The following is a 111,435-nucleotide window of genomic DNA, read 5'->3' on the forward strand; positions in this document are numbered from 1 at the left end:
CCGGGTCCGGTTCGCGAAAGGCGGCGCGAGGCCGGCATCGAAAGTGGTGGGTTTTGTGCACAATCCCGGCACTGATCCGCAGGTGTTTTTTGACCTGACCGCGGGCTTGCTCAGGCACATCGGCGCGGCGGTCGATAAGCGCCCGCCCGAATCCTTCGACGGTGATCGCTGGCTGGTGATCGCCGATGAACAAGGTGGCGAGCGGATCGGGACGTATCGGCAGGTTTATTCGCAGCTCGGCGTTTCCACGGACTTCAACAAGATGCTCGTCGTGTTTGCCGACGGACAGGTCGAAACGCTGACCGCTTGAAGGCGAGGCGTTTGCGCCGACACCGCGACATATGCGTCGGGCTGTGACAACTGACGCGGTTCGCGCGCGCCGACCCGGCTAGGGTTCGACTCAGTCGTCGCGCCCGCATCGGGCGCCGTCGTCAAGGACGCAGGCATGTCCGCCACGGAATGGATCGGTAGGTTGTCCGGCTGCGATTCGCGTTCGCGCGATGCGGTTGTCGATGGCTGGCGTGACCGTGGCGCGATCGGCGATTGCCCGGACCATCTTGCCTCGGCGCGCCCGGCGCCCGCGGCGTTTTCCATTGCATTCGATCGCGCTCGCGCGCGAACACCTGCGCGCGCGCCGCAGGCGAGGCCGTTCGTATGAGTCCTCGCATTCGACGCTGGTCTGGCGAACCTGCATTGGCCGCGGAAGGAGCCGCGGCAACCCACGCGCGATGGCATTCGCCGTCGGCGTCCCGGGCGACGGGAGCAAGGACTGCCTCGGCCGCCTCGCCACGTTGGAGAGAACGATGATCAGGAAGTCTCGTGCCAAGTTGATGCTTGCGTGCTTCGCGTTCGGGCTGGGTCTGAGCTTCAGCCTCAGCGCGGTCGCGATTCCGTGCTGCAGCAGCTGCAATCCGGACGATCCGGATTCGCGCTGCTGGGCGATCTGTTCGGACAGTTGCTGATTCCGGCCGAGCGGGAGGGGCGGGCGACCGCCTCTTTCCGCGCTCGTGCCGGCCGATTGTCCGGCCGGTGTCGATCACGCTTGTCCGTATGAGCCCGCGTCTTCGACGTCAGCCGGCATCGCGAATCCGCATCGGCCGCGGAAGGAGCCGCGGCAACCCACGCGCGACGGCATTCGCCGTCGGCGTCCCGGGCGACGGGAGCAAGGACTGCCTCGGCCGCCTCGCCACGTTGGAGAGAACGATGATCAGGAAGTCTCGTGCCAAGTTGATGCTTGCGTGCTTCGCGTTCGGACTGGGCCTCAGCGTCAGCCTCAGCGCGGTCGCGCGTCCGTGCTGCAGCAGTTGCGATCCGGACGATCCGGATTCGCGTTGCTGGGCGATCTGTTCGCCCGGCTGCTGACCGCGGCAAAGCGGGAAGGGGCGGGCGACCGCCTCTTTCCGTGCCACGTCGTCCGATCGATGGGTCGGTATCGAGGCCCATACGCGATCCGGTGGCGACCTGATCGCGAGTTGGCCGCAAGCTGGCCGCGATGTGGCGACGCTCGTGGTCTTGCCGTCGCTCGCCGCCTGCGTCGGTGAGTGCGTGTTCGATGCAAAATCCGGCGCCGCGTGGCTGGCGGACCGTGCTTTCCACGCTACCGCGCGACGAACGCGCTAGCCCGGGCCGCGAAATGTGAGGCGCCAAGCCCCACCTCGGGCCCTCGGCCATTAGGACCGTTCTTGTCCGCAAGGCCGCGTAATCTGCGCTCGAACCGGCCGACGGCCGCGACCCCGCCGCGGCGTTCGACGCCGACCATCCCCCAATCGCGATCCGCATGTCGATTCGCGCCCGCCCGGTTCGTCGTTCCAGACAAGGGCGGCCGAATCCGTGTGCCGTGCGCGCGGGGCCTGCGCCGTCCGACTCGCCCAGGAGAACGCCAATGTCGAAAACTCTGCCGATCGCCGCCGCCCTGTTGGCCCTGCCGCACCTGCTGGCGGTCGCGGCGTCGCGCAACGACGCGGCGGTTCATGCCGACGGCGCCTGCTCGGCCCAAGCGCAGCGCAGCGTGGTTCCGTTCGAGCGCTGCCGGTGCGTCGATCCCGTCGGCCGCGACGGTGCGCGCGGCGCCGGTCTGGCGATGCGCTACTACTCGCAGCGTTGAGCGCCTGAGCCGCGCGGGCTCAGCCCGCGGGCCAGGCCCGCAGCGCGGTGCGCAGCACGTCCCTTAACTCGGCTGCGTTCGCGCCGTCGCGGGCCTGGATCGACAGGCCCTGGACCACGGTGGCCAGAAATTTGGCCAATCGCTCGGCGTCGCAATCGGCGGCCACGTCGCCTTCGCGCTGGCCGCGTTCGATGCGGGCGCGAAATCCGCTTTCGATCGACCGACGATGCGCGGCGATTTCCTCGCGCAAGGGCGCCGATGCGCCGACGCCGCCGATCTCGGCCGCGACCAGCATGCAGCCGCTGCGCTGTCCGCAGCCGGCGAAGCCGTCGCCAATGGCGTCGAACAAGCGTTCGAACGCCGCGCGCGCGCTCAGCCCGGGCGCCTGCAGGCTGGCGGCGTGGCGCGCGCGGAACTGCTGCAGGTAGCGTTGCAGCGCTTCGCGGAACAACTGCTCCTTGCTACCGAAGGCCGCGTACAGGCTGGGCGGGGCGATGCCCATGGCCGCGGTCAGATCGCTCAGCGAGGTCGCCTCGAAGCCCTGGCGCCAGAACAAGTGCATCGCGGTTTCCAGGGCCTGCTCGCGATCGAACCCGCGCGGCCGTCCGCGCGGCCGGCGCGGCGGCGTTTCGCTGGCCGCATCGCCCCCGCCGGCTGGTGCCGAATCTGCAACATCTATTTCCATAGCGATCGATACTAAATTCATTGACCGGCCTGGGACAAGCGCTCAGACTCGGCCGCGGCCATCGCCGCCGGCTGCGTTCGCCACGCCGCCGCGGCCCGCACGGCCCTCGCCATCGTCTGTTTCCCCGCCACGCAAACAGGACCTCCCCATGAGCTTCTCGCTCTACGACATCTCGGTGCCGGCCTTCAGCCGCGGCCTCGACACGCTGTCCCATCTGCTCGACAAGGGCGCCGCCTACGCCGACGAGCAGGGCATCGACCACGCGCAACTGATCGGCGGGCGTCTGGCGCCCGACATGTACAGCTTGATCGGCCAGGTGCAGTCGGCCAGCGACGCGGCCAAGTTCGGCGCCGCGCGCCTGGCCGGCATCGCGCCGCCGAGTTTTCCCGACGATGAAACCACCCTGGACGAGTTGCGCGCGCGCATCGCCAAGACCCAGGAGTTCCTGCGCAGCGTCACCCCCGAGAGCATGGACGGCCAGGAAGAACGCGAAATCGTGATCCGCCCGGGCGGCCGCGAACTCAAGTTCGTCGCCCGCGACTACATCCGCGGCTTCGTCCTGCCGAATTTCTATTTCCACCTGAGCACGGCCTACGGGATCCTGCGCCACCAGGGCGTGCCGCTGGGCAAGCTCGACTACCTGCGCGGCGCGGCGTCGCCGGCCTGAGTCGCGCCGATCGCGGTCGGCGACGGCCGCGATCGGTGCAGCCGCAGCGGCCGTCGCGGCCGCCAGTCGAGCGGAATGGCGACCCGGGTTCGGGTTCGCGGCGTCTTCTGATTTAGCATGTCGCCCTTGGCGCGCCGGAACGGGTCCGGCGCCGCCCGGGCGATCTGCACAGAGGACGTGACGTGAAAAGACTGCTGATGCTGGTGCCGCTTCTGCTGGCCGGTCTGGCGTTCTGGTACTTCGAACTGGCGCGCCGCATCGACGAAGCCGCCGTGCGTGACTATTACAACGAACAGATGCAGGCCTACTACCGCTTCGACGGCGACTGGTTCTGCAGCAGCATGACCGACGACTACGAAGTGGTCGAAATCACCTACACCGGCAAGCAGCGCAAGGACGAGCGCTTGAACAAGGCCGAGTCGTGCAAGCGCACGCGCGAGACGGTCGCCGAACTGGTCGAAATCCGCGACGCCAAGATCGGCCTGCCGCTGCCGTCGTGGACGATCGAGGTGAAGAACATCGAAGTGGCCGACGACCGCCACAGCGCGACCGTGCAGGCCGAAGGCCGGATGACGGTCGGCGCGCGCGATCTGGGGGTGACCAAGTGGACCGAGCGCCTGATCCGCCGCAACGGCCGGGTCTTCAGCGAGCGCTCCAACTCGACCGCCTGGGTCGAAGAATGAGCCAGGACGTCGTGAGCGAGCAGGCGTCGATCGACGAGCGCTGGATGCGTCACGCGCTGGCGCTGGCCGATCGCGCCGAGCGCGAGGACGATGAAATCCCGGTCGGCGCGGTGCTGATCGCGGCCGACGGCACGGTGCTCGGCGAAGGCTGGAATCGCAACATCCGCAGCCACGATCCCAGCGCGCACGCCGAGATCGTCGCCTTGCGCGAGGCCGGCAGCCGGATCGGCAATCACCGCCTGATCGGCACGACCTTGTACGTAACGCTGGAGCCATGCGCCATGTGCGCGATGGCGATGGTGCATGCGCGGGTCGCGCGGGTGGTCTTTGGTGCGAGCGACCCCAAGACCGGCGCGGCCGGCAGCGTATTCGATCTGCTGACCGATCCACGCCATAACCACCGCGTCGTGGTGCTCGGCGGAGTGCTGGGCGACGAGGCCGGCACGCGGCTGACTACGTATTTCCGGCGCAAGCGCGGCAAGCCGGTCTGAGCGGGGCGGATTGCGGCGATCGGCAAAGCGGTCCGTCGCAACCGCCCGCGTTCGCTATCGACCCGATCAGCGCATCGCGTCCAGCGCCTTGTGCGCCTCGTCGATGAATTGCCGCGACTCCTGCGGAGAGTTCAGGAACGTCGCCAGGTGCCCCACGACCTGCCGGGGATCGGAGCGGGTTTCGAACGCCTCCTCGCACAGCATCGCGGCGATCGGCCCCAGATAATTCAGCGCCACCTGTTCGATCGTCTGACGCACGCGCTTGTCGACCCGGCCGGGCGCGACGGCCGCGGCCGCCACCGCCGTCGGCGCGGGTTTGGCCGCGACCGGCGCGACGGTTTCGACCCGTCCCGCCAGTTCCTGTTCGAAGCCGCCGAGCAGCCAGTTCAGCGAGGTCGGGCTCAAGGGGATCTTGTTGCCGTACGACGGAATGTCGTTGGGCTGGAAGCGCAACTTCGCGGTCGCGACCATCGACAGGCCCTGCACGGCCTCGTCGTTGCGCAGCATGCGGAAGGTCACGTCCTTCACCTGTCCGCCGTGCAGGCGGATGATGCCCGAGTGCAGTTCCTCGGTGACGAGGAAAACGAAGCCGGTCGCCCCTTGCTGCACCAGCACGTTGAATTCGCGCAGCACTTCGATCAGCGGTCGGAACTCATGGTTCATGACGTCGTCTACCTGGCATCGTGCGGTTGATCCGGAATCGTCGGTCCAGCGCCGCCCGGCTCGGCGGCGCTGAACTCGGCTTCGTTCAATTCGGCCTCACTGAATCAACGTTGCTTGGCGAGCTTCTCCATCGCCACGCGAACGCTGTAGGACAGACGCGAGATCGCGCGCGCGAGCTTGCCGATCTCGTCCTTCAGGTCGGCCTCGGCGATGGTGTGGTTCCATTTGCCGATGCTGAGTTCTTCGGCCACCGCGGTCAGGCGCTGGATCGGACGCAACACGCGGTTCTGGATCAGGCTCCATTGCAGGCCCAGCAGCAATGCGCACACCAGCAGGCCGATGCCGCCGATCCACAGCGACTGCTTCAGGATCAACCGATCGACGTCGCTCTTGGGGTAGGCCGTCACCAGGGTGAAGCCCCAATCCGGGACCTCCTGCTTGGTCACCACCCAGTCCTGCGGCAGATCGGTGACGATGCTTTCGACCTGGCCCTGGCCGAGGGCGGCGCCGGTCTTGGACTTGAAGCGCAGCTTGCCCTTGCCGTCGAACACCGCGATGAACCCCGATTCCAGCACGTGGCTGTCCTCGATCACCGTGGTGAGCGCCTGCAGGTCGGTCTTGTAGCCGACGTACCAGATGCCGATCGCGCGGGTGGTGTCGGCGCCGGCGAAGATCGGGTCGTAGCCGGTGACGTAAGGGTTGCCCAGGATGTCGACCACGCCGTAGAAGCTCTGGCCCTTGCGGATCTGCGCGATCGCCTGGCCCTGCGGATCGAGCACGGTGCCGACCGCGCGATTGCCGTCGTCCTTCTTGACGTTGGTGGCGATGCGCACGAAATCCTCGCCGCTGCGCGAGAAGATCGTCGCGGTGCCCTGGGCGATCGAGGTGACGGTGTCGACCAGCGCGAAGTTGTTGGCCTGCGGCGTGCCGCCGAGCACCAGGCCGTTGACCACGCGGTTGTCGACCTGGACTTGCGGGCCGACGCTCGGGCTGCCGATGCGCGCGGCTTCGTGGCGCAACAGGCGCATCGAGGATTTCACTCGGTCGAGCATGACCGAATGGGTGACCGCGAACAGACTTTGCAGCGCGGCGGTCTGGTCGTCGATCGACTGACCGGCGTCGGCGCGGACCCGGTTGGCCTGGAGCATGGCCAGCGCGATGGTGAGCGCGGCCACCACGATGAGAACCAGGGCCAGGACCGGCAGCAGCAGGCGTACCCGCAACGAGTGACGAAGCATCGCATTCTCCCCGAACGCAATTGATGATGAAGTTGGCCGATGCGTTGCGCATCGACCTGTTTCATCGCGACGCGAGCGTTGCCGGGAATCCGAATCGTGCTCAAACGACTGCGATTTTCGGCCGTAAGATAGCCGATAGATTCGCGTTGTCACAGCTGACGAAACAGCAAAAATCGCTTGATTTTTCGGCGATAAACGACCGATGTGCATGGCGCGGCCATTGCGCCAGCATCCGTTGCGTAACGATGCTGTGCGATGCGTGCCAGATGGAGTGCGCCGGCGTTTTTTATCGTGCGCGTGACGTTGTTGGCGCCGCGGTGCGCGGCGATCTTCGAAGCGAGACGCCGCAGGCGTTGCGTCTAGGGACGGGGCGTAAATTCAGTGGCTTGTTGTCGCCATCGCGGCGAGAAGGCCGCGATCGATCGCGCGGCGATCGCGATACGGTCTCGCTTCCTCCCGCTGCGCGCTTTCCCGTCGCGCGGGCGTCGCGTCGAGGTCGGTCGTTACGCCGGACCCGAAGGTTTGTTCTTGCGCGGGTTGTCGCGGTCGAATTCGCGCTTCACTTCGGCGTCGAGCATGCTCACGCTCATGCGCGCCTCGCGGCCCAGGTTGATCGACGCCGCCAGCACCAGCAGCACGCCGCACATCGCAAGGGCGGTGGGCACGCCGGTGATCCGGTAGTCGGTGAACTGGTCGATGCCGATCGACAGGCTGGTGGCGACGAACGCGGTCATCGCGCCGTACAGCAACTGCAGGCAGGTGAGGATCAGCCGCACCCGGCGGCGGTGCAGGATGATCCGCGCTTCCAGGTAGTCGCGCGCACGTTCGTCGACCGTGTCCTCCAGCGTCGCCAGTTGCTGGCGCATGCGGTCGACCACGCGCGCGAGCCGGTTGTTGGACGAGACCAGCAGCGAGGCGGTCGCGGTCAGGAAGAAGGCCGGCGTGATCATCGCCGAGACCACGGTGTAGTGGGTGCTCAGTTGCAGGGGATCGGCCATGGCGGGGTCCATGTGGCAAACGTTCGGCGCGTTCGGATCGGCATGATGACGCAACTGCGCGGTGGGCGAACGCGGATGGCGAGGGCGATGAGCGAGGATCGCCGGATCAGGGCTGCGGCGGCCGCGCGGCCCAGCGCTTCATCGCGCTGGCGTGGCCGTGATCCATTTCCTCGTTGACCGCCTCGACCGCGAGCGAGGATTCGCGCGCGAGCAGCAGGCTGGCGGCGAACATCGACAGCACGCCGAACGCGGCGAGCACGGTGGGCACCACGCCGAGGCGATAGCCGAGCACCGCGTCGCCGGCGACGGTCAGGCTGGTGCCGACGAAGAAGCTGATCGCGGTGTACAGCAGCTGGCTGCCGCGCAGGATGATCCGGCTGCGCTTCTTCTGGCGCAGGATGTGGCGCTCGATCAGGTCGCGTTCCTCGGCGTCGTCGCTGTCGGCCAGTTCCTTGAGCAGCACCCGGGCGCGGTCGATCACTCGCGCCAGGCGGTTGTTGGCCGACAGCAGCAGCGAGGCGGTCGCGGTCAGGAAGAACGCGGGGGCCAGCATCGCGGTCAGGATCGCGTAGTGGGCGAGGGTGGCGTTCTGGCTCATCGCGGCGGGGTCGTCGGGCGGGGGCGTGGGCTATGATGCCGCGACCTGGGCACGACGGCGAGGCTATGACCGAGAAAAATGGACCCGAGCACCGGCTGATCTGGATCGATCTGGAGATGACCGGGCTGGACACCGACCGCGATTCCATCCTGGAAATCGCCACCGTGGTCACCGATGCGCAGCTCAATGTTCTGGCCCAGGGGCCGGAGCTGGCGATCGCCCATCCGCTCGAACGCCTGCAGGCGATGGACGAGTGGAACCGCAACCAGCACGGCAAGTCCGGCCTGTGGAAGCGGGTGCTCGAAGCCGGCGTGCCGATGCTCGAGGCCGAGACCCGGACCGTGGATTTCCTGGCCCAGTGGGTGTCGCCGAACACCTCGCCGATCTGCGGCAATTCGATCTGCCAGGACCGCCGTTTCCTGCATCGCTGCATGCCGCGACTGGAGCGCTACTTCCACTACCGCAATCTCGACGTCAGCACGATCAAGGAACTCGCGCGCCGCTGGGCGCCGGACGTGCTGGCCGGGCTGAGCAAGGACAGCAAGCACACCGCGCTGAGCGATGTGATGGATTCGATCGCCGAGCTCAGGCATTACCGCGCTGCGATGGGCAAGCTGGGCGGGTTGGGCTAGAGCAAACACGTGAAGACGCTTGAGTTCAAAAAAGGGAACTCTCGCGTCGTCATATTGATTGGACGCTACGCGGTCAAGTTGCCCCGGCGAAAGCCAACGGGAGATCTTTCTGTCCTGAATCAGATCCGTTTGGGACTGCGCTGCAACAAAGCCGAACGTAAAGCATGGAAGGAGCAAAAATTTCCGCAGCTGTGTCCCATTATTTGGTCGGACCCGTTCGGATGGGTCGTTGTCATGGAACGTGCGACGCCTATGTCAAACGCCGAGTTCGATGCTTGGTACGATTCTTCTGATTGGCTCCACGTCGCGTTTGCGGATAGTCCTTTTGAGACCACCGGAAAGGATGCAGGAACCCTTCGAGATGGCCGCAAAGTGATGATCGATTACGGGATGCTTGGTTATTAGACGTGAAGGTCTAGCAGGCCTTCAGGTTTTCGGCTTAGTGACAGGAGTTGGCACATCGCCATCGTCGGCGATCGACTTGGTCAGCAACTCCGCGATCGGCCTTCCATCCGCATCGTGGTGATACACGTGCAGATCGCGCTGCGGATACGGGATGTTGAGGCCCTTGCCGATCAGCTCGTTGCGGATGCCTTCGGTGAGGTCGCTCTTGGTCCGCATCAGGTTCGCGGTCTTGACCCAGGCGCGCAGCTCCAGGTTGACGCTGCTTTCGGCCAACGCGGTGACCAGCACTTCCGGCGCCGGGTCGGGCAGCACGTTCGCGTGCGCATTGGCCAGGGCCAGCAGGGTTTCCTTGGCGGTCTTGAGATCGTCGTCGTAGCCCACGCCGACGGTGAGGTCGATCCGGCGCTTCGGATTGGCGGTGAAATTGACGATGACCGCGGTGGTGATCAGGCTGTTGGGCAGCACGATCACCCGGTTGTCGATGGTGCGCAGGCGGGTCTGGAACACCCGGATCTGCTCGACCGTGCCTTCCACGCCCGCGGCCTGCACGTAGTCGCCGGCGCGGAACGGACGCAGCACGATCAGCATCACGCCCGAGGCGATGTTGGACAGCGAGTCCTTCAGCGCCAGGCCGATCGCCAGGCCCGCGGCGCCGAGCACCGCGAGCACCGAGGTCATCGGCACCCCGACCTGCTGCAGCGCGGCGACCGCGACGATCACCACCATCGCCGCATAGGCGATGTTGCGCAGGAAACCGCGCAGGGTGACTTCCATGTTGGCGCGGGTCATAACCCGCTCCAACGCGCGCGACAGCCACTTGGCCACCCACAGGCCGATCAGCAGGATCGCCAGCGCGCCGAGCAGGGTCAGGCCCTTGGTCTGCGCCCAGGCGGTCAGCTTGTCGATGTCGAAGCCGGCCTCAAGTCCCAGCAGGGACTTGGGCACGACGGCCTGCGCGATCTCCTGTTTTGCCGTGTCGCCCGCCATGCCGCGCTCAGGCCTGCTTGGCCTTGGCCTTGGCCTTCGCCAGGCGCAGCCAGGTGTCGACCACCGTGTCGGGATTCAGCGACACCGACTCGATGCCCTGATCCATCAGCCACTCGGCCAGATCGGGGTGATCGCTCGGGCCCTGGCCGCAGATGCCGACGTACTTGCCCTTGGCGCGCGCGGCCGAGATCGCCATCGCCAGCAGCTTCTTCACTGCTGGATCGCGTTCGTCGAACAGGTGGGCGACGATCGCCGAGTCGCGGTCCAGGCCCAGGCTGAGCTGGGTCAGGTCGTTGGAGCCGATCGAGAAGCCGTCGAAGATGTCGAGGAATTCGTCGGCCAGCAACGCGTTCGACGGCACTTCGCACATCATGATGATCTTCAGGCCGTTCTGGCCCTGCTTGAGGCCGTTCTTCTCCAGCACCTCGACCACGCGGCGGCCCTCGTCGAGGGTGCGCACGAACGGGATCATGACCCAGCAATTGGTCAGGCCCATCTGCTCGCGCACCTTCAGCACCGCCTGGCATTCCAGCGCGAACGCGTCGGTGAAGCTCGGATCGACGTAACGGCTGGCGCCGCGGAAGCCGATCATCGGGTTCTCTTCATGCGGCTCGTAGCGCGAGCCGCCGATCAGGTTGGCGTATTCGTTGGACTTGAAGTCCGACAGGCGCACGATCACCGGATGCGGCGCGAACGCGGCGGTGATGGTGGCGATGCCCTCGGCCAGGCGATCGACGTAGAACTGCACCGGATCGACGTCGTAACCGGCGATCTTCTCGTCGATCTTCTTCTTGGTCGCCGCGTCCTGCGAGGCGTATTCCAGCAACGCCTTGGGATGGATGCCGATGTGGCTGGCGATGATCATCTCCAGACGCGCCAGGCCCACGCCGGCGTGCGGCAGCATCGCGAAGTCGAACGCGCGCTCGGGGTTGGCGACGTTCATCATCACCTTGAGCGGCGCCGGCGGCATTTTTTCCAGGTCGGCGACGTGGCGCTCGAACGGCAGTTCGCCGTTGTAGATGAAACCGGTATCGCCTTCGGCGCAGCTGACGGTGATGACTTCGCCGTCCTTGATCGTGTCCAGCGCATTGCCGGTGCCGACGACCGCGGGCACGCCGAGTTCGCGCGCGATGATCGCCGCGTGGCAGGTGCGGCCGCCGCGGTTGGTGACGATCGCGGCCGAACGCTTCATCACCGGCTCCCAATCGGGATCGGTCATGTCGGCGACCAGCACGTCGCCGGGCTGGACCCGGCTCATGTCGTCGAGGCTGCGCACGATGCGCGCCACGCCCGAACCGATCCGCTGGCCGATCGCGCGGCCTTCGCAGATCACTTCGCCGCGCTTTTCCAGCTGATAACGCTCGATCTGGGTCGCCTTGCCGCGCGACTTCACCGTTTCCGGGCGCGCCTGCACGATGAACAGCTTGCCGCTGACGCCGTCCTTCGCCCACTCGATGTCCATCGGACGGCCGTAGTGCTTTTCGATCACCAAGGCCTGCTTCGCCAGCTCGTGGACGTCGGCGTCGTTGATCGAGAACTTGGAACGCAGCTCCGCCGGCGTGTCTTCGGTGCGCACGCGTTCGCCGGGCGTATCCGAATAGACCATGCGCAACTGCTTGGCGCCGACGCTGCGGCGCAGGATCGCCGGCTTGCCTTGCGCCAGGGTGGGCTTGTAGACGTAGAACTCGTCCGGGTTGACCGCGCCTTGCACGACCATTTCGCCCAGGCCGTAGCTGGAGGTGATGAACACCACGTCGCGGAAGCCCGATTCGGTGTCCAGGGTGAACAGCACGCCGGAGGAGCCGACGTTGGAGCGCACCATCAGCTGCACGCCGGCCGACAGGAACACGTCTTCGTGCTTGAAGCCGTGGTGGACGCGGTAGGCGATGGCGCGGTCGTTGTAGAGGCTGGCGAAGACTTCCTTGACCTTGCGCACCACGTCGTCTTCGCCGGTGACGTTCAGGAAGGTTTCCTGCTGGCCGGCGAACGACGCGTCGGGCAGGTCTTCGGCGGTGGCCGAGGAGCGCACCGCCACGGCCACGTCGCCGCCGCCGTTCTCGGTGCACAGCTGGCGATAGGCGGTGCGGATGTCCTGGTCCAGGTCGGGCTGCAGCGGGGCCTCGATCACCCAGCCGCGGATCTCGCCGCCGGCCTGGGTCAGCGCCGGGACGTCTTCCACGTCCAGCGTGGCCAGCTTGTCGAAGATGCGCTGGTGCAGGTTGTTATGGGCGATGAAGGCCTTGAACGCCTCGGACGTGGTGGCGTAGCCGCCCGGGACCGAGACGCCGAGGTTGGCGAGGTTGCCGATCATCTCGCCGAGCGAGGAGTTCTTGCCGCCTACGCGGGCCAGATCGTTGAGGCGCAGCGCGTGCAGCCAGAGGATGTTCTCGTTCAAGGCACACTATCTCCGAGGGGGGCGAGGACGCGTCCGGCGCGGCCAAGCGGATATGATCGCCCGGGTGTCGGGTGCATACAAGCTTGATCCGGCGAGGTTTTTCGTATTGGTGCAGCTTTCTGACGAGGTTATCGATGGCAGGGACCCGACCGGTTTTCTACGTTTCCGACGGCACCGGCATCACCGCCGAGACGATCGGCCACAGCTTGCTCACCCAGTTCACCGAAACCCGTTTCGTGACCGATCGCATATCGTTCGTCGACAGCGTCGAGCGGGCGCAGGAGGTCGCGGCCAAGATCCGCGAGGCCGCCGTGTCCTACGGTGTACGCCCGGTGGTGATCAATTCGTGCATGGACGGCGACGTCGGCGCGGCCCTGGCCGAGAGCGGGGCGCTGATGCTGGACGTATTCGCGCCGTTCATCGAGCCGCTGGAGCGCGAATTTCAGGAACTGCGCCAGCGCCGGATCGGCCAGGCCCACGGCATCGCCGATTTCGACACGTATCACCGCCGCATCAACGCGATGAACTTCGCCCTGACCCACGACGACGGTCAGAGCGTGGACTACAACGAGGCCGACCTGATCCTGGTCGCGGTGTCGCGCGCCGGCAAGACCCCGACCTGCGTCTACCTGGCCCTGCATTACGGGGTCCGCGCGGCCAACTACCCGCTGACCGAGGAAGACCTCGAGCACGACCGCCTGCCGCCGCGGCTGCGGCCGTACCGCAACAAGCTGTTCGGCCTGACCATCGACCCGGTCCGGCTGCAGCAGATCCGCCAGGAACGCCGCCCCAACTCGCGCTACGCCCAGTTCGACACCTGCAAGCGCGAGGTCGCCGCGGCCGAAATGATGTTCCGCGCCGAACGCATCTCGACCCTGAGCACCACCCACACCTCGATCGAGGAGATCGCCAGCAAGGTGCTGACTACGTTGGGGATTCATCGGGAGATGTTTTGATTTCGGGATTCGGGATTCGGGAATCGGGAATCGGGAATCGGGAATCGGGAAGGGCCGAGGCCGCAGTAACGAAAAACCCGCTTTTCAGCGGGTTTTTTCACGTTTGCGGCGTAGGCTGGCTTGCGACTGTAGGAGCGGCGCGAGCCGCGACCGCGAATCAACACACACCGCGCAAGCGTCGGCTCAGATCGGCACGTTCATCTAACGGTGGGGCGGGGCGCCGCGAATACTGAACGGCGGCTGGCGAAGCAGCGCCCGGAGCGGCTGCTCGGAACATCGCGAAAGAGCCTATAAATTAGGCCTTTTTCGTGATTTCGTCAATCCTGCCGCGATCCGCCGCAGGCGTGTAGGATCGCCTGCATGACTCATACCGCATCGCGTTTCGCACGTCTGCCCAAGCTCAGCCGTTTCGGCTGGCTGATGGGCTTGTACGCGGAGAATCACGGACGTTTTTCGCGCCTGTTCGCGCCGGCCCAACTCTCGCCCGGCACCTACCTGTCCGACATCGGCGACGGCCTGGACCTGCGCCTGGACGTGATCGAGCAACATCGCTACACCACCGAACTGCGCCTGACCTACGCCGTGCTCGATCCGCTCACCGGCGAGCCCGATCCTTCGGCGTACCTGCGCCTGTACCACGACACCGAGCAGGTCGAAGCCACCCATTGCTATGTCGGCCGCCGCTGGCAGGACGTGATCGGCCTGTACCCGCCGCCGGCCGAAGTGATCGGCCACCGCATGCGCATGAATACTTTTTTAGGAAAGTGGCTCGAGTATCTAGCCGAACGTGGTCATGGCATGGCAACATTGCGCCCGGTCGAACAAGGCCCCTCGCAACCGGACCCGGAAGGGTCGAATCCTTCGGGAAGCGGTGACGGGGGAGCGGGAAAAAATCTAGCGATGAATGCTTGACGACATCGCTGAACGCCCGCTAAGATGTTCGTCTTTCCAGCACGTGGGGCCATAGCTCAGCTGGGAGAGCGCTACAATGGCATTGTAGAGGTCGCCGGTTCGATCCCGGCTGGCTCCACCACTCTTCGGAATTGAAAGGGTTTTCGAAAGAGTTAGCTGCAAGAACAAATCGGTTTTGTCCCCATCGTCTAGAGGCCTAGGACATTACCCTTTCACGGTAGCGACCGGGGTTCGAATCCCCGTGGGGACGCCAAACAGAATCAGGGCTCGGGAAACCGGGCCCTGATTTTTTTGCGCTTCTGGTTTGTGCGTCGGCATTTGCGCGTCTGAAATCACTCCGCGCTTCACGAAACGGTTTGGATGCATATCGTTCGTCGGAACGCGATGCTTCATCGCTCATCGCTCGATAGCGATCCGATGCATCGGCTGCATCAGCGCAGCCACGACAAGAATCGAACCGATGCGAACTAATGCGATGCGTTCGCGACGGCGCGCGGTACAGCGCCAGATCCATTTCGCCCGATTCGGCAAACGCGCGTATTCGCCGCGTTGTCGCCTGCGATCGTTGCGACGCAGCGTGTCCGGATCGAACCCGCTTGCTAGCATCGTTTGCGCAGATACCACCACCGCGCGCGAGCAAGGATCGAAACACGATGAATTCAATCGAATGGATGTTTCGCGCCGCGTGCTTGATGGTGGCGATATGGCTCTGTGCAGGCACTGCGTACGCCGCCGAGCCCGAGCCGCACAAGCTCTACGAAACCTTCACCATCGAATCCAAGACGCTCGGCGAGACCCGCCGGATCAACGTCTATGCGCCGCCGGGCTTCGATGCCAAGGCCAAGCGCAAGTACGCGGTGCTGTACATGCTCGACGGTGGCGTGAAGGAGGATTTCCCGCACCTGAGCAACACGGTCGATGAGGCGATCGCCGCCGGACAGATCGAGCCGGTGTTCGTGGTCGGGATCGAGAACACCCGGCGCGGGCGCGACATGACCGGGCCGACGCAGGTCGCCCAGGATCGCAAGATCGTGCCGGAGGTGGGCGGGGCGGCGCAGTTCCGCGCGTTTATCCGCGACGAACTGATCCCGCAGTTCGAACGCAGGTTTCGCGTCAACGGCCGGCGCGGCGTGATCGCCGAATCGCTGGCGGGGTTGTTCGTGGTCGAGACTTTTCTGCTTGAGCCGGATCTGTTCGACACCTGGGTGGCGATCAGCCCCAGCCTGTGGTGGAACGATCGCGCGCTGCTGCATACGGCCGCGGCGCGGCTGGACGCGATGCCCAGCAAGCGCAAGTCGGCGCTGCTGCTGTATTCGGCCAACGAGGACAATATCGCGCCGGAAACCCAACAACTGGCGGATATGCTGAAGGCGCATGCGCCCAAGGGTTTGCGCTGGGATTACCGGCCCCGGCCGGACCTGCGCCACGGCACCATTTATCGCAGCGTCGAGGCCGAGGCGGTGCGTTGGGCGCTGCCGGTGCGCAAGTGAGCGGGCGCGCGGCGCCGCGCTGTCAGCGGTGAACAGCGGCCGAAACGATCGGTTCGATAAGGCGAGCCTTGGCCGCTCGCCCGCATGCGTGCAAGCGCGCCGGCCCACGGGCCGTGCGCGCCTGCGCGATCACTCGCCGGACTTCTGCGTCAGCATGCCGTTGTTGACCACGTCGATCACGCTGCTGAAGTTGCCGGTGAACCACGGCTTGCCCTTGCCTTCGCCGTAGAGGTCCATCGTGCCCTGCACGGTGCGGGTGCCGGCCGTGTCGAAGGAGTGCTGGAACTTGTCGAGCTGGGCGAGGAAGACCTCGGTGGTGAGCGAAGCCGGCGGGCCCTGGTCGGCCAGTAGCTCCTGCAATCCGACGCCGGGTGCGGGCACCACGCATTCGTAGCGGACTTCGGCGATGCGCTGGCCTTCGGCGACGTCGTTAGCGCGTTCGCTGCTCGACAGGCTGCGGCACTTGGCCGAGCCGGTGGCCTGGTTCTGGCGCTTCATCGCCGCGATCAGGCCGGCCTTGGCCTGCTTGGGATCGACCTTGGGCAGCGCCTGCATCAGGCCGGTGGCGATTTCCTCGAGTTGCTTGTCCAGGTTGGCCGGCGCATCGGTCACCGCCTGCACGTCGAGCGCGTCCTCGCCGTTGTAGGCGGGCTTGAGGTACTCGTTGAGGGTCTTGGTGGCGGCGACGTCCTGATTCAGCGCGACGCGGATGTACAGCTCGACCACCTGTTCGGGCGTCAGCGCGGTCGCGGCGGGGGCGGCGAAGGCGGGCGCGGCGCTCAGGCCGATCGCGGCCGAGCACAGCGCGGCCGCGAGGGCGGTGGGGCGGGTCCAGTGTCGAAGCATGGTGCGTTCCTTGGCAGAAGACAGAGTGGGTGGCGTAGGCGCGGCATGGGCCGCCGCCGTGGTCGGGTATTTCGCCCGGTCACCGTGGGCGATGGACGAGGGCAGGTGTTTCAATGCGCGCGAAATCCAATGACGACGCATGAGGCGATCCTTTGCAGAGCGTGGCTGTTGCGGGAAACCATTCGCGGTGCAGTCGATTAGTCCGAGGCGGCGGTTCACGCCGGGCCCACGGTGGCGATAGCACGCGTTCCGGGCATCGCGCCCGCTCCAAGCATCGCCGGAATCCGTTCGAGCACGCCGCCTGCGTAGTCGCGCTGGAACGGCAGATCGCTGCGATGCGCGTAGCCGATGTAACAGTCGCAGCGCGCGTTCGGACAGGCGCGCGCGCGCAGGTGCGCGGCGAAGCTGCCGTCGTAAAGATTGCCCAGCGGCGCGGCGACGAAATGGCAGCGGCGCACGTCGCCGTCGCCGTTGACCGAGATCACGCTCTCGCCGGTGAGGCAAGGCGCGCCGAGGCTCGGGGAGGGCTCGAGGTTGTAGCGGAAATGCGGGTCGATCGCCTGCAGCCGTTCGATCTGGGCGTCGTCGTAATAATCCGCCGGCCGTTGGTCGTAAGCGTTGAGCCACAGCGGCGTGGTGGCGGGCAGTTGCGCGCGCAGGGCCTCGATTTCGTCGAGGTGTTCGTGCATCGCGACCATGCCCACGCTGTGACGCACGCCGCGCCGGTCGAGTTCGCGGCAGCGCGCGACGAACGCGTCGCGGCTGACCTGGCTGGGGTGATAGGTGCACCACAGCGCGAGCTTGTCGCGATCGACCTCGTCGAGCCAGCGCATGCCCACGCACAGATTGGTCTGGATCGCGACCCGGCGCAGATGCGGCAGGTGGCTCAGGCGCGCGATCGCGTCGCGGTAGTGACGGCGCACTAGGCCTTCGCCCCAGGGCGTGAACAGGATCGACAGCGGCATGCTCTGCGCCGCGGTCCAATCGACGAAACGCGCCAGGTCGGCGGCGTCGCGGCGCAAGGCCGCGCGGCTGTCGTAGGTTTTCGCGAACGGGCAATAGCCGCAGTCGTAATTGCAACTGCTCAGCCGGCCGCGATAGAGCACGGACAGATGCATGCTCAGCCCAGCCGGTAGTCGCGCATGCGTTGCGCGATCGCGGCCGAGGTCAGCCACGGGCCGAGGGTGTCGGCGCGCGCGAGGCCTTCGTCGTTGAGCGCCAGCAGCGCGCCGTCGTCGTCGGCCAGGCCGAGTTCGATCAGGTCGCGCAGCTGCGGCAAGTCGTCGAGGCAGTCGGCGCCGAAGCGTTCGCGGTAGCCGGCGTGCTCCAGCCCGGGCCGGATCAGCAGCGACTGGATCACGTAGCGGCGGCGCTGTTCGTCGGCGTCGAGTTCGATGCCGTAATCGGCGCAGGCGAACGAGGCTTCGTCGCGGGCGAGATAGTGATCGAGGATCTCGGCGACGCTGCGCCGGGCCACGCCGTATTCGCTGGAGTAGTGCACCCGGCCGGTGTACGAGCGCGCGCCGCAGCCGATGCCGACCATGCCGTCGCTCTGGCAGCAGTACACCGGCGCGGCCAGGTCGGGCGCGTGCGGCGCGCGGAACATGCGCATCGACACCTGGGTGTAGCCGGCCTGCAGCAGGCGGTCGCGTCCGGCCTGGTACAACGCGAGGCGTTCGTCGAGCGGTTCGGGTTGCAGCACGAAGCCGGTTTTTCCACCGTTCTTGGCCTCGATCCGGCCCAGCCCGGTCAGCGGCCGCACGTACAGCGGATACAGGTACAACTCTTCGGGCGCATGGCTCAGCGCGCTGTCGATCGAAGCCAGGAAACTGGCGACGGTCTGCCCGGCGATGCCGTAGATCAGGTCGAGATTGAGCGTGGGGAAGCCGGCTTCGCGGATAGCGCCGATCGCGCTTTCGACCACCTCGCGTTGCTGCGGCCGCACCAGCGCGCGCACCTCGGCTTCGCTGAAACTCTGGATGCCCATGCTGACCCGGTCGATTCCGGCGTCGCGGCATACGCGCAGTTTTTCGGCATCGACGGTTTCCGGCGACACCTCGATCCCGGCCGGGGTGGCGCGCAGGTCGATGTTGGCGTGGCGTTCGACCATCGCGAACACTTGGCGCAGTTGCTCGGCGTCCAGATACGTCGGGGTGCCGCCGCCCAGGGCGAAGCGCACGAAGCGGTGTTCGCCCAATGCCGCGGCGGTCGCGCGCAATTGATGTTCCATCTGCTGCAGATAGCGTTCGACCTTGGCCGGGTCGGGTCGCGCCAGCGCGAACAGATTGCAGAAGCCGCAGCGGTACGAACAAAACGGCACGTGCAGGTACAGGAACAAGGCGTCGCGGCGTTCGCCGGCCCACAGCTGCGACAGCGGCCGCGGCGGTTCGATCGGCCGGTAGGCGGTCTTGTGCGGGTAGGAATACGAATACGCCTGATACGGCGGCAGGCGCAGCAGGTCGGCCAGTCGCGGCGTGGGATCGCTCGCGTGACTGGCTACGGCGCTCGCGGAGACAGCGGTGTTCATCGGGGCGGCGCTCACGGTGAAATCAGGAAGTGCGCGTACGGCACGGTCATCACGACATCATGCGCCAGGCGGTGGCCGTGGTAGCCGTCCTCGCCGTAGGCGGTGCCGTGGTCGGAGCAGACGATCGCGAAGGCGCGGCCGCGTCCGCGCAAGGCGGCGAACAGCGGCGCGAGCGCGGCGTCGACGTAACGCAATGCGGCGCAATGGCTGTCAAGGCTGTCGTGGTCGGCGCCGGCCAGGTAATGCCGATTGGGCTGGTGCAGGGCCGAGACGTTGATGAAAACGAAACTTCGCCGCTCGCGCAGTTCGGCGCTGCGCAGCCGTTCGCAGGCGAGCGCGACCTGGCGTTGGGTCGAGTCCGCCGCGGTGACGCCGAACTCCGGCTGCCAATGGCTTTCGTCGAACAGATTCGGGAATTGCGAACCCAGCGGGTTGCGCTTGTTGAAGAAGCCGACCCCGCCGATGCAGATGGTGTGATAACCCGCGTCGCGCAGGCCCGAGACGATGTCGGCGCGATCGCGGAACACATAGGTGCCCGGCGCGGTGGTTTCGCTGCCTTCGAAGTCGAGCGCGAACAACCGCGGATGCGGACCCGGTCGCGCCGGCGTGGGCAGGAAACCGGCGAAGAACGCGGCGTGCGCGGCATAGGTGAAGCTGCCCGGCGTATGCCGGCGTTCCCAGCCGCTGGCCGGAAGATACGCGCTCAGCACCGGCAACTCGCCGCGTTCGAAGCAACGCTGGGCGGCATCGAAACGCAGGGTGTCGAGGGTGATCAGCAACAGGTCGTGATCGCCGACGATGCCGCGCATGTCTGGATGATCGTGCTCAGACATGGGCGAACTCCAGCGCGGGTTGCGGACTGGGCCGCGTCTGCAACTGGGCTTGATCCTGGTAAGGCGTGCGGCCTTGCCAGTGCAGGTTGAGCAGCAGATCGCCGAAGGCGTTGGCTTCCAGCACCCAACTGCGGCCGTCGCGCACGATCAGGTCGAAGCCGATCATGCGGCTGCGCGCGAACGCCTGCGCGGCGTGTTCGGTCGCGGTTTCCAGGGTGTGCATGGCCTCGTGGTCGAGCCATTGCTCGGGCGCGAAGCGGCGGTTGCCCAGGTGCAGATTGGTCAAGGGGCTGCGGCTGGCGCGTGCGATGCGCTGGCGCGCTTGGCCGTCGAGCGCGATCACGCGCAGGTCGTAATGACCGCCGGCCGCGTCGGGTGCGCGCGGTTTGGCGATCCAGCGTTCGAGGTAGGCGCCTTGCGCGGCCACCGCGTCGATCAACGCGGCGATCTGCCTGCTGTCGTTGCAGCGGCGCGGACGCAGCGAATTGAATACGCGCAGGCGACCGGCCTGTTCGACCGGTTCGGCCGAGCCGTACAGCGCCTCGCGGCCTTGTCGATTGCGCCGGTAGGCCAGCACGCCCGCGCCCGAGGAGCCGTAACGCGCCTTGATGAAGACCTGGCTGCAGGCGTGTTCGCGCAGACGTTCGCGCAAGTCGTCGTAGCCGTCGATCGCGCCGAACAGCGGTGGGATCGCGACGGAATGAGCCTGAAAGCGCTGCTGGCAGGCGAGTTTGTCGCTCATGCCGGCGATGTCGTCGGGCGGATTGAGGTAGTGCGCATCGGCCGGCAGCCGTTGCAGCAGTTCGGAAAAACCGGCATACCAATAGTGCTGATGGGCCAGCTCGCCGTGTTCGAGTTCATGCGGCCTCGGCCCGGGTTCGCCGAGCCGACGCCAGCCGCGCTCGATCAGCGCGGCGTGCAGGGCCGGGGCTTCGCCCGGCGATTCGATCTTGACCAGCGCTTGCGGTGCGCGCGCGATCGCCTCGAGCGCGCGCGCCGGTTCGTCGAGCAAGCTCGCGTAGTCGACGACCTGCGCGTCGGCCAGGCCACGCGCGCGCAACGCCTGCTGCAGGCCGTCGATCCGGCGGCTGCCGCGCGGACCGATCAGCAGCCAGGGCGTGGCGGGCATGAACTACTCGGAAACCGCCACGTAGCGGTCGCCGTCGTCGTCGGGTTCTTCGGGGTCGTCGAGCACCACCGCGCAGGGCAGGGCCAGCAGCTGCTGCTGCCATGCCGGCGAGATGTAGTGATGGCTCAGATCGATGCGCTCGATCGTGCCCAGGTTCGGGCTTTCGGCCAGCGCCTGCGCGCCGATGTCGCCGATGGTGCCCAGCGACAGGTCGAGCGTGCGCAGGCTTCCCAGCCAGGGTTGTTGGGCCAGCCACACCGCCAGTTCGTCGCTGATTTCCGAGTCGCGCAGACCCAGGTAACGCAGGCGCTCGGGGCCGATCTGCGCGAGCAGACGCTGGTAGGTCTCAAGGCCGCCGTCGAAACCGTAGTTGTCGCTGCCCAGCCACAGTTCCAGATGATTCAGCGCCGGCAGGGTCGAGGCCGCGATGGCCTCGACGATCGTCTTGGGCAGGCCGCCGCATTCGATCGCCAATTCTTCCAGCGCGTCGTGCTGGAACGCCTGCAGCTCCAGGTCGCTCGAGCCGCGGATGCGCAGCGACTGCAGTTGCGGGAACGCGGCCAGCAGCGGGTTGTACGAGGTCTGGATGATCCAGGAGATCTCGCAGTCCTCATAGGTCATGTCGCCGACGAACAGCGCCTTGAGCGCGGGCAGTTTGTCGCGGTATTCGATCAGCGCGTCGAGATAGCCCTGCGGGCTTTGCTCCTGCGCTTCGCTCCACGCGCCGATGATCAGCGCTTCCAGGGTGGACGGATCGACCTGGGCCAGGAAACTGTCGAGCAAGTCGCGCTGGCTTTCGGCGCTGTCGTAATCCTGGGTGAGGCGATACACCACATCGCCGCCGGCGGGCTTGTCGCCCATGCTGAAGTTGACGACGCGTTTGCCGCGGAAGATCTGCGAGTATTCGCCGATGGTCACGTAGGGCTCCTTGCCTGAACTGCCGAAGAAGGCGCCAGCATAACCAAGGTCGGGTGTCGGGCGTAAGCGCGGGCCGATGCGGCCGCGGGATTTTTCTCCGGCAGGCGCAAAGCGCAAAGTTTTTCGTAGGTGGGGCTTGAGCCCCGACGCCGCTCTCTCAGATCGCCGCGGGCTAAGCAGCATCTGATTGAACAGCGTCGGGGCTCAAACCCCAACAGCACAAACCCGGACGGCTACGCGGCAGCCGGTCAGACCAACCCGGTCGCGTAGAACACGCCGATCACCACGAACACCGCCGCGGTCTTGATCAGGGTGATCGCGAACACGTCCTTGTAGGCCTGGCGATGGCTCAGCCCGGTCACCGCCAGCAAGGTGATCACCGCGCCGTTGTGCGGCAGGGTGTCCATGCCGCCCGACGCCATCGCGGCGACGCGGTGCAGCACTTCCATCGGGATGCCGGCGGCGTTGGCGTTGGCGATGAAGGTGTCGGCCATCGCCGCCAGGGCGATGCTCATGCCGCCGGAGGCCGAACCGGTGATGCCGGCCAGCGCGGTCACCGTGACCGCTTCGTTGACCAGCGGGTTGGGAATCGCGCCGAGCGCGTTGGCGACCACCAGGAACCCCGGCAGCGCCGCGATCACCGCGCCGAAACCGTACTCGCTGGCAGTGTTCATCGCCGCCAGCAGCGCGCCGCCGATCGCCGCCTTGCTGCCTTCGGCGAAGCGGGTCATGACCGGTTTCCAGGCGAACACGATCACCGCGGCGATACCGATCAGCAAGGCGCCCTCGACCGCCCAGATCGCGGCTATCTTGGACACGTCCTGCACCACCGGCGCGGCGTCGCCGATCACCGCCGGATCGAAGCTGTGCTGTTTGCCGTAGGCCTGCGGCAGCCACACGCTGAAGCATTTGTTGGCCACGCCGACCAGCACCAGCGGCAGGATCGCCAGCAAGGGATGGGCGAGCTTGCCGCCTTCGAACGGCGCCGGTTCGTTGAGCAGATTCTCGCCGTAGCCTTCGCCGGCCTTGAGCGCCGCGCGCCGCCGCCAGTTCAAGTACGACAGGCCGACGATCAGGATGAACACGCCGCCGATCACGCCCAGCCACGGCGCGGCCCAGGTGTCGGTGCCGAAGAACGAGGTCGGGATGATGTTCTGGATCTGCGGCGTGCCCGGCAGCGCGTCCATGGTGAAGGTGAATGCGCCCAGGGCGATGGTGCCGGGGATCAGGCGCTTGGGGATGTCGCTCTGGCGGAACAGCTCGGCGGCGAACGGATACACCGCGAACACCACCACGAACAGCGACACCCCGCCGTAGGTCAGCAGCGCGCAGACCGCGACGATCGACAGCATCGCGCGTTCGCGGCCGAGCAGGCGGATGGTCGCGGCCACGATCGACTTGGAGAAGCCGGACAGTTCGATCAGCTTGCCGAAGATCGCGCCGAGCAGGAACACCGGGAAATACAGCTTGAGGAAGCCGACCATCTTGTCCATGAACAGGCCGGTGAACATCGGCGCGACCAGGGTCGGGTCGGTCAGCAGCACCGCGCCGAGCGCGGCCACCGGGGCGAACAGGATCACGCTGTGGCCGCGGTAGGCGACGTACATCAGGAAGCACAGAGCGGCCAGCACGATCAAAAACGCCATCGATTCGATTCCCCAGCGGACAGCGCGGGCTGCGGTGCCCGACGCTGCGCGCAGTGTCGGCATGCGCGGCCGGGCGGGGCATTGTCCGAAGGTACAGCTGCCGGTGGCGGCGGCGGGCTCCTAGGCTTTGCCCGGTAACGGGGGAGCTCGCCTCCACCGACGTCGTTGCAGGACCGGCATGGACGCCGCGCACGGATGCGGGCCGCCGATCGCGTGTCAGGCGCGAACACCGCGGCTTGTATCGCAAGGCGATGCACGCGACAACGACGGCGGTGGCGGCGATGCAACCGCTCGCGCGCAGGCTTCAGGCCGCGCTTGGCGCCATTTGGGTTAGGGGAGAGGACATACGTGAGTACATGTAAGGTGAAAGCGCGCAAGCAGATCCAGCGTCAGGGCTTGTGCCTGGCCATCGCCGCGGCCTTGCTGGCGCCGGCCGCTTGGGCGCAGGACGCCGCGCCGGAGCCGGCGCAGGCCAAGACCCTCGGCGGGGTCACGGTGACCGCGCGCAAACGCGAGGAAACCCTGCAGGAAGTGCCGGTCGCGATCACCGCGTTCACGGCCGAGTCGCTGGACCGGATGAACATCGAGGACCTCAGCGATCTCGACGCGCAGGTGCCGAATCTGACGATCTACGCCGCGCGCGGATCGAGCAGCACCATCACCGCCTACATCCGCGGCGTCGGCCAGTCCGATCCGCTGTGGGGCGTGGACCCGGGCGTGGGCATCTACATGGACGATGTCTACATCGCCCGACCGCAGGGCGCATTGCTCGACGTGTTCGACGTGGAGCGCATCGAAGTGCTACGCGGCCCGCAGGGCACCTTGTACGGCAAGAACACCATCGGCGGCGCGATCAAGTACATCTCGCGCGGCCTGCCGACCTCGCTCGACGGCTTCGCCTCGGTCACGGTCGGCAACTACGGTCAGCTGGACGTCAAAGCCGCGGTCGCCGGCCCGATCGGCGGCAGCACCCAGGGCGGCGACGCCACCTTGCGCGGCCGCATCTCGGTCGCCAGCCTCAACCGCGACGGCTTCGGCGAGAACGTGGTCACCAAGCAGGAGGTCAGCGACAAGGAAGTGCTGGCGTTGCGCGGCAACCTCGGCGCCTACGTCAGCGACGCGCTCGACATTCAATTCGCGTTCGACTGGATGGACGACCAGTCCGGCGTGCGCGGCGCCAGGATGCTCGCGCCCAACCGCTTCGCCCCGGGCACCGCGCCGCTGGATTCGCGCTACGACATCCGCAGCGGCATGCCCAACATCAACGACACCACGATCAAGGGCGCCTCGGCGACGGTCAACTGGCGCGCCAGCGAGGACTGGAGCTTCAAGTACGTGCTGGCCAAGCGCGAGTCCGATACCGAGACCAACATCGACTTCGACACCCTGCAGAACAAGATCGCCGACGTGAAGGCGTTCTACAGCGATCAGCAGGTCAGCCACGAACTGCAGGCGAACTTTGATGGCGGCGGCCGCGCCCGCGGCGTGATGGGCATCTACGCCTTCGACGGCGAAGCCGGCGGGCAGGTGCTCAACAACTTCTTCAACCTCAGCTTCGGCGACACCCAGGGCACGGTCTATACCGAATCCATCGCCGCCTACGCCGACTGGACGTTCGATCTGACCGACAAGCTCAAGCTCGACGTCGGCGCGCGCTACACCGACGAGGACAAGCGCGCCAAGGTGCTCAACCGTGGTTATCGCGACGCCAGCTTCACCATTCCCAACGGCGCGGTCGCGGCCAACTTCGACCGCAAGATCAACTTCAAGAACACCTCGCCGAAGGTCTCGCTGGATTACCAGATCGCGCCCGACATCCTGCTGTACGGCCTGGCCACGCGCGGCTTCAAGTCCGGCGGTTACAACATCCGCGCCCAGGCCACGGCGGTGCCGCGTTCGGCCGAGCCGTTCGACGACGAGGTCGTCGACAGCTACGAAGTCGGCAGCAAGATGGCGTTCTTCGACCAGCGCCTGTTCCTGAACCTGTCGTACTTCCACAACAAGTACAAGGACATCCAGCTGTCGGTGTTCACCTCCTACGACAGCAACGGCGACGGCACCAACGACGCGTTCTTCGGCGATTTCACCAACGCCGGTTCCGGCACCGTGCAGGGCCTGGAAGTCGAGTACCAGTGGCTGCCGAACGAGCATTGGCTGATCTCGGGCAACCTCGCCTGGCTCGACGCCAAGTACGACGAGTTCCTGTACGCCGGCGTCAACATCGCCAACGAGCAGGAATTCACCAACGCGCCCGAGTTCTCCGGCGCCTTGAACGTGGAGTACCGCACCGATCTGTCCGACGGCAGCAACCTGTCGGCGCGGGTGGGCTACAGCTACCAGAGCGACGTGATCGCCACCACCGAGATCGTGCGCACCGGCGCCTTGCCGATCACTCAGGACGGTTACGGCCTGATCAATGCCGGCGTGACCTGGAAGAGCAAGGGGCCGTGGAGCCTGTCCTTGCAGGGCAGCAATCTGGCCGACAAGGAGTATCGGACCACGGGGTACAGCTTGAACTCGGCGCTGGGCGTTTACACCGGGTTCTATGGGGCGCCGCGGCAGTATTCCTTGTCCATGAAGTACGACTTCTGATCGGCTGAGGCGGCCGCGGTGTTCGCGGTCGTGGGGTGACGATCATCGGCTTGGGCGAACCTCCGCTTGGAAGAGCGGGGGTTTTGCTTTTTGGGTGGGGTGTTGGTTGCGGGGTGACAGCAAGAGCAAAAGCGACAGCAAAAGCGACAGCAAAAGCGACAGCAAAAGCGACAGCAAAAGCGAATCCCCCCTGGCCCCCCTTTTCCAAAGGGGGGAACCCGGTAGGTGGGTTCGGTGGGGCGTGGTGTTTCGTTGCGATGGCAACAGAAATAACGACAGCAATAACAACGGCAATAGAGATAGAAATAGCAACAGCAACAGCAACAACAGCAGCAACGGCAATAGCAGAAGCAATAGCAGCAGCAATAGCAGCAGCAATAGCGATGCAATAACAACGACAACGGCAACGGCAACGGCAACGGCAACGGCAAGGGCAAGGGCAACGGCAACGGCAACGGCAACGGCAAGGGCAAGGGCAAGGGCAACGACAACGACAACGACAACGACAAGGCCAGGGCAACGCCAACGGCGATTGCAATGCCTGGTGTCCTAGCTCAGCCCGTGCTTTCCCCCCCCTTTGGAAAAGGGGGGCAGGGGGGATTCGCTTTCCGCTCAAGCCACTACGTAATCTCCTCCCGCATCAGCACCCAAACCCAAACCCACAGCACCGACGCAGCACCCAAGGCCACTCCCCGCGCTATCCTCCGCCGATGCGCCTCCGCCCCCCGCCATGCTGAGCCTCACCACCGTCGCCCTGGCCAGCCTGGCCTGGCTGGCGCTGATGTTCGGCACGGCGTTGTTCGCCGAGCGCCGGCCGGCGGTGCTGGCCAAACACTGGCGGCATATCTACGCGCTGTCGCTCGCGGTGCATTGCACCTCGTGGACCTTCTACGGCACCGTCACCCAGGCCGCGCGCTACGGCTGGCCGCTGCCGCCGACCTTCCTCGGCTCGATCCTGTTCTACGCGCTCGCGCTGAGCTTCATGGTCAAGCTGGTCAAGCTGGCGCGCGAGACCAATGCGACCTCGCTCGCCGACCTGATCGCCACGCGCCTGGGCAAGGACGCGTGGCTGGCGGCGATCGTCACCCTGGTCGCCGCGCTCGGTCTGATTCCCTACATCGCGCTGCAATTGAAAGCGGTGGCGATGAGCTTCGCGATGCTCACCACCCAGGCCACCGACGGCGTCGCCTCGCCGGCGTGGCGCGACAGCGCGCTGTACGTGGCGCTGGCGATGGCCTTGTTCGCGATGCTGTTCGGCACCCGCCGGGCCAGCGCGGCCGAGCACAATCGCGGGCTGGTGCTGGCGATGGCGTTCGAGTCGGTGTTCAAGCTCGCCGCGATGCTCGCGCTCGGCGCGTTCGTCTGGTTCGGCCTCGACGATCTGCCCAAGGCCGCGATCCAGGCCGCGCCGACACCACCGGCCGGCGGGTTCGCGCCGCTGGTGCTGCTCGGCGGGCTGGCGATGTTCATCCTGCCGCATCAGTTCCATGTCGCCGTGGTCGAATGCCGCGACGAAGACGACGTGCGCACCGCGCGCTGGCAGTTCCCTCTGTATTTGTTGTTGATCGCTTTGCCGGTGCTGCCGTTGGCCAAGGTCGGCCAGTCGCTGCTCGGCGCGCAGGTGCCGTCGGATCTGTACGTGCTCGCATTGCCGCTGTCGCAAGGGCACGAGGGTCTGGCCTTGTTCGCGTTTCTCGGCGGCCTCAGCGCGGCCACCGGCATGGTCGTGGTCAGCACCCTGACCTTGAGCCTGATGATCGGTAACCACTGGTTCGCGCCGAATCTGCTGCGCGGTTCGTGGGCGCGCAATCGCGACCTGCGCGGACGGGTGCTGGCGCTGCGCCGCGGCGGCATCGTCGCGATCATGCTGCTCGCGTGGGGCTACAGCCGCCTGATCGCCGGCAGCGAAGCGCTGGCCGATGTCGGCGCGGTGTCGTTCTCGGCCTTGGCGACCTTGGCGCCGGCGCTGGCGTTCGCGGTGTGGCGGCCGCAGACGCCGCCGCGCGCGGCGATCGTCGGTATCGCCGCGGGCTTCGCCGCCTGGGCCTGGGTGTTGCTGCTGCCGATGTTGTACGAAGCGCGCGGCTTGTCGCCGGCCTGGTTGTTTGAGGGGCCGCTCGGGTGGTCGTGGCTCGCGCCGGAAAGCCTGTTCGGCCTGACCGGCTGGAGCCGGCTCGGCCGCGCGGTCGGCGCCAGCCTGTTTCTCGGCGCGTTGGCGACCGTGCTCGCGGCGATGTGGCGGCGCGAACTGCCGCGCAGCGCGCGGCGCGGGCTGGATGCGCAGACGCTGCGCGACGCCGGCCTGCGCTTTTTGCCGCGCGAACGCGTCGCCCAGTTGCTGCACGACGCGCCGGCCGGGCATCCGGTCGCCGCGGCGATCGAGGCCGAACTCGAACGCGAACTCGCCGCGGTGCTGGGCTCGTCCTCGGCGCGGGTACTGCTGGACGCGGCGCGTCGCGAGGCCGGGCGCGATCTGGACACGGTCGCGGCGATCGTCGGCGAAGCCTCGGCCGACCTGCGCTTCAACCAGCGCGTGCTGGAAGCGGCGTTGCAGAACATGAGCCAGGGCATCAGCGTGGTCGACGCGCAATTGCGCCTGGTCGCGTGGAATCGCCGCTACGCCGAACTGTTCGGCTATCCGCCCGAGTTGTTGCAGGTGGGCCGACCGATCGCCGATCTCGCGCGCTGGGCGATGCAGCGTCTGCCGCCGGTCGAGGATCTCGAACGCGCCTTGCAGCGGCGTCTGGCGTTCATGCGCGCCGGCACCCCGCATCTGTCCGAGCGCGTGTTCGCCGACGGCAGCATCATCGAAATCCGCGGCAACCCGATGCCCGGCGGCGGTTTCGTCGCGACCTTCACTGATGTCACCGCGTTCCGCCGCGCCGAGGCCGGGTTGATCCAGGCCAACGAAACCCTGGAGCAGCGCGTGGTCGAACGCACCGCCGATCTGCAGGTGGCCACGCGCGAGGCCGAGCGCGCCAACGAGGCCAAGAGCCGCTTTCTCGCCGCGGTCGGTCACGATCTGATGCAGCCGCTGCACGCCGCGCAATTGTTCACCGACGCGCTGGCGCAGCAACTCGATCAGCCGACTCAGCGCGAGACCGCGACCCAGATCGCCGGCGCGCTGGAATCCACCGGCGATCTGCTCAACGGCCTGCTGGACATGTCGCGCCTGCAGGCCGGCGGCCTGGTGCCGCAACCGCGCGAATTTCCGCTGGCCGAAGTGCTGGAACCGCTGGCCTCGGAATTCGGCGCGATCGCCGCCGCGCGCGGGCTGCGCTTTCGCTATGTCGCTTCGCGTGCGTGGACTTGCAGCGACCCGCAGTTGCTGCGCCGCGTATTGCAGAATTTCCTCGCCAACGCGGTGCGTTACACCGCCAGCGGCCGGGTGCTGCTCGGCGTGCGCCGGCGCGAGGGCGGCTTGTCGATCGAAGTGCACGACAGCGGCCCGGGCATCGAACCGGCGATGCAGCGGGTGATGTTCGAAGAGTTCCGCCGCGGCGAAAACGCGCCGGGGCAGGGCCTCGGGCTGGGGCTGTCGATCGCCGACCGCATCGCCGATCTGCTGCATGCGCCGCTGACCCTGCACAGCCGTCTCGGCCACGGCACCGCGTTCGCGGTGCGCTTGCCGCGCACGCCGACGCCGACGCCGATGCATGCGAGCTCGGCCGCGCATGGCGCCGCGCCGGGCGCGCTCGCGTTCGGCCTGCGCGGCATGCAGGTGCTCGCGGTCGATAACGATCCGCAGGCCTTGTCGGCCTTGTCGGAAGTGCTGCGGCGCTGGGGCTGCGAGGTGGTCACCGCGGCCGATGCCGAAGGCGCGCGCCGGGCGATGCGCGAACATGCCGCCGGCTTGTGGCTGTTCGATTTCCATCTCGATCACGACGACACCGGGCTGGCGTTGGCGCAGCGCCTGAGCGCGGAGTTCGGCGCGCGCCCGACCTTGCTGTTGAGCGCCGACGGCGGCGCCGGCGTGCGTCAGGCGGTGCATGCGGCGGGCTTGTCGTTGTTGACCAAGCCGGTCAAGCCGCTGGCGCTGAAGTCGGTGCTGGATCGGTTGCTGGCGGCCGGCGGGATGGAGCGCTGACGGCGACATCGCCCGCGTCGTCGGCGCGATGGATGCGGCCCGCGCCGGCGCGTGTGTCCGGTTCGGCCGCGAACCAGCGTTGATGCGCCCGGACCGGCGCCGGGGCGGCAGCGTCCGACCGTTCATCGTGTTGTGGAAGTCAGGCGATGGGCGTGGTCATTTTTTAGCCAACCCTCTTGCAATGCTTGTGCAGCAACGTATTCCGGGGCCGCACCGGGTTCTGTCCGCAGGTTTGTCCACAGGCTGTGTGGACAACCTCGGCCGGGATGGCCCCGTCGCGGTACTTGACGGATGGCGCGCTGATTGGCAGGCGAGGGCGCCGGCCGCGGTCAGTCCTCGATCCGCCGCGCCGGGTCCGACAGTTCCAGTTCGCGCAGCACCACTCCGGCCTGGGTGCGGTTGCGCACGCCGAGCCGGTCGAAGATCGCCGACAGATGCGCCTTGACCGTGCGTTCCTGGACGTCCAGGCGATCGGCGATCTGCTTGTTGAGCAGGCCTTGCGCGACCAGGCTCAGCACCCGGAACTGCTGCGGCGACAGGCTGGCCAGGCGTGAGGCCAGATCGGCGTCGCCGCGGTCGCTCTGGGTGCGCGCGACCGCCGCGCGCAACGCCGCCGGCAGCCATTGCTCGCAGGCCAGCACCGCGCGGATCGCGTCGCGCAGTTCGTCCAGGCCCGAGCTCTTGGGCAGATAACCGGCCGCGCCGTGATCGAGCGCGCGCCGCACCACCCGCGGATCGTCGTTGGCCGACACCACCGCGACCGCGGTGCCCGGGTACTGGGCGCGGATCGCGGCCAGCCCGGCCAGGCCGTGGTTGCCGGGCATGTGCAGATCCAGCAGGACCAGATCGATGCCGGGTTCGGCCTCCAGCGCGGCCAGCGCATCGTCGAGCGTGCCGGCCTCGCGCACCACGGTATCGGGCACCGCGTCGGCGGCGGCCTGGCGCAGCGCGGCGCGGAACAGCGGATGGTCGTCGGCGATCAGCAGGGTCGGCATCGCGGCTAGCCTAACAGGCGCTGTCGCGAATCCGCTGTCCGTTCGGCTGGGGCGGCATCGGCGCACGCGCTGTACCAAAGTACGATGAGGACGCCGCCGCGAGTTGCTAGGCTGCGCCGATGAGCGCCTCTATCCTACGTACCGCCGCGGCCAGCGCCGCCCTGATGCTGTTGGCTTGCGCGATCGCGCCGGTCGCGCCGGCGATGGCCGCGGGCAAATCGCGCGCGGCCGCTGCGAAAACCGCCAAGGACTCCGCCCCGATGTTCAGCAGTCAACGCCAGACCGAGCACCGCGGCGAACACGACGATCTGCTGACCGCCGGACTCGGCCTCGACGGCCTGCGCGCGATGGTGCCGCCGGCGTTCGCCGACGCGGCGCATCCCACCCCGGCCGAATTGCGTCGACGCGCGCTGTGGGCGAACTGGCGTGGCATCGCCGATCTCGCGCCGGGCGGCGGTTACGGCGAGTTGTACGGCAGCACCGCGCCGGTTCCCGGCCGCGAATTCAGCGCGTTCGCGACCGTGCCGGGCGCCAATCAGCCGCACCGCGTGCTGGTGCAAGTGCCCGATGGATTCGATACCAAGAAACGTTGCGTGGTGGTCAGCGCCTCCTCGGGATCGCGCGGCATCTACGGCTCGATCGCGGTCGCCGGCGCCTGGGGCCTGCCCAAGGGCTGCGCGGTGGCTTACACCGACAAGGGCGCGGGCACCGATTACTTCGATCTCGATGCCGGCCAGGGCGTGCGCGCCGACGGCACGGTCGGGCCGGCCTCGGAAGGCGGGCTCGCGTTTACGCCCAAGGCGAGCCAGCGCGAAGGCGGCAAGGGCATCGCGTTCAAGCACGCGCATTCGCAGGACAACCCCGAGGCCGACTGGGGCCGGCATGTACATCAGGCCGCGCAGTTCGCGTTGGCCTCGTTGAACCAGGCGTTTCCCGAGCAGGCGCCGTTCACCGACGCGAACACCCGGGTGATCGCGGTCGGCATCTCCAACGGCGGCGGCGCGGTATTGCGCGCGGCCGAATTGAACGACACGCCGTGGCTGGACGCGGTGGTCGCAGGCGAGCCGAACATCTACGTCGCCGGCGCGCGGCCGTTGTACGACTACACCACCGAAGCGGCCTTGCTGATGCCGTGCGCGCTGTTGCACAAGCCGCTCGCGGCCGCGCCGGTGACGCCGATCACCGGCGACAGCGCCGAATCGTTCTGCACCTACGTCGCAGGACTCGGCCTGCTCGGCGATGAAGCCAGGCAGGCGAGCACCGAAGTGCGCGCGCAAGCCGCCTACGAACGCATGCACGCCAGCGGCTGGAGCGACGATGCATTGCGCGCTGGCGCGCTGTCGGTGAATTTCGATCTGTGGCGCGCGGTCGCGGCGACTTACGCCTCCGCTTACGGTCGTTACGCGCCGGCCGGACAGGCGCGCACGAAGGATCCGGATCAGCCCTGGGTGCGTTATGCCTATGCCGCCGCGACCCCGGCCAGCGCCAGCGCGCCGGCCGCCGAACGCGCGGCCAGCGAGAGCGAACGCGCGGCGTGGTGGTCCGATGCCAGCGGCATTCCGCCGGGCGCGGGCGTGCAGTTGTTCGGTCCGAGCGGCGGCGAACGCCTTGCGCCGTTGGCGGCGCTGCGCGAGTTGTGGAGCGGCGAGATCCTCGGCGGCGAAGCGGCGTATCCCGAATACGGCGCCGCGCTCAAGCGCGCGCACGAACGCGTGCGCGCCGGCATCGAACAGACCCGCGCCTCCGCGCCGCGCAAGGACCTGCCGATCGTGGTCGTGCATGGGCTCGACGACGGTTTGATCCCGCCGGCGTTCAGCAGCGCGCCGTATGTCGCGATGGCGCGCAAGGCCGGCGCGCAGGTGCGCTATTGGCAAGTTCGCAACGTCCAGCATTTCGACGCCTTCCTTGGCTTGCCGGCGATGGGCGCGCGTTATCTGCCGCTACTGCCATATGTGTATGCCGCGCTCGATCGCGTCGAGGCGCATCTGGATCAGGGCACGCCGCTGCCTGCCGATGCGGTAGTGGCGAATTCGCCGCGCGCGGGCAAGGGCTTGACGGCCGAGAACCTGGCGGTGCCGAAGTAATCCGATCGGGTTGGGTTGGATAAAAGCTTCAATCGTCGCGTTCGAGTTCGCGGCGAAGACGATCAGGGCTGCAACTCGCTGAACTTGACGATCGCGCCGACGCTGGCGCGGTCAAACCCGTATTCCGACGACCGAGGTCTCGATCGCCGCCGCCGCGGCGCGTCGGGTAAATCGCCGAAAACCCCGGCGCAGCCTGGATTTGCCCGGCGCGCATCGCCTGAGTGCGACTTCGGCCTCTTGCGGCCTGCACACTGGCTTTGGCAGGCTGGGCGCACATCCTGAACGGCGAACGCGCCGTTCGCCCTGGAGCCAAGCCGCATGCCGCGCCATTTTTCGATGCTTCGCGAATTCCACCTCGCGGATTGGTTCACCCTCGCCAACGCCTTCTGCGGCACCGGCGCGATCTTCGCCGCGATGCGTTTCCTGCAGGAAGGCGGGGTGCGCGATCTGATGATCGGCATGGCGCTGATCCCGCTGGCTTTCATCTTCGATGCGCTCGACGGCCGGGTCGCGCGTTGGCGCAAGTCGTCCTCTACCCTGGGGCGCGAACTCGATTCGCTGGCCGACGTGATCTCCTTCGGCGTCGCGCCCGCCGCGCTGGCCTACGCCTGCGGCCTGCAGGGCGGCTGGGACTGGGTGATCCTGAGCTACTTCGTCGGCTGCGGCGTCAGCCGACTGGCGCGCTACAACGTCACCGCCGAGGCGATGTCGGGCGAGGAAGGCAAGGTCAAATATTTCGAAGGCACGCCGATTCCGACCAGCCTGCTGCTGGTGATCGTGCTCGCGGTCGCGGCCTGGCAGGGCGCGATCGGCGCGGACCTGTGGTTCGGTGGCTACCGGCTCGGCCCGTGGCTGTTCCATCCGCTGGTGCTGATGTTCGCGCTGTCGGGCTCGTTGATGATCAGCAAGACGCTGCATATTCCCAAGCCCTGAGCGTCGGCGGGTTTTCGTCGCGGCGTTCGCGCCTTGTTCGCGGCACGATCATCGCGCCGCCATGAACCGCCCCGAATGCGTTCCCCCCCCCTTATGTAGGGGGATTCGCTTTTTGACCCGAGCAAAGGCAAAAGCTCAAATCCCCCGCGTCTGCTGCGCAGACGCCGCCCCCTTTTCTAAAGTGGGCAAAAGCGGTTTGCGTCCTGATTTAAGTTTCATCCTTCGCATCGTGCTCAGCCGCCCCGAATGCGTTCCCCCCTTTGTAAAAGGGGGGCTAGGGGGGATTTGCTTTTAGTCCCGAGCAAAAGCAAAAGCTCAAATCCCCCGCGTCTGCTGCGCAGACGCCGCCCCCTTTTTCTAAAGTGGGCAAAAGCCGCGCTGCTTTTGATTTGAGGATTCGTCGCATCGTGATGGGCCGCGACGAATGCGTTCCCCTTTGCAAAGGGCCGAGTGGGATTTACCGTCGGCCTCAAGAGGCAAACGCCCCGCACAGCACACATTTTCCGCAAGCCCGCGGCCGCATTCACGAACCGCCCGTGTCCGTCCACGCGCGCGGCAACACGCCATTGCTATGATCGGCGCAAACCACGGAGGCGGTGATGGCGAATTTCGGTTTCGGTTCGAACAATCCCGGCGATTTCTTCGGCGCGGGCGCCGACATGAATCAGCCCGGTTTCGAAAAACTCGCGCGACAGTACTGGGGCGCATGGGGCGAGATGATGCGCGGCGCGGCGCCGCAATCGGCGCAGCAGCCGTCGATGCCGGGCTGGAACGAGGCGGTGAGCTGGTGGTCGCAGTTGGCCAAGGGCGGGCAACCGCAGGTCGACGACACCCTGGACCGTTTCAACAGTCAGGCGCGCGGCTGGTTCGGCGAAATCCAGAAACTGGCCTCGCAGTTCGCCGGCAGCGACGCCTCGGCCGGCGACATCGCCGGCGCCTGGAAGCAGGCGCTGGGCGGGCAGGGCGCCAATCCCTTCGCCGATGTGTTGAGCGCGATGCGCGGGCCGGGCCAGCAGGATTTCGGCCGCTGGGCCGAGCAGATGGGGCCGTTCCTGGAACGCCTGCAGAGTCAGGGCCAGTCCTTGCTGGGTCTGCCCGCGTTCGGTTTCTCGCGCGAGCATCAAGAGCGCGTGCAGCAGTTGCTGCAGGCGCAGTCCGATTACCAGAAGCAGAGCCAGGCCTATAACGCGCTGATGGCCGAAGCCGGCCAGGACGCGTTCTCGCGCTTCGAAGACAAACTGGCCGAGCGCAGCGAACCCGGCCGCCAGATCGGCAGCGCGCGCGCCTTGTTCGATCTGTGGATCGACGCGGCCGAAGAAGCCTATGCCGATATCGCGCTGTCGCCGCGGTTCCGCGACGCCTACGCCGCGCTGGTGAATTCGCAGATGCGTCTGCGCGCCGGCGTGCAGAAGGAGATCGAACAGGCCAGCGGCAGCTTCGGCATGCCGACCCGCACCGAGATCGACGCCGCGCATCGCAAGATCGTCCAGCTCGAACGCGAACTGCGCCGTCTGCGCGATGAAGTGCAGAACACGCGCGAGCCGGCGCCGGCGCCGCGCGAAGCGCGTCCGGTCGCGGCCAAGCCCGCGGCGACACGTTCGGCAAAGCCGGCGGCGCCACAGCCGGCGGCGAAGAAAGCCGCGGCCAAGTCCTCGCGACCGGCTGCGGCCGCGGCGGCCAAGCCGGCGCTGAAGCAGCCCAAGCCCGCGCCCGCCAAGGCGGCGAAGAAAACCGCGATCGCGCGTCCGCAGCCGCCGGCCACGCCGCGCGCCGCGAGCGCGGTGAAGCCGGCCAAGGCCGCGCAAACCGGCAAGGCCGCCAAGCAGGGAGCGCGCTGAGATGACCGCACCGATCAATTTCAGCGCCGAATCGCTGGCCAACGAGGCGATGGCCGCGCAGAACAAGCTGCGCGCGGGTCTGGACACCCTGCGCGAGGTGGGCGATATCCAATACGGCGCGACCCAGCGCGAGGAAGTGTGGCGCGACGGCAAGGTGGCGCTGTACCGCTTCCGCGGCGACAAGGCGCCGACCGCGAAAGTGCCGCTGCTGATCGCCTACGCGCTGGTCAATCGTCCGTACATGGTCGACCTGCAGGCGGATAAGTCGATCGTGCGCGGCCTGCTCGAACGCGGCGAGGACGTGTACATCCTCGACTGGGGCTATCCGGACCGTTCCGATCGTTATCTGGAACTGGAGGACTACATCCAGCGTTTTCTCGGCGGCGCGGTCGATCATCTGCGTCGCGAATACCGGCTGGACGCGATCAACCTGCTCGGCATCTGCCAGGGCGGCGCGTTCTCGCTGTGCTATTCGGCCCTGAATCCGGACAAGGTGCGCAACCTGATCACCATGGTCACGCCGGTGGATTTCCACACCGGCGACAACATGCTGTCGAACTGGACGCGCGGGCTCGACATCGATCAGTTCGTCGACACCTTGGGCAACGTCCCGGCCGACGTCATGAACTGGTGCTACCTGACCTTGAAGCCGTGGCGGCTGTTCGTGCAGAAGTACGTCGGTCTGATCGACATTCTCGACGACAAGCGCGCGCTGGAGGATTTCCTGCGCATGGAGAAGTGGATCTTCGATTCGCCGGATCAGGCGGGCGAGGCGTTCCGCCAGTTCATCAAGCAGTTCTATCAGGGCAACGGCTTCGTCAACGGCGGCATCGACATCGGCGGCCGCGCGGTCGATCTGGGCTATGTCGACATGCCGGTGCTGAACATCTACGCCGAGCAGGATCATCTGGTGCCGCCGGCAGCGTCGAAGGCGCTGGCCGATCTGGTCGGCACCGCCGATTACAGCGAGCTGTCGTTCAAGGGCGGCCACATCGGCATTTACGTGTCCGGTCGCGCCCAGCGCGAAGTGCCGAGCGCGATTCACGACTGGCTGGCGCAGCGGTCGCGTTGAGGTTTGCGTCTCGCGCAAGCGAAGATCTCAGCAGGTTCAACTCGTCGGCGTTTGGGCACTACCTTCTCCCGCTCGCGGGAGAAGGTGGTCCGAAGGACCGGATGAGGGCAGGGCGAGGCGGGACGTATTTGATCGGCGACGCAACAAGCCCTCACCCCAACCCCTCTCAGCTCTGCACTCCCTTCGGTCGCCGCGCGGGAGAGGGGCTTGCATTCACCGTCGCGGCGGTTGTTCGCGATGGCGGTTCGATCAATGTCGATCCATTTACATCGCCCGGGTTAGTCTTGACCCCGCCCGATACCGGAACACTCGCATGCATCGAATCCTGAGCTTATTGCTGATCGCCACGTTGACCGCATGCGCGGCCGCGCCGAATCGCCAGACCGCCGTCGCATCCACCGATTCCGCCACGACCACCCCGGCCGCAGCGGCACCCGAAGGCGCCGCGCCGCGCGATTCGCGCGAATGGGAACCGACCGTGCAGGCCTGGGAAGCCGAAGACGCGCGCGTGCGCCGCATGCCCGGCGCGGTGGTGTTCGTCGGCAGTTCCTCGATCCGCTACTGGACCACGCTGGCCGAGGATTTCCCTGGCGTGGTGTCGATCAACCGCGGCTACGGCAGTTCGCGCGCCTACGACTCGGTGTACTACGCCGATCGCATCGTCAACGCCTACCAGCCGCGCGCGGTGGTGTTCTATGCCGGCGAAAACGACCTCAACGAAGGCCGCAGCCCGCAGCAGGTGCGCGACGATTTCGCCGCGTTCGTGCAACGCGTGCAGGCCGGTACGCCGAAGGCGCGGATCGGTTTCGTGTCGATCAAGCCCAGTCCCTCGCGCAGGGCGATACTGCCGCAGGTCGTCCAGGCCAATGCGCTTATCCGCGACTACATCAAGACCGTGCAGGGCGTGGACTATCTCGACGTGTTCACGCCGATGCTCGACGCCAGCGGGGAGCCGCGCGAAGAATTGTTCCTGGCCGACCGCCTGCATATGAATCGCACCGGCTACGCGATCTGGATCAAGGTGGTCGGCCCCTGGCTGGCCAAGCCCTGACGCCGCGCGGCGCGCAGCGCGCTTCGACATCTCGCGGACATGGCCGCTGCCATGCTCCGCGCCACCGGTCCATCGAATCTTGACGTGCGCCCCATGACGCGGGGCGCATGCAACGCACCAGCGAGAACCGCTTCATGAACCACCGCGCCGCCGCTTTTCGCCCCCGCAGTCTCGCCGTGTTCGCCGCGGCCTTGCTCGGCGCCGCGTCCGTCGCCGTCCAGGCCGCGCCGTCGCCCCAGGCCGAGCGCGAAACCGAGCAACTCATCCAGGCGCTGGGCAGCTCAAGTTGCCAGTTCGAACGCAACGGCAGTTGGTACGACTCGGCCGAGGCGCAGGCGCATCTGCGCAAGAAACTGGCCTATCTGCGCAAGCGCGATATGGCCGATACCGCCGAGCTGTTCATCGAGCGCGCCGGCAGCGAAAGCAGCCTCAGCGGCAAGCCGTACCGGGTGCGCTGCGGCAACGCCGCGCCGGTCGCCTCGGCGGCCTGGCTGAAAGCCAAACTGGTTCAGCTGCGCGCCGCCAAGCCGGCGACGACGCCATCGCCCTGACGCGCTAGACTGGCCGCGAACCTGCAGTGAGCTTCGGAGACGGCGAGGAATGAACAGCGCCACGCCCCGGTTCTGCCGCTCCCGGCACGACCGCATGATCGCCGGCGTGGCTGGCGGCCTCGCCCTGCGCCTGCGCTGGAATCCGGTGATCGTGCGCGGCGCCTTCGTGGTGCTGGCCCTGGCCACCTTCGTGCTGCCGGTCGCCCTGCTGTATCTGATCCTGTGGCTGTTCATGCCCGAAGAGGGCTGCTGACTGGGCGCGTTGCTGCGAATCGCCGGGGCCGTGCTCGGCATGCTCTGGACCTCGCCGGTGACGGCGCTGGGCTTGATCGCCGGCGTGTTCGCCATCCCGTTTGGCGCGCGGCCGCATCTGCGTCGCGACGACCTGGCGCTGGTGTTCCAGCATTGGCCGTGGGGGCCGGGCGGCGCGATCACCCTGGGCAACGTCGTGCTGCACACCGGCGAGGATCTGGATTCGCCCTGTTACACCTACGCCCACGACGCCGGCCATCGCACCGAGCCGCCGATCAAGCTCGCCGATCACGAACGCGCCCACGTCTATCAGTACATGGTGCTGGGGCCGCTGTTCCTGCCGTTGTATCTGCTGTGCGGCGGAATCAGCGTGCGCAACCGCTTCGAGCGCGCCGCCGATCGCTATGCGCAGACCGGTCGCGGCTGGTGGCCGTGGTCGAAGTGAACCTGGTCGAGTGAACGTGCGCGCGGCGCGCGGATTCATCTTGGTCGACGGCAACTACACGAAATCTTGATCGGCCGCTAACGACGCCGGCGGTATCTTGCGCGCGTCGGAGAAAAACCAACGGACGCAAGTCCGATGCAATCGCTCCGACACGGAAGGCCCGGCCACCCGAGAAACATCTCGAGGACTGGGCCTTCTCATTTTCAGCGGGTTTGTAGCGGGCAATCGCGCCCGTCGTACGAGCGTGTGAATCGACCAGGCCATGCCGACTCGTTTGTTTAGCGGGTCTGCGCACCTGCTCGCGCAGGGTGCGCGCTTCGCTCATTGCAGTGCGTGTGACACGGCCCCGCATTGCACGAACTGATTGCCGACGTGCCGATACCCATCGGCGATCAGGCGTGCTTGCTGCTTTCCCGGCTTGTGTTCATCGCATCGCCACCGTGATCTGGGCGGCTTCGCTGCGTGCCGCCGAGACCGCGCCGGGAATGCGAGGGCGATCACAAATCGGTCGATCCACTCCATCGGCATGAGCCGATCCGCCGCGATACCGCGAGTCCTGGTACGGCGCTGGACGCGCGGTGCCGGTTCGTTAATCCCCGCCGGATCGGACATCGCGCGTCGCGCCGGTTGCGCCTCGGCGCTCGGGTCCGCTGGGTTCATCGCTTGCGCTCGCGCGTAACGCCGCGGCGAATCCGCACGGACCATCGATCGACGCGACCATGCGTCGATCGGTAGGTGCGGGAGTCGTGTGAGCGGGGTTCGCCCCGCGCCGGCCAGGCGCCCGCGGATCAGCCGATCTTCGGGCGCAGCGGCAAGGTCGCCGCGGTGTCCCCGGCCGGCACGCCGCCGGGCCCGTAACGGCGTTCGACGAACGCGATCTCGTTCTCGCCGATCAGCACGATGCTGCTACAGCGCGTACCGTAGCGCTCGCCGAGCACGAACGGCGGCGACAGCATGCGTTCGAGTTCCAGGCCCACGCCGGTATCGGGCAGCGCGTCGTCGGGCGCGACGGTGGTGTCGGCCATCGCCGCGAGCAGCATCGCCAAGCCCGCATCGTTGCTTCGCGGCGGCAAGGGCGCGCTGGCTTGCTGCGAGGCCGGCGATTCCAGCCAGGCCGACAAGGCGCGCGTGGCCAGCCCGCTCTTGGGCCAGGGCGCATCGAAATCGCCGTTGGACATGGCATGCACGCCTCGCGTCACCGCGTCCATGCGGAACCGCGGATGGTTGCTGCCGAACATCAGCGCATCGCCGTCCCACAGCAACAGATTGAAGCGGCCGAACTGCGGCGCGTCGGCGCTCAGGCCGTGTAGATAATCCGCGGCGCTCATCGTGCCGCGCACGAATTCGCGCACCAGCGCGCCGCGCGATCGCGGCGCGGTTTCGGGATTGAGGCCCGCGCGCACGTTGGTGACCGCGGCCAGACGGCCTTGGCTGGATACCTGCAGCCAACTGCCGCCTTGCAGCAGGTCGCGGCCGCCGAAGACATGCGGGTCGTCGGGATCGGCGCCGGCCGCGGCGGTGGGGCGCGAGTGGGCTTCGTCGCGATTGGCGATCAAGGCCAGGCGATAGCGCGGATGGTGTTGCCAGGCGAGGGCGATCAGGCACATGCCGGCATTCTAGTCGCGCGCGGTCGCGTCCATGTGCAGCCGGCACACGGTCCACAGCCGGCGCCCGCGCGCAACCGGCAGGCGTCGCACGGCCGCCACGACGAATGGCAGGTGCGGGGCTGGCGGGCTGGCCATAATCTGGCCACCGTCTCAACAGATGAGATCGCTCCACGTTCTGCTAGCCGGCGCAGACGGGGAGACGTGTTCGATGAATCGTGGTGCCAGGATGTTGCTGCAGTTGTTCGCGCCGGCCTTGATCGTGGCCGTGAGCGGTCCGATCGCCGGCACGGTGTTGTTGCAGATGGGCGATACGCCCGCCGCCGCCGGGTTCGCGCCGATCGCGCACGGGCTGCGGCTGGGCGGCGCGGGCGCCGGCCTGGCCATGGCGATGTATTCGCTATGGCGCCTGTGGCGCTGGGAACGCGGCTTGGAGCCGCAATGCCCTTGTGGCGGCCTGCTGTCGCGGCCGTCGACCGGCCGTCGTGGCCGCTCCGACCGGACCCGCCACTGCCTGGGGTGTCGGCGACCGCAACCGGATCGGCAACCGGACCACTGATACGGCTCCCTCACCAAGGACCCCGATCCCATGCTCGCCACCGCCGCCGCCATTCGCTGCATCGTCGCCGCTCCGCCGGCCGCGGCACGGGCCGCGCCGGCGCCGCGCGGCGCCTGGGAGGAGGCCGCGTCCGAGCGCGGCGAAGCGGGCTATCGGGCCGGCTCGCCCGCGGGCAGCGAGGCGGACGGGGCGGGCGAGCCGCATTGAAGTTCGCGGCATGCAGACTCCGGCCGTTTCGATAGGTATACTGCGCACCCGCTGCCGGAGTGGCGGAATCGGTAGACGCAGCGGACTCAAAATCCGCCGCCCTTAAAAGCGTGTGGGTTCGAGTCCCACCTCCGGCACCACGTAAATCCGAGAAGAACCCAACCGCCCGGCCAACGATCCAACGGCCGGCAGCTTCCCGGAACAGAAGAAAGGCTCAGTCTCGCGACTGGGCCTTTTTGTTTTCCCGTGTATGGTTCGGATGCCGCAGGTTCGCTCGGCGCATCCCCGACGCGCCTCAATCCAGTCGCGGCGAATACGCGAACCGCTTGCGCGGCCGCTCCCTGAGCCGACCGCGCAGCCGCTTGAAGGCGAACAACGCGACCTGCCGGTCGGCCGAGCCGCACAGTCGCGGCAGCGCGTCGAACGCCGCCGGGTCGCCGATATCCGCCAGCGCCCAGGTGCAGCGTCTGCGGATCGCGATGCCGCCGTCGTAGTGATACGGGTAATTCCGCAGCGACGCGCGATGGAGCGCATCGACCCGTTCCGGCGCGCGCAGCCATTGCAGGTGCTGGCCGAGTTCCTCATGGCTTTCGTGCCAGTCGGCATCGAGCAAGGCGATGCCGAGTTCCAGCACGCGAGGGTCGCTGCCGTGCTTGTCGAACAGGTGCAGCACGCAGGCGTCGTCGACGATGTCCGGCGCGCGACGCTTGAGCGCGTCGTTGGCGATCCACAACTGTGTATCGAGGTCGAGCATGCGGGTTTCGATCGCGAGGTCAGGGCGCGGCGGTATTCATGAAATCGCCGCGTCGACATGATCGCCAGGCGGATCGGACGCCAAGCGGCCTCGTCGTAAACCGGCGCGCGCTCAGCGTTGAAACCGCATCATCCGCCCGCTCAGCACCGGACGATCCTCGATGCTGAAACGCCGTTCGCTGGAAGTGAATCCATCGGCCCGCATCGCGGTGTTCATCGCGCCGCAGTTGCCGCGGCCCGGATCGGCGATCAGCACTTCGGCGTGCGCATGCGCGTACTGCTTGACGACGTTCGCAAGCAAGGCGATATGGTCGCGTTCGTACAACACGTCGCTGCCGATGATCAGGTCGAAACCGCCGAGCGAGCGGTCGCGCTGCGCATCCCATTCCAGATGTTTGTACGGCACGTCGCTCAAGCCGTTCAATGTGGAATTTTGCGAGAGGAAATCCTCGGCGAGCGGATGCCGATCGCTGGCGGTGATGTCGGCCTGGCGCTTGTGCGCGATCAGACTCGACAGCGCCAGTCCGCAGCCGATTTCGAGAATGCGCTTGCCGGCGATATCGCGCACGGCGATTTCGTTCGCGAGCTGCAGACCGGTCGGCCACAGTTGCCCGAACAGACTCCACATCGACGGGGAGATGCCCAGTTTTTCGGCGGCCTGGTCGGGATCGTGAAACTGCTGCAGATCCTTCAGCGCGCGAATGCGATACTCATGCTCACCGACCCGCAAGTCGATGACGCGGGTTTGATATCGCAAGAAACCTCTGGATGACGTGGAACGAACGTCGTTGAGGCAGGCGGCGCTTCAGCGCCTGTAAATCGCGAAATCGCCGGGATCGCTTCCCGACCATACGCCGATTATCTCGCAATAGCGAGGAAAATCGCTGATTTTCATTCTTCACCCCCGCGCCGGGAGGTGGGGCGCATACTCGCGGGTCTACGTGTCGGAGCAACGATGGACAATCATGTCGAGTGGTTCCAGTTCACCTTGTCCAATGGACAGACCATCGGGCCCGCTCCGTTGCGTTTGATCTGGATGGAGGCATCGGGCACCACCAATGTCACGGTATTGCGCAGTCAACGCCTGTTGCTGGGCAAGCGCACCGCCGTGTATTCGCTGCGCGCCTCGCCCAGGCTCGCCAATATCCGTGTGATCGAGGCGCGCTTGCGCAGCCTGTTGGAGAACGCGCGCCTGCACAGCGTTCTCACCGCGGTTTCCCATTGAGGCCCTTATGAATACGTTCGACATCGCGGTGGGCAAGTGCGAAGCGATCGACAAGAGCACGGTCACCATCCGGCTCGACAGCGCGATCGTCAGCCGTCTGGTTCCCGGCCATCCGTGGCGCACCTCGGGCACCAGCGTGCTGCGCCTGGACATCCGTCTGTGCAGCGAAAGCCGGCCGCCGGAAATCGGCCGCGAGTTGTTCCTGCAACGCGAAGCCTTGCTGCGCAATCCGCGCGCCAGCCTGGACCTGCTCGGCGACGGTCAGTTCGCGCCGATCCGTTTGCGCGCGATCGGAGACAACACCGATCCGGAAGTGATGCAGCCGGCGGCGAAAGCCGGCCGCGGCGATCGCTCGCGGGTGCGCTGGGGCAAGGAAGGCTGAAAGCCGTCGCGGTTTCGCTCGCATGTTCGCGTGCGAGTCGAGACGGCATGTGTCGTGACGTGTGTCGTTGCGAGTCGGAGTGAATGCGCCTGCGTGCGTGGCGCGATTCGACTATCGCGCCGACGGAATCCGCTTGTTCAAATCGGCTTGATCGAATGCGTCTGATCAAAACTGCCCGATCCCAATCGGCTTGATCACCGCCGACTGAATCGTAGTTTGCGTGATCAGACCTGGCTCGATCAAAACCCGCCGTACCGCGCCATCGCCGCGGCGCAGATCAGGATCACCGCGATCAGGATCAACTCGAAACGGATCAGTACGCGCACGATCCGCACCTGCGGCGCCGGCGGCAGGAACGCCGGGTCGTGCTTGAGCGCCTTGCGCCAGCGCAGGAAGCGCACGGTCGGCAGGATCGACAACAACGCGATCGCCACGAATGCGCCGAACTTGGCATGAAACCAGGGATTGTGCTGATAGAAGTCGAGGCCCTTGACGCCGTAGAACAGGCGCGCGATGCCGACCGCCAACAGCAGCATCGCGCTCATGCCGTAGCCGGCATCCAGTCCGGCCAGGCGCTTGAGCGCGGCGGCATCGATCGGCCCGCGCAACAGCACCGATTCGGCGACCAGCATCGAAATCATGGCGAACACCAGCAGATGGTGGAACGCGGCGAGCAGCAGGTCGGTCAGCATGGTCGGGACTCCGTGCGATGGCTGGGAGAGGTGGTCGCGCGTGGCGCGCGGCGCCGCGGCGCCTGGGCGACATGCAACGCCCAACCCATGGCGTTGCCGCCAGCGAAGATCGCGCCGGCGCGGGGCGTTTACCAGTGGCGTTTGTAATGTCCCGCGGCGGCGGCCGGGCCGGGTTGTGGACAGTCGGCCGCGCGCGCGGCACGGGCTTGGCGGCGAAGGCGGGTTACATCGTTTCGCGGTCGTAAGCTATGCGATCCGACTGTAGGAGCGGCGTGAGCCGCGAACGCGACATCGCGCTTACGACGCATGTATGCAGCGCGGTCGCGGCTCACGCCGCTCCTACAGGGGCGCGCATCGCATCTGGTTGGTCGTGGTGGACGGTGCAGGCGGATCGGGCCACGTTGCTGTCGTCATTCACGTGATCCGACTGTAGAGCGGCGCAAGCCGCGACCGCGACATCGCGCTTGCCGGCGCATCTGTGTGGCGCGGTCGCGGCTCACGCCGCTCCTACAGGGGGCGCGCATCGCATCTGGGGACGTGGTGGACGGTGCGCGCGGATCGGGCCACGTTGCCGTCGTCATTCACGCGATCCGAGTGTAGGAGCGGCGCAAGCCGCGACCGCGACATCGCGCTTGCGACGCATCTGTGTGGCGCGGTCGCGGCTTGCGCCGCTCCTACAGGGGGGCGCCGCGGCGACGCGGTGAAGGCTTCGCGGCGTTACGCCGATCAGGCGGCTTCGTCGGTCTTCAGGGTCTTGTCGACGCGCTGGAACCACTCGCCGTCGCGCGGCTCGAACATCGAGCAGCATTCCATCGGCGCCTTGTAGATGTGCAGCGACACCGCGACCGAGTCGTTGCTGGCGTTGCGGATGGTGTGGTACTCGTGCGGCGGAATCAGGCTGCCGGCGCTGCCGGGGCCGGCGTGCATGCCGCCGGCGGCGCGGAAGCGGAAGTTCTCGCCTTCGCGTTCGAGCAATTCGAACTGGGTGATCTCCAACTCGCCGTCCCAGACGCCTTCCACGCACCACAGGCCGCTGTGATCGTGCATCGGCGTGCCCTGGCCGGGGCCCCAGGTCATCGCGACCACGCTGTAGCCCAGTTCGGGGCTGCGGTAGAGCTCGCGGCGCGCGTAGTGGTCCTGGATCGGGTCGAACACGCAGTCGGGCAGGTTGACGTCGCGGTCGCGGATCATCTTGCACAAGGTGTTACGCAAGGCCGCGGTGACGGCGTGTTCGTCGCCGGCGTTGACCGCCGCGTCGATCGCGGCGACCAGCTTGTCGTGGCCGGGGAAGTCGAGGTCGGGCAGGGCGTCGGTGGCGTTCATGGCGTGGATTCTACGCCCCTGCCTGCGCCTTGGCAGCTTCGGACCGCTCGCGAGCGGTGCCGATTCAGCCAGTTCGCCCAGTCGGTTCGCTCAGCCGGTTCGCAGTTCGTCCAGGAACCCGGCCACCGCCGGGCCGAAGCGGGCGATGTCGACCAGGAACGCGTCGTGGCCCTGCGGCGACTCCAGCGGCACGAAGCGGGCGTCGGCGCCGCCGGCGCGCAGGCCGTCGGCGATTTCCTGCTGTTGCTGCAGCGGAAACAGGATGTCGGTGTGGACGCCGATGGCCAGCGCCTTTTCCACCCGGATCGCGGCCAGGCCGCGGCGGACCTGTTCCTCGTTGTCCAGGCCGTCGCCGCCGCCGCAGTAATCGCCCAGGTCGAACCAGTCCATCGAGCGGCTCAGGTACAGGTAGCAGTTCGGATCGAAGCGGCGCACGAACCGGCGGGCGTGGCCTTCCAGGTAGCTTTCGACCTCGAATTCCAGGCCGAACGGCTCCTCGTCGGCGCGGTCGGAGTCCAGCCGCACCCGGCCGAAGCGTCCGTCCCACTCCAGGGCCGAGCGATACGTGATCACGCCGAGCTTGCGCGCCATGCGCATGCCCGATTCGGGGTAGTGGGTTTCGTCGTAGCCGCCCTGGTTCCACTGCGGGTCCAGGCGGATCGCTTCGCGTTGCAGCGAGCGGATCGCGATCGAGAACGGCAGCGCGCGCGCCGCGCCGGAAATGTTGATGTGGTTGCGCGCCAGACCCGGATGACGGATCAGCAGCGCGAGCGCGGTCATGCCGCCCATCGAATTGCCGATCACGCAGGCCAGTCGCTCGATGCCGAGCGCATGCACGACGTGCGCGGCGGCGTCGGCGCCGTCTTCGATCGATAGTTCGGGAAATTCCAGCCGGTACAGCTTGCCGGTGTCGGCGTTGATCGAGGCCGGCCCGGTCGAACCCTTGCAACTGCCCAGCGAGTTCACGCAGATCACGAACCAGTGGTCGCTGTCGATCGGCTTGCCGGGGCCGAGCATGGCTTCCCACCAGCCCGGCTCGGGATTGCCGGCGTTGGCCGCGGCGTGCGCGTCGGGCGACAGGCCGGTGACGATCAGGATGGCGTTGTCGCGCTTGGCGTTGAGTTCGCCCCAGGTTTCATAGGCGATGCGCGCGCCGTGCAGGGCGCCGCCGCGTTTCATCGGGAACGGCGAGGGCAGGTCGATGTGGCGGGTGCCGGGCGGGATGAATTCGGTCATGCCTTGCTCGTGTGGCCGGTGCTTGCGGTGAAGAGATTCGGAGTCGACGCCCGCGCGAGAGCGGCGGTCGCGATGCAAAGCCTAAACCATCGCCCTGAGCGGCGGCCGCGACTGCAACTGCAATTGCGTTATCGGCACATGCCGGTAGCGGGCGATCGAGCGTGGGGCGATCGCCGGTTCAGTCGACCGCGCGATCGATGACGACGACCGTCGCCTCCTTGGCGTCCACGCGCACCGTCACCGGCTGCGAGGTCAGATCGCCGGATTGCGGGATGGCGTTGCCGGAGGCCGATACGCGGGCGAGCACCTGCACCTGTTCGAGCTGCGACAGCTTCATGGTCGGCATCGGGCTGTCGCCGTCGTCGAGGCTGACTTCGAGCGGGAATTTCGCGGCCGGGTGCTTTTCCACCGCGACCGGCATCGGCGGGCCGCCGACCTGGCGCGCGATCACGAACACGCTGGCGTTGGCGGGCAATTTCGCCGCCAATTGCGGCGACAGTTCGACCCGGATCTTGAGGCCGGGGCCGCTGGCCACGGCGTTGCCGGCGACGGCCGGCGCGGGCGCCTGCATCGCCGGCATGCCGGCTTCCTGGCGCGCGCCGTTGATCTGATCGAGCAGGCTCGCGGCGGTGGCCGGGTCGACCACGGTCAGCAGCGGTTCCCAGGTCTTGGCCGCTTCGGCCGGTTGTTCGGCCTGGCGCTGGGCGATGCCGAGGAACCAGCGCGCGCGCTGATGCATGGGCTGCTGTTCCAGCGCGTGCTTGAGCATCGCCACCGCTTCGTTGTCGAAGCGACGCTCGCGGGTGGCCAGGGCGCGCGCTTCGGCGGCTTCGGCGAGCAGGTCGGGGTTGTCCGGCGCCAGCGTGACCGCGCGCGCATACGCATCGCGCGCCTTCATGCCCAGGCCCTGCGCGGTGTAGGCGCTGGCGAGCAGGCGCCAGCCTTCGATCTGGTTCGGATCGCGCTCGAGTTCGGCTTCCAGCTGGGTCACCGCTTCGTCCAGCGATTGCGGCGCCTTGCGTTGCTCGGGTTGCAGCCCGGCCGGCGTGCCGATCGCGAAATACAGCGCGACGGTGGCCGCCGCGAGCGCCACGCCCAGGCCGGCGCCGAGCGCCGGTCGCGTCCGCCACAGCGGATGCAGCGCGTAGCCCAGTACGAACACGACCAGTGCCGCGCCGCATGCCACGAACACGCCCATCGGGGCCGATCCCATCGTCACCGCCATCACCACTCTTGTTCCTCGTCAATGCGGGTGTCGGCCGGTCGTGCCGTCGCCGAGCGCGCATGCACGATACGCGCGACCGCGAAACCTCCGGCCAACAGCAGCAGCGCCGGGCCGAACCACAGCAGCCAGGTCTTGGATTCGACCTGCGGCCGATACAGCACGAATTCGCCGTAGCGCGCGACCAGGAAATCCTTGATCTCGCCGTCGCTCTTGCCCTGGCGCATCAGCGCGAGCACTTCGCGGCGCAGGTCGTGGGCGATCTGGGCATTGGAATCGGCCAGCGACTGGTTCTGGCACATCACGCAGCGCAGTTCGGCGACCAGGGCGTGGAAGCGGCGTTCTTCGCCGCTGTCGGTGAAGCTCAGCGGGGCGGGGTCGTTGGCGGGTTGGGCTTGGGCGGGTGGGGCCAGGGTGAGGGCCAGCGACAGACTCAGCAAGGTGGCGGCGATGAAGGTGCGCAGGGGCTGGGAAGCAAAAGCAAATCCCCCCTGGCCCCCCTTTTTCAAAGGGGGGAACCCATCGGGTTGCAACGAAGCGATCCGTATTTGCGTAAATTCACTCGCTGCAACGCCAGTGCGGTTTTGCTTATCGAAACCCGTGCTGTTCCCCCCTTTGTAAAAGGGGGGGAGGGGGGATTCGCTTTTACCCGCCAGCCTCATCGCGCCTTCTCGATCTTGCTCAACTCAGGCAGCAACTCATTCGCGATCACCTTGTCGGTCAACGGCCCCACGAATTTCCAGCGCACGATCCCGCGACCATCGACCAGAAAGGTTTCCGGCGCGCCGTAGATGCCCCAGTCGATCGCCGATTTGCCGTCGTAGTCGGCGACCACCACCACATACGGATTGCCGTACTGCTCCAGCCAACGCAGCGCATCGGCGTGCTCGTCCTTCCAGTTGAAACCGATCACGCGCAGGCGCTTGGTTTCGGCGAAGCGGGTCAGCACCGGATGTTCGTCGCGGCAGGCCGGGCACCAGCTGCCCCAGACGTTGAGCAGGTACGGCGCGCCGCGCAGTTCCTGCGAGGTCAGCAGGCGGCCGGCTTCGTGCAGCACCGGCAGCGAGAACGCGGGCGCGGGCTTGCCGATCAGCGGCGACGGCAGTTTTTCGCGATCGGGATTGCGGCTGAGCCACACGCCGGCGGCGAGCAGCACCGCGAGCGCGGCAAACACAGCCAGCGGCAGCCAGCGACTCTTGTTCATGCGTCGTCTCCATCGGGTTTGCCGGCAAAGACGTCATCGTCGTTGCCGCGATACCGTTTTTCAGCGGCGAACGCTTCCGGCCCGTCGGCCAGCGCGAATTCGAGCGGGTCGGGCTCGGCGCGTTTGGGTTCGGGCGCGAGCTTCGGCCGGAAGCGTCGATCGGTCGCCGCCACCAGACCACCGAGCATCATCAGCAGCGCGCCCAGCCAGACCCAGCGCACGAACGGCTTGATGTGGACGCGCACCGCCCAGGCGCCGCCGCCGAGCGGTTCGCCGAGCGCGACGTACAGATCGCGGGTGAGGCCCGGGGCCAGCGCGGCTTCGGTCAGGACCTGGCCGCCGCTGGCGTAGGCGCGTTTTTCCGGATGCATCACGGTCAGCAGTTCGCCGCCGTCGAACACGGTCACGGTGCCGTAGTCGGCTTCGTAATTCGGTCCGACGCTGTGCTTGACGCTGTCGAAGCGGAACGAATAGCGGCCCAGGTCCAGGCTCTTGCCCGGCGCGAGCGCGACTTCGCGCTGCACGCTCAGGCCTTCGACCAGCAAGGCGCCGATCAGGAACACCGCCACGCCCAGATGGGCCAGGGTCATGCCGAGCATTTCCGCGGTGAAGGCATTGCCCTTGCCGCGCACGCGCGTCCACACGAAGCGCAGCGTGCCGGCCGCGACCCAGACCGCGCCGCCGACGCCCGCGGCGACCTTGAGCGGGCTCTGCGGCGCCAGGAAATACGCGGCGATGGCGGCGCCGAGCGCGAGCCCGGCCCACGGAATCAGCATCGCCAGCGGGCGCGAGGCCTGTTCGCGCTGCCAGCGGAACAGCGGGCCGAACGGCAGCAGCAACACCAGCGGCGTCATCAGCAGCACGAACATCAGCGCGAAGTAGGGCGGGCCGACCGAGATCTTGCCCAGGTCCAGCGCATCGGCGAGCAAGGGATACAAGGTGCCCAGCAGCACCATCGCGCACGCGGTCGCCAGCAACAGGTTGTTGCCGAGCAGCAAGGTCTCGCGCGACATCAGTTCGAACGGCTTGCCGGCGTTTTCCTCGCCCGACGGCGCGCGCAGCGCGTACAGCAGCAGCGAGCCGCCGATCACGATGCCGAGGAAGATCAGCACGAACAAGCCGCGCGAGGGATCGGCGGCGAAGGCATGCACGCTGGTCAACACGCCCGAACGGACCAGGAAGGTGCCCAGCAGCGACAGCGAGAACGCGGCGATCGCGAGCAACAAGGTCCAGCCGCGGAAGCTGCCGCGTTTTTCCGTGACCGCCTGCGAATGAATCAGCGCCGCGCCGGCCAGCCACGGCATGAAGCTGGCGTTCTCGACCGGGTCCCAGAACCACCAGCCGCCCCAGCCCAGTTCGTAATACGCCCACCACGAGCCCAGGGCGATGCCGAGGGTCAAGAACGCCCAGGCGACATTGGTCCACGGCCGGGTCCAGCGCAGCCAGCGCGCGTCGACCTTGCCGTCGAGCAGCGCGGCGATCGCGAACGCGAACGGCACGCTGAAACCGACGTAGCCGATGTAGAGCATCGGCGGATGGATGATCAGGCCCGGGTCCTGCAGCAGCGGATTGAGATCGCGGCCTTCGGCCACCGCCGGCAGCAGCCGCGCGAACGGGTTGCTGGTGAAGATCAGGAAGGCGAGGAAGCCGACGCTGATCACGCCCATCACCCCGAGCACGCGCGCGATCACCTGCGACGGCAGCGACTTGGAGAACCAGGCCACCGCGGCGGTCCACAGCGCGAGCACCAGCGCCCACATCAGCAGCGAACCTTCGTGCGCGCCCCACACCGCGGAATAGCGGTACAGCACCGGCAGCAGGGTGTTGCTGTTCTCGGCGACATAGCGCAGCGAGAAATCCTGATTGACGAAGGCGTGGGTCAGCAGCACGAACGCGAAGCCGACCAGCAGCAACTGCGAATACGCGGCCGGCCGCGCGATCGCCATCCACGGCTCGATGCCGCGGTGCGCGCCGAGCAGCGGCAGCGCGGTCTGCAGGACCGAGATCAGCAGGGCGAGGATCAGGGCGATCTGGCCGAGTTCAGGCAGCATGGGCGATCGCCTTGGGGTGGTTCATGGTGCGGGATGATTTATCCGCGGAGACAGCAACAGCAACAGCAACAGCAATAGCAATAGCAATAGCAATAGCAACAGCAATAGCAACAGCAACAGCAACAGCGAATCCCCCTCGGTCCCCCTTTTGCAAAGGAGGAAGACAAGCGGGCTTCGATGCAAAAAACTGCGATCGGATCGCTATGCGGTAGTCCGACTCAAGCGCGAAACCCACACCAACCCGTGCTGTTCCCCCCTTTGTAAAAGGGGGGCAGGGGGGATTCGCTTTTGCTCCACGCGCGAAATACCTCAACGCGCGGGCTCCACGCCACCCGGCGCCGCGACATCATGCTTCTTGTGCGCCTGCCCCATCTTGTCGGCGACTTCCTTGGGCATATAGGTTTCGTCGTGCTTGGCCAGGATTTCCTCGGCGACGAAGGTGCCGCCCTGCATGCGTCCGGTCGCGACCACCGCCTGCTTCTCCCGGAACAGATCGGGCAGGATGCCGGTGTAGACCACCGGCATCAGCGCATCGCCGTCGGTGACGCTGAAATGCGCGTCCATCGAACCCGATGCGCGCTTGAACGAACCCTCCGCGACCATCCCGCCGAGGCGGAAGCGCGCGCGCTCGCTGGCATCGCCGCGCAGGATCTCGCTGGGCGTGTACAGATACGCGACGTTGCGCTGCAACGCGGTTGCGACCAGGGCGGTGGCGACGCCGGCGGCGGCGACCAGGCCCAGCACCCACAACAGGCGACGGCGACGGGTGGGATTCATCGGCTCAACTCACTGGGGGTGCTGCGTGCCGCGTCGCGCGCCGCGCGCTTGCGCGCCTGGCGCAATTCGCGGCGGACCTGCCACTGGCCGGCGAAGAAATCCCAGCCCAGCACGATGAAGAACACTGCGTAGGCAGCGATGAGGTAATTGCGGTATTCCATCAGCGCCGCTCCCGCGGATTGACCACGCCGGCCAGTTGCGCGACCCAGGCCTTGCCCTGTTCGCGGCGCAGGTTGTCGGCGCGCGCGCGCACCAGCAGCGCGCCGACGAACCACAGCTTGGTGCCGACGATCATCCAGATCAGCGGCGCCATCATGCTCGGGTCCATGCTCGACTTGCCGAACAGGCTGATGGTCTGACCCTGGTGCAGCGAGTTCCACCACACCACCGAATAGCGGATCACCGGCAGCAGGGCGACGCCGACGATCGCCAGCAGGCCGGCCGCGCGCGCGGCGGCGCGGCGGTCGTCGATCGCCTGGTACAGGCCGATCACGCCCAGATAGAGGAACAGCAGAATCAATTCGGTGGTCAGGCGCGGGTCCCAGTCCCACCAAGTGCCCCACATCGGCTTGCCCCAGATCGAACCGGTCGCCAGGGTGATCACGGTGAAACCCGCGCCGATCGGCGCGCAGGCCATGGCCAGGATCTCGCACAGCTTGATCCGCCAGATCAGCGCGATCGCGGCGTACAACGCCATCAGCCCGAACACCGCCAGGCTCATCCAGGCGCTGGGCACATGGATGTACAGAATGCGGAAGCTGTCCTTCTGCTGGTAATCGGCCGGCACCTGGAACAGGGCGCCGTACAGGCCCCAGGCCATCACCAGCGCGCCCAGGCCATAGGCCCACGGCGCCCAACGCGCGGCGAAGCGGTCGAAGCTGGGCGGCGAACCGAGTTGGTGGAACCAGCGGACGAGTGGATTCATTCAGTGGTTCGAAGGTCTCGAGGTCTGGGTCGCGGAGCGGCCTGGACGGTTGAGCGCGGCAGCCGGGCTGTCGCGCGCGGGTTCGGTCTGCTACTGGGTCCTGCTTACGAGTCCTGCCTGGTGCGTGGCAATGCGAGCCGCCGGCGCCGTCAGTTCAGCGCGATGCGGATCGCGGCGGCGGCGGCCAGCGGCGCCAGCAGCAGCGCCACCACCAGTCCGGCGGCCAGCAACAGCAACGCGCCTACCGGGTCCAGTCCCTGGGCCGAGCGGGCCACGCTGCCCGCGCCGAAGACCAGCACCGGAACGTACAAGGGCAGTGCCAGCAAGGCCACAAGGATACCAGAGCGCCGCATCCCGACCGTCAGCGCGGCGACCACCGCACCGAGCAGACTCAGCAAAGGCGTGCCCAGCGCGAGCGAGGCCAGCAGCACCGGCAATTGCTCGCGCGGCAGGTACAGCAGTTCGGCCAGGAACGGGGTGGCGATCAGCAGCGGCAGGGAAGTGGTGGCCCAGTGGGTGAAGGTGCGCACAGCGACCAGCCAGCCCAGCGGCACCGGCGCCAGCATCCATTGCTCCAGCGAGCCGTCCTCGGCGTCGCCGCGGAACAAGGTGTCGAGCGCGAGCAGCCCGGCCAGCAGCGAGGCCAGCCACAGCACCGCGGCGGCGGCTTTCGACAGCGCCTGCTTTTCGCCGCCCAGGGCCAGCGCGAACAGCACCACCACCAGCAGGGCGAACAGCGCCGGTTGCAGCGCATCGCCGCGGCGCCGCCACAGCAGGCGCAGGTCGCGCGCGAGCAAGGCGCGCGCCGAACCGATCAGGCCGGGCGTCGCCGCGCCGGCGCCGGGATTGCGTTGCCGCACGCTCATGCGCTGGGCTCCATCGCGACCGCGCGTCGCAGCACCAGCATGCGCGTGCGCACCGGAGGCGCGGCGTAGGCGCCGTGGGTCGTCACCAGTGCGGCGCCGCCCTCGCGCAGATGCGCCTGGACCATGCGGTTGACCAGTTCGATCCCTTCCAGGTCGAGATTCGCGTACGGCTCGTCGAGCAGCCACAACGGCGCCGGCGACATCCACAGCCGCGCCAGCGACAGGCGCTTCTTCTGTCCGGCCGACAACTGCCGCGCCAGCGTGTCGTCGTAACCGGCCAGGCCGACGATGGCCAGGGCGTTCTCGGGCAGCTGGCTGCGCCGGCGCCCCTGCAGGCCGCACAGGAAATTCAGATTCTCCAGTGCGCTCAGGTCGGCCTTCAGGCCCGGCAGATGGCCGAGATAGGCGATCGCGCGCGCCCGGCGCGAGGCGTCCGAGGGTTGCCCGTCGATGTCGATCCGACCGTCGTCGGCGCGCAGCAGGCCGGCCAGCACGCGCAACAGCGTGGTCTTGCCGGCGCCGTTGTCGCCTTGCACGAGCAAGGCTTCGCCGGCATCGACGGCGAAGTCGAGCGGTCCGAACACGGGTTCGTCGTTGCGCGCGAAGCGCAGGCCGCGGGCTTCGAGCAGGGGCGGGGCGGTACGTTCGAGTGGAGTCATCGGTCGCAAGCGGGCGGCGGGTCGGGCCGCGAAGCGGGCAGTCTATGCGACTGCGCGGGTCGCTCCGCATTCTCGCCGCGTATTGCGTCCTCGCCGCCTGACTCGGTCAGGCGCCGATCCAGTCGGTGTGCGCGGCCGGTCCGGCATGGCGCGGACGAGCGATCAGCATGCGCAGCCTCACCGGTTCGCCGCGCCGCCAGGCCAGCACGCCGGCCTGGCCGAATTCGCGCGCGAGCGCGTTGGCCACGGCGTCGTCGAGATCGGCCAGCAACCAGCCCGGTTCGCGCCACTGTCCGGCGACGTCCTCGGCCCATGCGGCATGACGTTGCACGCCGATCGCGTCCAGCCGCGCGACCAGGCGTTCGTCGGCGGCATGGTTGGCGCTGTCGGAGTGCGGCTCGGACGCGGGGTTCCATGCGGTCATGAACAGGTAGCTCGCGGCGGGCCAGTACGCCTCCAGGTCGGCGGCCGGCCGGCCCACGCGCAAGGGCAGGGCGTCGCCGTCCAGCGCCACCGCGTAGTCGGCGGCGGCGTAGGCGATGGCCAGTTCGGCGGCGTCGAGCACCTGCAGTTCGCGCATGCGCGCAGTTTCGCGGGGCCGCGCGGGCAGCGCAAATCCGGCCGACGGGCGGGATGTCGTCGGTCGTGTGCGCTGTCTTGCCGTCGTCATATAGATATGTCGCCGCGTCATTGCCGCCGACCGTCACGGTCTAACGACCTGCAACACGGATTTCGTACACTCCCCGGTCCGATCGCGATCACGTACCCGGCCCCATGACCCTGACCACCAAGCTGCCGAAAGTCGGCACCACCATCTTCACCGTGATGTCGCAGCTCGCCGCCGAACACCAGGCGGTCAACCTCGGTCAGGGCTTTCCGGATTTCGACGTGCCCGCGCGTCTGGTCGATGCGCTCGGCCGCGCCATGCGCGAAGGCAAGAACCAATACGCGCCGATGACCGGCATCCCGGCGCTGCGTCAGGCCATCGCCGCCAAGACCGAGCGTTGCTACGGCTACCGGCCCGACGCCGATGCCGAGATCACCGTGGTCTCCGGCGCCAGCGAGGCGATCTTCGATGCGGTCCAGGCGGTGGTGCGTCCGGGCGAGGAAGTGATCGTGCTGGACCCGTGCTACGACAGCTACGAGCCGGCGATCGACCTGGCCGGCGGCCGCGCCGTGCATGTGCCGCTGGACCCGCGGACCTTCGCCGTCGACTGGGATCGGGTGCGCGCGGCGGTCACGCCGAACACCCGCCTGCTGATGATCAACTCGCCGCACAACCCGTCCGGCGCGATGTTCGATGCCGACGACATCGCCCGGCTGAGCGAGCTGCTCGCCGACACCGGCATCTGGCTGCTGTCGGACGAAGTCTACGAACACATCGTGTTCGACGGCCGCCGCCACGAGTCGGTGCTGCGCTATCCGCAGCTGCGCGAGCGTGCCTTCGTGGTGTCGAGCTTCGGCAAGACCTACCACTGCACCGGCTGGAAAATCGGGTACTGCATCGCACCGGCGGCCTTGTCGGCCGAGCTGCGCAAAGTCCATCAGTACAATAGCTTTTGCAGTTTCGCCCCGGCTCAATGGGCGTTCGCCGAGATGATCGAGGCCGAACCGGAGCATTACGAGGGGCTGGGGGCTTTCTACCAGGCCAAGCGCGATCGCTTCCGTGATCAATTATTGACCACCGCGCTCAAGCCGCTGCCGGTGCCGGGCGGCTATTTTCAGCTGGTCGATTACTCCGGCGTCAGCGATCTCGACGATGCCGCGTTCTGTCGCTGGCTCACCACCGACAAGGGCGTCGCCGCGATCCCGCTGTCGCCGTTCTACGAGTCGGCGCCGGCTGGGCAACGTCTGGCGCGCCTGTGTTTCGCCAAGAACGAAGCGACCTTGGACGCGGCGATCGAGCGTTTGTTACGGCTGTAACCCGCAACTCGATTTTGCACTTTTTTTGCACAACTACTTGCCGAATGCTTTGACTTCGGTCTAATCTTCGTCTACGAGTGTCGTCAGACGCTCGTTCAACGGTATAACCGTGGCTGTAGGGGGAGTTCATGGACAGAACGATCAGCGCGTGCCGCACTTCCGGCATGGCAAAAAAGTCGCGACCCGGCGCTAAAAGGGATGACGTGTTGCGCGTCTCTTTTGCAAAGGTGTCCGACGTCTCATTTCGACCGATGTCTGTCCGGTCACCTCAACTCCAACAATGACCGCGACGAGGTCCGTCGCAGCGTGCTGGCCGAGCCAGTCGCAGCCGACGACCGCTTCGGGTCCTATCGTGCGTCAGTACATTACTTAGCCGGGGAACGCGTGAGACAACTAACTGCAACCAGCCCTCGTTTGTGGATCGCGATCCTGCTGGCCGTTGCGCTGGCCGGGTGCGCCACAAGGCCCGCGCCGGATTTCGGCGGCCGCTGGAAGCCGGTCAACCGGTATTCCGAAGCGCCCAACGAAATTCCGCTTCATCAGTCCTACGTCTTCTATCCCTCGCCGATGGACGGCACCTTGAAGGCGATGCTGACGCGCTGGACCCAGGATTCGAACATGAAGCTGGATTACCAGCACTATTCGGATTTCACCCTGCATCAGGCGGTGTCGCAGATCCACACCACCAGCCTGCCGGACGCGATTTCGCAGCTCAATTCGGCCTATGCCGGACATGGCGTGGTGATCGCGCGCGAAGGCGAGCAGATCGTGGTGCGCTCGGCCGTGTCGGCGCCGCCGGCGGCCGGCAACGATACGCCCGCGGTCGACGCGGCATCCAAGTCCGCGCACGCGCCCAAGAGCGAGCCGTCGCAACCGCATTCGCCGTCCGCCAGCGCAGCCGATCCGGCCGCGCTGCCGTCCGCGACCCTGGCGCAAGCCTCCGGTCCGTCGCGTTGATCCTCGAACGGCGCAAGCCGGCCCGCACAGGCGACGAGTCCCGGCATGCGCAGGCATGCCGCGTCGCCGGCAACGATTCCATCGTCATGGATGCAGCATAGATGTTCGGAAAAAAGCCCGTAACTCCGGCGGTCGAGAACGCCGTCGCCAAGGCGGTGAACTACGAGGTCACCGTCGCCGACATGGCCAAGCGCAGCGAGAAGCGCGCGTGGCTCGTCGCACTCGGCTCGTTGATCATGTCGCTGATCCTGGCCGGCGGTTATTTCTACTTCCTGCCGCTCAAGGAGAAGGTGCCGTACCTGGTCATGGCCGACGCCTACACCGGTACCGCGACGGTCGCGCGCCTGCGCGACGACTTCGCCAACCCCAGCGTCTCCACCAGCGAAGCGCTCAACAAGAGCAACATCTCGCACTTCATCATGGCGCGTGAGTCCTACGACTACTCGCAGATCGGTGAGCGCGACTGGGCGACGGTGTTCGCGATGGGCAACGCCCAGGTCGCCACCGCTTACCAACAATTGTTCGGCTCGACCAACCCGGCCAATCCGATCACCACCTACGGCAAGACCAAGACCATCCGGGTCAAGCTGTTGAGCATCCAGCTCGCCGCCGATGCGATGAACACCGGCCCCGGTCCCAAGGTGGCGACGGTGCGCTTCCAGCGCAGCCTGTACAACAAGGAAAACGGCGACAACACGCCGCTGGACAGCAAGATCGCCACGATCGAGTTCACCTACAAGTCGAACCTGAAGATGGACGAGGTTAACCGCGTCCTCAATCCGCTGGGCTTCCAGGTCAGCGGCTATCGCGTCGACAACGACTACGCCGCCGCGCCGGCCCTGCCGCCCAACGCGACGCCCACGCAGACGCCCGCGCCGGCCGCGGCCTACCCGCAGCAGCCTGGCGCGGTCTCGCCCGATGCCGCCAATCCGGCCGCTTATCCGCCGGGTACCGCGCCGCCGCCGGCCGCGTACCCGCCCGGCACGGCGCCTCCGGCTGGCGCGCCGCCCGCGGCCTATCCGCCGGGCACCGCGCCGGCGCCGGGCGCGCCGCTTCCCACCAACCCCGCCCAGCAGCCGCAACAGCCGGCTGCGGCACCTGCACCGACTGGCAATGCGAATGGAGTCAGCAACCGATGAACTGCCTGCGTAAACATCGCCTGGCCGCCCTGTTGTTCCTGGCGGTTTCCGGCCTCGCACTACCTGCCTCGGCCCAGGTGATCCAAGAGTACGAATACGAAGCCAACCGCATCTATCCGGTGCGCACGGGCCTCGGCATCACCACTCAGATCGAATTGAGCCCGAGCGAGAACATCCTCGACTACAGCACCGGTTTCAGCTCCGGCTGGGACATGAGCCGTCGCGACAACGTCTTCTACATCAAGCCGAAGAACGTCGACGTCGACACCAACATGATGATCCGCACGAGCACCCACTCCTACATCCTGGAGTTGAAGGTCGTGGCGACCGACTGGCGCGTGCTCGAGCAGGCCAAGCAGGCCGGCGTGCAGTACAAGATCAAGTTCGTGTATCCCAACGGCACCGAATTCTCCGGCGCGAAGGAAACCAAGGCCGAACCGGTTCCCGAGTTGAACACCACCCTCGACAAGGGCCGCGTCTACAACTTCGATTACCAGTTTTCGAGCCGCAAGAAGCAGTCGTGGCTGGTGCCGACCAACGTCTACGACGACGGTCAGTTCACCTACATCAAGATCAACGGCGTGAAGGATCTGCCGACCGGCAACTTTCCGGCCGTGTTCGGCCGCGAACGTGAAGGCAGCGAAGACTTCGTGGTCAACACCACGGTGGAAGGCAACACGCTCGTGGTTCATGGCACCTATCCCTACTTGATCATCCGTCACGGCAACAACGTCGTCGGTCTGCGCAGGAAGAAGCAGAAATGAGCCAGAACCTACCTCCCAATCAGCCGGGTAACCCGGACGAGTCCGGCGGCACTGCGGAAAACAACAGCAGCTACGGCTACGCCGGCGCGAATCCTTATTACGGCCAGCAGGCCACCGGCCCGGCGCCGGACCTGGATGCCAACGCGCCCACGCTGAAGTCCTCCGACGTGCAACGCCTCAATCGCAAGGCGCTGCTGTTCCTCGGCGGCATCGTGCTGCTGCTGATCGTGGCCGCGCTGTGGATGTTCAACGCGGCGACGTCCGGCGAAGACAAGAAGCCGAAGGTCGAAGAGGAAGTGGTCAATATTCCCGACCTGCCCAAGACCGTGGCCGATCCGCCGCCGTTGCCGGTCGATCCGCTGGCCGGCATGCCGCCGTTGCCGGTGGTCGATCAGGCCCCGCCGCCGATGCCGATGCCGCCGCCGGAGCAGATGGAGCCGGTCAAGCGTGGTCCGAGCCTGCTCGAACGCCGCATCTCGGGCGAGGGCGGTGGTGGTGGCGAGGGCGGTGGCAGCGGTGGCGGCAGCTTGCCGCCCGGCGTGATGTCGCCCGAAGCCTACGCCCAAGCCATGATGGCCGCCAACGGCCAGGGCCCGGCGCGTCCGCAGCAGGAACAGGAAAAGGCCACCAGCGCGCAGCCGATCTACAACCCGGACACCTTGCTGGTGCGCGGAACGTACATCCGTTGCGTCATGGAAACCCGCATCGTCACCGACCTGCCGGGCTTCACCTCGTGCGTGGTCACCGAGCCGACCTATTCGATCAACGGCCGCCGTCTGCTGTTGCCGAAGGGTTCGAAGGTCTCCGGCCGCTACCAGAGCGACAACATCAACGGCCCGCGCGTGTCGGTGATCTGGGATCGCATCACCACCCCGAACGGTATCGACGTCAACATGGCCAGCCCGGGTATCGACAACCTCGGCGGCGCCGGTCATCCGGGCGACTACAACGCACACTGGGGCAGCCGCATCGCCTCGGCGCTGCTGATCAGCCTGATCAGCGACGCGTTCAAGTACGCCGCGGCCAAGAACGGTCCGGAGTCGAGCACGGTAACCAACAGCGGCAACGTGGTGCAGCAGCCTTACGAGAGCAACACCGCCGAGGCGATGGAGCGTCTGGCCAACCAGGCGTTGGACAAGAGCATCAACCGTCCGCCGACCGTGACCATCAACCAGGGCACCGTCGTGAACATCTATGTCGCCAAGGATGTCGACTTCTCGTCGGTCCTGAGGTGATGTCGATTGCAGCAGCGGTAGCTTGAGATGGACGCCGATAATTCACCGATCGCGCAAGTTTCCAACGCCTTCCTGGAGTACCAGTACCAGGTGTTGGGCATCCTGGAGTACATGAGCTCCCCGGATGTCACGGAAATCTGCATCAACCGGCCGGGCGAGCTCTATTTGGAGACTCGCTCCGGCTGGAACCGCCTGGAAGTGCCGAGCCTGACGTTCGAACGGGCACGGCAGTTCTGTACCGCGGTCGTCAACGAGAGCAACACCGGGCAGCGCATCACCGATGCCGACCCGGTGGTCTCCCTGACCTTTCCGACCGGACAGCGCGCGCAGTTCGTGATTCCGCCTGCCTGCGATCCGGGCAAGGTCTCGATCACGATCCGTCTGCCGTCCAAGCACAGCAAGACCCTGCAGCAATATCAGGAAGACGGGTTCTTCAACGAGATCCTGGAGCAGACCCACGTCCTGAGCGAGCACGACCGCGAGCTGCTGGAGCTGCGCGCGCAGCGCAATTACGCCGAATTCTTCAAGAAGGCGGTCCAGTACAAGAAGAACGTGGTCGTGTCCGGCGCCACCGGCAGCGGCAAGACCACCTTCATGAAGTCGCTGGTCAACCACATTCCGGAAGAAGAGCGGCTGGTGACGATCGAGGACGCGCGCGAGTTGTTCATCACGCAGCCCAATGTCGTGCACTTGCTCTATTCGAAAGGCGGACAAAGTACCAGCAACATCACGGCCAAGAGCTGCATGGAAGCCTGTCTTCGCATGAAGCCCGACCGGATCATCCTGGCCGAGTTGCGCGGCGACGAATCGTTCTACTTCATTCGTAACTGCGCCTCGGGCCATCCGGGATCGATCACCAGTTGCCACGCCGGCAGTACCGCGCAGACGTGGGATCAGCTGGCGTTGATGGTGAAGGCATCGAACGAGGGGTCGGGGCTGGAGTTCGGGGTCATCAAGCGCTTGTTGATGATGACCATCGATATCCTGGTGCACATCAAGGCGCATGCGGGCAGGCGCTACATCACCGGCATCGACTTCAATCCTGAGCGGTCACACAGTGAATGAGCTCAGGTGCCGGAAAACGCTACGAACTGTGACGTAAGTGTGCACAGCCATTGACATTGCTTGCTGCTAGATGAATCATTGCTGCGTCGATCCGACTGATTGCAACCCCTTCTTTCTGCGGATGTTCACAGGGGATCGGCGCAACGGTCGGCACGGGGGGATCACGGAATGTTGCCCGGAATAGAGTTGATGAACTGCCCGGGCTTGGCAGTTCCAAATGAAGTCATGCACCACGTCGTGCGCGTGGAGTCCTCGTTCAATCCGTTCGCGATTGGCGTCGTGGGCGGTCGCCTGGTGCGCCAGCCGCAGAATCTCGCCGAAGCCGTCTCCACCGTGCGCATGCTTGAGCGCCGCGGCTATAACTTTTCCCTCGGCGTCGCTCAGGTGAATCGTTACAACCTCGGCAAGTACGGCCTGGACACTTACGAAAAGGCATTCGAAGTCTGCCCAAATCTACAGGCGGGCTCAAAAATTCTGGCCGAATGTTATGGCCGCTCCAGCGGGGATTGGGGTAAATCCTTCAGCTGTTACTACTCTGGGAACTTCGTCACGGGTTTCCGGCATGGTTATGTGCAAAAGATTTATGCGTCGATCAACAGGGGAGCGACGCCATATTCCGATGCTCAGGCCATCGCGGTAATCGGCAAGTCATCTCGCAAGGATACAAAGGCGCCTTCGGCGCTGGCGTCGGTCAGCCCGGCCAATCCGGTCGGTCCGGCCACCTATGCGCCGGGCCGGCAGTCGGGCCCGCAGCGCCTGGCCTCGGTCAGCGCCTCCCAGCCGATGGCCGCGGCGATGCCTCAGATGACGTTACCCGCTACAACGATGCCCGCGGCCCAGCCGCTCGCGGCCGCGCCGATGATGCCCGGCCCGATGCCGGCAGGAATGGGTGCCCCGGGCGTGGCGTCTCAGGCTCAGAGCTCGCAGCCGGTTAGAGTCATGCCGATGAATGCGTCGGCGGCGCTCCCGCAGCAGCCCGCGCCCGTCGCTCCGGCGGCGGCCGTGGCGGCGCAGGGGCAGGGCGATCAGGCCTTCGTTTTCTGAGCGCCGGCCGGCCGATTCGTCTTGTTCGACCCGATTTTGTTCGAATTTGATCCGACCTTGATCCACCTGGTTTCGATTCGCCCAATTTGCTTCATGTGATTTTGCCGCACCGATTTGATCGACCTGATTCGCAACGATTCACTCGATCAGGCCGTTTTGATGAACCCGCTTTGATCCACCCGTTTTGATCCATCCGCTTTCGATCGACCAGTTTCCCCTCCACCGACGAACCATCCGAAACACACCGCTGCACCTCGACCATTTTGTCCACTAGCGAATAGAAGGGACCTCTTCAATGAACAACAATATCCAGATCAAGAACTTCCTCTCGGCCTTCGCGATGGCGGCTCTGTTCGTCGGCGCGCTGGCGGCGCCGGAACTGGCTTTCGCCCAGACCGCTGACGGCGCCAAGAACACCGTCAAGGGCTTCTTCGACAACCTCAACAGCCTGCTCAACATCGCCTCGATCGCGATCGTGACCATCGCGGTGATCTTCGCCGGCTACCAGATCGCGTTCGCGCACAAGCGCATCTCCGACGTGATGCCGGTCCTGCTCGGCGGCTTCCTGATCGGCGCGGCCGCTCAGCTGGCCAAGATGGTCATCCCGAACGACGTCGGCGCCGGCGGCGGCTCGGGCGGCATGGCGATCCTGGTGAGCACCTTCCAGAACCTGTATGCATAAGAACGCGATGTTCCGCGGCTGCACACGGCCTCCCATGTTCCTGGGAGTGCCGTACGTGCCCTTCACGTTCGCGGCCGGGGCATGTTTGCTTTCGACGTTCTACTTCAATATGTGGTTCATCCTGTCCCTGCCGGTAGTGATTTTCGTCATGCGGCAGATGACGCGGCGCGACGAGATGATCTTCCGCCTGCTGGGGCTGCGCATGCAGTTCCGCATGCGCATGAGGAACATCGTTCACCACGGCACCATGTGGGTGTTCTCGCCGAACCACTATCGCAATCCAGGCGACAAGAAAGCTCGATGATGTACGCAGGCGCCATCGCGGTGTACCGCATGGCGCCTGCGGTTCTTGGCCGTCCGCGGCGCCCCTGACCGGGGCTGCGTCGGATGCTTGATCGCGTCGCGGGCCCCAGGCCCGGCGACGCTCTTCCAAAACCACGGGATACGCAGTACCCATCATGCTCACACCCGATACTCCGATCAGCGAATTCATCCCGCTGTCCACGCATGTCTCCCCCACCGTGATCAAGACCACGGGCGGCGATTACATGATGGTCTGGCACCTGGGCGGCTTGCCCTTCGTCGGTCGCGAAGAGTGGGAATTGGAGCATCGCCACAACACCTTCAATCGGATGCTGCAGACCCTGCGCGCGCCCGATTTCACCAACGTCGCGTTCTGGGTCCACGACGTGCGCCGCCGGCGCCGGATCCGCACCGACAGCAAGTTCAACGAGCGATTCAACCAGGACCTGTCCGACGGCTATTTCGCCGCGCTGTCCTCGCAGAAGCTCATGCAGAACGAGCTGTATCTGACGATGATGTACCGCCCGATCGTGTCGGGTAAGCGTTTCTCCGAGAAGTCCACCGACATCGGCCGCCTGCAGGAAGAGCAGGACCAGTGCGTGGCCAAGATCCTCGAGCTGGCCGGCAACGTTGAAGCCGTGCTCAAGGACTACGCGCCGTACCGCCTGGGCATGTACGAAGCCAAGAACGGCATTGTTTTCTCCGAGGCGCTGGAATTCTTCGGCTATCTGCTCAATCGCATCGACGAGCCGGTGCCGGTGCTCAGCGCGCCGGTCTACAACTATCTGCCGGTCAGCCGGCTGATGTTCGCCGCCAAGAGCGGCGACTTCGTGGTCAACACGCCGACCAACGCCAATCATTTCGGCGCCATCCTCAATATCAAGGAATACCCGGATTCGACCTATCCGGGCATTCTCAACGGCCTGAAGTACCTCGACTTCGAATACGTGATCACGCATTCGTTCAGTCCGATCGGTCGCCAGGACGCGCTCAAGGTGCTTGACCGCACCAAGGGCATGATGATTTCCTCGGGCGACAAGGCGGTCAGCCAGATCTCCGAGCTCGACTACGCGATGGATCAGCTCGCCTCGGGCAACTTCGTGCTCGGCGAGTACCACTACACCTTCGCGATCTATGCCGACAGCCAGGAGAAGCTCGCCGCGCAGGTCGCGCAGGCGCGCGCCGAACTGTCCAACGCCGGTTTCGTTTCGGCCAAGGAAGACCTGGCCGTCACCGCGTCGTTCTATTCGCAGTTCCCGGGCAACTGGAAGTACCGCACCCGCCTGGCCAACGTCAGCTCGCTGAACTTCCTGGGCCTGTCGCCGCTGCACAACTTCGCGACCGGCAAGAAAGAAAACAACCCGTGGGGCGACTGCGTTACCACGCTGCAGACCACCAACGGCCAGCCGTACTACTTCAATTTCCACGCCACCCATCCGGCCGAGAACTCGCTCGGCGAGAAGGCGATCGCCAACACCATGGTGATCGGCAAGTCCGGTACCGGTAAGACCGCGCTGATCAACTTCCTGCTCAGCCAGGTGCAGAAGCTCAAGCCGACGCCGACGATCTTCTTCTTCGACAAGGACCGCGGCGCCGAGATCTTCGTGCGCGCCTGCGGCGGCAACTACCTCGCGCTCGACAACGGCCAGCCGACCGGCTTCAACCCGTTCCAGTGCGAGCGCAACGAAACCAACGTGCAGTTCCTGGCCGACCTGATCAAGGTCCTGGCCGCGAAGGGCACCTATTCGGCGCGCGAGGAGGAGGACATCTTCCGCGCGGTCGAGAACATGCTCGACACGCCGATGCACCTGCGCAGCATGACCAACCTGCAGAAGAGCCTGCCCAACATGGGCGACGACGGTCTGTATGCGCGCCTGCGCAAGTGGACCGCCGGCAATTCGCTGGGCTGGGTGTTCGACAATCCGGTCGACACGATCAAGCTCGACAAGGCCAACATCATCGGCTTCGACTACACCGATGTGATCGACAATCCCGAAGTGCGCGTGCCGGTGATCAACTACCTGCTGCACCGCCTGGAAGAATTGATCGACGGCCGCCCGCTGATCTACGTCATGGACGAATTCTGGAAGATCCTCGACGGCGGCGGCGCGCTCAAGGAGTTCGCCAAGAACAAGCAGAAGACCATCCGTAAGCAGAACGGCCTGGGCATCTTCGCCACCCAGAGCCCGGAGGACGCGCTGGCCAGCGATATTTCCGCCTCGCTGATCGAGCAGACCGCGACCCTGATCCTGCTGCCGAACCCGAATGCCAGCCGCGAGGACTACATCGAGGGCCTCAAGCTCACCGATGCCGAGTTCCAGGTGGTCAAGAGCCTGGACGAGCGTTCGCGCTGCTTCCTGGTCAAGCAGGGCCATGCGGCCACGGTGTGCCAGCTCAACCTGCGCGGCATGGACGACGCCCTGGCGGTGATTTCGGCCTCGACCGACAACATCGACATCATGCATCAGGTGGTCGAGAAGGCCTCCCACCGGACCGGGATCGCGGTGGACGAGCTGACCCCGGACGCCTGGCTGCAGGACTTCTACGACAACCGCAAGGGCTCGGGCAAGGGCAAGCAGGCCTCGTCCGACCCCCGCGAGCGCGCCCACGCATAACCTGGAATATGCCGCCCGTCGCCTGCCCACTGGCCTGGACGATCACATTCCTTGAGTATTTGTTCCACTGGAAAAGACTGTAATTGACGTCCTTTGCGAGAATGCCCGTTTTGGGCCTGGCAGGAACCGGCGGCCGACGGCCGTCCGGTACGGGATCTGGCCGGAGTAGCAACGGAAACACGCGTCGAATGCCTGAATAGGGTGGCTTTAGTCACACTTTCGGGTTTCAATGGAAAGTGAACGCATGACGTCCTGTGCCTGCCTGGGCTGCGGACGTATCAAGGAGAGGAAACGCCGATGAGCCTGACCAAGTTCGTTCGAATCAAGCCGATGTTCATGTCGATGGCCCTGGTGCTGGTCGGCTTCGGCAGCATGATGACGCCGCGCCCGGCGCAGGCGTTCGTGTGCTTCTGGTGCGCCACCGAAATCACCCAGTACCTGAATTTCGGCCAGTTGACCGGTCAGTACGCCAAGCAGCTCGAGCAGCTGCGCCAGCAGGTCCAGCAGTACGAGCAGCAGGTCCGGCAGTACCAGCAGATGGGACTGGGCAGCCTGAAGTTCCAGGGCAACAAGGGCTTCCGGGTCAATATCGCCCAGCAGTTCCCCGAGCGCGACATCAACGAGGGGCTGACCGAAGGCTGCGGCACCGGCGCCAAGAACAACCCGGTCGGCCAGCAGCAGTACAACTACTGCGTCGCCATCGTCCAGACCCAGAACCGTCGCTACAACGCGATGGTGAAGATGCTCAAGGACGTCGAGATGCGCGACAAGCAGCTCGAGCAGGCCTACACCGACCGCGGCACCCTGTCGGGCGACACCGACCAGGGCAAGCTGCAGACCAACACCAACTACATCGAACAGGTCCAGGCGCAGATGCAGAACGATCTGCAGAACGGCCAGTACACGATCGATGCGTATACCGCGCTGCTGACCTCGTTGAACGAGAACATGGTGCGCGCGGCCAATACCGCGCTGAAGAACAAGAACAAGCCCTCGATCATCGATACCGCGATCCAGGGCGCCGCGTTGAAGGTCGCGCTGCAGGGCGCGCGGATTCGCGAGCGGTAAGAAGGATCTCAATCGAATCGGCAGGCCGCGGATGACCGCGACCTGTCCGTTGGAACAATTGCCACGGATCGCCGCAAACACGATCCTTGGCCTGGTTCAGGAGCTGACCGCAATGAACGTCAATCATTCCTCCAAGATGCTGCCGGTGGTGCTGGCCGTTGTCGTCGCCGGCGTCGCCGCGCTGACGCCGCGTCCCGCGCAAGCGGTGTTCGCCTCCGAGTTCACCCAGATCGCCAACAACATCCAGCTCGGCCTGAAGTACGCCCAGCAGGTGAAGCAGTACGAAGAGCAGGTCAAGCAGTTGCAGGAACAGGTCAAGGCCTACGAGCAGATGGCGCTGGGCCAGCTCAAGTTCCAGGGCACGGCCGGTTACCGCGAGGACATCTCCAAGCAGTTCCCCGAGCGCGACATCAACGAAGGCGTCGACAAGGCTTGCGGCAAGGAGAAGAACAATCCGGTCGCGAAAGACCAGCACAAGTACTGCATCGCGATCGTGCAGACCGAGAACCGTCGCTACAATGCGATGGTGAAGATGCTCCAGGACGTCTCCAAGCGCGACAAGGAGCTTGAAGAGGCCTACAAGGACCGCGCCAAGCTGACGGCCGACAAGGACCAGGGCAAGCTGCAGACCAACACCAACTACATCGCGGCGTTGCAGACGCAGATGGCCAACGACGTGCAGAACGGCAAGTACATGCTCGACGCGTACACCGCCATGCTGCGCAGCTTGAACGAGAACATGGTTCGCAGCGCCAACATGGCGTTGAAGAACAAGAACAGCCCTTCGATCCTCGACACGGCCATCCAGGGCGGGGCCCTGAAGCTGGCGTTGCAGGGCGCGCGCTCGCGCGAACGGTAATGCGGTCGATGTAAGTCGTTCGCCCGACGGGATCGGGCGGACGATCGGGGGCGGGGATCGGAAATCGTGGGGCCGGCAATGCAAGACCGGCCCAAGCATACGGATGGCTTATGGATATCAGTGCACTGGGGACGGCGGGATCGTTGTTGGACTTGCTGCATTTCAAAGCAGCGGGCCTGCCGAACATGGTCTTCTTCTCGGAGATCAACGACTTCCTCGACGATGAAATCGCCGAGTTCGCGGGCAACCTGCTCAAGCGGGTGGCCTCGTTCATCGGTTTCATTTCAGCCACGGTGGTGACGCTGTGGATCATGTACCACGGCTTCCGGATCGTGACCGGGCAGTCGCGCGAGCCGATGATGGGCCTGGTGGTCAACTCGCTGCGCGCGGTGCTGATCGTGGGCATCGCGGCGGGCATGGCGGCCAGCGTGGGCTCCAGCTACCGCACCTTGACCGACGGCACCAATCGCGTCGTGCGCGAGTTGATGACCGGCAAGGACGATGAAGGCAGCTACGCCGATATCGACAAGGCGCTGGCGATCATGCAGGTGGCCGTGGAGGTGATCGACTCGGTCGACACCGGCGACGATCTGATCACCAACCAGGACAAGGAGCGCGCGCTGCAGTTCACCGGCGTGGGCCTGGGCCTGCCGGCGATCATGGCGGCCACCGCCTTGCTGATCAACAAGATCGCCATGGCCCTGATCCTGGGCCTGGGACCGTTCTTCATATTGTGTCTGCTGTTCGATCAGACCAAGCAGCTATTCACCAAATGGCTCTTCTATGGTCTGGCGACCATGGCCTCGATGGCGTTTTTGTCGGTCATGGTCACACTTGCGATGGACATGATCATCGCCGTTGGGCTGGCGTTCTGGACAGCCGGCTGGCTGACAGGCGGTAGTCAGGAAAGCCTCACTAGCATGGCCATGCAACAAGGTGGTCTGGGTCTGGTGTTGAGCGCACTGATCGTGACCGCGCCGCCGATGGCGGGCATGTTCTTCAACGGCATCATGGGTCAGTTCAGTCCGTTCAGTGCCTTCGGTAGTGGCGGTGGTCAAGCCGGCGCGCCTCCGACTCACGGTGGTGATGCGGTGAATCGTTGGATGGGTGGCGGTGACAACGCGAACCGCGCCGAGAGCGCGGGAAATCGTTCCAACGATTCACGGCCGGCCGACATGCAGATGAATCGCACGACGTCGGGTAGCTCAACCATGGCGCACTCGGATGTAACCAAGACTTCGAATCAAGTTCAGCATAATGCGGGTCAAGCGGTTGGCAACAATGTCAATGTAGCCAAGGCCGATCAAGTCAAGAATTCCGGTAAGAATCCACCGGGACCTCAATAAGATGTAGAAAAGGAGGGGTAAACCATGAAGTTCAGGTGCATAGCCGTAATAGCTCTGGTGTTCTCGGGAGCTGCCTACGCCGAACAAGGTTGCCCCGACGGTCTTTATCCAGGTGGTGCCGGTCCGGGGCAGTTGTGCGTGCCGATGCCCGGTTACGGAGTTTCCGGCGGCAGCTCGGGCAGTCAAGCGGCGCCAGAGCCCAACTGGGCCTCGCGCTGGGGCGCCATCGCCATCGACGATGGCAGCAACGGCGGCAGCAAGTTGGGAAGGGCGGAGTCGCTCAGCAGCAAGGGCAAGGCCGAAAAAGCGGCGCTTGCCGACTGCCGCTCCAGGGGTGGGCACAAATGTACCTTGGAGCGCTCGTATCGCGACCAGTGCGTCGCGGTAGTCTGGGGTGACACGTTAGTGTCATCCGCGAGCGCGGTGAACAGCGAAAGAGCTTCGCAACTTGCGATGGACAATTGCAGTTCGTCGACGACGAATTGCGGAGTTTATTACACCGGTTGCAGCTATCCCGAACTGGTTCAATAAGCGCAGTTGCGATGATTCAACTTGAGCCGCGGCCTGGTGCCGCGGCTTTTGTTTGGGCGTGACCAAGATAGCCGGACAGATGCGCAGCCTCGGAGATGTTGACGGTGCTGGAATCGCCACGGCGAGTGCCGAGGTGGTCAAGACTGCCAATCCGAATAAGATTGGGCCTCAATAACGATACAGGGCAGAAAAAGCCATGAAACTGAGGTATCTGTGTGTATTGGCTGTGCTTTTCTCTGGAGCCGTTCAGGCCGAGCAAGGCTGCCCGGATGGGCTTTATCCGGGCGGTGCCGGCCCTGGGCAAATCTGCATACCGATGCCGGGTTATGGCATCAGTGGATCGAGTGGCGGCACTCAAGCGGCCGAGCCGAAATGGGCGACACGCTGGGGCGCCATTGCCACCGACGACGGAAGCACCGGCGGCGGCATTCTGGGGCAGTCCGAATCGTTGAGCAGCAAACGCAAGGCCGAGAAGGCAGCGCTTTCGGATTGCCGGGCCAAAGGTGGCAATAACTGCGCACTGGTTCAGGCATACCACGATCAATGCATTGCAGTGGCTTGGGGACGTTCACGGCCGTATACCGTGAGCGCTGAGAACAGCAAGGCAGCCTCTGAGTTTGCTATTGCGAAGTGCGGTGAGTCGGACGCCAACTGCGGTATCTATTACACCGGTTGCAGCTATCCCGAACGCGTTCAGTAGTGTTCGGAACAAGTCCAAAACAAAGAGCCGTGGCCTTAGCAGCCACGGCTTTTTTATGGGCGGTTTCTAGCAGTTGGTTACTGAAACTAGATGCCATTCCTGCAGATAAAATATGAAGTTAATTTGTAAGCGATAGCAGGTCGAAGCCAGTGCGCTACTCGCCGCAATAGGGCGGGGTAAACTGATCCGAAATGAAGGATCTAAGAGATGGCCTTGAAACGCAGCTGCTTATTTCTATGTCTCCTGCTCCCTTAGGAGTCGCACAGGCCGAACAGGGCTGTACGGACGGTCTTTATCCAGGCGGTGCTGGTCCAGGACAGATCTGCATTCCAATGCTTGGCTACGGCGTTGGTGGGAACATTCCTGTCGCCGCTGCTTCAGAAGCTGCCTGGAAGCTGACCTAGGGTGCTGTCGCTTTATCGTCGACTGGCGAAATCGGCGCGATTACCGGGCAACCGTCGAAGAGCAAAGCCAAGCGCGAGGCGCTGGCTCGTTGCGCGGGTATGGCGGCAAGGATTGCAAGTTGAACCTTGCCTATAAGAACCAATGCGTGGTCGTTGTATGGCCGTCCGTGCCTGGGGCGTCTGCCTTCTCTCAGTCCGCGGCTTCGATTGAAGAGGCATCTGATATGGCATTGCCGGCTTGCGCCGCAGAGAGCGGTGCGCAGTGCAAGATCGCTTACTCTGCTTGTACGGAGCCCGTGCTTGTTGGTAATTGACACTTAAGGCCGATGGTCATGCTCATGAAATCAAGAAATATCTTCGCTTGCTTGCTCTTTTTCTCAACGACCGTGCAAGCCGAACAAGGCTGCCCGGATGGCTTGTATCCCGGAGGCGCGGCCCCCGCGCAGATATGTATCCCGATGCCTGGTTACGGTATCAACGGGAACAGCGGTAGTGCATCGCAAGCTGTTGAGGTTCGTTGGGCGACCCGCTGGGGAGCGCTCGCCTTGGATGCCACCAGTGCTGGCGGCAGTACGCTAGGCAGAGTAGAGGGCTTACACAGTAAACGAAAAGCCGAGACGGCTGCGATCGCCGACTGTCGAGCAAGGGGCGGGCAAAACTGTGTGGTCGCCCATGCCTACTATGACCAGTGCGTGGCGGTTGCGTGGGGAGATGCCAGGCCGGCGATCGTGAGTGCCGTGAACAGCGAGGTGGCGTCTCGGATGGCGTTGGAAAAATGCAATGGATCGGATGCGAATTGCGATATGTATTACACCGGTTGCAGCTATCCGGAGCGCGCTCAGTGATGCCTAGAATGATTTCGTTCCTCATCCTATTGGGATTAAGCCAGCTTGCTCACGCCGAACAAGGCTGTCCGGATGGACTCTATCCGGGTGGCGCTGCACCGGGGCAGATTTGTATCCCGATGCCAGGCTATGGGATCAACGCAAACGGTGGTGGTGAGGTACAAGCCGTCGAGCCACGCTGGGCAACCCGCTGGGGTGCCGTCGCCATTGGTGAAGACGAGGCAGCGGAATAATGGGGAAGGCGGAATCGTTTCCCAGCAAACGCAAGGCCGAAAAGGCCGCTCTGGCCGATTGCAACGCCAAAGATGGTCATGACTGTTCGATCACGCATGCTTATTACGACCAATGTGTCGCGGTGGCATGGGGCGACACGCTGGTGTCGACCGCGAGTGCGGAGAATTCTGAAAGGGCTTCTCAATTGGCCGTTGAGAAATGCGGCAACTCAAGTACGAATTGTGGAATTTATTACAGGGGTTGCAGCTACCCCGAGCGGGTTCGATAAGCCCCTCAATCGCTCGCGAGTAAAAGCCGCGGCCTCGTGCCATGGCTTTGCTTTGTGCGAGGAAGATGCATGAATCCGTAGCCGTTAGCGGCCCGAAGCGCTTTGATGCTTCAATGAAAATCCCGCGACTGCGTACTCAAACTGCCGAGCAGCGCGGTCAGGTCTTCCATGCGCGAGGCGATGATGTGCTGGACGCCGTCGACGCGTTCGAGGCGGCCGTCGATCGCCATCAGGCGCGATTCGACCAGGACACGGCGCTGGCGTTGGGCGAGGTCGCGCCAGACCACGGCGTTGACCATGCCGTCTTCGTCTTCCAGGCTCAGGAAGGTCACGCCGCTGGAGGTTTCGGGTTGCTGGCGCACGGTCACCAGGCCGGCGAAGCGCACCCGGCTGCCATGCGCGGTCTTGTGCAGTTGCGAGGAGCGCCGGCACTGCCGCGCATGCAGGGCGCTGCGCAACAGCGACAGTGGATGCCGGCCGAGGGTGGTGCCGAGCAGGGCGTAGTCGGCCTGCACGTCTTCGCCGGCGGTCGGTAGCGGCAGCGCCACCTTGGCTTCGTCGCGAGCGACGCCGGCGAACAGCGGCAACTGCGTGTCGACGCCGGCTACGGCCCAGCGCGCGCGATGGCGATGGCCGGCGAGCGCGCGCAGGGCGCCCGCGTCGGCGAGCAGGGCGCGCACGCGCGGGTCGAGCGCCGCGCGCAGGCACAGGTCCTCGACATCGCGCCAGGGCGCGCGCGCACGCGCGTCGCTGATGCGATCGGCCGAGGCTTCGTCGAAGCCGCCGATCAGGCGCAGGCCCATGCGGATCGCATGCGGCCGCTTGTTGCCGCTACCGCCCGGAATGCTTTCCAAGGTGCAGTCCCAGTCGCTGTAGCGCACGTCGACCGGCAGCACGGTGACGCCGTTGCGGCGCGCGTCCTGCAGGATCTGGCCGTGGGTGTAGAAACCCATCGGCATTGAGTTGATGATGCCGCAGGCGAAGGCGGCGGGATGGTAGTACTTGAGCCAGCAGCTGACGTAGGCGATCAGGGCGAAGCTGGCGGCGTGCGATTCGGGGAAGCCGTAGCTGCCGAAGCCCTTGATCTGTTCGAAGATGCGGTGGGCGAAGTCTTCGGTGTAGTTGTTTTTTATCATTCCCTTGAAGAGTTTTTCGCGATGCGGTTCCAAGCCGCCATGGCGCTTCCAGGCCGCCATGCAGCGACGCAACTGATCGGCTTCGCCGGGTGTGTAGTCGGCCGCGACGATGGCGATCTGCATGACCTGTTCCTGGAACAAAGGCACGCCGAACGTCCGCGACAGGACTTTTTCCAATTCCTTCGATGGATATTCGATCGGCTCCAATCCCTTGCGGCGACGCAGATACGGATTAACCATATCACCCTGGATCGGCCCAGGCCGCACGATCGCGATCTCGATCACCAGGTCGTAGAAATTCCGCGGCCTCAGGCGCGGCAGCATCGACATCTGCGCGCGCGATTCGATCTGGAACACGCCGACGGTGTCGGCCTTGCAGATCATGTCGTAGACCTTCTTATCGTCGTCGTGTTGCATGATCGTCGGCATGTCCAGGCCGCGAATGCCCTGGGTTTCCAGCGAGGCGAGAGTCTTGCGTACCGCCGTCAGCATGCCCAGGGCGAGGCAATCGACCTTGAGCAGCCCCATCGCGTCGAGATCGTCCTTGTCCCATTGCACGATAGTGCGATCGTCCATCGCCGCGTTCTCGACCGGCACCAGGGTGTGCAGCGGCCGCTCGGAGATCACGAAGCCGCCCGGATGCTGCGACAGATGCCGCGGAAAACCGTTTTCGACCAGGATCGCGGTCAGCCCCAGCACGTTGCGCAGCAACGGCGACTCCGGGTCGAGGCCGCGTTCGCGCAGTTGCTCGGGCAGCGGCACGCCTTCGCTCCAGCGGTCGAGCGTGCGCGCGAGTTCGCTGATCTGGTCCTGCGGCATCCCTAAGGCCGCGGCGACGTTGCGGATCGCGCTGCGGCCGCGGTAGCTGATCGCCACCGCGGTCAGCGCCGCGCGTTCGCGGCCGTAACGGGTGAAGACGTATTGCAGGACTTCTTCGCGCCGTTCGTGTTCGAAGTCCACGTCGATGTCGGGCGGCTCGTTGCGCTCGACCGACATGAAGCGTTCGAACAGCATGCCCATGCGGGTCGGGTCGATCTCGGTGATGCCCAGCGCATAGCACACGACCGAGTTCGCGGCCGAGCCGCGGCCCTGGCACAGGATCTTCTCGGATCGCGCGTACTCGACGATGTCGTAAACGGTCAGGAAGTACGACTCGTAGTTCAACTTTCCGATGATCCCCAACTCATGTTCGATCTGCTGGCTGGACTCGGCAGGAACGCCGGTGGGCCAGCGTCTGGCCGCGCCGATCGCGACCAGTTTGGGCAGCCAGCTTTTCGCGGTTTCGCCGGCCGGAACCAGTTCGTTCGGATAGCGGTAATCGATGCCGCGCTTGAGGTCGAAACCGATGCAGCGCTCGGCGATGCGCACGGTCTGCGCGAGCATCGCTGCGGGATAGATCGCCTTGAGCGCCTTGCGGATGCGCAGATGCCGCTCGCCGTTGGGAAACAGGCGTTCGCCGGCTTCGGCGACGGTGGTGTGATGGCGGATCGCGGTCAATACGTCCTGCAGCGGACGGCGCGCGCGTTCGTGCATATGCACGTCGCCGGTAGCGACCGTGGGCAGGTCGTGACGCGCGGCCAGTTGCGTCAGCGCGGCCAGGCGCGCGTCGTCGTCGTGGCCGCGATGCAACTCGACCGCGACCCAGGCGCGATCGGCGAAATGGGTTCGCAACCATCGCGCATGCCGGTCGTCGTCGCTGCCGCCGTCGGGCACCCACAGCGCCAGCAGGTTCGCGCTGTGCGCCTCGACGTCCTCGATCAGGCAGCGGTATTCGCCTTTTTTCGCGCGTCGGCGGGCGATGGTGATCAGGCGGCACAGGTCGGTGTAGGCGGGCGAGCCGGTGACTAGGAGCACCAGCTTCGGTCCGTTCTCGATGCGGAACTCGCTGCCGACGATCAATTTCAAGCCGGTGCGTTTCGACGCTTGCCAGGCGCGCACGATCCCGGCCAGCGTGCATTCGTCGGTGATCGCCAGCGAGTGATAGCCCAAGGCCTGGGCGCGATCGAACAGCTCGTCGGCGAGCGAGGCGCCGCGCTGGAAACTGAAGGCCGACAGGCAATGCAGTTCGGCGTAATCGGGCAAGGCGGATGAGGCCATCGGCCGCGCGGCGTTCATGCGAACCAGCCGTGCAAGGTCAGCGCGCCGTCGCCGCCGGCATCGCGATAGGCCCAGGCGCGTTGGCCTTTGGCGGTCTCGACCAGGTAGTAGTCGCGGCGCACATCGTCCTGATCCCACCAACCCGATTCGATCCGCTCGGGCCCGGCGAGAATGCGCGCGAGCGGTTCGCGCAGCGGCTCGGGTTCGATCAACAGCCAACCCGGGCGGGTCGTATTCGTCGGCGTCGAAACGGTTTTGTTCGAACGCGTCGGCGCATCGCCCGAGACGTTGCGCCAGGCGCGTTCGGGCCGGTGATCGGGATGCACGGCCAAGCCCTGCACGCCGTCGTCGCCGAGCCGCGCGCGCAGGCGCTCGCGCAATTGCGCCCAGGGCAGCGCCTGCTGCGGGCGCGGATCGAACAGGTCGCGGCTGGCCGGCACGAACGGCGGCAGTTGTTCGGCGAGCAGGCGCAGGCCGACCACAGGCGCTGGAATTCGCGCCTGTTGCAGACGCCCGCGCGCGAGTTCGAACAGCATCGCCGCGTCGCGTTCGGGCGCGAGCAGGCCGACCGCGACTTCGCTGTGCGGCAACTGCGGACGATGCGGATGGCGTTCGTGTTCGAGGATCAGGGTGAAGCGTTCGACACCGCCGTCGCGGCCGGACAGATAGGCTGCGAGATCGGCGGTAAGCCGGCGCAGCGGGAACAGCAGCGCCTGGCTGGATTCGACTTCATGGCCGAGTTCGATGCGTGCATCGAAAGCGTCGGGCGGTTGGAAATACGTCAGCAGCGGCGTCGCCGCGCCGTGCAGCGCATCCAGATGGGTCAGCACGTGTTGGCCGAAGCGCCGCGCCAGCGGCGCGCGCGGCAACGCCTGCACCGCGCCGAGTTTGCGCAAGCCCATGCGTTGCAGCGCCTGCACCGTGTCGGCATCGAAGCCGCAGCGTTCCAGCGGCATTTTCGCCAGCGCCGGGATCAGGTTGTCGTCGTCGAAGCACAGGCCGTCGCGGATATTGGTCAATGCGCGCGCGGCCTGCGGATTGGGCGCGGCGGCCATGCGATGGCGGAAGCCGAGTTCGCGCAGTTCCGCGGCCAGGCGCTGGCGCAATTCCGGCCAGGCGCCGAACAGGCTGCGACTGCGGCCGATCTCGAACACCAGCGCATGCGCGAACTGGGTGCTGACCTGTGAGCTGTAGCCGTAGGCCCAGGCGGCGAGCAGGCCGCGCGCGTGTTCGACCGCGGCGGGGTCGTGTTCGACGGTCTGGAAACCGTCGACGATCGCCTGCGCCGCGATCAGCGGCATGTTCGGCTTGAGCCCCAGCGCGCGCGCGGCTTCGTTGACCGCGTACAGGCGGCGGCGCGCATGCGGCCCGTCGACCAGCACCAAGGCGCGCTCGGGATGCGGGTGATTGCGAAGGACCACGTCCATCGCCAATTGCGGCAGCAGCAGGCAGGCCCAGCGCATGAGGTCGTGCTCAGCGCGGGTGCAGCAAGGTCAGCGCGGGCGCGGGACGCGCTGCCTGCGGCGGGTCGCGCGGCGCGAGCGGCGTTTGGTCGACGGGCTCTCGATCGGCTGCGTTGCGCTCGATCCGCAGCGTCGCGACCGGCGTGGCGGCGATGCGCTGGCGATCGTTGCGAAGCGGTGTGATCGCGGCGACGCCGCCGCGTTCGACCGGCGCGGCTTCGATGCGTATCGCTTCGCTTCGCAGCGGCGCGGCCTGCGCGTGGCTCGCATGCGCGAACGCGATCGGCTTGCTCGGCGCATTGCCGCCGCGGCACTTGAGCACGCGCAGTTGCCGCGGCGAGCTGTCGATCGCGATGCGCAACGCCGCCGGCGAGGGATTGCGCGCGGCGGCCATGTCGCGCAGGGCGAAGCCGAGGCATTGGCCGGTTTCGGCGGCGACCTGCAGACGGCGCAGCACGCGGTCGTCGGCGCGCTGCGGCCAGCACAGCACCGCGGCGCAGGCGCCCGAGCGCAGGCATTGTTCGGCCGCCCATAACGCATCGCGATGGCGCGCGCGGATGATCTGCAGTCGCGGCAGGGCCACGCCGGCGTCGCGCCACGCGGCCGGGTAGGGCAGGTACGGCGGATCGACCAGCACGATCATGCCGCCGTCTTGCGCCTGCGATAAACGCGCCAGGGTCGGCCACAGCAGTTCGAGTTCGCCGACCCCGGCGTTGGGCAGCAGCAGCTCGGTCAACGCGGCCTCGGGCCAGCCGCCGATCGGCAGCGCGGCATCGAGCGCGGCGTGTCCGGTGGGTTGCGCCGACGGCGCGAGGTTCGGCGATTGCCCGCGCCAGACCCGGCGCGAACTGATCAGGCTGTCGAGGGCGATGAGCTTGCCCATTCGATCAGCCCCGGCGCACCAGGCCGCAGTAGATGCCTTCGATCGCGAAGTCGGCGTCGGCCGAGATCAGGATCGGCGCGTAGTCGGGATTGCGCGGCAGCAGGGCGATGCCGTCGGCATCGATGCGCAGGCGCTTGATGGTGATTTCGTCGGCGATGCGCGCGACCACGGTCTGGCCGTTGCGCGCGTCGCGGGTGCGATGCACGGCGACCAGGTCGCCATCGAAGATACCGTCCTCGCGCATCGAGTCGCCCTTGACCCGCAGCAGGTAGTCCGGCCGCGGCGAGAACAGCAGGCGATCGATCAGCACATGGGTTTCGGCTTCAGCATCGGCGCCGATCGGCGGGCCGGCGGCGACCCGGCCGAGGATCGGCAGCTCAAGACGCGCGTCGTCGCGGGTGGCGGAGCGGGTTGGCTCGACGTCGATCAGGCGGATGCCGCGCGCGCGGCCCGGCAGCAGTTCGATCAGCCCCTGCGCCTGCAAGGCCTGCAGGTGGTAGCCGGCCGAGCGGTTCTGGCGGAAACCGAAGTGGGCCGCGATCTCCTGTTGCGACGGCGGCATGCCGTCGGCGGCGATGCGTTCGCGCAGGTAGGCGAGGAGGGCGCGGCGGAGGTCGGTCAGGCTCATGTACTAATATTAGTAATAAAAAGATGTGCCGGTAAGACTTGCCGGATGCAGCCGACGGATGGTGGGGCGAGGGGACGCGGTGGGGGTTCGGTGGAGATTGCGTGGCTGGGGTCTCGCGGGGTGAGATCGGTGCGGGCGTGGGAATAACCCTTATGGATCATGGGGATGAGTCTGATGCGCGCTGGGCGCCGGTGGGCGTGGTGGCGCGGTCGCGGCTTGCGCCGCTCCTACAGGGGGCGGCCGTGGAGACGTTTCCGACGAACGGGGCTGCGACGTATTGACTCGTTCCGGTTACTTCTTTAATTTCTGTCTAAACAGAAATAAGAGAAGTCCATGTCGCTCAGCCCGCTCCAAGAACGTTTCATCCTGCACTGGGGCGAGATGGGCAGCCGTTGGGGCGTCAACCGCACCGTGGCCCAGATCCATGCGCTGCTGTTCCTCAGCGAGCGGGCGATCACCGCCGACGAGATCTGCGAGACCCTCAACCTGGCCCGTTCCAACGTCAGCACCAGCCTCAAGGAGTTGCAGAGCTGGAACCTGGCCCGGGTCACCCACGTGCTCGGCGACCGCCGCGATCATTTCGAGACCTACAAGGACGTGTGGGACATCTTCCGCGCGGTGGTGCAGGAGCGTCGCCGTCGCGAGATCGAGCCGACCCTGAGCATGCTGCGCACCGCCGTGCTCGACGGCGCCAACGCCGAAGTCGCGCCCGACCAGAACGATCCGCGCGACCAGCGCACCCTGGTGCGCATGCGCGAGGTGCTGGAGTTCATGGAGACCGGCACCAGCTGGATCGACGAAATGAACCGGCTCGATCCCAAGACCCTGATCAAGCTGCTGAAGATGGGCGCGCGCATCCAGCAGTACGTGCGCGGCCCGGTCAAGCCGTTGCCGGCGCCGCAGGCCGCGGCGGGCCACGGCGTGCTGTTCGAGGACGAGCTCGAGCCCGACGCGCACGACGACACCCGGACCGATACGCCCGGCGATCGCCCGTCCTAGCGGCGCGCCGGCGTTTTTTTGCCTATCAATTTCTGTAATTACCGAAATAACAGTAGAGGCCGATCATGAAGAACAACCTGATCCCCGAACCGAGCATCGCCCCCGTCGTCGCCCTGTACGACCGCGCCTGCCCCTTGTGCCGCACCGAGATGCACCGGCTCAAGGCGCGCGACCGCCACGGCCGCCTGCAACTGGTCGACATCGCCGCGCCGGACTTCGATGCGGCGCAGTGGGGCTTCCCGCTGGAGGCGATGCGCAACGCCCTGCATGTGCGCACCGCCGAAGGCGAATGGCGCATCGGCGTGCCCGGCATCGCCGAGGCCTACCGCGCGGTCGGCCTGGGCTGGCTGACCTGGCCGCTGCGCGTGCCCGGCGCCGGACGCATGGCCGCGCGCGCCTATCGCTGGATCGCGCCGAACCGCCACCGCGTGTCGCGCTGGCTCGGTTTCCGCGAAGCCGGCCACGAGCCCGGCCCGCGCTGCGACGACGGCCACTGCCCGACCCACTATTGAGCGAGGCGCGTCATGGAACGCTTGTTCATCGCCTTATTGCTGTTGCAGATCGTGTTGGGCGCGATCGACACCATCGCCCATCACGAGTTGATGGAAAAACTCGCCAACCGCCGCAGCGCCGCGTTGGAGTTGAAACTGCATTCGGCGCGCGGCTTCGTCTACGGGTTCTTGTTCCTGGTGTTCGCCTGGGTGCAGCCGCAGGGACTGTGGCTGGCGGCGGTGTGGGCGCTGGTGCTGGTCGAGGTCGGCATTACCTTGTGGGACTTCGTGGTCGAAGACGCCACCCGCCTGCTGCCCAGCACCGAGCGCGTGCTGCACACCATCCTCGCGGTCAACGGCGGCGCGATGTTCGCGGTGTATGCGCTGGCGACGATGGACGACTGGAGCGCGCCGAGCGCGTTGCTGGCGCATTCCTACGGTTGGCAGTCGTGGGCGCTGACCGCGGCCGCGCTCGGCATCGGTCTGTCGGCGGTGCGCGATGGTCTGGCCGCGCGCGCCAATGCCGCCGAACCGGCGCCGCGCGCGCTGCTGGCCGAGCATCCGCAGACCGGTTTCCTGATCAGCGGCGGCACCGGTTTCATCGGCAGTGCGTTGGTCGAAGGCCTGCTGGCCGGCGGGCATCGGGTGACGATCCTGAGCCGCGATCCGCGCCGCGCCGCCCTGCAGTTCGGCGGACGCGCGCGCTGCATCGCCGACACCGCGCAGTTGCGCGACGACGAAGCGATCGACGTGGTGGTCAATCTGGCCGGCGCGCCGGTGGTCGGGCCGCGCTGGTCGCCGGCGCGCAAACGCGCGCTGTACTCCAGTCGCATCGACACGACCCATGCGCTGCGCGCCTGGTGCGAGCGTTCACGCAACAAGCCGGCGCTGTGGCTGCAGGCCAGTGCGATCGGTTTGTACGGCGCGCATGCGCGCAGCGGTCCGGAACTGCGCGATCCAGCGCCAATACGCGGCGATTTCCCCAGCGAACTGTGCAGCGCCTGGGAGCGCGCCGCCGCTCCAGTGTCGGAACAAGGCGTGCGTCTGGTGACGATGCGCCTGGGCCTGGTCCTGCACCGCAGCGGCGGGGTGTTGCCGATGCTGTCGCTGGCCGCATCGCTCGGCGCCGGCGCGACCTTGGGCACGGGCAAGCAATGGTTCGCCTGGGTCCATCTGGACGATGTGCTGGGCTTCGTCGAACAGGCGGTCGAACACGTCGGCTTGCGCGGGCCTTACAACCTGGTCGCGCCGACCGGCTGCAGCCAGGGCGAATTCACCCGCGAACTCGCACGCAGCCAGCATCGCCGCGCGTGGTTGCGCATGCCGGCCTGGCCGATGCGCCTGGCCCTGGGCGAGATGGCGACGATGCTGCTGGACGGACCGGTGGTCGAACCGCGACGCCTGCTCGATCAACGCTATCGCTTCGTGCATGCCGACCTCGCCAGCGCGCTGCGCGCCGGTCGTACCCCCACTTTGCGTTCTTCTTATTCGGGTGACGGACACCCAAGGGACCAACATGGAACTGTTGCATCCAATTGATCTGTCGGCCGCTCGCGCCGACGGCGCTGTCGTCGACAACGTTGCCGGTTCTCGCGACAAAACGCGTTGCGACCCGGCCGTGCACGATCTGTCCGCGCTGCTGCGCGCCGCGCTGGGCGAACGCTGGGACCTGCTGCATCCGCATATCCAGGCGCGTTTCGCCCTGGGCGCGGGCGAAGCCCAGGCCGAATACGTCGGCAACATGCATCAGGTGCGCTGCACTTGGCTGGGCAGCGTGTTCGCGCGCCTGATCCGTTATGCGCGGGTGCTGCCGCATCACAACGCCGACAATGTGCCGTTCCGCTTCGACGTGCAGCCCTTGCGTCGCGGTCTGGGCTGGATCAAGACCCGCACCTATCACTTCGTCGACGAGGTTTTCAGTTTCCGCTCGCGCATGACCCTGGGCGAGGGCGGCGAATTGCTCGAACACTTCGGCGGCGGCCTGGGCATGCGGGTGCGGTTGGAAGTGCTGCCTAACCGGTTGGTGTTCGTCGACAACGGCTATTTCCTGCACTGGCGCGGCCTGCGCCTGCCGCTGCCGAAGCCGTGCTGGCCGGGCCGCTTCGTGCTGGTGCATCGCGACCTGGATGCGGAGCATTTCGAAGTCAGCATCGATGTCGTGCATCCGTGGCTGGGGCCGCTGTTTCACCAGGATGGGAGTTTCGAGCGGATGCAGGCGACGCGGGATTGATGCGAATGAGGACGGTGTTGTGTGGGTGGGGTGATTCGTTATGGAGCGGTTGTTGGTGCAAGGAGGCGAGAGGGAGCGGTTGGCGCAGGGATGCGACAGGAATGGTCGGTGCAGGGACGCGAAAGCAGTGGTCAGCGCGGGAGTGCGTCAGGATGACGATAGGGCCATGGATGGCCGGGTAGGGCGCGAACATGGGAAAGGTTCATGCCTTGCGCAATTTCGAGGTCGGGATTTATACGAAGGTGGGCCTGGTCTGCTTTGCTTTGACTAAGGCAAACATCCAGAGACTTCAGCGCCATCTCACCAGAACGTCATTCCCGATCTCATCAGAACGTCATTCCCGCGAAAGCGGAGCCCGCTTTCGCGGGAATGACGGTAGGTAAGAGCGATGCGGCTGGGAGTGGTGTGGCTTCGGGGGGGGCGTTCGGACTAGATGACTTGTGAATATGGGTGATTTGCGGAACCAGCAGAGACAGCGCGCTAGCCTCTATCCGATTCCCGATTCCCGATTCCCGATTCCCCGCCTCAAGACGCCCGAAACACCACGTTGTACTGAAACTTCCTCCCCGTCGTAGCCCGCAGCTTCTTCGCATCGCGATGCTCGGGATTGATCAGTGCGTTGTATTCCTCCGGCACGATCACCGACGGCACCAGCGCGATCGCCGAGGCCAGGCTGGTCAGCCATTGCGAACCGATGCGCACGCTGGCCATGCCCGCGGGCACCGCGTCCCAGCCGCCGGGCAGATCCTGCGGGGTGAACTGGATGCGCGCCTTCCACACCGCGGCCGGCACTTCGATCGACACTACGTGCCGGTTCAACGGTAGGCCGTGCGCATCGACATAAGCCGCCGTCTCCAGCGCCGCCAAGGCCAACGACGTGGCGGTGTAGAGCACGCGCTGGCCGTCGTCGTTCCAGCGTCCCGGATACTTGGCCGCGCCCGCGCCGCTCATGTCGTCGGCGCGGTAGGCGCGGGTTTCGCCGGCGATTCGCCAAAGTTTCATCGTTATGGCCTCGTCCTTGCGGCGTTGGCGCCGGTCATTGATAGGCGCCGCTTTGCAGCGAACCCAACAGGCGCGCGACCACGCTGTACCCGGTCGGCGTGTCGAGCAGATCGGCCGGACGCTGCCCGCCCAGCGCCGCCTGCGGCTGCTCGATCCAGCGGCCCAGCCACTTGGCCGAATCGAAATCCTGGATGGCGGTGTCGGTGCTTTCCTTGACGATGTCCTTGACGATCGCGAGCAGGCACAACACCCCCAGCGCGGCTTGACCGCTGGCGCCGGCGATCCGCGCCTGCTGCGCGGCCTTGCTTTCGGCGGTGGCCTTGGCGACGCCGAGGATGTTGAACATGCGCACCGCCGGGACGTCCATGCTGGTGGCCATGTGCTTGACCACCTGCGCCGGCACGCCTTCGCGCTCGGCCGCGACCCGCTGCAACGGCGTCGCGGTGCGCAGATAGGCGATGTAGCCGTTCAAGGTGGCCGGCGCTTCGTGCAGCTCGAGCGGGGCGTTCTTCACCGACGCGCCACGCCCGCGCTTGGACGATGGCGGATGCACGCGCGGCTCGCGCACGTCCAGTCGGCTTTCACGCGCGGAGGTCTTGCCGGGGCCGGACGGCTTGGCGGCGGCGCGGCCGGCGGCCTTGGCCGGGGCGGGCGTCTTGGCGGCTTTGCTCATGGCGAAGTCCTGTCTTGATCTGGACGGATCATAGCGCAGAAATATACGGTCGGGTCGCGGCCGCTGCGATGACGCCGGTCCACAATGGATCCGTGGCCCGCCGCGATCCGTATCTGTCGGGCGCGGACGACGCGACCGACACGCTGATCGCCATTTGCGGTTGCTATGCTTCGCCCCCGCCCCACGTCCCGCGTTGACCAGCGGCACCGAATACGTCTAATGCAAGGAGTCATCATGAGTCGCAGATCGCAGATGTCCGGATCGAGCCTGAGCCTGACCAGCCTGGCCCTGATGCTCGCCATGGCCCCTGTGGCCCACGCGCAGAAGGACCGTCAGGTGTACGACGCTGCGATGGCGCGCTCGGCCGAAGCCTGCCCAGACCATTCCACCGAGCGCACTCGCCCCGGAGTCACCGCGGTAGCGGCCGCGTCGCTGAAGGCGCTGGAAGAACGCAAATTCGTCCTGTGCCCCGACCGCCGCCTGGACATCACCACGCCGGTGGTCTGGTACGGCCGCGAAGGCGTATTCGCCTGGAATCCCTCGGCCGGCGGCGCGGCCAAGCTGCTGGCGGGCAAGGTCACCGCCCAGGTGCGCAGCGGCGATTTCCCGTCGCAGACGGTGGTGTGGAAGTCCAACGGCAAGCTGGCCGAAGGCGCGCTGGTGCCGGCGTTCCGCCGCAAGTAAGGCGAGCGTCGCGAGGGCGTGGCGCTTATCGGCGCCCACGCCGGGCAGGGCGAGGCCGGATCGATCCGCGATCCGGCGAGCAGGCGTACAGGCCCCTTGCCGACAAGGATGATCGAGTGACGCGATGCCGCTGAGCCGGCGTCGCGAGCTTCCAGTGCAAGCCGCGCGCAAGTCGCGCTTGCATTGTTTCGGCTTGAGTCGGAGTCGGCATCGCATGCCGCACACGATCGAGCCTCGTGCCGATGGCTCGATTACACCGACACAGGTTCGTCCGCTGTCGACGAATAGTGAACGAACCCCCCATGGCGCATGCGAAACGAGGGTTCGCCAACGGAATTTTTATTCTCTGCCGGGCGCCTTGCTCTGTATCGTCACGTTCGCCGATCGATGCAGGTCTCGCGGACGATCGCGGCTCGTCAGTTGCGCGGCAACGATGTTTAAGACCGTCGAGGTCGCGCCGAACGCCCGAATGAACGGATGCGACCGATGATGCCGCGCGCGCGGTCATCGTCATGTCCGTGTCGGGCCGCGCAAGTCCCGTGGTGTGCGTGTGCGGAGCATCAACCGATAGAAAACCTGCCGGCCTGCGATGCGTTTCGGGTCGCGGCGGGCACGGCGTAGCCGCGTTCGCAACGACGCACCCAAGCATCCATCAGATCCGCCCACGGCGAAGGACGAATGAAGAAGGCAGCGCTTCCGCAGGACTTCTTCATCCATGTCGCCGCCGCGCTGATCGCCATCGCGTTCTGCCTGCTCAGCGGCTGGCTGTTGTTCCGGATGCCCGAACTGCCGTCGACCGCGCCGCCGCTGGAAGTGATCTATATCGAGCGTGTCGTCGCCGATACGCAGCCGTCGCCGTCGCCGCAACGAGCGTCGATCGTGCCGTCGACGCAGACAACGCAGCCAACGCGAAGCCTTGCCCCCGAGGCGGCGACCTCGCCGAGTTCCGCTGCGCCTCGCAGCGAGCGGCTGCCCGATGTGCCGATACGCCCGGCGACGAATCCAACGACACCGCCGAACACCAGCCGGTTGTACGCGGCCGACGGACAGATCGTGCTGCCCGCGGGCGTCGCCGTGGACCCGATGCGCAAGCCCGACGGCGACCCGCCGGGCGGCGCCAACGATCGCGGCGTGAAACAGATGCAGGCGCTGCTGGAACGTCGCAATCCGATCGCGCCCGAGGAAGCCAGCCGTTTCGGCGGCGAGTGGGAGAGCGACGGCACTTTGGGCGAAGTGGCGAACAAGAAACTGAAGACGGGCCTGAAACGGGTGATCGCCAAACTGCCGCATCGCAAACAGGTGCAGGAAGTCCGCGCGCGGCCGCCGCCGGCGATCCGTTTCAATCCGGCCTTGCACGAACGTCCGTCCGACCTGGGCAGCGAAGCCACCGGTGATGCCTACAAGGCCGCGCCGATCGCGTTCGAGAAAGCGCCCGGCTTGGACGGCGAAGCGAGCCGGCGCGTGCGCAAGTGGGTCGGCGAACTCGAGGCGCGCGCCGCGGGCTGCGACCGGCAACGCTTGAAGGCATTGGTGGCGCCGGTGCTGACGCACTTGGCCGATCTGCAACGCGCCGAATACGCCGCGGCGCGCGGCGGCGATCCGATTCAGATCGAGCAACTGCTGCCGCGCACGGCCGATATGGCGTACGACCAGGCGCGTCGCGCGGTGTGGTATGCGGATAAGAAGCTTTCGGATTGTGCGAAGTAGGAAGCACTTTTTCGAAGTTTCATCTGCATACCAGCATTGACGATCTGCAAGAACGTCATTCCCGCGAACGCGGGAACGACGCTCTGGAAGGATGACGCTGAAGTCTCTGGATGTTCGGCTACGCCGAAGTAAAGCGAAGCCCGCTTTGGCGGGAATGACGTTCTAGAAGACGACGCTGAAGTCACGTCGACTCGTCGTTACGGCAATCCCATCAGCTGCACAGCGCGAAGGCACCTCGTCCCCACATACGCCCCCGCAGCTTGTCCGCGCCGTACCCCGGCACTACACTGCGCACGCCACAGGTGTCCTGCCGCCAAGCCATACCGGCGCGCAGGGTGAAACGGGAAGCCGGTGCGGACGGGATCGTCCAAGGCCGGCGCTGCCCCCGCAACGGTATGCGAGAAAACCCGACGTTTCACCACTGCGTTCGCGCGGGAAGGTGTCGGGGTGATGCAACGGCATCGCTCGCAAGCCCGGAGACCGGCCCGTGGCGGGCATCGCATGCGATGTCCTCCTCGGATGTTGCGGCGGGCAACCGGACGAGCTGATGCAGTCGGCCTGCGTTCGCCGTTGCCTCGTCTTGTCTTGTCTTGCGTCTCCGCGACATCCGCTTATCCGCGGGTGTGCGTTACGGAGAACGAGCATGAACGAAATGCATCGCGTTGCGACCGAGGTCGCGACGGTCAAGCTTCTGATCGACGGCGAATTCGTCGAATCCACCACTACTCAATGGCGCGACGTCGTCAACCCGGCCACCCAGGTCGTGCTGGCGCGCGTGCCGATGGCCACGCGCGAGGAAGTCGACGCCGCCGTCGCCTCGGCCACGCACGCGTTCAAGAGCTGGCGCAAGACCGCGATCGGCACGCGCGCGCGCATCTTCCTCAAATACCAGCAGCTGATCCGCGAGCACATGAGCGAGCTCGCCGCGATCCTGACCGCCGAACAAGGCAAGACCTTGCCCGACGCCGAAGGCGATGTGTTCCGCGGCCTGGAAGTGATCGAACACGCCGCCGCGATCGGCAACCTGCAACTGGGCGAACTGGCCAACAACGTCGCCGGCGGCGTCGACACCTACACCTTGCTGCAACCGCTCGGCGTGTGCGCCGGCATCACCCCGTTCAATTTCCCGGCGATGATTCCGCTGTGGATGTTCCCGATGGCGATCGCCACCGGCAACACCTTCGTGCTCAAGCCGTCCGAGCAGGATCCGCTGGTGACGATGCGTCTGGTCGAACTGGCGCTGCAGGCCGGTATTCCGAAGGGCGTGCTCAACGTCGTCCACGGCGGCGAAGACGTGGTCAACGCGATCTGCGATCACGCCGACATCCGCGCGGTGTCGTTCGTCGGTTCGACCAAGGTCGGCACGCATGTCTATCAGCGTTCGTCGCTGGCCGGCAAGCGCGTGCAGTGCATGATGGGCGCGAAGAATCACGCCGTGGTGCTGGCCGACGCGAACAAGGAGCAGACCCTCAACGCCATGGCCGGCGCCGCGTTCGGCGCGGCCGGCCAACGCTGCATGGCCGCGTCGACCGCGGTGCTGGTGGGCGAGGCGCGGCACTGGATCGGCGATCTGGTCGCCAAGGCCAAGACCCTCAAGGTCAACGCCGGCACCGAGCCGGGCACCGATGTGGGTCCGGTGATTTCCTGCGCCGCGCGCGAACGCGTCGAAGCCTTGATCGCCTCGGGCGTGGAGCAGGGCGCGAAGCTGGAACTCGACGGACGCAAGCCGTCGGTGCCGGGTTACGAACAAGGCAATTTCATCGGCCCGACCGTGTTCTCCGGGGTCAAGCCGGGCATGCGCATCTACGACGAGGAAATCTTCGGCCCGGTGCTGGTGATCCTCGAAGCCGACACGCTCGACGACGCGATCGCGCTGGTCAACGCCAATCCCAACGGCAACGGCACCGCGATCTTCACCCAGTCCGGCGCGGCGGCGCGCAGGTTCCAGGAAGAGATCGACGTCGGCCAAGTCGGCATCAACCTGCCGATTCCGGTGCCGGTGCCGCTGTTCTCGTTCACCGGTTCGCGCGCGTCCAAGCTCGGCGACCTGGGTCCGTACGGCAAGCAGGCGGTGATGTTCTACACCCAGACCAAGACCGTCACCGCGCGCTGGTTCGACGAGGAGACCCCGAGCCACGGCGTCAACACCACGATCAGTCTCAAGTGATGGCCGCGGTCATGAACTGGCAGGCCACCGCGGCCGCGCCGACCGGACTGAGCGAAGAACAGGCCGCCTACCGCGACGCGGCGCGCGATTTCGCGCTCGCGCAACTGGGCCCGCACGCCGCGCACTGGGATGCGCAATGCGTGTTCCCGCGCGAAGCGATCGCGCTGGCCGGCGAACTGGGCTTCTGCGGCCTGTACGTGGACGAAGCCGCCGGCGGTTCGGGCCTGACCCGGCTGGACGCGGCGATCGTGTTCGAGGAACTCGCCGCGATCGATCCGTCGACCGCGGCGTTCATCAGCATCCACAACATGGCGACGTGGATGTTGACCGCGCACGCCAACGACGCGGTGCGCAGCGAGTGGGGCGCATCGCTGGCCAGCGGTCAGCGTCTGGCCTCGTACTGCCTGACCGAACCGGGCGCGGGATCGGACGCGGCCTCGCTGAAGACGCGCGCGGTGCGCGATGGCGATCACTACGTGCTCAACGGCGCGAAGGCCTTCATTTCCGGCGCCGGATCGACCGACGTACTGGTGGTGATGGCGCGCACCGGCGGCGAGGGCGCGCGCGGCATCAGCGCGTTCGCGGTCGCCGCCGACAGCGCCGGCATCGCGTACGGGCGCAAGGAAGAAAAGATGGGCTGGAACAGCCAGCCCACCCGCGGCATCAGCTTCGTCGACGTGCGGGTGCCGGCGCGCAATCTGCTCGGCCGCGAAGGCGACGGCTTCAAGATCGCGATGAAGGGCCTGGACGGCGGACGTCTGAACATCGCCAGCTGTTCGCTCGGCGCGGCCCAGGGCGCGCTCGACGCGGCGCGGCGCTACATGGGCGAGCGTCGTCAGTTCGGCAAGAAGCTCTCCGAGTTCCAGGCGCTGCAGTTCAAGCTCGCCGACATGGCCACGCAGTTGATCGCCTCGCGGCAGATGGTGCATACCGCCGCCCGCAAGGTCGACGCGGGCAGCCACGACGCCACCGTGTGGTGCGCGATGGCCAAGCGCTTCGCCACCGATGCCGGGTTTGCGATCTGCAACGAAGCGCTGCAGATCCACGGCGGCTACGGCTACATCCGCGAGTACCCGATCGAACGTCTGCTGCGCGACTGCCGGGTCCATCAGATCCTGGAAGGCACCAACGAAATCATGCGCGTGATCATCGCGCGCCATCTGCTGAACACCGACGAGGAATTGCGATGAGTCTTGCCGAGAAGTCCTACACCGGGTTGAAGCTGGAGATCGACGGCCACACCGCCATCGTGACCCTGAGCAATCCGCCGGCCAACACCTGGACGCGCGACAGCCTCGCCGCCTTGCGCGACCTGGTCCGCGATCTGGACGCGAAGCGCGAGGTGTACGCGTTGGTGATCACCGGCGAAGGCGAGAAGTTCTTTTCCGCCGGCGCCGATCTCAAGCAGTTCGCCAGCGGCGACAAGGCGCTGGCGCGCGACGCGGCGCGCCGCTTCGGCGAAGCCTTCGAAACCCTCAGCGCGTTTCGCGGCGTGTCGATCGCGGCGATCAACGGCTATGCGATGGGCGGCGGCCTGGAATGCGCGCTGGCCTGCGATCTGCGCATCGTCGAGGAACAGGCGCAACTGGCCTTGCCGGAAGCGACCGTCGGCCTGCTGCCGTGCGCGGGCGGCACCCAGAACCTGGCGCGGCTGGTCGGCGAAGGCTGGGCCAAGCGGATGATGCTGCTCGGCGAGCGCGTCGATGCGGCCACCGCGCTGCGCATCGGTCTGGTCGAGGACGTGGTCGGCAAGGGCGAATCGAAGGCGCGCGCGCTGGCCTGGGCCAAGGCGGCCGAGAAGCAGAGCCCGACCAGCGTGGCCGCGTGCAAGGCGCTGGTGCAGGCCACGCGTTCGCAATCGCACGCGACCGCGCTGGTCAGCGAGCGCGAGGCCTTCGTCGATCTGTTCGACAGCGCCGATCAGGTCGAAGGCGTGGCCGCGTTCCTGGAAAAGCGCGCGCCGCAATGGAAGAACGCATGAACGCCTCGGTCCTGGAAGCTCCGGCGCAGGCGCCGGTGCTGTTCGAACAACGCGATGCAGTCGGCGGCAAACAGATCGGCATTGCCACGCTCAACGCGCCGGCCACGCTTAACGGCCTGTCGCTGGAGATGGCGCAGTTGCTCGATGCGCAGCTGGCGGTATGGGCGCGCGACGATGCGATCGCGCTTGTGGTGTTGCAGGGCGCTGGCGAAAAGGCCTTCTGCGCGGGCGGCGATCTGCACGGTCTGTACCGCGGCATGCGCGAGCATCAGGCCAAGGGTGGCGGCGACATCCGCGACAACACCCAGGCCACGGCGTTCTTCGCGACCGAATACCGCCTCGACTATCGCATCCACACCTATCCCAAGCCGGTGCTGTGCTGGGGCCACGGCATCGTCATGGGCGGCGGCATCGGCCTGATGGCCGGCGCCAGCCATCGCGTCGTCAGCGAACGCTCGCGATTGGCATTTCCGGAAATCACTGTCGGCCTGTATCCGGATGTCGGCGGCAGCTGGTTGCTGCAGCGCGCGCCAGCGCGCAGCGGCTTGTTCCTGGCCCTGACCGGCGCGCCGTTGAATGCCGGCGATGCGATTCACGTGGGGCTGGCCGATCACTTCGTGTCGCAGCAGCGCTACGACGCGGTGTTCGCAGCCTTGGCAGCGACGAAGTGGAGCGGCGACGGCGACGGCGATCGCGAGCTGCTGACTGAACTGCTGCAGGAACAGGCGCAATCCGCGCCGGCCGGGCCGCTGCAACAGCATGCGGCGCTGATCGCGCAGCTGTGCGACGCCGAAGACCTGGACACGATCGTCGCGCGCATCGAATCGATCGATCACGATGATCAGTGGCTGCAGACCGCGCGCAAGACCTTGGCCGCGGGCGCGCCGGGATCGGCGCGCTTGGGCTACGAACTGCAACGGCGCGCGGCGACGCTGTCGTTGGCCGATACGTTCCGGCTCGAATACCTGGTGTCGCTGCATTGCGCCGCGCACGGCGATTTCGCCGAAGGCATCCGCGCCTTGCTGATCGACAAGGACCGCAATCCGAAGTGGAACCCGGCCACGCTGGCCGAGGCCTCGGCGGCCTGGGTCGCGCCGTTCTTCGTCGCGCCGTGGCCGCGGGATGCGCATGCGCTGGCCGACCTCGAACGCAGTGTGGAGAACCCGGCATGACCCGTATCGCTTTCATCGGTCTTGGCAACATGGGCGGCCCGATGGCCGCGAACCTGCTCAAGGCCGGCCACGAAGTGCAGGTGTTCGACCTGAGCGTCGCCGCGGTCGGCAGTGCGGTGGCCGCGGGCGCGCATGCGGCCGCCAGCGCGACGGCGGCGGTGGCCGGCGCGCAGATCGTGATCTCGATGCTGCCGGCGAGCCGGCATGTCGAGGGCTTGTACCTCGGCGACGCCGGCATTCTCGCGGCGATCGAGCCCGGCGCCTTGGTCATCGATTGCAGCACCATCGCGCCGGCATCGGCGCAGAAGGTCGCGGCCGCCGCGGCGGAGCGGGGCGTGACGATGATCGACGCGCCGGTCTCCGGCGGCACCGCCGGCGCGGCGGCCGGCAGCCTGACCTTCATCGTCGGCGGCGACGCCGATGCGCTGGAACGCGCGCGTCCGATCCTGCAGGCGATGGGCAAGAACATCTTCCACGTCGGCGCGAACGGCGCCGGCCAGGTCGCCAAGCTGTGCAATAACATGGCGCTGGGCGTGATCATGGCGGTGACCGGCGAGGCGTTGGCGCTGGGCGTCGCGCACGGCCTCGACCCGAAAGTGTTGTCGCAGATGATGGCGGTCAGCACCAGCCGCAGCTGGGCGACCGAAGTGTGCAACCCGTGGCCGGGCGTGCTCGACAACGCGCCGGCGTCGCGCGGCTACAGCGGCGGTTTCGGCAACGACCTCATGCTCAAGGATCTCGGTTTGGCCGCCGAAGCCGCCATGGGCGTCGGCGCCTCGATTCCGCTGGGCGAACTGGCGCGCAATCTGTATGCGATGAACAGCCGCGCCGGCCACGGCGGCCTGGATTTCTCCAGCGTGGTCAAGCTGGTCGCGCGGGGCGCATGAGCGGCGAGCGCAAGCGCCTGAGCCTGCCGGGCGAGGGCGGCAAACTGTTGCTGCATTCGTGCTGCGCGCCGTGTTCGGGCGAGTTGATGGAGGCCTTCGTCGAGTCGCAGATCGACTACACGGTGTTCTTCTACAACCCGAACATCCACCCGGTGAAGGAATACGAGCTGCGCAAGGAGGAAAACATCCGCTTCGCGCAGAAACACGGCGTGCCCTTCGTCGATGCCGACTACGACACCGATAACTGGTTCGCCCGCGCCAAGGGCATGGAGAACGAACCCGAGCGCGGCATCCGCTGCACCATGTGCTTCGACATGCGCTTCGAACGCAGCGCGCTGTATGCGCACGAGCACAGGTTTCCGGTGATGACCACCTCGCTGGGTATTTCGCGCTGGAAGAACATGCAGCAGATCAACGACGCCGGCCGTCGCGCGGTCGCGCCGTATCCGCGGTTGAGCTACTGGGACTACAACTGGCGCAAGGACGGCGGCAGCCAGCGCATGATCGAGATCAGCAAGCGCGAACAGTTCTATCAGCAGGAATACTGCGGATGCGTGTATTCGCTGCGCGACACCAACCGTCATCGCAAGGCGCAGGGCCGCGAACGGATCAAGCTCGGGGTGATGTTCTACGGCGAAGACGGCGGCCGCGAACCCGAGGCAAAGTGACGGGTTCGCCGCGCGCTACAGCGTTTCCAGATAGGCCACGATCGCATCGAGCTCGGCGCGATGCAGGTCCAGCGGTTTGAGCAGCGGGTCGGGCTGCGGAAACAAGGGGTCGCCGACCTGCGCCGCGGTCGGCCGCGGCCGGGGCATGCCGACGTTGTACAGATTCATCACCCCGCGCAGATTGGCGAAGCGGCCGTTGTGCATCCACGGCCCGGTCCTGGCCACGTTGCGCAGCGACGGCGTCTTGAACTTGCCGGCGTCGGCGGCCAGGCCGGTGACCTCGTAACGGCCCAGGTCCTGCAGTTTGCGGCCGTAGAAATGCAGTCCGAGGTTATGGAACGACTGATCGCTCAGGCTCGCGCCGCTGTGGCAGTTCATGCAGCCGGCGCGGGTGCGGAACAGGTGCAGACCCCACAGCTGGCGATCGTCGAGCAGATCGCGGCGGCCTTCCAGAAACCGGTCGAAGCGATTGGCGCGCGGCAGCAGACTGCGCTGAAAGGTGGCCAGCGCCTTGCTCACCTGATTCATGTCGATGCGCGATGAGCCGAACGCGGCGGCGAACGCTTTCGGGTAATCGGCGTCGCGGCGCAATCGCTTCAAAATCAGCGTCGGTTTCGCGGCCATTTCGCGCGGATCGGTGATCGGATGCAGGGCCTGCGCTTCCAGGGTCTGCGCACGGCCGTCCCAGAACAGCGGCTGCGACAGGCCGCTCATCGCGAGCGAGATCGCATTGCGGCGGCCGCTGCGGCGATCGTGGCCGAACGGCACGCTGCGGCCGTCGCCCCAGCCCAGTTCGCGATCGTGGCAGCTCGCGCAGGCGATCTGGCCGGAACCCGACAAGCGCGGATCCTCGAACAGCCGGCGCCCGAGCGCGAGTTTCTCCGCGCTCGGTGGATTGTCGGCCGGATACGGCGCGGCCTTTGGCAGCGGCGCGAACTCCGACCACACCGCGCCGGGCTCGAGCTGCGGCCGCGGCCATTGTTCGATCGGCAGGCTGTAGATGCGGCGAAGGCAGTCGCGATCGATCTGCGCGCTGCTGACCGCGATGCGCTCGCGGCATTGCGTCAGGCTGGGCGATTGCGCGCCGCGCAGGGCGCCGACGTCCTGCGCGGAACTCGCTGGCGCCCACGACACCGCGCTTATTACGCCCGCGCCAAGCAGCCACGGCGCGGCCACGGAGGCGAGGCGCAAACGCAGACGCGCAGCCAACGAGCGCGGCGAATACGCGCTCGGCAACAGCAGCGAGCGCATCAACGCTCGCACGGCCGATTTCCTTGTGCGATCGCGATCATGCTCAGAACCGATACCCCAGTTCCAGCCAGTACGAGCGGCCGGGTTCGTAATACGTGGCGGTCGCGCTGGTGCTGCTGATCAGGTTGGCGCGGTTGGTCAGGTTCTGCACTTCGATGCGCGCATAGGTTTCCTGCCGATGCGGCAGGTCCAGGCTCCATTCGACGCTGGTGTCCCAGGTCCAGCTTTTCGGATAGGCGATTTCCTCGATCACCGCGATCGATTCGCCGTTGTAGATCTCGCGGCCCAGCTCGCGCAGCCCGCGGTAACCGCCGCGATAACGCAGGAAGTTGCTCCACAATAGGCCGGCCTCGGGCAGCCGGGTCTGCGTGGCCAGACGCGCGGTCCACGGCCGATTGAACTCGCGCGCCGGGATGTCCCAGCGCCGCATGATCTTGCCGTCGTAGCGCACGTTGTCGTCGAAGGCGTCGCTGTAGGCGCTCTCGTAGTCGTTGTAGTTGCGGCGCACGTCGGTGTAGTCGAACGCCAGTTGCGCATTGGTGACGCTGCCGGCCCAGCGCAGCGGCGTCGCCGGGCCGACGCTGAGCGTGTAAGTCTGGCTGCGGCTTTGGCCGCGATTGGTGTAACGGCTGATCCGGGTCGCGTACTGGCCGCTGGTGTCCAGGCTCGGGATCGATTCGCGCAGCACTTCGTCGCGGTTCTCGCGGCGCACGTATTTCAGGTTGAGGTCCAGCCCGGCCCAGCGCTGATTGACGCCCGCCGATACCTCGTCGCTGTAGGGAATGCGCAGCCGGTCGAAGCGATAATTGGTCGGGTACTGACGCACGTCGGTCCAGATCAGATTGCCGCTGCGGCGTTGTTCCAGCTGCAGACTTTCGCGGCCTTCGCGCAGTTTGTAGCTGAAGAAACTGCGGCCGTAATAGCGGTTGAGGCCGGCGGTGAACAAGGTGTCGCGGTCGCCGAACGCATCCCAGGACATCGCCAGTCGCGGCGCGAGCGTGGTCTTGCCCATCAGGCTATCGCCGTCGACGCGCACGCCGGGGCGCAGGCTCCAGCGGCCCAGGCGCACGTCGTCCTGGGCGAACACGCTCCATTCGCGGTTGCTCGCGCCGAAGTAGCCTTTGCGATAGATGGCGCGGCGGCTGAAGTACTGGCCGCGTCCCTTGACCACGCCGTTGCCGGTCGCCAGCACCGGCGACAGCGAGCAGCCGTCGGTGTCGATCACACCGAGGCGATCGGTGCAGGTGTTGGTCGCGACCGGATCGAGCCAACTGTAGTGATCGTTGAGGCGGTGGTACTCGGCCTTGCGGTCGCGGTATTCCAGGCCGTACTGCAGACGATGTTCGCTGCGGCCCAAGCGCAGCGCCTCGCGTTCCAGGCTCAGCTTGTAGCCGATGCTGCGGTCGCTCTGATCGATATTGCCCCAGCTGCCTTCGCCGCTGAGCGTGGTCACGCCCCAATCCATCTGGCTGGAACGCGCCCAGGATTTCCAGTAATCGACCTCGCTGCGGCGCGAGCTGTCGAGCTGGCTGTAGCTGAGCGAATTGCGCCAGGTCCAGGCGCCGTGTTGCCAGTTGATGCGGAAACTGGTGACCGGGCCGCCTTGCTTGAGGTCGTAGAAGCCGTTCTTGGCGTTGATGATGAAATAGCGCTCGTCGGTCGGCGCGTAGGTCACGCTGGCGCCGAGTTCCAGACCTTCGCCGTTGCTCCAGTCCGCGCGCAGGCTGGCGCTGGTGTTTTCGCGCACCTGCTCCTTGAGGTTGTCATCGCCGGGGCTGCTGCGCCCGGCGGTGTAGCCGCGCAGCGGAATCACCGAGCGCGTGCGCACGATGTTGCCGATCAGGCCCAGGCCGTTTTGGCTGCGGCCTTCGAGCGTCGCGCGCAGTTCGTACTTGTCGTAGTTCGGCTGCTGCGCTTCGGTCGCCGACTGCTGGAAATCGCCGAGCGCCGGTTCGGCGATATGCGCCTGGTTCCAGACCGAACGCGCCATGCGCAGCGCGACGCTGCCGGAAAACGCATCGCGCGCCTTGCGGCTTTCGGCCTCGACCACGCCGCCGTTGAAGCCGCCGTACGCTGCCGGCACGTTGCTGTCGTAGACGGTGAGGCTGCCGATCAGGCTGGTGTCGAGCGCGATGCCCTGGGTATGGCTCGGCACGTCCTGAATATTCGCCGGCGACGACGGGCCGACCGGATCGAGGTCGTTGTTGAAGCTGGCGCCGTCGAGCAGGAACGAGTTCTGGTAGTACAGGCCGCCGTTGATGCTGATGTCGGCCGGGCGGATCTCGCCCATGTTGCGCGAGGTGCGCGAGGTCTCGTCGAACTGCACGTTCGGATTGATCCGCAGCAGGCTGCCGATGTCGCCGTTGCCGCGGATCTGTTCGTCGATGTAGGCGCGGTCCAGCACCAGGCCTTCCTGATACGGGAACAGGCGTTGGCCGATCACCTTGACCGGATCGTAGGTGTAGACGGAAGCAGAGGGCGCCGGGACGGTTTGCGTAGCGGCCGGCGCGTCGTTCGCGCACAGCGGGCCAGCCGACAGCGCCAGGCCGATGGCCAGGGTCAGACGATTCATAAGTTCTCACGAAGGATGATTCGGCTTTCGGTCGAAGGCCGATTCGCTGGCGTGAGAACTCTGACGGACCCCTGATGCTCGCTGTGATTATCGTCTCAATTGGAGCTGAACGAGTCAACCGGGCGAAGACCGGCGAGCGCCGATCGCGATCGAGTGCGCGTTGCGTCCATCGTGTTCGCCGCATGGCCCGCGCGAAAACGCGAGGACCCGCATCAAGGTGTGGCGATGACAATCGACGATCGCGGCTGCGGCCGACACGAATAAAACAGTCGCTCGAACCGATGCCGCCGCCGCGTCGAACCAGACCCCGGGCGAGCCGGGGTCTGGGCAGGACTTACTGCGTTTGCGTTTTCATTGCGCTGCCTTGGCCAGCGTGGACGGCGAAACCGAGCAATGACCCGGACCGGTGCTGCCCTCGTTGTATGCAGCGAGAATGCCGGCCAGATTGATCGCGGTGTCGCGCGCGGGTCCCTTCGGCGCCGCGCTGCTGCGTCCGGTGAACCACGCGGTCGCCTGCGCGATCGCGCTGCTCACCTGCGACGGAGCACTCGCGCCCGCTTCCACATTCAACCGCGCCGCCATGTATTGGTGGGCGAGGATGTAGTAAGCGTTGCCGCCCTTCGGCGGAGTCCAGAACACCGCGTACCACGTCTGTCCGGAGCTGAAGAACAGCGTGTTTTCGCCGATCTTCGCCCAGGTCGCGTCGTAGGGCGCGGGGCCGTACTTGGAGTGGGTCTTCCAGTAGCCCTGGGTGTAGGTGCAGCCCGCGCTCGCGCACAGTTGCGGCACGCGCACGCTCAGCACCGCCTCGTCGCTCTTGCTCGCGCCGTTGTCGGTCGCCAGCGTGAGCAGGTTGGGCACCATGAACTCACAGGTGTTGCCCGCGCCGATCTGGCTCGCAGGCAGCCACGAAGCGAGCACGTCCACGCTGCGGACGATGCCCGGATCGGGGTCGACGTCGCCGGTCACGAACTGGGCGAAGCTGCCGCACAACAGCGGCTGCACGGTCCAGCCGAAGCCGGTGCCGAGGTTGAGCCCGGCGGTGCCGTTGAACAGATCGGTCAGCAGCACGCAACGGTCGGTCTCCACGTTGGGCTCGCCGTAGGACAACGCGGCCTGATTGGAGGTGTAGGCCTGCAGTCCGCAATCGCTGGCGTTGCCGTTGGCGTCGTAGCACTGCTTCACGCGCTGGATGATCGCTTCGTTGTAGCCGTCCAGCTTGCCGCTCAACGCGGCCTGGTAGCTGCAATGCAGCGAGGTGGCGCCTTGCGCGTCGCAGGTCGGCGCGACAGACTGGGTCGTTCCGCCGGCGAAGTGCAGGGTGTCGCTGGGCGCGGACGGACTGAACAACGGCGTCACGTCGGCCGGCCATCCGATCTGGATGTCGCCGGACACGGCGAAGCCGCTCTCCGATTCGATGCCGCGGGTCGCGGCGAGCCGGTACACGGTCTCGTAACTGCCGCCGGTGTTGAGCATGACGTCGACGTCGTCGCACAGGTAATTGCCCGCGTAGTCGCCGCTGACGATCGGATCGGGCAGGCAGCCCTGCATCGCGGTGACCTTGGCGTCGGCCGGCGACACCACGATGTGCTTGTCCGGCGTCCAGCCGTAGTCGCGCTCGTAGCGGGTCTGCGCGGTCTTGGAGATCGAGACCGTGCGGCAGGCCACGTTGACGTTGGCCGAATCGCTGGCGCTGGCGTTGCTGTTCGCGCCGGTGCTCCAGGTGCCGGTGGCGGTGTTGCCGTGCGAGCCCTGATCGGCGCCGCACACGAACGGCTGCGCGCGCGGATAGGTCCACACGTACGGACCGTCGCCGAGATTGAAGCTGTGGTCGACCGCGTTGGGCAGCATGGAGTCGTCGATCGCGAAGCTGTCGCCGTAGCTCTGCGCCGGGTTGGCCGGGATCGAGAAGTTGGCGGTGGCCGCGAAGGTGTAGCTCTGCGCGCCGCCCTGCAGTTGCGCGGTGATGCCCGCGGCGTTGACGCCGCCGCTCGCGCTCGACAGGAACGGATAGCTCAGGCTGCTCAGATCGAACGCGTAACTGCAGTTGAGGATGATCTTCTGCGCGTTAGGCGCCGGCTTGGCGCAATCCAGGGTGTCGGTGTCGCCGCCCTGCGAGGTCCACTGCGCGATGAACTGATTCGGCGCGTTGCCGAACTGCATGGTGTCGACCACCGCGGTGGCTTTCCAGCCGAAGTCGAACGGGTCCTTGACCGTGATCGTGCCGGCGATGCGGTACAGCCCGCGGGTGAGCGGGGTGGCGGTCACGGTGTATTCGACCTGGTGGCTGTCGCCGTCGAACATGGTGATCTGCTCGGGCACTACGCGCTTGTCGATGCTCCAGTCGCTGTAGCGCTGCCAGCTGGCGTCGGCGGTCTTCTCGCCGGTGGGCTTGGGCACGAAGCAGAAGGTGACGTGGCTGACGCCGGCGGGTTGGCCGCTGCCGTTGTCGGGCGAATACAGGTTGATGTCGCTCGACATGCCCGGAACGTAGTGGAACACGTTGTAGGCGTTGCCGCCTTTGACCACGATGTAGTCCATCGGCATGGTCGCGTTGAAGCCGATGTACTGGTTCTGCGAGGACGGCGTGTAGTTGAAGGTGATGGTCTGGCCGGCGACGCCCAGGTTGTAGCTCTGGCCGTTGATCGGCGCGCTGCCGGTGCTGTAGCCCAGACCGCCCCAGGTGGCGACACCGGGCAGGTCGTCGCAGCTGGTGAAGTTGCCCGGATAGGTGGTCGGTTGCACCGAGGCCGCCCAGGCCGCGGAGGATGCGAGCAATAGCGCCGCTGTCAGCAGCGGTCGCCAACGTCGTTGAGTGGACATGTCAGAACTCCATGAGCGGGGCGTGGTCGCCCGTTCGATGCGCTCGGTAGCTCGGCCGTGCCGGCGTGGGACCGGTACCCGGAGGCTTTGCGACGCCGGCTCTCGCCGGGTGTGCCTTTTTCGAGTCCTGGGTGATGCGGCGTGGTGTTTAGTTTCCCCAAATGCACGTCGTCTGCGGAGCCGCCTGGTCCATGCGGTAGTGAACACGGCATCCGATGCGGGCGAATATACGCTCGGCATCGGGCTTGTCGATGTTTCAATAACGAAACAGTCGTGGCGGCGCGCGGGCCTGGGGATCAGCCGGTTCGCTGCGGTGCGGGTCCCGCGGCGAAAGCGTGAAATGTGAACGTATTCACGCGTTTGACCCGCTATTAATGCAATTCAGCAAATGCCGCACCGCAGCATGTTTGTGACGGATTTGGCAAATAGAGTCGTGCGGCGACCACACCCGGTCGCCAGCCAATACCTCAAGGTACCAGCCAATGAAGTCATCGTTCCGTATCGCTTTGCTGTGTGGCGCGGTCGTGTCCGCGCTTGGCGTTTCGTCCACCGCTTTCGCCGGCGGCCGTCCCGATCTGGTGCTGGCTGGTCTCAAGGCCGGGCGCGCGCATCAGGCCGACGAACTGCTGGTGAAGTACCGCGACGGCACCAGCGCCGTGCAGCAATCCTCGGCGCGCCAGGCCTTCGGCCTGCAGAAAATCGAAACCCTGCGCGGCGGCAACGGCAAGCGCGGCGAACTGGCGCTGATGCGGGTGCCGGCCGGTCGCGATCTGGCGGCGACCGTGTACGAACTGAACAAGGATCCCAGCGTCGAATACGCCGAGCCGAACTGGCAGTACCAGCATCAGACCGCGTCCAACGACACCTACTACACCAACGGTTCGCTGTGGGGCATGTACGGCTCGGGTTCGAGCCCGGCCAACCCGTACGGCTCGCAGGCCGCGCTCGCCTGGGCCGGCGGCCACACCGATTGCAGCAACGTCGTGGTCGGCATCATCGACGAAGGCTACATGTACTCGCATCCGGATCTGGCCGCGAACGCGTGGACCAATCCCTACGATCCGGTCGACGGCGTCGACAACGACGGCAACGGCTACATCGACGACGTGCACGGCTGGGATTTCGAAGGCAACGACAATCAGGTCTTCGACGGCGCCGGCGACGATCACGGCACCCATGTCGCGGGCACCATCGCCGGCGCCGGCGGCAACGGCCAGGGCGTGGCCGGCGTGTGCTGGAGCGGCGTCAAGCTGATCAGCGGCAAGTTCCTCGGCCGCCGCAGCGGCAGCACCGCCGACGCGATCAAGGCCATCGATTATTTCAACGACCTCAAGTCGCGCCACGGCCTCAACATCGTCGCCACCAACAACTCCTGGGGCGGCGGCGGTTTTTCGCAGGCGCTGCAGGACGCGATCGGCCGCGCCAACACCGCAGGCATCCTGTTCGTGGTCGCCGCCGGCAATGCCGGCGTGAACTGCGAGACGTCCGACTGCTATCCGGCCGAGTATCCGAACCCGAACGTGCTTTCGGTCACCGCGCTGCGCTCGGACGGTTCGCAGATCTACAGCTACGGCTCGACCACCATCGACATCGGCGCGCCGGGCTACGGCATCTGGTCGACGGTGCCGGTGTCTTCGAAGGGCCAGGTCGTGCCGAGCTACGCCAGCTACAACGGCACCTCGATGGCGACGCCGCACGTCACCGGCGCGGTCGCGTTGTACGCGTCCTCGCATCCGGGCGCGACCGCGGCCGACATCAAGAGCGCGATCATGAGCTCGGCGATCGCGACCCCCTCGCTGAGCGGCAAGACCGTCAGCGGCGGCCGGCTCAACGCCTCCGGCTTCTAAGCGCGCGCAACCAACTCTTGTTGAATTTCGAGGGGAACACGATGAAAAAATTCGTTTTGATGCCGACGATCGCGGGCGGCATGGTGCTGGCCGGCGCGATCGCCTCGGTCACCGCGGCGCCGCCGGCCGATCGCGTCAGCCCGCTGCGCGTGGGCCTGATGGCGGTGGCCGATCCGGCCGGCGGTTTCCAGGGCCAGGTCGAAGTCACGGTGACCAACACCAGCCGCCACACCGCGCGCGTGCCCAAGTGGCAGCTGCCGTCGAATCTGGTCGAATCCAAGCTGTTCCAGATCAGTCGCGACGGCGCGACGGTGGCCTATCAAGGTCCGATGATCAAACGCGGCCTGCCGCAGGCCGAGGACTTCGTGATCCTGCGCGCCGGCGAAACCTTGCGCAGCGTCGTCGACCTGTCGAAGGCCTACGATTTCAGCCGCGGCGGCCAGTACGTCATCGCACTGGATTCGGCCCTGCAGTTCGCCTCCTTGTCCGACGGCAGCGCGTTGAAGCAGAGCAACGGCTTGCCGCAGATCGCCAGGAGCGCGCCCTTGAGTCTGTGGGTCGCGGGCAAGGGTGCCAACGTCGGCGTCCAGGGCAAGCCCAGCGGCGGTGGCGGCAGTTCGGTCGTGGGCGGAGTGTCGTACAAGAGCTGCAGCGCGACCCAGATCGACAGCATCGGCGGCGCGGTCAACGCCGCGCGCGGCTATGCCGAAAACGCCAAGGGCTATCTCAACGCCGGCACGGTCGGCCCGCGTTACACGACGTGGTTCGGCGGCTACACCTCCTCGCGCTACGCCACCGCCAGCCAGCACTTCGTCGCCATCGACGCGGCGCTGGACCAGAGCAACGGCGAGATCACGGTCAACTGCGGCTGCAACCAGAAGTATTACGCCTACGTCTATCCGAACCAGCCGTACGAGATCTACGTCTGCCGTGCGTTCTGGACCGCGCCGTTGACCGGCACCGACTCCAAGGCCGGCACCTTGATCCACGAGACCAGCCACTTCACCGCGGTGGCCGGTACCGACGATCACGTCTACGGCCAGTCCGGCGCCAAGAGCCTGGCCATCAGCGATCCGGCCAGCGCCCTGGACAACGCCGACAGTCACGAGTATTTCGCCGAAAACAAGCCTTCGCAGAACTGAGCGGGGTGTCGGGAAGGCCCCGGGTGACCGGGGCCTTTTTGTTTGCGGGCGGTGGCGATGCGGCGCAGCGCGTTGCGCGGAATTCAAGCGCTCGTGGTTTGTACCGGCGCGGACGCGTGGCCGGCGCCTTGAGGAAGAACCCGCATTGGCTGGCTCTTCCTGGTGTGCTTCAAGTCCGGCTTACGGCGCTTGGCAACCGTTCGCGACCAGGCAGTCGCTCCAATCCTGGAAGCAGTGCTGGTATTCGGCATCGGTCATCTCGCCATCGGCACGCGCGTCGGTGATGCAGGCCTTGTAATTGCTGCCGCAGCGCGCGCTCTGGCAGGCAGCGAACACGGTGGCCGAGAAACCGAACAGGGCGATGGCTGTGAGCAACACAGTGCGACGGGCGAAGGTGCTTTTCATAAGTGCTTTCCTTGTCGATGAGTGGGAACTGCCGCGGAACAACGCCAGCGCGATGGCGCAGGCTTGACCGCGTTGGCGCAGGATCGGTTCGAGCCTTCGATCCTGATCGCCGCATGCATTCTGGCCGCATGAGCGTCGCACGTCGTGCGCGTGAGGCACTGCCGACCAGTCTTGCCAGGTCCAAAGCGTGATCGCGATTGCAAGCCGGGCAAAACCTCTGCTCCGGTGGGGCTGACAGTGCTCCAAAGGCATTGGATAGCAAGTCAGACCCCATCGAAAATGATGAAGTTGTCGCCATCGAACACCTTCACTTTTCCCGGCCACTCAGGCCGCGCCTTGAAGGTGGTGTTGGCTTTTGATGCGGCCCATCTAGGCTGGCGACAGGGCCTGTAAAAAGCCATGTTCGGTGGCGTTCGGAAGATGGACGAGTTCTTCGGCGCCGCGAACCGCTGCAGCGAGGGCGCAACATCGGCTGGCATCGAGCAACGCATGCACGGCGCTCGATCAGAACCTCACCAGCGCAGACAGTTCGAACAGGCACAAAAAAGGCCGAAGTCCTGATTGGGAACTTCGGCCTGATCTGTTGAGATGGTGGAGGTGGGGGGAATCGAACCCCCGTCCGAAGGCACTCCATCCCCGGTACTACATGCTTAGCGCTCCGTTAGATCTCGTTCCCGAACAGCACGGTGCGCGAAGCGCATCCAGGAACCAGCCTGTTAGAGGTTAACCGGGCGCTGACAGGCAGCCGCTCCCGACGATTCCGTGATAATGACTCTACGCTGCGAGCACGGACACAAGCAGTTTCGAGGCTTACGCCTTAAGCGGCGAGAGCGTAGTTGTCGTCGTTGGCAACTAGAGTTTTGCAGCTGGATTAACGAGGAAAGCTACCCCCTCGGCATGCACCAGGCGATTTCGCGACCCCCGTCGAAGCCAGTGCACCCCCGGGGACAGCTGTTTCGCTGACAGGTTCAGTATAGGGCCTGACGCCGCGTTCTCAAGCCTTGCGTGTGTTCGACGCGGCGACCGATTCAGTTGGCGCGCGTGGCGCGCGGGCGTTCGCCGCGCGCGTGGCGCGCGGGCGTTCGCCGCGCGCGTGGCGCGCGGGCGTTCGCCGCGCGCGGTTGGCCGCGTGTCGCGCTTGCGTCCGAGCGCATGAGCGCGCGCGGCGCGCGCTCGCCCGAGGCGTCGCCGGTTCCGGCACGACGCGCATGAAAACCCGAAAACCTCAGTTGCCGTCGAGCAGTTCGATCAGCGCGCGACGCTTCTTGCGCGACAGCTTGCGCATCAGGCCCATCAGCCGCAGCTCGTCGGGATCGCTGTATTTGGCCGCGTTTTCGCGCACCGACAGCGATTTGCCTTCGATCGTGCCGCGGCCGGTGGCGAGCCATTCGAAGCTCACGTGCTGCTGCACCGCGATCTGCAGCATGCGTTCGAGCTCCGGCAGCGCCAGGCCGACCAGCCATTTGCGAGCGGTCTCGCGGCTGACGTCGTAGTAGGCGGAGAGGGCACCGGTGCGGGCTCGGCCTTTGGCGAATCCGGAGAAGTCGAGCGCCTGGTGCAGCCGATTGGCGAATTCTTGATGGGGAGCGTTGGTCATAGGTCTCGCCGGAGCATCCTGCAGGGCTGAAACGTGGGCGGCCGCTCGTCCCCGACCGTCTGCCGGGGCGAGGATAGCGCAACTCATTGTTGCGTACCCCCTTGCAAAAAGATCACTCTTTTTGCTGGTTGAAAAGAGCAATTTCGAATGGTATTTTTTTCTGGCATGGATGCCCGATGGAGAGGTTATGGATCGACCGAATCGATTGATAGGCAATACCCGGCCGGATGGTCGGGCGAATGTGGGACCGGGTTCGCGTCCTGCAACATCGGCCGCAATCCGCGCCGCCGCCGAGACGGATTCGCCGAATGGCGGTGGTGGATCGGATCGCTCCGGCCGCTCGGGGACCTCGCCGCCGGGCGCCGCGCCGCACCCCGATCCGCTGCCGCCGCGCCGGCCCAATCCGGTCGAACGCTATATCGCCTGTTTCCCGACCGCGCGCGCGGCGGCCGAGGCGGCCGGCATCTCGACCGCGATGCTGCGGCGCATGCGCAGCCGCGGTTATGTGTCTACGCGCCAGCGCGCCTTGCTGATGGCCCAGGCCTGCCGCTTCAAGGTCAAGGCGGCCGAGTTGCTGGCATTGACCCGCGGAGGCTGGTGATGGTCGGGCTGATCGCGGCGCTGGCGAATCTGTGGCCGGATGCCGGCTCGCCGTGGCCGTACCTGCTGCTGGCCGGCCTGGTGCTGGCGCTGGCGGTGCTGCTGGCATGGCTGTTGCACTGGCTGCGGTCGCGCTCGAGCCGCGAAGCGATGGCGCGGCGCGCCGATCGCAACGGCATGGCATTGCTGGCGCTGGCCGACGAGATGGAGTGCTATCTGTACGAGCTGGCCCTGCGCGGCTATCCGGTCCGGCAGCAACGGCATTGGCCGCGTCTGTGCCGGCGTCTGGCGATGGACCATCTGGAGTGCATCAACTGGCTGATGCTGGACGAGCGCGTGCGCGAGCCCGCGCCGCGCGATCCACCCGCGTAGCCGCCTCCGCGGCAGCGGGGCGGCATTGTCGACGTGCCCCGCACGACGCGCCTTGTATGCTGCGCCCATGACGACGAACGATCCGGCCGCACGCGCCGCGCCGCCGCACGACCCGGCCGCCTATTCCGACTTATCGGGCCTGACCCCGCGACGCGGCTATCTGCTCGCCTTCATCGTATTCATCGTCGCCCTGGTGCTGGTGCTGACCGCGTGGCGGATCGCGCGCGATCGCGAGCAGCGTTCGGCCCAGGCCGAATTCGTCGCCCAGACCGTGCAGGTCACCGAGTTGATCCAGCAGCGTCTGGTCAACTACGAACTGGTCGCGCGCGGCGGCGTGTCGTTGTTCGCCTCGGTGCAGCGGCCGACCGCGGCGCAGTGGAAGGCCTATGTCGAGGGCATGAACCTGCAGCGCCGGTTTCCGGCGACGCTCGGGCTGGGATTCACCGGCTACGTGCCGCAGCGCCTGCTGGTGCAGTTGCAGAACGAATGGCGCGACGCCGGGTACGGCCTGCTGACGGTGCGGCCGTTCGGCCAGCGCGAGATCTACGGGCCGGTCCTGTACCTGGAGCCCAAGACGCCGGCCAATGTCGAAACGATCGGTTACGACATGTTCTCCGAGGCCACCCGGCACGCGGCGATGGAGGCGGCGCTGGAATCGGGCCAGGCGCGGCTGTCGGGCAAGATCCAGTTGCTGCAGGACAAGCGCGAGGGCGTGACCAGCACCGGCATGATCCTGGTGCTGCCGGTCTACCTCGGCGGCGGCCGGCCGCTCAATCCGAGCCTGCGCCGCGCCGAGATGCAAGGCTGGGTGTACGTGCCGTTCCGGATGGAGAAATTCGTCGAGATGTCGCTCGGCAAGAGCCATCGCGAGATGCGCTTTCGCATCTACGACGACAGCGCCGGCGGCGACACCTTGCTGTTCCGCACCGCGGGGCCGGCGCCGACCCAGCCGGCGGCGTTCGTGCACAAGGCGACGTTCGACGTGTACGGGCGCACCTGGCGCATCGAATACGAATCGCCGCCGATCGAGGAAGCCGCGCCGCGCATGCAGGGCCTGCGCAATCTGTTCGCGCTGGGCATTTTCACGTCCTTGCTGTTGTACGGCATCGCCCTGGTGCTGGCGCATACCGAATCGCGCGCGCGCCAGATCGCCTCGCGCATGACCGAGGATTTCCGCCGCAGCGAAACCCGCTTCCGCAGCGCCATGCAGTATTCGGCGATCGGCAAGGCGCTGCTCGACAGCGAGGGCCGCATCGTCGACGCCAATCCGGCGTTGGCGGCGATCGTCGGCATGGAGTTGCCGCGCCTGCTCGACCAGCGTTTCGACACCTTGCTGGAGGACGAGGACGGCGAGTCGCCGGCGCATGGCCGCGGCAGCAGCGACGAGGACGGGGTGCTGCGCGCGACCCGCCGCCTGCGTCGCCAGCACGGCGTCGCGCGACAGGTCCAGCTGACTTATTCGCCGGTGCCGGGCAAGGTCGGGCAGGACATCACCGGCCTGGTCCAGGTCGAGGACGTGACCGAGCGGCTGCGCGCGGAAGCGCGCGTGCACGCGCTCAACCGCACCCTGGAGGCGCGCGTCGCGCTGCGCACGCGCGAGCTCAGTCAGGCCAATCAGGAGCTGGAGGCGTTCGCCTACAGCGTCTCGCACGACCTGCGCGCGCCGCTGCGCGCGATCGACGGCTTCAGCCGCATCCTCGGCGAGAAGTACGCCGACCGTCTCGACGAATCCGGCAGCGGCTATCTGGCGCGGGTGCGCAAGGCCGCCGCGCGCATGGGCGACTTGATCGACGCGTTGCTGAAGATGTCGCGGGTGACCCGCAGCGAACTCAAGCACGAGAGCGTCGACCTGAGCCGCGTCGCCAACGAATTGATCGAGGAGTTGCGCATGGGCGATGCGCAGCGCGAGGTCGAGGCGCGGATCGAACCGGGCCTGGAGGTGGTCGGCGATGCGTCGTTGCTGCGCAACCTATTGGGCAATCTGCTCGGCAACGCGTGGAAGTTCACCCGCGATCGCACCCCGGGGCTGATCGAATTCGGCACGGCCGACGCGCCCGGCGGCGGCCGCGAATTCTTCGTGCGCGACAACGGCACGGGGTTTCCGCAGGCCTATGTCGACAAACTGTTCCGGCCGTTCCAGCGCCTGCACAGCGTCGAGGATTACGCCGGCCACGGCATCGGCCTGGCCTCGGTCAAGCGCATCGTCGAACGTCATGGCGGGACGATCCGCGCCGAGGGGCGCGAAGGCGAGGGCGCTACGTTCTATTTCACGCTGCCGCGTGAAGGTGGGCATGCTTGAGTAAGCTGAGGGGGCGTGCTCGAGGGCGCGCGCTTGAGGGGGCGTGCTTGTGACGGGGCATGCGCGAGTGGAGCGGCGTGAGGCTCGTCGATGAGGCGAGCTGAGGTGAGGCCACCTTGCTCGTCATCCCCGCGAAGGCGGGGATCCAGAGACTTCAGCGCGATCCATCAAGGTCGTCATTCCCGCGAAGGCGGCAATTCAGAGACTTCAGCGTCATCCTTCCAGATCGTCATTCCCGCGAATGCGGGAATCCATAGACTTCAGCGCCATTCTTCCAGATCGTCATTCCCGCGAAGGCGGGAATCCAGTGCCTTTCGTGCGAGAACGCCTGAAGTCACTGGATTCCCGCCTTCGCGGGAATGACGGTAGGAGGTGGCCAGGCGGCTCGAGCGTGGCGTTGCTTCGAGTGCCTTGCAAATAGGCATCCGTGAAAGTGGATGGCTTGAGCGTTAGCAGAGCTGGAGCAGTAGCCAGGCTTGCGCTGTGGCACAGCCAGATCACTACGCTCTGATCGATTCCCGATTCCCGATTCCCGATTCCCGATTCCCGATTCCCGAATCCCGATTCCCGAATCCCGATTCCCGAATCCCGATTCCCGAATCCCGAATCCCGAATCCCGAATCCCGAATCCCGAATCAAGCGTTGCGGTTATGCCGCCGCATCACCTGCTGCTTCTGACGCGCCCAGTCGCGATCCTTGCTGGCTTCGCGCTTGTCGTGGTCCTGCTTGCCCTTCGCCAGCGCGATCTCGACCTTGACCTTATTGCCTTTCCAGTACAGCGCGGTCGGCACGAGGGTGTAGCCGTCGCGCTGCACCCGGCCGATCAGGTTGTCGATCTCGCGCTTGTGCAGCAGCAGCTTGCGGCTGCGGCGTTCCTCGGCGACGACGTGGGTCGAGGCCGAGATCAGCGGGGTCATCTGCGAGCCGATCAGGAAGATTTCGCCACGCAGGACGACCGCGTAGCTTTCGGTGATGTTCGCGCGTCCGGCGCGGATGGACTTGAGCTCCCAGCCCTGCAGGGCCAGGCCGGCCTCGAAGCGTTCCTCGAGGTGGTACTCGTGGCGGGCGCGCTTGTGCAGCGCGATGGTGCCGCCGGCGGCGCCCTTTCCTTTATCCTTGCCGGCCTTGTTGTTTGTATTTTTAGCCATGAGTGATTGTCCACGATCCGAAGGCGGTTTGAGTAGCCACCCGCGACTATTGCTGCAATGCGATGCCCGATCCGAAGCTGAAACGCGAAAAACCCCAGGTTCGGACCTGCCGGAACTCCCGCGCGACACGCCGCGACCCTTGGCTTGAATTCCCCACCGCGGCCCCAATTGCGATAGCCACATGCCTACGATCCGCCGTTCCGCCCTGGTCGAACACTCCGCCGCGCGCATGTTCGCGCTGGTCAACGATGTCGCCGCCTATCCGCGCCGCTTCGACTGGTGCGAGCAGGCGCAGGTGCTGGAGGCCGACGAGCGCCACATGGTCGCGCGCCTGGACCTGGGCCTGGGCGCGCTGCGGACCTGGTTCACCACCCACAACACCTTGACGCCGCCGCACCACATCGAGCTGAAACTGGTCGACGGGCCGTTTCGCAAGCTCGGCGGGCGTTGGGAATTCCATGCGCTCGACGAGTCGGCCTGCAAGGTCACCCTGACCCTGGAATTCGAACCGGCGATCAAGCTGCTCGGGCCGGCGATGGCGGTCGGCTTCCAGAGCCTGGCCGACCGCATGGTCGACGACTTCGTCCGCGTCGCCGATCGCGGCGCGGAACCGGCGGTGCCGACCGCGACGCCGGCCGACGGCGCGGCGTCGGCGTGAAGGTCGAGGTCGTCCGCGCCTGGCCGCAACGGTTCCAAGCGCTGACGCTGGAACTGGCCGACGGCGCGGTGCTGGGCGACGCGGTCGCCGCGGCCGGCTGGCAGGACGACGCGCAGATCAGCGGTTACGCGGTTTTTGGCGTCAAGGCGCTCGCCGACACGCCGTTGCGCGATGGTGACCGGGTCGAATTGCTGCGGCCGTTGCAGGTCGATCCCAAGGACGCGCGCAGGCGCCGCGCGGCCGATCGGCCGCTGAAGAAATAGACGGGCAGGGCGATCAGCGCGAAGCGGTTCGAACCTGATCGTTCGAGCAGGGCCGCTTAAGCGCTGAGCGAGTCGCCGAGATGTCGGGTCAGGGCGCGACGGATCGCCGCGCCGCCAGGATCAGCGCCGGCGGCGCTTGTCCTTTTCCTTGTCGCGGGCCAGGTTGCGGCCGAACTGCTTGACCGAGGCCTTGGCGATCTGTTCGTCCTGCTCGGGGAAG

General features: G+C 66.2%; 109 protein-coding genes, 3 tRNA genes, 1 other RNA gene, 1 pseudogene and 2 riboswitches (2 of these 116 running past the window's edge). Of the genes and pseudogenes, 67 read left to right on the forward strand and 47 right to left on the reverse strand.

Annotated features, from left to right (window positions below):
* The 3 genes from IEQ11_RS10645 to IEQ11_RS10655 form a co-directional block, all read left to right on the forward strand.
* Positions 1-310, forward strand: partial view of a hypothetical protein gene (locus IEQ11_RS10645; RefSeq protein ID WP_191821009.1) — the 3' end only. Its footprint begins 404 nt before the window's first position; 310 of the gene's 714 nt are visible here — the last part of the coding sequence; its start codon lies off the left edge, out of view; it ends in the stop codon at positions 308-310.
* A 202-nt stretch (positions 311-512) separates the two neighbouring features.
* Positions 513-962, forward strand: a complete 450-nt coding sequence (locus IEQ11_RS10650; RefSeq protein ID WP_247024790.1) for a hypothetical protein — start codon at positions 513-515, stop codon at positions 960-962.
* A gap of 920 nt (positions 963-1,882) precedes the next feature.
* Positions 1,883-2,104 carry a hypothetical protein gene (locus tag IEQ11_RS10655; RefSeq protein WP_191821011.1) on the forward strand — a complete coding sequence of 74 codons (222 nt, stop codon included), beginning with the start codon at positions 1,883-1,885 and terminating at the stop codon, positions 2,102-2,104.
* Positions 2,105-2,123: 19 nt separating this feature from the next.
* Here the strand turns inward: IEQ11_RS10655 and IEQ11_RS10660 are convergent, their stop codons facing one another.
* A complete protein-coding gene (locus tag IEQ11_RS10660) occupies positions 2,124-2,666 on the reverse strand; it encodes a TetR/AcrR family transcriptional regulator (protein ID WP_036103097.1) in 543 nt (180 codons plus the stop codon).
* A 271-nt stretch (positions 2,667-2,937) separates the two neighbouring features.
* Here IEQ11_RS10660 and IEQ11_RS10665 point away from each other — a divergent pair, with 271 nt between their 5' ends.
* From IEQ11_RS10665 to tadA, 3 genes are all read left to right on the forward strand, one after another.
* A complete protein-coding gene (locus IEQ11_RS10665; RefSeq protein WP_036103095.1) occupies positions 2,938-3,456 on the forward strand; it encodes a DUF1993 domain-containing protein in 519 nt (172 codons plus the stop codon).
* Positions 3,457-3,638: 182 nt separating this feature from the next.
* On the forward strand, positions 3,639-4,139 hold the full coding sequence (locus IEQ11_RS10670; RefSeq protein ID WP_153018898.1) for a hypothetical protein: 501 nt from the start codon (positions 3,639-3,641) through the stop codon (positions 4,137-4,139).
* A complete protein-coding gene (gene tadA, locus IEQ11_RS10675) occupies positions 4,136-4,630 on the forward strand; it encodes a tRNA adenosine(34) deaminase TadA (RefSeq protein ID WP_036103091.1) in 495 nt (164 codons plus the stop codon). Before IEQ11_RS10670 ends, tadA begins: the two co-directional genes overlap by 4 nt.
* Before the next feature lie 66 nt (positions 4,631-4,696).
* On the opposite strand, the gene IEQ11_RS10680 is transcribed toward tadA, so the two are convergent.
* The 4 genes from IEQ11_RS10680 to IEQ11_RS10695 all read right to left on the reverse strand — a co-directional run bounded on the left by IEQ11_RS10680 (position 4,697) and on the right by IEQ11_RS10695 (position 8,127).
* Positions 4,697-5,293: a DUF8082 domain-containing protein gene (locus IEQ11_RS10680; protein WP_191821012.1), complete on the reverse strand. Its 597-nt coding sequence runs from the start codon at positions 5,291-5,293 to the stop codon at positions 4,697-4,699.
* Positions 5,294-5,397: 104 nt separating this feature from the next.
* Positions 5,398-6,531: a Cache 3/Cache 2 fusion domain-containing protein gene (locus IEQ11_RS10685; protein WP_191821013.1), complete on the reverse strand. Its 1,134-nt coding sequence runs from the start codon at positions 6,529-6,531 to the stop codon at positions 5,398-5,400.
* 503 nt (positions 6,532-7,034) lie between these two features.
* Positions 7,035-7,529 (reverse strand): DUF2721 domain-containing protein, encoded by a 495-nt coding sequence (locus tag IEQ11_RS10690; RefSeq protein ID WP_191821014.1) that lies wholly within the window; start codon positions 7,527-7,529, stop codon positions 7,035-7,037.
* A 106-nt stretch (positions 7,530-7,635) separates the two neighbouring features.
* Positions 7,636-8,127 (reverse strand): DUF2721 domain-containing protein, encoded by a 492-nt coding sequence (locus IEQ11_RS10695; RefSeq protein ID WP_096414345.1) that lies wholly within the window; start codon positions 8,125-8,127, stop codon positions 7,636-7,638.
* A gap of 65 nt (positions 8,128-8,192) precedes the next feature.
* Between IEQ11_RS10695 and orn the strand changes: the two genes are divergently transcribed.
* Both orn and IEQ11_RS10705 read left to right on the forward strand, forming a co-directional pair.
* Positions 8,193-8,759, forward strand: coding sequence for an oligoribonuclease (gene orn, locus IEQ11_RS10700; protein WP_096414346.1), 567 nt, complete (start codon positions 8,193-8,195; stop codon positions 8,757-8,759).
* 9 nt (positions 8,760-8,768) lie between these two features.
* Positions 8,769-9,164: a hypothetical protein gene (locus IEQ11_RS10705; protein ID WP_157753931.1), complete on the forward strand. Its 396-nt coding sequence runs from the start codon at positions 8,769-8,771 to the stop codon at positions 9,162-9,164.
* Positions 9,165-9,185: 21 nt separating this feature from the next.
* Here IEQ11_RS10705 and IEQ11_RS10710 read toward each other — a convergent pair whose 3' ends face one another.
* Both IEQ11_RS10710 and ppsA read right to left on the reverse strand, forming a co-directional pair.
* Positions 9,186-10,151, reverse strand: coding sequence for a mechanosensitive ion channel family protein (locus IEQ11_RS10710; protein ID WP_096414347.1), 966 nt, complete (start codon positions 10,149-10,151; stop codon positions 9,186-9,188).
* Between the two features lie 7 nt (positions 10,152-10,158).
* On the reverse strand, positions 10,159-12,546 hold the full coding sequence (gene ppsA / locus IEQ11_RS10715) for a phosphoenolpyruvate synthase (RefSeq protein ID WP_191821015.1): 2,388 nt from the start codon (positions 12,544-12,546) through the stop codon (positions 10,159-10,161).
* Positions 12,547-12,680: 134 nt separating this feature from the next.
* Here ppsA and ppsR point away from each other — a divergent pair, with 134 nt between their 5' ends.
* The 5 genes from ppsR to IEQ11_RS10740 all read left to right on the forward strand — a co-directional run bounded on the left by ppsR (position 12,681) and on the right by IEQ11_RS10740 (position 15,904).
* Entirely contained in the window at positions 12,681-13,502 is an 822-nt protein-coding gene (ppsR, locus tag IEQ11_RS10720) for a posphoenolpyruvate synthetase regulatory kinase/phosphorylase PpsR (RefSeq protein WP_046656459.1), read from the forward strand.
* 360 nt (positions 13,503-13,862) lie between these two features.
* A complete protein-coding gene (locus IEQ11_RS10725; protein ID WP_046656460.1) occupies positions 13,863-14,414 on the forward strand; it encodes a DUF1249 domain-containing protein in 552 nt (183 codons plus the stop codon).
* A gap of 45 nt (positions 14,415-14,459) precedes the next feature.
* Positions 14,460-14,535, forward strand: a tRNA-Ala gene (locus IEQ11_RS10730).
* Positions 14,536-14,591: 56 nt separating this feature from the next.
* A tRNA-Glu gene (locus IEQ11_RS10735) sits at positions 14,592-14,667 on the forward strand.
* Between the two features lie 217 nt (positions 14,668-14,884).
* A complete protein-coding gene (locus tag IEQ11_RS10740) occupies positions 14,885-15,904 on the forward strand; it encodes an alpha/beta hydrolase (protein WP_247024793.1) in 1,020 nt (339 codons plus the stop codon).
* 129 nt (positions 15,905-16,033) lie between these two features.
* On the opposite strand, the gene IEQ11_RS10745 is transcribed toward IEQ11_RS10740, so the two are convergent.
* The 7 genes from IEQ11_RS10745 to IEQ11_RS10775 form a co-directional block, all read right to left on the reverse strand.
* Positions 16,034-16,750: a hypothetical protein gene (locus IEQ11_RS10745; protein ID WP_191821016.1), complete on the reverse strand. Its 717-nt coding sequence runs from the start codon at positions 16,748-16,750 to the stop codon at positions 16,034-16,036.
* Between the two features lie 215 nt (positions 16,751-16,965).
* The gene (locus tag IEQ11_RS10750; RefSeq protein ID WP_191821017.1) at positions 16,966-17,868 is read right to left on the reverse strand and encodes an STM4011 family radical SAM protein; all 903 of its coding nucleotides are present in this window, start codon (positions 17,866-17,868) and stop codon (positions 16,966-16,968) included.
* A gap of 2 nt (positions 17,869-17,870) precedes the next feature.
* Positions 17,871-19,277, reverse strand: a complete 1,407-nt coding sequence (locus tag IEQ11_RS10755) for an STM4012 family radical SAM protein (protein WP_191821018.1) — start codon at positions 19,275-19,277, stop codon at positions 17,871-17,873.
* Positions 19,278-19,288: 11 nt separating this feature from the next.
* Positions 19,289-20,110: an STM4013/SEN3800 family hydrolase gene (locus IEQ11_RS10760; RefSeq protein ID WP_228464454.1), complete on the reverse strand. Its 822-nt coding sequence runs from the start codon at positions 20,108-20,110 to the stop codon at positions 19,289-19,291.
* Positions 20,103-21,218, reverse strand: coding sequence for an STM4014 family protein (locus IEQ11_RS10765; protein WP_191821069.1), 1,116 nt, complete (start codon positions 21,216-21,218; stop codon positions 20,103-20,105). Before IEQ11_RS10765 ends, IEQ11_RS10760 begins: the two co-directional genes overlap by 8 nt.
* 24 nt (positions 21,219-21,242) lie before the next feature.
* Positions 21,243-22,157: an STM4015 family protein gene (locus tag IEQ11_RS10770; protein ID WP_191821019.1), complete on the reverse strand. Its 915-nt coding sequence runs from the start codon at positions 22,155-22,157 to the stop codon at positions 21,243-21,245.
* Between the two features lie 248 nt (positions 22,158-22,405).
* Positions 22,406-23,803, reverse strand: coding sequence for a GntP family permease (locus IEQ11_RS10775; protein WP_036103070.1), 1,398 nt, complete (start codon positions 23,801-23,803; stop codon positions 22,406-22,408).
* Positions 23,804-24,151: 348 nt separating this feature from the next.
* Here IEQ11_RS10775 and IEQ11_RS10780 point away from each other — a divergent pair, with 348 nt between their 5' ends.
* The 3 genes from IEQ11_RS10780 to IEQ11_RS10785 all read left to right on the forward strand — a co-directional run bounded on the left by IEQ11_RS10780 (position 24,152) and on the right by IEQ11_RS10785 (position 30,482).
* Positions 24,152-26,395 carry a TonB-dependent receptor gene (locus tag IEQ11_RS10780; RefSeq protein ID WP_247024795.1) on the forward strand — a complete coding sequence of 748 codons (2,244 nt, stop codon included), beginning with the start codon at positions 24,152-24,154 and terminating at the stop codon, positions 26,393-26,395.
* 257 nt (positions 26,396-26,652) lie between these two features.
* Entirely contained in the window at positions 26,653-26,787 is a 135-nt protein-coding gene (locus IEQ11_RS25890) for a hypothetical protein (RefSeq protein ID WP_281439937.1), read from the forward strand.
* Between the two features lie 338 nt (positions 26,788-27,125).
* On the forward strand, positions 27,126-30,482 hold the full coding sequence (locus IEQ11_RS10785; protein WP_191821021.1) for a hybrid sensor histidine kinase/response regulator: 3,357 nt from the start codon (positions 27,126-27,128) through the stop codon (positions 30,480-30,482).
* A gap of 329 nt (positions 30,483-30,811) precedes the next feature.
* On the opposite strand, the gene IEQ11_RS10790 is transcribed toward IEQ11_RS10785, so the two are convergent.
* Complete coding sequence (locus IEQ11_RS10790) at positions 30,812-31,477, reverse strand: response regulator transcription factor (RefSeq protein ID WP_036103065.1); 666 nt, start codon at positions 31,475-31,477, stop codon at positions 30,812-30,814.
* A gap of 119 nt (positions 31,478-31,596) precedes the next feature.
* Between IEQ11_RS10790 and IEQ11_RS10795 the strand changes: the two genes are divergently transcribed.
* The 8 genes from IEQ11_RS10795 (at position 31,597) to IEQ11_RS10830 (ending at position 39,703) form a co-directional block, all read left to right on the forward strand.
* Positions 31,597-33,561, forward strand: coding sequence for a 3-hydroxybutyrate oligomer hydrolase family protein (locus tag IEQ11_RS10795; RefSeq protein WP_191821022.1), 1,965 nt, complete (start codon positions 31,597-31,599; stop codon positions 33,559-33,561).
* Positions 33,562-33,879: 318 nt separating this feature from the next.
* Complete coding sequence (gene pssA / locus IEQ11_RS10800; protein WP_046656469.1) at positions 33,880-34,494, forward strand: CDP-diacylglycerol--serine O-phosphatidyltransferase; 615 nt, start codon at positions 33,880-33,882, stop codon at positions 34,492-34,494.
* A gap of 599 nt (positions 34,495-35,093) precedes the next feature.
* A complete protein-coding gene (gene phaE / locus IEQ11_RS10805; RefSeq protein WP_191821023.1) occupies positions 35,094-36,332 on the forward strand; it encodes a class III poly(R)-hydroxyalkanoic acid synthase subunit PhaE in 1,239 nt (412 codons plus the stop codon).
* A gap of 1 nt (position 36,333) precedes the next feature.
* On the forward strand, positions 36,334-37,404 hold the full coding sequence (locus IEQ11_RS10810) for a class III poly(R)-hydroxyalkanoic acid synthase subunit PhaC (protein ID WP_191821024.1): 1,071 nt from the start codon (positions 36,334-36,336) through the stop codon (positions 37,402-37,404).
* A 313-nt stretch (positions 37,405-37,717) separates the two neighbouring features.
* Positions 37,718-38,455 (forward strand): SGNH/GDSL hydrolase family protein, encoded by a 738-nt coding sequence (locus tag IEQ11_RS10815; protein ID WP_191821025.1) that lies wholly within the window; start codon positions 37,718-37,720, stop codon positions 38,453-38,455.
* A 107-nt stretch (positions 38,456-38,562) separates the two neighbouring features.
* Positions 38,563-39,006 (forward strand): YfeK family protein, encoded by a 444-nt coding sequence (locus IEQ11_RS10820; protein ID WP_228464456.1) that lies wholly within the window; start codon positions 38,563-38,565, stop codon positions 39,004-39,006.
* Positions 39,007-39,055: 49 nt separating this feature from the next.
* Positions 39,056-39,259, forward strand: coding sequence for a PspC domain-containing protein (locus IEQ11_RS10825; RefSeq protein WP_036103060.1), 204 nt, complete (start codon positions 39,056-39,058; stop codon positions 39,257-39,259).
* Between the two features lie 39 nt (positions 39,260-39,298).
* Positions 39,299-39,703: a hypothetical protein gene (locus IEQ11_RS10830; RefSeq protein ID WP_191821026.1), complete on the forward strand. Its 405-nt coding sequence runs from the start codon at positions 39,299-39,301 to the stop codon at positions 39,701-39,703.
* Between the two features lie 788 nt (positions 39,704-40,491).
* Here IEQ11_RS10830 and IEQ11_RS10835 read toward each other — a convergent pair.
* The gene (locus IEQ11_RS10835; RefSeq protein ID WP_191821027.1) at positions 40,492-41,310 is read right to left on the reverse strand and encodes an NRDE family protein; all 819 of its coding nucleotides are present in this window, start codon (positions 41,308-41,310) and stop codon (positions 40,492-40,494) included.
* Positions 41,311-41,518: 208 nt separating this feature from the next.
* On the opposite strand from IEQ11_RS10835, the gene IEQ11_RS10840 reads away from it, so the two are divergent.
* From IEQ11_RS10840 to IEQ11_RS10850, 3 genes are all read left to right on the forward strand, one after another.
* Complete coding sequence (locus IEQ11_RS10840) at positions 41,519-41,866, forward strand: hypothetical protein (RefSeq protein WP_191821028.1); 348 nt, start codon at positions 41,519-41,521, stop codon at positions 41,864-41,866.
* A gap of 30 nt (positions 41,867-41,896) precedes the next feature.
* Positions 41,897-42,073, forward strand: coding sequence for a hypothetical protein (locus IEQ11_RS10845; protein ID WP_157753935.1), 177 nt, complete (start codon positions 41,897-41,899; stop codon positions 42,071-42,073).
* A 53-nt stretch (positions 42,074-42,126) separates the two neighbouring features.
* Positions 42,127-42,213, forward strand: a tRNA-Leu gene (locus IEQ11_RS10850).
* Between the two features lie 155 nt (positions 42,214-42,368).
* Here IEQ11_RS10850 and IEQ11_RS10855 read toward each other — a convergent pair.
* Both IEQ11_RS10855 and IEQ11_RS10860 read right to left on the reverse strand, forming a co-directional pair.
* Entirely contained in the window at positions 42,369-42,827 is a 459-nt protein-coding gene (locus IEQ11_RS10855) for a hypothetical protein (RefSeq protein ID WP_191821029.1), read from the reverse strand.
* A gap of 111 nt (positions 42,828-42,938) precedes the next feature.
* Entirely contained in the window at positions 42,939-43,583 is a 645-nt protein-coding gene (locus IEQ11_RS10860; protein WP_191821030.1) for a class I SAM-dependent methyltransferase, read from the reverse strand.
* A gap of 198 nt (positions 43,584-43,781) precedes the next feature.
* Here IEQ11_RS10860 and IEQ11_RS10865 point away from each other — a divergent pair, with 198 nt between their 5' ends.
* Positions 43,782-44,051, forward strand: coding sequence for a hypothetical protein (locus tag IEQ11_RS10865; RefSeq protein ID WP_036103055.1), 270 nt, complete (start codon positions 43,782-43,784; stop codon positions 44,049-44,051).
* 7 nt (positions 44,052-44,058) lie between these two features.
* On the forward strand, positions 44,059-44,433 hold the full coding sequence (locus IEQ11_RS10870) for a hypothetical protein (RefSeq protein WP_036103053.1): 375 nt from the start codon (positions 44,059-44,061) through the stop codon (positions 44,431-44,433).
* Between the two features lie 239 nt (positions 44,434-44,672).
* Here the strand turns inward: IEQ11_RS10870 and IEQ11_RS10875 are convergent, their stop codons facing one another.
* From IEQ11_RS10875 to IEQ11_RS10940, 14 genes are all read right to left on the reverse strand, one after another.
* A complete protein-coding gene (locus IEQ11_RS10875) occupies positions 44,673-45,125 on the reverse strand; it encodes a DUF2214 family protein (protein WP_036103051.1) in 453 nt (150 codons plus the stop codon).
* A gap of 726 nt (positions 45,126-45,851) precedes the next feature.
* Positions 45,852-46,448: a cysteine dioxygenase family protein gene (locus IEQ11_RS10880; protein ID WP_036103049.1), complete on the reverse strand. Its 597-nt coding sequence runs from the start codon at positions 46,446-46,448 to the stop codon at positions 45,852-45,854.
* A gap of 90 nt (positions 46,449-46,538) precedes the next feature.
* The gene (gene metX, locus IEQ11_RS10885) at positions 46,539-47,684 is read right to left on the reverse strand and encodes a homoserine O-acetyltransferase MetX (RefSeq protein ID WP_191821031.1); all 1,146 of its coding nucleotides are present in this window, start codon (positions 47,682-47,684) and stop codon (positions 46,539-46,541) included.
* A gap of 178 nt (positions 47,685-47,862) precedes the next feature.
* Positions 47,863-48,882 (reverse strand): tetratricopeptide repeat protein, encoded by a 1,020-nt coding sequence (locus IEQ11_RS10890; protein WP_191821070.1) that lies wholly within the window; start codon positions 48,880-48,882, stop codon positions 47,863-47,865.
* Between the two features lie 26 nt (positions 48,883-48,908).
* A complete protein-coding gene (locus IEQ11_RS10895; RefSeq protein ID WP_096414363.1) occupies positions 48,909-49,346 on the reverse strand; it encodes a cytochrome c-type biogenesis protein in 438 nt (145 codons plus the stop codon).
* A 218-nt stretch (positions 49,347-49,564) separates the two neighbouring features.
* Complete coding sequence (locus IEQ11_RS10900; RefSeq protein ID WP_036103046.1) at positions 49,565-50,110, reverse strand: DsbE family thiol:disulfide interchange protein; 546 nt, start codon at positions 50,108-50,110, stop codon at positions 49,565-49,567.
* Complete coding sequence (locus tag IEQ11_RS10905) at positions 50,107-52,161, reverse strand: heme lyase CcmF/NrfE family subunit (RefSeq protein WP_191821033.1); 2,055 nt, start codon at positions 52,159-52,161, stop codon at positions 50,107-50,109. Before IEQ11_RS10905 ends, IEQ11_RS10900 begins: the two co-directional genes overlap by 4 nt.
* A complete protein-coding gene (locus IEQ11_RS10910) occupies positions 52,151-52,396 on the reverse strand; it encodes a hypothetical protein (protein WP_191821034.1) in 246 nt (81 codons plus the stop codon). Before IEQ11_RS10910 ends, IEQ11_RS10905 begins: the two co-directional genes overlap by 11 nt.
* Positions 52,397-52,470: 74 nt before the next feature.
* Positions 52,471-52,938, reverse strand: coding sequence for a cytochrome c maturation protein CcmE (ccmE, locus tag IEQ11_RS10915; protein ID WP_046656477.1), 468 nt, complete (start codon positions 52,936-52,938; stop codon positions 52,471-52,473).
* The gene (ccmD, locus tag IEQ11_RS10920) at positions 52,935-53,099 is read right to left on the reverse strand and encodes a heme exporter protein CcmD (protein ID WP_036103042.1); all 165 of its coding nucleotides are present in this window, start codon (positions 53,097-53,099) and stop codon (positions 52,935-52,937) included. Before ccmD ends, ccmE begins: the two co-directional genes overlap by 4 nt.
* On the reverse strand, positions 53,099-53,863 hold the full coding sequence (ccmC, locus tag IEQ11_RS10925) for a heme ABC transporter permease CcmC (protein WP_096414366.1): 765 nt from the start codon (positions 53,861-53,863) through the stop codon (positions 53,099-53,101). The genes ccmD and ccmC overlap by 1 nt, the downstream gene beginning before the upstream one ends.
* A 149-nt stretch (positions 53,864-54,012) precedes the next feature.
* Complete coding sequence (gene ccmB, locus IEQ11_RS10930) at positions 54,013-54,729, reverse strand: heme exporter protein CcmB (RefSeq protein WP_191821035.1); 717 nt, start codon at positions 54,727-54,729, stop codon at positions 54,013-54,015.
* Positions 54,726-55,388, reverse strand: coding sequence for a heme ABC exporter ATP-binding protein CcmA (gene ccmA, locus IEQ11_RS10935; protein WP_191821036.1), 663 nt, complete (start codon positions 55,386-55,388; stop codon positions 54,726-54,728). The genes ccmB and ccmA overlap by 4 nt, the downstream gene beginning before the upstream one ends.
* A gap of 106 nt (positions 55,389-55,494) precedes the next feature.
* Positions 55,495-55,968 (reverse strand): DUF3293 domain-containing protein, encoded by a 474-nt coding sequence (locus IEQ11_RS10940; RefSeq protein WP_052756199.1) that lies wholly within the window; start codon positions 55,966-55,968, stop codon positions 55,495-55,497.
* 194 nt (positions 55,969-56,162) lie between these two features.
* On the opposite strand from IEQ11_RS10940, the gene IEQ11_RS10945 reads away from it, so the two are divergent.
* The 19 genes and pseudogenes from IEQ11_RS10945 (at position 56,163) to IEQ11_RS26005 (ending at position 73,370) form a co-directional block, all read left to right on the forward strand.
* A complete protein-coding gene (locus IEQ11_RS10945) occupies positions 56,163-57,311 on the forward strand; it encodes a pyridoxal phosphate-dependent aminotransferase (RefSeq protein ID WP_191821037.1) in 1,149 nt (382 codons plus the stop codon).
* Positions 57,312-57,695: 384 nt separating this feature from the next.
* Positions 57,696-58,088 (forward strand): annotated as a pseudogene (locus IEQ11_RS10950) (hypothetical protein); the annotation flags it as partial.
* A gap of 281 nt (positions 58,089-58,369) precedes the next feature.
* Positions 58,370-59,407, forward strand: coding sequence for a VirB8 family type IV secretion system protein (locus IEQ11_RS10955; protein WP_096414369.1), 1,038 nt, complete (start codon positions 58,370-58,372; stop codon positions 59,405-59,407).
* Positions 59,404-60,171: a TrbG/VirB9 family P-type conjugative transfer protein gene (locus tag IEQ11_RS10960; RefSeq protein WP_046656480.1), complete on the forward strand. Its 768-nt coding sequence runs from the start codon at positions 59,404-59,406 to the stop codon at positions 60,169-60,171. The genes IEQ11_RS10955 and IEQ11_RS10960 overlap by 4 nt, the downstream gene beginning before the upstream one ends.
* On the forward strand, positions 60,168-61,406 hold the full coding sequence (locus IEQ11_RS10965; protein WP_096414370.1) for a TrbI/VirB10 family protein: 1,239 nt from the start codon (positions 60,168-60,170) through the stop codon (positions 61,404-61,406). Before IEQ11_RS10960 ends, IEQ11_RS10965 begins: the two co-directional genes overlap by 4 nt.
* A gap of 27 nt (positions 61,407-61,433) precedes the next feature.
* A complete protein-coding gene (gene virB11 / locus IEQ11_RS10970) occupies positions 61,434-62,471 on the forward strand; it encodes a P-type DNA transfer ATPase VirB11 (protein WP_036103029.1) in 1,038 nt (345 codons plus the stop codon).
* A gap of 168 nt (positions 62,472-62,639) precedes the next feature.
* Positions 62,640-63,515 (forward strand): lytic transglycosylase domain-containing protein, encoded by an 876-nt coding sequence (locus IEQ11_RS25945; RefSeq protein ID WP_425494670.1) that lies wholly within the window; start codon positions 62,640-62,642, stop codon positions 63,513-63,515.
* 295 nt (positions 63,516-63,810) lie between these two features.
* Positions 63,811-64,197, forward strand: coding sequence for a TrbC/VirB2 family protein (locus IEQ11_RS10980; protein ID WP_096414372.1), 387 nt, complete (start codon positions 63,811-63,813; stop codon positions 64,195-64,197).
* Positions 64,190-64,501 carry a VirB3 family type IV secretion system protein gene (locus tag IEQ11_RS10985; protein WP_036103025.1) on the forward strand — a complete coding sequence of 104 codons (312 nt, stop codon included), beginning with the start codon at positions 64,190-64,192 and terminating at the stop codon, positions 64,499-64,501. Before IEQ11_RS10980 ends, IEQ11_RS10985 begins: the two co-directional genes overlap by 8 nt.
* A gap of 154 nt (positions 64,502-64,655) precedes the next feature.
* Positions 64,656-67,115 carry a VirB4 family type IV secretion/conjugal transfer ATPase gene (locus IEQ11_RS10990; RefSeq protein ID WP_036103023.1) on the forward strand — a complete coding sequence of 820 codons (2,460 nt, stop codon included), beginning with the start codon at positions 64,656-64,658 and terminating at the stop codon, positions 67,113-67,115.
* 297 nt (positions 67,116-67,412) lie between these two features.
* Positions 67,413-68,183 carry a hypothetical protein gene (locus tag IEQ11_RS10995; RefSeq protein WP_096414374.1) on the forward strand — a complete coding sequence of 257 codons (771 nt, stop codon included), beginning with the start codon at positions 67,413-67,415 and terminating at the stop codon, positions 68,181-68,183.
* A gap of 112 nt (positions 68,184-68,295) precedes the next feature.
* On the forward strand, positions 68,296-69,042 hold the full coding sequence (locus IEQ11_RS11000; protein ID WP_157753936.1) for a hypothetical protein: 747 nt from the start codon (positions 68,296-68,298) through the stop codon (positions 69,040-69,042).
* Positions 69,043-69,152: 110 nt separating this feature from the next.
* A complete protein-coding gene (locus IEQ11_RS11005) occupies positions 69,153-70,388 on the forward strand; it encodes a TrbL/VirB6 family protein (protein ID WP_096414376.1) in 1,236 nt (411 codons plus the stop codon).
* 24 nt (positions 70,389-70,412) lie between these two features.
* The gene (locus tag IEQ11_RS11010; protein ID WP_191821038.1) at positions 70,413-70,919 is read left to right on the forward strand and encodes a DUF4189 domain-containing protein; all 507 of its coding nucleotides are present in this window, start codon (positions 70,413-70,415) and stop codon (positions 70,917-70,919) included.
* 196 nt (positions 70,920-71,115) lie between these two features.
* The gene (locus tag IEQ11_RS11015; RefSeq protein ID WP_191821039.1) at positions 71,116-71,619 is read left to right on the forward strand and encodes a DUF4189 domain-containing protein; all 504 of its coding nucleotides are present in this window, start codon (positions 71,116-71,118) and stop codon (positions 71,617-71,619) included.
* A gap of 418 nt (positions 71,620-72,037) precedes the next feature.
* Entirely contained in the window at positions 72,038-72,337 is a 300-nt protein-coding gene (locus IEQ11_RS25995; RefSeq protein ID WP_425494681.1) for a DUF4189 domain-containing protein, read from the forward strand.
* Between the two features lie 144 nt (positions 72,338-72,481).
* Positions 72,482-72,868, forward strand: a complete 387-nt coding sequence (locus IEQ11_RS26000; protein ID WP_425494682.1) for a DUF4189 domain-containing protein — start codon at positions 72,482-72,484, stop codon at positions 72,866-72,868.
* 8 nt (positions 72,869-72,876) lie between these two features.
* Positions 72,877-73,101 (forward strand): hypothetical protein, encoded by a 225-nt coding sequence (locus tag IEQ11_RS11020; protein ID WP_191821041.1) that lies wholly within the window; start codon positions 72,877-72,879, stop codon positions 73,099-73,101.
* Positions 73,101-73,370 (forward strand): DUF4189 domain-containing protein, encoded by a 270-nt coding sequence (locus IEQ11_RS26005; RefSeq protein WP_191821042.1) that lies wholly within the window; start codon positions 73,101-73,103, stop codon positions 73,368-73,370. Before IEQ11_RS11020 ends, IEQ11_RS26005 begins: the two co-directional genes overlap by 1 nt.
* A gap of 110 nt (positions 73,371-73,480) precedes the next feature.
* Here the strand turns inward: IEQ11_RS26005 and IEQ11_RS11025 are convergent, their stop codons facing one another.
* The 4 genes from IEQ11_RS11025 to lexA are packed head-to-tail and all read right to left on the reverse strand — an operon-like array spanning position 73,481 to position 79,577.
* Entirely contained in the window at positions 73,481-76,621 is a 3,141-nt protein-coding gene (locus IEQ11_RS11025; protein ID WP_281439940.1) for an error-prone DNA polymerase, read from the reverse strand.
* Positions 76,618-78,066, reverse strand: a complete 1,449-nt coding sequence (locus tag IEQ11_RS11030) for a Y-family DNA polymerase (RefSeq protein ID WP_191821043.1) — start codon at positions 78,064-78,066, stop codon at positions 76,618-76,620. The genes IEQ11_RS11025 and IEQ11_RS11030 overlap by 4 nt, the downstream gene beginning before the upstream one ends.
* 10 nt (positions 78,067-78,076) lie before the next feature.
* Positions 78,077-78,949 (reverse strand): translesion DNA synthesis-associated protein ImuA, encoded by an 873-nt coding sequence (imuA, locus tag IEQ11_RS11035; RefSeq protein WP_191821044.1) that lies wholly within the window; start codon positions 78,947-78,949, stop codon positions 78,077-78,079.
* A gap of 4 nt (positions 78,950-78,953) precedes the next feature.
* Positions 78,954-79,577: a transcriptional repressor LexA gene (gene lexA, locus IEQ11_RS11040; protein WP_191821045.1), complete on the reverse strand. Its 624-nt coding sequence runs from the start codon at positions 79,575-79,577 to the stop codon at positions 78,954-78,956.
* A 333-nt stretch (positions 79,578-79,910) separates the two neighbouring features.
* On the opposite strand from lexA, the gene IEQ11_RS11045 reads away from it, so the two are divergent.
* From IEQ11_RS11045 to IEQ11_RS11060, 4 genes are all read left to right on the forward strand, one after another.
* On the forward strand, positions 79,911-80,576 hold the full coding sequence (locus IEQ11_RS11045; RefSeq protein ID WP_191821046.1) for a GbsR/MarR family transcriptional regulator: 666 nt from the start codon (positions 79,911-79,913) through the stop codon (positions 80,574-80,576).
* Between the two features lie 65 nt (positions 80,577-80,641).
* Positions 80,642-81,088: a thiol-disulfide oxidoreductase DCC family protein gene (locus IEQ11_RS11050; RefSeq protein WP_057921501.1), complete on the forward strand. Its 447-nt coding sequence runs from the start codon at positions 80,642-80,644 to the stop codon at positions 81,086-81,088.
* A gap of 12 nt (positions 81,089-81,100) precedes the next feature.
* Positions 81,101-82,606, forward strand: coding sequence for a TIGR01777 family oxidoreductase (locus IEQ11_RS11055; RefSeq protein WP_191821047.1), 1,506 nt, complete (start codon positions 81,101-81,103; stop codon positions 82,604-82,606).
* 79 nt (positions 82,607-82,685) lie between these two features.
* On the forward strand, positions 82,686-83,297 hold the full coding sequence (locus IEQ11_RS11060; RefSeq protein WP_052756200.1) for a DUF4166 domain-containing protein: 612 nt from the start codon (positions 82,686-82,688) through the stop codon (positions 83,295-83,297).
* A 525-nt stretch (positions 83,298-83,822) separates the two neighbouring features.
* On the opposite strand, the gene IEQ11_RS11065 is transcribed toward IEQ11_RS11060, so the two are convergent.
* Both IEQ11_RS11065 and IEQ11_RS11070 read right to left on the reverse strand, forming a co-directional pair.
* Positions 83,823-84,299 (reverse strand): RES family NAD+ phosphorylase, encoded by a 477-nt coding sequence (locus IEQ11_RS11065; protein ID WP_036103009.1) that lies wholly within the window; start codon positions 84,297-84,299, stop codon positions 83,823-83,825.
* Between the two features lie 34 nt (positions 84,300-84,333).
* Complete coding sequence (locus tag IEQ11_RS11070; protein WP_191821048.1) at positions 84,334-84,972, reverse strand: antitoxin Xre/MbcA/ParS toxin-binding domain-containing protein; 639 nt, start codon at positions 84,970-84,972, stop codon at positions 84,334-84,336.
* A gap of 234 nt (positions 84,973-85,206) precedes the next feature.
* Here IEQ11_RS11070 and IEQ11_RS11075 point away from each other — a divergent pair, with 234 nt between their 5' ends.
* The 8 genes from IEQ11_RS11075 to IEQ11_RS11110 all read left to right on the forward strand — a co-directional run bounded on the left by IEQ11_RS11075 (position 85,207) and on the right by IEQ11_RS11110 (position 94,238).
* Positions 85,207-85,656: a hypothetical protein gene (locus tag IEQ11_RS11075; RefSeq protein ID WP_148650339.1), complete on the forward strand. Its 450-nt coding sequence runs from the start codon at positions 85,207-85,209 to the stop codon at positions 85,654-85,656.
* 678 nt (positions 85,657-86,334) lie between these two features.
* On the forward strand, positions 86,335-87,363 hold the full coding sequence (locus IEQ11_RS11080; RefSeq protein ID WP_228464457.1) for a hypothetical protein: 1,029 nt from the start codon (positions 86,335-86,337) through the stop codon (positions 87,361-87,363).
* A gap of 283 nt (positions 87,364-87,646) precedes the next feature.
* A riboswitch (cobalamin riboswitch) is annotated at positions 87,647-87,866 on the forward strand.
* Positions 87,867-88,015: 149 nt separating this feature from the next.
* A complete protein-coding gene (locus tag IEQ11_RS11085) occupies positions 88,016-89,530 on the forward strand; it encodes a CoA-acylating methylmalonate-semialdehyde dehydrogenase (protein WP_191821073.1) in 1,515 nt (504 codons plus the stop codon).
* Between the two features lie 11 nt (positions 89,531-89,541).
* Positions 89,542-90,720, forward strand: coding sequence for an acyl-CoA dehydrogenase family protein (locus tag IEQ11_RS11090; RefSeq protein WP_096418325.1), 1,179 nt, complete (start codon positions 89,542-89,544; stop codon positions 90,718-90,720).
* On the forward strand, positions 90,717-91,511 hold the full coding sequence (locus IEQ11_RS11095) for an enoyl-CoA hydratase (RefSeq protein WP_191821049.1): 795 nt from the start codon (positions 90,717-90,719) through the stop codon (positions 91,509-91,511). The genes IEQ11_RS11090 and IEQ11_RS11095 overlap by 4 nt, the downstream gene beginning before the upstream one ends.
* Positions 91,508-92,683 carry an enoyl-CoA hydratase/isomerase family protein gene (locus tag IEQ11_RS11100; protein ID WP_191821050.1) on the forward strand — a complete coding sequence of 392 codons (1,176 nt, stop codon included), beginning with the start codon at positions 91,508-91,510 and terminating at the stop codon, positions 92,681-92,683. The genes IEQ11_RS11095 and IEQ11_RS11100 overlap by 4 nt, the downstream gene beginning before the upstream one ends.
* Complete coding sequence (gene mmsB, locus IEQ11_RS11105) at positions 92,680-93,570, forward strand: 3-hydroxyisobutyrate dehydrogenase (RefSeq protein ID WP_191821051.1); 891 nt, start codon at positions 92,680-92,682, stop codon at positions 93,568-93,570. The genes IEQ11_RS11100 and mmsB overlap by 4 nt, the downstream gene beginning before the upstream one ends.
* Positions 93,567-94,238 carry an epoxyqueuosine reductase QueH gene (locus tag IEQ11_RS11110; protein ID WP_191821052.1) on the forward strand — a complete coding sequence of 224 codons (672 nt, stop codon included), beginning with the start codon at positions 93,567-93,569 and terminating at the stop codon, positions 94,236-94,238. Before mmsB ends, IEQ11_RS11110 begins: the two co-directional genes overlap by 4 nt.
* 15 nt (positions 94,239-94,253) lie before the next feature.
* Here IEQ11_RS11110 and IEQ11_RS11115 read toward each other — a convergent pair whose 3' ends face one another.
* From IEQ11_RS11115 to IEQ11_RS11125, 3 genes are all read right to left on the reverse strand, one after another.
* On the reverse strand, positions 94,254-95,501 hold the full coding sequence (locus IEQ11_RS11115; protein ID WP_247024797.1) for a cytochrome-c peroxidase: 1,248 nt from the start codon (positions 95,499-95,501) through the stop codon (positions 94,254-94,256).
* Positions 95,502-95,532: 31 nt separating this feature from the next.
* Positions 95,533-98,061, reverse strand: a complete 2,529-nt coding sequence (locus IEQ11_RS11120) for a TonB-dependent receptor plug domain-containing protein (RefSeq protein WP_191821053.1) — start codon at positions 98,059-98,061, stop codon at positions 95,533-95,535.
* A 351-nt stretch (positions 98,062-98,412) separates the two neighbouring features.
* Positions 98,413-100,884 (reverse strand): hypothetical protein, encoded by a 2,472-nt coding sequence (locus IEQ11_RS11125; RefSeq protein WP_191821054.1) that lies wholly within the window; start codon positions 100,882-100,884, stop codon positions 98,413-98,415.
* A 42-nt stretch (positions 100,885-100,926) separates the two neighbouring features.
* A riboswitch (cyclic di-GMP riboswitch) is annotated at positions 100,927-101,010 on the reverse strand.
* A 356-nt stretch (positions 101,011-101,366) separates the two neighbouring features.
* On the opposite strand from IEQ11_RS11125, the gene IEQ11_RS11130 reads away from it, so the two are divergent.
* Together IEQ11_RS11130 and IEQ11_RS11135 are read left to right on the forward strand one after the other, a co-directional pair.
* Positions 101,367-102,731 (forward strand): S8 family peptidase, encoded by a 1,365-nt coding sequence (locus tag IEQ11_RS11130; RefSeq protein ID WP_191821055.1) that lies wholly within the window; start codon positions 101,367-101,369, stop codon positions 102,729-102,731.
* A gap of 41 nt (positions 102,732-102,772) precedes the next feature.
* Positions 102,773-103,873, forward strand: coding sequence for a M35 family metalloendopeptidase (locus tag IEQ11_RS11135; protein ID WP_191821056.1), 1,101 nt, complete (start codon positions 102,773-102,775; stop codon positions 103,871-103,873).
* Positions 103,874-104,053: 180 nt separating this feature from the next.
* Here IEQ11_RS11135 and IEQ11_RS11140 read toward each other — a convergent pair whose 3' ends face one another.
* The 4 genes from IEQ11_RS11140 to IEQ11_RS11155 form a co-directional block, all read right to left on the reverse strand.
* A complete protein-coding gene (locus tag IEQ11_RS11140) occupies positions 104,054-104,278 on the reverse strand; it encodes a hypothetical protein (protein WP_191821057.1) in 225 nt (74 codons plus the stop codon).
* 263 nt (positions 104,279-104,541) lie between these two features.
* Positions 104,542-104,769, reverse strand: coding sequence for a hypothetical protein (locus tag IEQ11_RS11145; protein WP_191821058.1), 228 nt, complete (start codon positions 104,767-104,769; stop codon positions 104,542-104,544).
* Between the two features lie 98 nt (positions 104,770-104,867).
* Positions 104,868-105,221, reverse strand: a transfer-messenger RNA (tmRNA) gene (gene ssrA, locus IEQ11_RS11150).
* A 282-nt stretch (positions 105,222-105,503) separates the two neighbouring features.
* Positions 105,504-105,875 carry a helix-turn-helix domain-containing protein gene (locus tag IEQ11_RS11155; RefSeq protein WP_031373591.1) on the reverse strand — a complete coding sequence of 124 codons (372 nt, stop codon included), beginning with the start codon at positions 105,873-105,875 and terminating at the stop codon, positions 105,504-105,506.
* A gap of 187 nt (positions 105,876-106,062) precedes the next feature.
* On the opposite strand from IEQ11_RS11155, the gene IEQ11_RS11160 reads away from it, so the two are divergent.
* The 3 genes from IEQ11_RS11160 to IEQ11_RS11170 all read left to right on the forward strand — a co-directional run bounded on the left by IEQ11_RS11160 (position 106,063) and on the right by IEQ11_RS11170 (position 109,146).
* Positions 106,063-106,476: a hypothetical protein gene (locus tag IEQ11_RS11160; protein ID WP_152669986.1), complete on the forward strand. Its 414-nt coding sequence runs from the start codon at positions 106,063-106,065 to the stop codon at positions 106,474-106,476.
* Positions 106,476-106,847 (forward strand): hypothetical protein, encoded by a 372-nt coding sequence (locus IEQ11_RS11165; protein WP_191821060.1) that lies wholly within the window; start codon positions 106,476-106,478, stop codon positions 106,845-106,847. The genes IEQ11_RS11160 and IEQ11_RS11165 overlap by 1 nt, the downstream gene beginning before the upstream one ends.
* A 67-nt stretch (positions 106,848-106,914) precedes the next feature.
* Entirely contained in the window at positions 106,915-109,146 is a 2,232-nt protein-coding gene (locus IEQ11_RS11170; RefSeq protein WP_191821061.1) for a CHASE domain-containing protein, read from the forward strand.
* A gap of 635 nt (positions 109,147-109,781) precedes the next feature.
* On the opposite strand, the gene smpB is transcribed toward IEQ11_RS11170, so the two are convergent.
* Positions 109,782-110,294, reverse strand: a complete 513-nt coding sequence (gene smpB, locus IEQ11_RS11175) for an SsrA-binding protein SmpB (RefSeq protein WP_036102986.1) — start codon at positions 110,292-110,294, stop codon at positions 109,782-109,784.
* 181 nt (positions 110,295-110,475) lie between these two features.
* Here smpB and IEQ11_RS11180 point away from each other — a divergent pair, with 181 nt between their 5' ends.
* Together IEQ11_RS11180 and IEQ11_RS11185 are read left to right on the forward strand one after the other, a co-directional pair.
* Positions 110,476-110,952 (forward strand): type II toxin-antitoxin system RatA family toxin, encoded by a 477-nt coding sequence (locus IEQ11_RS11180; protein WP_051546847.1) that lies wholly within the window; start codon positions 110,476-110,478, stop codon positions 110,950-110,952.
* Complete coding sequence (locus IEQ11_RS11185) at positions 110,949-111,215, forward strand: RnfH family protein (RefSeq protein WP_191823423.1); 267 nt, start codon at positions 110,949-110,951, stop codon at positions 111,213-111,215. Before IEQ11_RS11180 ends, IEQ11_RS11185 begins: the two co-directional genes overlap by 4 nt.
* Before the next feature lie 120 nt (positions 111,216-111,335).
* Here IEQ11_RS11185 and IEQ11_RS11190 read toward each other — a convergent pair whose 3' ends face one another.
* On the reverse strand, positions 111,336-111,435 hold the 3' end of the coding sequence (locus tag IEQ11_RS11190) for an outer membrane protein assembly factor BamE (RefSeq protein ID WP_046656499.1). Its footprint extends 302 nt past the window's final position; 100 of the gene's 402 nt are visible here — the last part of the coding sequence; the start codon falls outside the window, past its right edge — the gene reads right to left on this strand; it ends in the stop codon at positions 111,336-111,338.

Source organism: Lysobacter capsici (assembly GCF_014779555.2).
GTDB classification, from domain to species: Bacteria; Pseudomonadota; Gammaproteobacteria; order Xanthomonadales; family Xanthomonadaceae; genus Lysobacter; species Lysobacter capsici.

Coding starts and splice junctions, on each gene's coding strand:
- IEQ11_RS10660 (WP_036103097.1), bottom strand. CDS start 2,666: ATGCACTTGTTCTGGCGCCAGGGCTTCGAGGCGACCTCGCTGAGCGAT.
- IEQ11_RS11160 (WP_152669986.1), top strand. CDS start 106,063: ATGGATCGACCGAATCGATTGATAGGCAATACCCGGCCGGATGGTCGG.
- IEQ11_RS10665 (WP_036103095.1), top strand. CDS start 2,938: ATGAGCTTCTCGCTCTACGACATCTCGGTGCCGGCCTTCAGCCGCGGC.
- IEQ11_RS10790 (WP_036103065.1), bottom strand. CDS start 31,477: ATGCCGACCCTGCTGATCGCCGACGACCATCCGCTGTTCCGCGCCGCG.
- IEQ11_RS11125 (WP_191821054.1), bottom strand. CDS start 100,884: ATGTCCACTCAACGACGTTGGCGACCGCTGCTGACAGCGGCGCTATTG.
- IEQ11_RS25945 (WP_425494670.1), top strand. CDS start 62,640: ATGTTGCCCGGAATAGAGTTGATGAACTGCCCGGGCTTGGCAGTTCCA.
- IEQ11_RS10890 (WP_191821070.1), bottom strand. CDS start 48,882: ATGGGCGTGTTCGTGGCATGCGGCGCGGCACTGGTCGTGTTCGTACTG.
- IEQ11_RS10775 (WP_036103070.1), bottom strand. CDS start 23,803: ATGGCGTTTTTGATCGTGCTGGCCGCTCTGTGCTTCCTGATGTACGTC.
- IEQ11_RS10710 (WP_096414347.1), bottom strand. CDS start 10,151: ATGGCGGGCGACACGGCAAAACAGGAGATCGCGCAGGCCGTCGTGCCC.
- IEQ11_RS10785 (WP_191821021.1), top strand. CDS start 27,126: ATGCTGAGCCTCACCACCGTCGCCCTGGCCAGCCTGGCCTGGCTGGCG.
- IEQ11_RS11050 (WP_057921501.1), top strand. CDS start 80,642: ATGAAGAACAACCTGATCCCCGAACCGAGCATCGCCCCCGTCGTCGCC.
- IEQ11_RS11100 (WP_191821050.1), top strand. CDS start 91,508: ATGAACGCCTCGGTCCTGGAAGCTCCGGCGCAGGCGCCGGTGCTGTTC.
- IEQ11_RS10650 (WP_247024790.1), top strand. CDS start 513: ATGGCTGGCGTGACCGTGGCGCGATCGGCGATTGCCCGGACCATCTTG.
- IEQ11_RS11020 (WP_191821041.1), top strand. CDS start 72,877: ATGATTTCGTTCCTCATCCTATTGGGATTAAGCCAGCTTGCTCACGCC.
- IEQ11_RS10880 (WP_036103049.1), bottom strand. CDS start 46,448: ATGAACGCCACCGACGCCCTGCCCGACCTCGACTTCCCCGGCCACGAC.
- IEQ11_RS10900 (WP_036103046.1), bottom strand. CDS start 50,110: ATGAACAAGAGTCGCTGGCTGCCGCTGGCTGTGTTTGCCGCGCTCGCG.
- IEQ11_RS11070 (WP_191821048.1), bottom strand. CDS start 84,972: ATGAGCAAAGCCGCCAAGACGCCCGCCCCGGCCAAGGCCGCCGGCCGC.
- orn (WP_096414346.1), top strand. CDS start 8,193: ATGACCGAGAAAAATGGACCCGAGCACCGGCTGATCTGGATCGATCTG.
- IEQ11_RS10960 (WP_046656480.1), top strand. CDS start 59,404: ATGAACTGCCTGCGTAAACATCGCCTGGCCGCCCTGTTGTTCCTGGCG.
- IEQ11_RS11030 (WP_191821043.1), bottom strand. CDS start 78,066: ATGCGCTGGGCCTGCCTGCTGCTGCCGCAATTGGCGATGGACGTGGTC.
- phaE (WP_191821023.1), top strand. CDS start 35,094: ATGGCGAATTTCGGTTTCGGTTCGAACAATCCCGGCGATTTCTTCGGC.
- IEQ11_RS11130 (WP_191821055.1), top strand. CDS start 101,367: ATGAAGTCATCGTTCCGTATCGCTTTGCTGTGTGGCGCGGTCGTGTCC.
- IEQ11_RS11010 (WP_191821038.1), top strand. CDS start 70,413: ATGAAGTTCAGGTGCATAGCCGTAATAGCTCTGGTGTTCTCGGGAGCT.
- IEQ11_RS10690 (WP_191821014.1), bottom strand. CDS start 7,529: ATGGCCGATCCCCTGCAACTGAGCACCCACTACACCGTGGTCTCGGCG.
- IEQ11_RS11120 (WP_191821053.1), bottom strand. CDS start 98,061: ATGAATCGTCTGACCCTGGCCATCGGCCTGGCGCTGTCGGCTGGCCCG.
- IEQ11_RS10815 (WP_191821025.1), top strand. CDS start 37,718: ATGCATCGAATCCTGAGCTTATTGCTGATCGCCACGTTGACCGCATGC.
- IEQ11_RS10760 (WP_228464454.1), bottom strand. CDS start 20,110: ATGTCTGAGCACGATCATCCAGACATGCGCGGCATCGTCGGCGATCAC.
- IEQ11_RS11155 (WP_031373591.1), bottom strand. CDS start 105,875: ATGACCAACGCTCCCCATCAAGAATTCGCCAATCGGCTGCACCAGGCG.
- ccmB (WP_191821035.1), bottom strand. CDS start 54,729: ATGAGCGTGCGGCAACGCAATCCCGGCGCCGGCGCGGCGACGCCCGGC.
- IEQ11_RS10965 (WP_096414370.1), top strand. CDS start 60,168: ATGAGCCAGAACCTACCTCCCAATCAGCCGGGTAACCCGGACGAGTCC.
- IEQ11_RS11085 (WP_191821073.1), top strand. CDS start 88,016: ATGCATCGCGTTGCGACCGAGGTCGCGACGGTCAAGCTTCTGATCGAC.
- IEQ11_RS11055 (WP_191821047.1), top strand. CDS start 81,101: ATGGAACGCTTGTTCATCGCCTTATTGCTGTTGCAGATCGTGTTGGGC.
- IEQ11_RS11170 (WP_191821061.1), top strand. CDS start 106,915: ATGACGACGAACGATCCGGCCGCACGCGCCGCGCCGCCGCACGACCCG.
- IEQ11_RS11110 (WP_191821052.1), top strand. CDS start 93,567: ATGAGCGGCGAGCGCAAGCGCCTGAGCCTGCCGGGCGAGGGCGGCAAA.
- IEQ11_RS11145 (WP_191821058.1), bottom strand. CDS start 104,769: ATGCGTTGCTCGATGCCAGCCGATGTTGCGCCCTCGCTGCAGCGGTTC.
- IEQ11_RS11095 (WP_191821049.1), top strand. CDS start 90,717: ATGAGTCTTGCCGAGAAGTCCTACACCGGGTTGAAGCTGGAGATCGAC.
- IEQ11_RS10980 (WP_096414372.1), top strand. CDS start 63,811: ATGAACAACAATATCCAGATCAAGAACTTCCTCTCGGCCTTCGCGATG.
- IEQ11_RS11045 (WP_191821046.1), top strand. CDS start 79,911: ATGTCGCTCAGCCCGCTCCAAGAACGTTTCATCCTGCACTGGGGCGAG.
- IEQ11_RS10685 (WP_191821013.1), bottom strand. CDS start 6,531: ATGCTTCGTCACTCGTTGCGGGTACGCCTGCTGCTGCCGGTCCTGGCC.
- mmsB (WP_191821051.1), top strand. CDS start 92,680: ATGACCCGTATCGCTTTCATCGGTCTTGGCAACATGGGCGGCCCGATG.
- IEQ11_RS10845 (WP_157753935.1), top strand. CDS start 41,897: ATGCTCGCCACCGCCGCCGCCATTCGCTGCATCGTCGCCGCTCCGCCG.
- pssA (WP_046656469.1), top strand. CDS start 33,880: ATGCCGCGCCATTTTTCGATGCTTCGCGAATTCCACCTCGCGGATTGG.
- IEQ11_RS10905 (WP_191821033.1), bottom strand. CDS start 52,161: ATGCTGCCTGAACTCGGCCAGATCGCCCTGATCCTCGCCCTGCTGATC.
- IEQ11_RS10855 (WP_191821029.1), bottom strand. CDS start 42,827: ATGCTCGACCTCGATACACAGTTGTGGATCGCCAACGACGCGCTCAAG.
- IEQ11_RS10955 (WP_096414369.1), top strand. CDS start 58,370: ATGTTCGGAAAAAAGCCCGTAACTCCGGCGGTCGAGAACGCCGTCGCC.
- IEQ11_RS11135 (WP_191821056.1), top strand. CDS start 102,773: ATGAAAAAATTCGTTTTGATGCCGACGATCGCGGGCGGCATGGTGCTG.
- IEQ11_RS11015 (WP_191821039.1), top strand. CDS start 71,116: ATGAAACTGAGGTATCTGTGTGTATTGGCTGTGCTTTTCTCTGGAGCC.
- IEQ11_RS11025 (WP_281439940.1), bottom strand. CDS start 76,621: ATGAACGCCGCGCGGCCGATGGCCTCATCCGCCTTGCCCGATTACGCC.
- IEQ11_RS10995 (WP_096414374.1), top strand. CDS start 67,413: ATGAGCCTGACCAAGTTCGTTCGAATCAAGCCGATGTTCATGTCGATG.
- IEQ11_RS10985 (WP_036103025.1), top strand. CDS start 64,190: ATGCATAAGAACGCGATGTTCCGCGGCTGCACACGGCCTCCCATGTTC.
- metX (WP_191821031.1), bottom strand. CDS start 47,684: ATGACCGAATTCATCCCGCCCGGCACCCGCCACATCGACCTGCCCTCG.
- tadA (WP_036103091.1), top strand. CDS start 4,136: ATGAGCCAGGACGTCGTGAGCGAGCAGGCGTCGATCGACGAGCGCTGG.
- IEQ11_RS10870 (WP_036103053.1), top strand. CDS start 44,059: ATGAATACGTTCGACATCGCGGTGGGCAAGTGCGAAGCGATCGACAAG.
- IEQ11_RS10865 (WP_036103055.1), top strand. CDS start 43,782: ATGGACAATCATGTCGAGTGGTTCCAGTTCACCTTGTCCAATGGACAG.
- ccmA (WP_191821036.1), bottom strand. CDS start 55,388: ATGACTCCACTCGAACGTACCGCCCCGCCCCTGCTCGAAGCCCGCGGC.
- ppsR (WP_046656459.1), top strand. CDS start 12,681: ATGGCAGGGACCCGACCGGTTTTCTACGTTTCCGACGGCACCGGCATC.
- lexA (WP_191821045.1), bottom strand. CDS start 79,577: ATGAGCCTGACCGACCTCCGCCGCGCCCTCCTCGCCTACCTGCGCGAA.
- virB11 (WP_036103029.1), top strand. CDS start 61,434: ATGGACGCCGATAATTCACCGATCGCGCAAGTTTCCAACGCCTTCCTG.
- IEQ11_RS10990 (WP_036103023.1), top strand. CDS start 64,656: ATGCTCACACCCGATACTCCGATCAGCGAATTCATCCCGCTGTCCACG.
- IEQ11_RS10695 (WP_096414345.1), bottom strand. CDS start 8,127: ATGAGCCAGAACGCCACCCTCGCCCACTACGCGATCCTGACCGCGATG.
- IEQ11_RS11005 (WP_096414376.1), top strand. CDS start 69,153: ATGGATATCAGTGCACTGGGGACGGCGGGATCGTTGTTGGACTTGCTG.
- IEQ11_RS10740 (WP_247024793.1), top strand. CDS start 14,885: ATGCGATGCGTTCGCGACGGCGCGCGGTACAGCGCCAGATCCATTTCG.
- IEQ11_RS26000 (WP_425494682.1), top strand. CDS start 72,482: ATGCCTGGTTACGGTATCAACGGGAACAGCGGTAGTGCATCGCAAGCT.
- IEQ11_RS11080 (WP_228464457.1), top strand. CDS start 86,335: ATGAAGAAGGCAGCGCTTCCGCAGGACTTCTTCATCCATGTCGCCGCC.
- IEQ11_RS25890 (WP_281439937.1), top strand. CDS start 26,653: ATGGCAACAGAAATAACGACAGCAATAACAACGGCAATAGAGATAGAA.
- IEQ11_RS10680 (WP_191821012.1), bottom strand. CDS start 5,293: ATGAACCATGAGTTCCGACCGCTGATCGAAGTGCTGCGCGAATTCAAC.
- IEQ11_RS26005 (WP_191821042.1), top strand. CDS start 73,101: ATGGGGAAGGCGGAATCGTTTCCCAGCAAACGCAAGGCCGAAAAGGCC.
- IEQ11_RS11075 (WP_148650339.1), top strand. CDS start 85,207: ATGAGTCGCAGATCGCAGATGTCCGGATCGAGCCTGAGCCTGACCAGC.
- IEQ11_RS10825 (WP_036103060.1), top strand. CDS start 39,056: ATGAACAGCGCCACGCCCCGGTTCTGCCGCTCCCGGCACGACCGCATG.
- IEQ11_RS10810 (WP_191821024.1), top strand. CDS start 36,334: ATGACCGCACCGATCAATTTCAGCGCCGAATCGCTGGCCAACGAGGCG.
- ccmE (WP_046656477.1), bottom strand. CDS start 52,938: ATGAATCCCACCCGTCGCCGTCGCCTGTTGTGGGTGCTGGGCCTGGTC.
- smpB (WP_036102986.1), bottom strand. CDS start 110,294: ATGGCTAAAAATACAAACAACAAGGCCGGCAAGGATAAAGGAAAGGGC.
- IEQ11_RS11165 (WP_191821060.1), top strand. CDS start 106,476: ATGGTCGGGCTGATCGCGGCGCTGGCGAATCTGTGGCCGGATGCCGGC.
- IEQ11_RS10840 (WP_191821028.1), top strand. CDS start 41,519: ATGAATCGTGGTGCCAGGATGTTGCTGCAGTTGTTCGCGCCGGCCTTG.
- IEQ11_RS11090 (WP_096418325.1), top strand. CDS start 89,542: ATGAACTGGCAGGCCACCGCGGCCGCGCCGACCGGACTGAGCGAAGAA.
- IEQ11_RS11140 (WP_191821057.1), bottom strand. CDS start 104,278: ATGAAAAGCACCTTCGCCCGTCGCACTGTGTTGCTCACAGCCATCGCC.
- IEQ11_RS11180 (WP_051546847.1), top strand. CDS start 110,476: ATGCCTACGATCCGCCGTTCCGCCCTGGTCGAACACTCCGCCGCGCGC.
- ccmC (WP_096414366.1), bottom strand. CDS start 53,863: ATGAATCCACTCGTCCGCTGGTTCCACCAACTCGGTTCGCCGCCCAGC.
- IEQ11_RS10755 (WP_191821018.1), bottom strand. CDS start 19,277: ATGAACACCGCTGTCTCCGCGAGCGCCGTAGCCAGTCACGCGAGCGAT.
- IEQ11_RS10835 (WP_191821027.1), bottom strand. CDS start 41,310: ATGTGCCTGATCGCCCTCGCCTGGCAACACCATCCGCGCTATCGCCTG.
- IEQ11_RS10655 (WP_191821011.1), top strand. CDS start 1,883: ATGTCGAAAACTCTGCCGATCGCCGCCGCCCTGTTGGCCCTGCCGCAC.
- ccmD (WP_036103042.1), bottom strand. CDS start 53,099: ATGGAATACCGCAATTACCTCATCGCTGCCTACGCAGTGTTCTTCATC.
- IEQ11_RS11000 (WP_157753936.1), top strand. CDS start 68,296: ATGAACGTCAATCATTCCTCCAAGATGCTGCCGGTGGTGCTGGCCGTT.
- IEQ11_RS10820 (WP_228464456.1), top strand. CDS start 38,563: ATGCAACGCACCAGCGAGAACCGCTTCATGAACCACCGCGCCGCCGCT.
- IEQ11_RS10945 (WP_191821037.1), top strand. CDS start 56,163: ATGACCCTGACCACCAAGCTGCCGAAAGTCGGCACCACCATCTTCACC.
- IEQ11_RS10875 (WP_036103051.1), bottom strand. CDS start 45,125: ATGCTGACCGACCTGCTGCTCGCCGCGTTCCACCATCTGCTGGTGTTC.
- IEQ11_RS10750 (WP_191821017.1), bottom strand. CDS start 17,868: ATGCATCTGTCCGTGCTCTATCGCGGCCGGCTGAGCAGTTGCAATTAC.
- IEQ11_RS10830 (WP_191821026.1), top strand. CDS start 39,299: ATGCTCTGGACCTCGCCGGTGACGGCGCTGGGCTTGATCGCCGGCGTG.
- IEQ11_RS10795 (WP_191821022.1), top strand. CDS start 31,597: ATGAGCGCCTCTATCCTACGTACCGCCGCGGCCAGCGCCGCCCTGATG.
- IEQ11_RS10745 (WP_191821016.1), bottom strand. CDS start 16,750: ATGCTTCGACACTGGACCCGCCCCACCGCCCTCGCGGCCGCGCTGTGC.
- IEQ11_RS11065 (WP_036103009.1), bottom strand. CDS start 84,299: ATGAAACTTTGGCGAATCGCCGGCGAAACCCGCGCCTACCGCGCCGAC.
- imuA (WP_191821044.1), bottom strand. CDS start 78,949: ATGGGCAAGCTCATCGCCCTCGACAGCCTGATCAGTTCGCGCCGGGTC.
- IEQ11_RS10940 (WP_052756199.1), bottom strand. CDS start 55,968: ATGCGCGAACTGCAGGTGCTCGACGCCGCCGAACTGGCCATCGCCTAC.
- IEQ11_RS10725 (WP_046656460.1), top strand. CDS start 13,863: ATGACTCATACCGCATCGCGTTTCGCACGTCTGCCCAAGCTCAGCCGT.